Origin of the sequence: Saccharomonospora sp. CUA-673 (assembly GCF_001942305.1) — a bacterium.
Taxonomy (GTDB): Bacteria; Actinomycetota; Actinomycetes; order Mycobacteriales; family Pseudonocardiaceae; genus Prauserella.
On record NZ_MKKE01000002.1, the window covers coordinates 1 to 115,343 of the forward strand.

The 115,343-nt window shown below is 71.1% G+C and carries 93 protein-coding genes, 1 tRNA gene, 12 pseudogenes and 2 riboswitches (1 of these 108 running past the window's edge); of the genes and pseudogenes, 42 read left to right on the top strand and 64 right to left on the bottom strand.

Translation table 11 applies throughout. The features are described 5' to 3' along the window. Window positions 1-49: 49 nt before the first annotated feature. Window positions 50-1,420, top strand: a complete 1,371-nt coding sequence (locus BJF85_RS00900) for an HNH endonuclease signature motif containing protein (RefSeq protein ID WP_083665819.1) — start codon at window positions 50-52, stop codon at window positions 1,418-1,420. Here the strand turns inward: BJF85_RS00900 and BJF85_RS00905 are convergent. Further along, window positions 1,417-2,289, bottom strand: a complete 873-nt coding sequence (locus BJF85_RS00905; RefSeq protein WP_255375296.1) for an arylamine N-acetyltransferase — start codon at window positions 2,287-2,289, stop codon at window positions 1,417-1,419. The two genes, BJF85_RS00900 and BJF85_RS00905, sit on opposite strands and share 4 nt — an antisense overlap. 229 nt (window positions 2,290-2,518) lie before the next feature. Between BJF85_RS00905 and BJF85_RS26320 the strand changes: the two genes are divergently transcribed. The 4 genes from BJF85_RS26320 to BJF85_RS00930 are packed head-to-tail and all read left to right on the top strand — an operon-like array spanning window position 2,519 to window position 6,281. Continuing rightward, entirely contained in the window at window positions 2,519-4,384 is a 1,866-nt protein-coding gene (locus BJF85_RS26320) for an MDR family MFS transporter (RefSeq protein WP_187346847.1), read from the top strand. Between the two features lie 26 nt (window positions 4,385-4,410). After that, window positions 4,411-4,992 (top strand): collagen binding domain-containing protein, encoded by a 582-nt coding sequence (locus tag BJF85_RS30950; protein WP_187346848.1) that lies wholly within the window; start codon window positions 4,411-4,413, stop codon window positions 4,990-4,992. A 31-nt stretch (window positions 4,993-5,023) separates the two neighbouring features. Next, window positions 5,024-5,473 (top strand): cupin domain-containing protein, encoded by a 450-nt coding sequence (locus BJF85_RS00925; protein ID WP_075845351.1) that lies wholly within the window; start codon window positions 5,024-5,026, stop codon window positions 5,471-5,473. A 43-nt stretch (window positions 5,474-5,516) separates the two neighbouring features. Then, a complete protein-coding gene (locus BJF85_RS00930) occupies window positions 5,517-6,281 on the top strand; it encodes an SGNH/GDSL hydrolase family protein (protein WP_075845352.1) in 765 nt (254 codons plus the stop codon). 82 nt (window positions 6,282-6,363) lie between these two features. On the opposite strand, the pseudogene BJF85_RS00935 reads toward BJF85_RS00930, so the two are convergent. The 5 genes and pseudogenes from BJF85_RS00935 to BJF85_RS00955 all read right to left on the bottom strand — a co-directional run bounded on the left by BJF85_RS00935 (window position 6,364) and on the right by BJF85_RS00955 (window position 10,840). Beyond that, a pseudogene (locus tag BJF85_RS00935) lies at window positions 6,364-7,757 on the bottom strand (SPFH domain-containing protein). A 231-nt stretch (window positions 7,758-7,988) separates the two neighbouring features. Further along, entirely contained in the window at window positions 7,989-8,420 is a 432-nt protein-coding gene (locus BJF85_RS00940; RefSeq protein WP_075845353.1) for an NfeD family protein, read from the bottom strand. A 108-nt stretch (window positions 8,421-8,528) separates the two neighbouring features. After that, window positions 8,529-9,341: a DUF3097 domain-containing protein gene (locus BJF85_RS00945; protein ID WP_075845354.1), complete on the bottom strand. Its 813-nt coding sequence runs from the start codon at window positions 9,339-9,341 to the stop codon at window positions 8,529-8,531. A gap of 88 nt (window positions 9,342-9,429) precedes the next feature. Then, window positions 9,430-10,223: pseudogene (locus tag BJF85_RS00950) on the bottom strand (SCO1664 family protein). A 39-nt stretch (window positions 10,224-10,262) separates the two neighbouring features. Continuing rightward, window positions 10,263-10,840, bottom strand: a pseudogene (locus BJF85_RS00955) (DUF3090 domain-containing protein). Between the two features lie 104 nt (window positions 10,841-10,944). Here BJF85_RS00955 and BJF85_RS00960 point away from each other — a divergent pair. The 3 genes and pseudogenes from BJF85_RS00960 to BJF85_RS00970 all read left to right on the top strand — a co-directional run bounded on the left by BJF85_RS00960 (window position 10,945) and on the right by BJF85_RS00970 (window position 14,321). Continuing rightward, window positions 10,945-12,882, top strand: a pseudogene (locus tag BJF85_RS00960) (S9 family peptidase). After that, window positions 12,879-13,814, top strand: coding sequence for an LD-carboxypeptidase (locus BJF85_RS00965; RefSeq protein WP_075845355.1), 936 nt, complete (start codon window positions 12,879-12,881; stop codon window positions 13,812-13,814). Before BJF85_RS00960 ends, BJF85_RS00965 begins: the two are co-directional and overlap by 4 nt. A 90-nt stretch (window positions 13,815-13,904) precedes the next feature. Further along, window positions 13,905-14,321 carry a TIGR03668 family PPOX class F420-dependent oxidoreductase gene (locus BJF85_RS00970; protein WP_075845439.1) on the top strand — a complete coding sequence of 139 codons (417 nt, stop codon included), beginning with the start codon at window positions 13,905-13,907 and terminating at the stop codon, window positions 14,319-14,321. On the opposite strand, the gene mptB is transcribed toward BJF85_RS00970, so the two are convergent. The 7 genes and pseudogenes from mptB to BJF85_RS01000 all read right to left on the bottom strand — a co-directional run bounded on the left by mptB (window position 14,290) and on the right by BJF85_RS01000 (window position 22,022). Beyond that, complete coding sequence (gene mptB, locus BJF85_RS00975) at window positions 14,290-15,912, bottom strand: polyprenol phosphomannose-dependent alpha 1,6 mannosyltransferase MptB (protein ID WP_075845356.1); 1,623 nt, start codon at window positions 15,910-15,912, stop codon at window positions 14,290-14,292. The genes BJF85_RS00970 and mptB overlap by 32 nt on opposite strands. Before the next feature lie 61 nt (window positions 15,913-15,973). Beyond that, on the bottom strand, window positions 15,974-17,647 hold the full coding sequence (locus BJF85_RS00980; RefSeq protein ID WP_075845440.1) for an ABC transporter ATP-binding protein: 1,674 nt from the start codon (window positions 17,645-17,647) through the stop codon (window positions 15,974-15,976). 68 nt (window positions 17,648-17,715) lie between these two features. Continuing rightward, window positions 17,716-18,596: pseudogene (locus BJF85_RS00985) on the bottom strand (ABC transporter permease). Next, window positions 18,593-19,612 carry an ABC transporter permease gene (locus BJF85_RS00990; RefSeq protein WP_075845357.1) on the bottom strand — a complete coding sequence of 340 codons (1,020 nt, stop codon included), beginning with the start codon at window positions 19,610-19,612 and terminating at the stop codon, window positions 18,593-18,595. The pseudogene BJF85_RS00985 and the gene BJF85_RS00990 overlap by 4 nt, the downstream one beginning before the upstream one ends. An 8-nt stretch (window positions 19,613-19,620) precedes the next feature. Then, a complete protein-coding gene (locus tag BJF85_RS30955) occupies window positions 19,621-20,514 on the bottom strand; it encodes an ABC transporter substrate-binding protein (RefSeq protein WP_369822042.1) in 894 nt (297 codons plus the stop codon). After that, the gene (locus BJF85_RS30960) at window positions 20,457-21,443 is read right to left on the bottom strand and encodes an ABC transporter substrate-binding protein (RefSeq protein ID WP_369822043.1); all 987 of its coding nucleotides are present in this window, start codon (window positions 21,441-21,443) and stop codon (window positions 20,457-20,459) included. Before BJF85_RS30960 ends, BJF85_RS30955 begins: the two co-directional genes overlap by 58 nt. Window positions 21,444-21,626: 183 nt before the next feature. Then, entirely contained in the window at window positions 21,627-22,022 is a 396-nt protein-coding gene (locus BJF85_RS01000) for a hypothetical protein (RefSeq protein ID WP_075845358.1), read from the bottom strand. 143 nt (window positions 22,023-22,165) lie between these two features. On the opposite strand from BJF85_RS01000, the gene BJF85_RS01005 reads away from it, so the two are divergent. Continuing rightward, window positions 22,166-22,984 (top strand): M55 family metallopeptidase, encoded by an 819-nt coding sequence (locus BJF85_RS01005; RefSeq protein ID WP_075845441.1) that lies wholly within the window; start codon window positions 22,166-22,168, stop codon window positions 22,982-22,984. 27 nt (window positions 22,985-23,011) lie between these two features. On the opposite strand, the gene BJF85_RS01010 is transcribed toward BJF85_RS01005, so the two are convergent. After that, complete coding sequence (locus BJF85_RS01010; RefSeq protein WP_083665832.1) at window positions 23,012-23,518, bottom strand: DUF6069 family protein; 507 nt, start codon at window positions 23,516-23,518, stop codon at window positions 23,012-23,014. A 213-nt stretch (window positions 23,519-23,731) separates the two neighbouring features. Here BJF85_RS01010 and BJF85_RS01015 point away from each other — a divergent pair, with 213 nt between their 5' ends. Beyond that, window positions 23,732-24,721, top strand: a complete 990-nt coding sequence (locus BJF85_RS01015) for a malate dehydrogenase (RefSeq protein ID WP_075845359.1) — start codon at window positions 23,732-23,734, stop codon at window positions 24,719-24,721. Between the two features lie 96 nt (window positions 24,722-24,817). Here the strand turns inward: BJF85_RS01015 and BJF85_RS01020 are convergent. The 4 genes and pseudogenes from BJF85_RS01020 to BJF85_RS01035 all read right to left on the bottom strand — a co-directional run bounded on the left by BJF85_RS01020 (window position 24,818) and on the right by BJF85_RS01035 (window position 29,510). Further along, a pseudogene (locus tag BJF85_RS01020) lies at window positions 24,818-26,877 on the bottom strand (M3 family metallopeptidase). Continuing rightward, the gene (locus tag BJF85_RS01025) at window positions 26,874-27,602 is read right to left on the bottom strand and encodes a histidine phosphatase family protein (protein WP_075845360.1); all 729 of its coding nucleotides are present in this window, start codon (window positions 27,600-27,602) and stop codon (window positions 26,874-26,876) included. Before BJF85_RS01025 ends, BJF85_RS01020 begins: the two are co-directional and overlap by 4 nt. A gap of 22 nt (window positions 27,603-27,624) precedes the next feature. Beyond that, window positions 27,625-28,464: an undecaprenyl-diphosphate phosphatase gene (locus tag BJF85_RS01030; protein ID WP_075845361.1), complete on the bottom strand. Its 840-nt coding sequence runs from the start codon at window positions 28,462-28,464 to the stop codon at window positions 27,625-27,627. Continuing rightward, window positions 28,464-29,510, bottom strand: a complete 1,047-nt coding sequence (locus tag BJF85_RS01035) for an LLM class F420-dependent oxidoreductase (protein WP_075845362.1) — start codon at window positions 29,508-29,510, stop codon at window positions 28,464-28,466. Before BJF85_RS01035 ends, BJF85_RS01030 begins: the two co-directional genes overlap by 1 nt. Window positions 29,511-29,594: 84 nt before the next feature. On the opposite strand from BJF85_RS01035, the gene BJF85_RS01040 reads away from it, so the two are divergent. From BJF85_RS01040 to BJF85_RS01050, 3 genes are read left to right on the top strand one after another with little or no spacing between them, the layout of a single operon-like run. Beyond that, window positions 29,595-30,584, top strand: a complete 990-nt coding sequence (locus tag BJF85_RS01040; protein ID WP_075845363.1) for an aldo/keto reductase — start codon at window positions 29,595-29,597, stop codon at window positions 30,582-30,584. Then, window positions 30,581-31,618, top strand: a complete 1,038-nt coding sequence (locus BJF85_RS01045) for a YncE family protein (RefSeq protein ID WP_255375297.1) — start codon at window positions 30,581-30,583, stop codon at window positions 31,616-31,618. The genes BJF85_RS01040 and BJF85_RS01045 overlap by 4 nt, the downstream gene beginning before the upstream one ends. After that, on the top strand, window positions 31,615-31,839 hold the full coding sequence (locus BJF85_RS01050; RefSeq protein ID WP_075845364.1) for a DUF5703 family protein: 225 nt from the start codon (window positions 31,615-31,617) through the stop codon (window positions 31,837-31,839). Before BJF85_RS01045 ends, BJF85_RS01050 begins: the two co-directional genes overlap by 4 nt. Before the next feature lie 24 nt (window positions 31,840-31,863). Here the strand turns inward: BJF85_RS01050 and BJF85_RS01055 are convergent, their stop codons facing one another. Together BJF85_RS01055 and BJF85_RS01060 are read right to left on the bottom strand one after the other, a co-directional pair. Continuing rightward, on the bottom strand, window positions 31,864-32,628 hold the full coding sequence (locus BJF85_RS01055; RefSeq protein WP_075845444.1) for an enoyl-CoA hydratase: 765 nt from the start codon (window positions 32,626-32,628) through the stop codon (window positions 31,864-31,866). Between the two features lie 505 nt (window positions 32,629-33,133). Then, complete coding sequence (locus tag BJF85_RS01060; protein WP_075845365.1) at window positions 33,134-33,853, bottom strand: hypothetical protein; 720 nt, start codon at window positions 33,851-33,853, stop codon at window positions 33,134-33,136. Window positions 33,854-33,961: 108 nt separating this feature from the next. Between BJF85_RS01060 and cysC the strand changes: the two genes are divergently transcribed. The 4 genes and pseudogenes from cysC to BJF85_RS29350 all read left to right on the top strand — a co-directional run bounded on the left by cysC (window position 33,962) and on the right by BJF85_RS29350 (window position 36,711). Next, the gene (cysC, locus tag BJF85_RS01065) at window positions 33,962-34,582 is read left to right on the top strand and encodes an adenylyl-sulfate kinase (RefSeq protein WP_075845366.1); all 621 of its coding nucleotides are present in this window, start codon (window positions 33,962-33,964) and stop codon (window positions 34,580-34,582) included. A 103-nt stretch (window positions 34,583-34,685) separates the two neighbouring features. Continuing rightward, complete coding sequence (locus BJF85_RS01070; RefSeq protein WP_255375298.1) at window positions 34,686-35,522, top strand: crotonase/enoyl-CoA hydratase family protein; 837 nt, start codon at window positions 34,686-34,688, stop codon at window positions 35,520-35,522. 77 nt (window positions 35,523-35,599) lie between these two features. Continuing rightward, window positions 35,600-36,163, top strand: a pseudogene (locus BJF85_RS29345) (glutamate-cysteine ligase family protein); the annotation flags it as partial. A gap of 104 nt (window positions 36,164-36,267) precedes the next feature. Continuing rightward, window positions 36,268-36,711 (top strand): hypothetical protein, encoded by a 444-nt coding sequence (locus tag BJF85_RS29350; protein WP_255375299.1) that lies wholly within the window; start codon window positions 36,268-36,270, stop codon window positions 36,709-36,711. 10 nt (window positions 36,712-36,721) lie between these two features. Here BJF85_RS29350 and BJF85_RS01080 read toward each other — a convergent pair. Continuing rightward, window positions 36,722-38,308: pseudogene (locus tag BJF85_RS01080) on the bottom strand (phytoene desaturase family protein). Window positions 38,309-38,420: 112 nt separating this feature from the next. Here BJF85_RS01080 and BJF85_RS01085 point away from each other — a divergent pair. Continuing rightward, window positions 38,421-39,413, top strand: a complete 993-nt coding sequence (locus BJF85_RS01085) for a bile acid:sodium symporter family protein (protein ID WP_075845368.1) — start codon at window positions 38,421-38,423, stop codon at window positions 39,411-39,413. Window positions 39,414-39,428: 15 nt separating this feature from the next. On the opposite strand, the gene BJF85_RS01090 is transcribed toward BJF85_RS01085, so the two are convergent. Further along, window positions 39,429-40,091, bottom strand: coding sequence for a GntR family transcriptional regulator (locus BJF85_RS01090; RefSeq protein WP_075845369.1), 663 nt, complete (start codon window positions 40,089-40,091; stop codon window positions 39,429-39,431). Continuing rightward, entirely contained in the window at window positions 40,088-41,272 is a 1,185-nt protein-coding gene (locus BJF85_RS01095) for an acyl-CoA dehydrogenase family protein (RefSeq protein ID WP_075845370.1), read from the bottom strand. The genes BJF85_RS01090 and BJF85_RS01095 overlap by 4 nt, the downstream gene beginning before the upstream one ends. Window positions 41,273-41,394: 122 nt before the next feature. Between BJF85_RS01095 and BJF85_RS01100 the strand changes: the two genes are divergently transcribed. After that, the gene (locus BJF85_RS01100; RefSeq protein WP_075845371.1) at window positions 41,395-42,510 is read left to right on the top strand and encodes a CaiB/BaiF CoA-transferase family protein; all 1,116 of its coding nucleotides are present in this window, start codon (window positions 41,395-41,397) and stop codon (window positions 42,508-42,510) included. Here BJF85_RS01100 and BJF85_RS26325 read toward each other — a convergent pair. Continuing rightward, window positions 42,474-43,996: pseudogene (locus tag BJF85_RS26325) on the bottom strand (flavin-containing monooxygenase). The gene BJF85_RS01100 and the pseudogene BJF85_RS26325 overlap by 37 nt on opposite strands. 182 nt (window positions 43,997-44,178) lie before the next feature. On the opposite strand from BJF85_RS26325, the gene BJF85_RS01115 reads away from it, so the two are divergent. Together BJF85_RS01115 and BJF85_RS01120 are read left to right on the top strand one after the other, a co-directional pair. Next, window positions 44,179-44,487 carry a MerR family transcriptional regulator gene (locus BJF85_RS01115; RefSeq protein WP_075845374.1) on the top strand — a complete coding sequence of 103 codons (309 nt, stop codon included), beginning with the start codon at window positions 44,179-44,181 and terminating at the stop codon, window positions 44,485-44,487. Window positions 44,488-44,533: 46 nt separating this feature from the next. Beyond that, window positions 44,534-44,974 carry a DUF6292 family protein gene (locus BJF85_RS01120; RefSeq protein WP_075845375.1) on the top strand — a complete coding sequence of 147 codons (441 nt, stop codon included), beginning with the start codon at window positions 44,534-44,536 and terminating at the stop codon, window positions 44,972-44,974. Window positions 44,975-45,005: 31 nt separating this feature from the next. On the opposite strand, the gene BJF85_RS01125 is transcribed toward BJF85_RS01120, so the two are convergent. Then, window positions 45,006-45,296: a DUF2277 domain-containing protein gene (locus BJF85_RS01125; protein WP_075845376.1), complete on the bottom strand. Its 291-nt coding sequence runs from the start codon at window positions 45,294-45,296 to the stop codon at window positions 45,006-45,008. A gap of 96 nt (window positions 45,297-45,392) precedes the next feature. On the opposite strand from BJF85_RS01125, the gene BJF85_RS01130 reads away from it, so the two are divergent. Both BJF85_RS01130 and BJF85_RS01135 read left to right on the top strand, forming a co-directional pair. Beyond that, the gene (locus BJF85_RS01130; protein ID WP_075845377.1) at window positions 45,393-46,037 is read left to right on the top strand and encodes a TetR/AcrR family transcriptional regulator; all 645 of its coding nucleotides are present in this window, start codon (window positions 45,393-45,395) and stop codon (window positions 46,035-46,037) included. Then, a pseudogene (locus BJF85_RS01135) lies at window positions 46,034-47,214 on the top strand (NADH:flavin oxidoreductase). Before BJF85_RS01130 ends, BJF85_RS01135 begins: the two are co-directional and overlap by 4 nt. A 6-nt stretch (window positions 47,215-47,220) precedes the next feature. Here the strand turns inward: BJF85_RS01135 and BJF85_RS01140 are convergent. From BJF85_RS01140 to BJF85_RS01150, 3 genes are all read right to left on the bottom strand, one after another. Then, window positions 47,221-47,841, bottom strand: coding sequence for an L-threonylcarbamoyladenylate synthase (locus BJF85_RS01140; RefSeq protein ID WP_075845445.1), 621 nt, complete (start codon window positions 47,839-47,841; stop codon window positions 47,221-47,223). Between the two features lie 26 nt (window positions 47,842-47,867). Then, entirely contained in the window at window positions 47,868-48,191 is a 324-nt protein-coding gene (locus BJF85_RS01145; RefSeq protein WP_075845378.1) for an STAS domain-containing protein, read from the bottom strand. Window positions 48,192-48,389: 198 nt separating this feature from the next. Further along, window positions 48,390-49,319 (bottom strand): AEC family transporter, encoded by a 930-nt coding sequence (locus BJF85_RS01150; RefSeq protein ID WP_075845379.1) that lies wholly within the window; start codon window positions 49,317-49,319, stop codon window positions 48,390-48,392. Window positions 49,320-49,698: 379 nt separating this feature from the next. Here BJF85_RS01150 and BJF85_RS01155 point away from each other — a divergent pair, with 379 nt between their 5' ends. After that, window positions 49,699-49,956 carry a hypothetical protein gene (locus tag BJF85_RS01155; RefSeq protein ID WP_255375300.1) on the top strand — a complete coding sequence of 86 codons (258 nt, stop codon included), beginning with the start codon at window positions 49,699-49,701 and terminating at the stop codon, window positions 49,954-49,956. Here the strand turns inward: BJF85_RS01155 and BJF85_RS01160 are convergent. After that, window positions 49,928-50,821, bottom strand: coding sequence for a universal stress protein (locus BJF85_RS01160; protein ID WP_075845446.1), 894 nt, complete (start codon window positions 50,819-50,821; stop codon window positions 49,928-49,930). The genes BJF85_RS01155 and BJF85_RS01160 overlap by 29 nt on opposite strands. Window positions 50,822-51,014: 193 nt before the next feature. Between BJF85_RS01160 and BJF85_RS01165 the strand changes: the two genes are divergently transcribed. Together BJF85_RS01165 and BJF85_RS01170 are read left to right on the top strand one after the other, a co-directional pair. Further along, window positions 51,015-53,234 carry a molybdopterin-dependent oxidoreductase gene (locus tag BJF85_RS01165; protein ID WP_222844407.1) on the top strand — a complete coding sequence of 740 codons (2,220 nt, stop codon included), beginning with the start codon at window positions 51,015-51,017 and terminating at the stop codon, window positions 53,232-53,234. A 252-nt stretch (window positions 53,235-53,486) separates the two neighbouring features. After that, a complete protein-coding gene (locus BJF85_RS01170; RefSeq protein ID WP_075845381.1) occupies window positions 53,487-54,758 on the top strand; it encodes a YeeE/YedE family protein in 1,272 nt (423 codons plus the stop codon). 209 nt (window positions 54,759-54,967) lie between these two features. Here the strand turns inward: BJF85_RS01170 and BJF85_RS01175 are convergent, their stop codons facing one another. From BJF85_RS01175 to BJF85_RS01190, 5 genes are all read right to left on the bottom strand, one after another. Continuing rightward, complete coding sequence (locus BJF85_RS01175; RefSeq protein WP_075845382.1) at window positions 54,968-55,216, bottom strand: hypothetical protein; 249 nt, start codon at window positions 55,214-55,216, stop codon at window positions 54,968-54,970. A gap of 61 nt (window positions 55,217-55,277) precedes the next feature. After that, window positions 55,278-55,484: a hypothetical protein gene (locus BJF85_RS01180; RefSeq protein ID WP_075845383.1), complete on the bottom strand. Its 207-nt coding sequence runs from the start codon at window positions 55,482-55,484 to the stop codon at window positions 55,278-55,280. 144 nt (window positions 55,485-55,628) lie between these two features. Continuing rightward, window positions 55,629-57,299, bottom strand: coding sequence for a hypothetical protein (locus BJF85_RS01185; protein ID WP_255375301.1), 1,671 nt, complete (start codon window positions 57,297-57,299; stop codon window positions 55,629-55,631). A 60-nt stretch (window positions 57,300-57,359) separates the two neighbouring features. Then, entirely contained in the window at window positions 57,360-57,539 is a 180-nt protein-coding gene (locus BJF85_RS29355; RefSeq protein WP_255375302.1) for a hypothetical protein, read from the bottom strand. After that, window positions 57,536-59,218: a selenium-binding family protein gene (locus BJF85_RS01190; protein WP_255375303.1), complete on the bottom strand. Its 1,683-nt coding sequence runs from the start codon at window positions 59,216-59,218 to the stop codon at window positions 57,536-57,538. Before BJF85_RS01190 ends, BJF85_RS29355 begins: the two co-directional genes overlap by 4 nt. 520 nt (window positions 59,219-59,738) lie before the next feature. On the opposite strand from BJF85_RS01190, the gene BJF85_RS01195 reads away from it, so the two are divergent. After that, a complete protein-coding gene (locus BJF85_RS01195; RefSeq protein WP_075845384.1) occupies window positions 59,739-60,887 on the top strand; it encodes a peptidoglycan-binding protein in 1,149 nt (382 codons plus the stop codon). On the opposite strand, the gene BJF85_RS01200 is transcribed toward BJF85_RS01195, so the two are convergent. The 3 genes from BJF85_RS01200 to BJF85_RS01210 form a co-directional block, all read right to left on the bottom strand. Then, a complete protein-coding gene (locus BJF85_RS01200; RefSeq protein WP_083665823.1) occupies window positions 60,778-62,157 on the bottom strand; it encodes an MFS transporter in 1,380 nt (459 codons plus the stop codon). The genes BJF85_RS01195 and BJF85_RS01200 overlap by 110 nt on opposite strands. A gap of 86 nt (window positions 62,158-62,243) precedes the next feature. Further along, a complete protein-coding gene (locus tag BJF85_RS01205) occupies window positions 62,244-63,851 on the bottom strand; it encodes an FAD-dependent monooxygenase (RefSeq protein WP_255375304.1) in 1,608 nt (535 codons plus the stop codon). 44 nt (window positions 63,852-63,895) lie between these two features. Continuing rightward, complete coding sequence (locus BJF85_RS01210; RefSeq protein WP_255375305.1) at window positions 63,896-64,888, bottom strand: MBL fold metallo-hydrolase; 993 nt, start codon at window positions 64,886-64,888, stop codon at window positions 63,896-63,898. A 362-nt stretch (window positions 64,889-65,250) separates the two neighbouring features. On the opposite strand from BJF85_RS01210, the pseudogene BJF85_RS29360 reads away from it, so the two are divergent. Continuing rightward, window positions 65,251-65,991 (top strand): annotated as a pseudogene (locus BJF85_RS29360) (lysozyme); the annotation flags it as partial. 564 nt (window positions 65,992-66,555) lie between these two features. On the opposite strand, the gene BJF85_RS01220 reads toward BJF85_RS29360, so the two are convergent. Continuing rightward, entirely contained in the window at window positions 66,556-67,641 is a 1,086-nt protein-coding gene (locus BJF85_RS01220; protein WP_158056733.1) for a PucR family transcriptional regulator, read from the bottom strand. A gap of 212 nt (window positions 67,642-67,853) precedes the next feature. Between BJF85_RS01220 and BJF85_RS01225 the strand changes: the two genes are divergently transcribed. From BJF85_RS01225 to BJF85_RS01230, 3 genes are read left to right on the top strand one after another with little or no spacing between them, the layout of a single operon-like run. Continuing rightward, window positions 67,854-68,930 (top strand): cytosine permease, encoded by a 1,077-nt coding sequence (locus BJF85_RS01225; protein ID WP_222844408.1) that lies wholly within the window; start codon window positions 67,854-67,856, stop codon window positions 68,928-68,930. Further along, window positions 68,891-69,169 carry a hypothetical protein gene (locus tag BJF85_RS28630; protein WP_222844409.1) on the top strand — a complete coding sequence of 93 codons (279 nt, stop codon included), beginning with the start codon at window positions 68,891-68,893 and terminating at the stop codon, window positions 69,167-69,169. Before BJF85_RS01225 ends, BJF85_RS28630 begins: the two co-directional genes overlap by 40 nt. A 2-nt stretch (window positions 69,170-69,171) precedes the next feature. Continuing rightward, complete coding sequence (locus tag BJF85_RS01230) at window positions 69,172-70,704, top strand: amidohydrolase family protein (protein WP_075845387.1); 1,533 nt, start codon at window positions 69,172-69,174, stop codon at window positions 70,702-70,704. A 19-nt stretch (window positions 70,705-70,723) separates the two neighbouring features. On the opposite strand, the gene metE is transcribed toward BJF85_RS01230, so the two are convergent. Further along, window positions 70,724-73,003: a 5-methyltetrahydropteroyltriglutamate--homocysteine S-methyltransferase gene (metE, locus tag BJF85_RS01235; protein ID WP_075845388.1), complete on the bottom strand. Its 2,280-nt coding sequence runs from the start codon at window positions 73,001-73,003 to the stop codon at window positions 70,724-70,726. A 169-nt stretch (window positions 73,004-73,172) separates the two neighbouring features. After that, window positions 73,173-73,323: riboswitch (cobalamin riboswitch) on the bottom strand. Between the two features lie 176 nt (window positions 73,324-73,499). Further along, complete coding sequence (locus BJF85_RS01240; protein WP_255375306.1) at window positions 73,500-74,063, bottom strand: TetR/AcrR family transcriptional regulator; 564 nt, start codon at window positions 74,061-74,063, stop codon at window positions 73,500-73,502. A 172-nt stretch (window positions 74,064-74,235) separates the two neighbouring features. On the opposite strand from BJF85_RS01240, the gene BJF85_RS01245 reads away from it, so the two are divergent. The 3 genes from BJF85_RS01245 to BJF85_RS01255 all read left to right on the top strand — a co-directional run bounded on the left by BJF85_RS01245 (window position 74,236) and on the right by BJF85_RS01255 (window position 77,733). Further along, a complete protein-coding gene (locus tag BJF85_RS01245) occupies window positions 74,236-76,572 on the top strand; it encodes a molybdopterin cofactor-binding domain-containing protein (RefSeq protein WP_369822044.1) in 2,337 nt (778 codons plus the stop codon). Then, the gene (locus BJF85_RS01250) at window positions 76,565-77,059 is read left to right on the top strand and encodes a (2Fe-2S)-binding protein (RefSeq protein ID WP_075845389.1); all 495 of its coding nucleotides are present in this window, start codon (window positions 76,565-76,567) and stop codon (window positions 77,057-77,059) included. Before BJF85_RS01245 ends, BJF85_RS01250 begins: the two co-directional genes overlap by 8 nt. 68 nt (window positions 77,060-77,127) lie before the next feature. Then, a complete protein-coding gene (locus BJF85_RS01255) occupies window positions 77,128-77,733 on the top strand; it encodes a TetR/AcrR family transcriptional regulator (RefSeq protein ID WP_075845390.1) in 606 nt (201 codons plus the stop codon). A 133-nt stretch (window positions 77,734-77,866) separates the two neighbouring features. Here BJF85_RS01255 and BJF85_RS28635 read toward each other — a convergent pair whose 3' ends face one another. From BJF85_RS28635 to BJF85_RS01295, 9 genes are all read right to left on the bottom strand, one after another. Next, window positions 77,867-78,034 (bottom strand): hypothetical protein, encoded by a 168-nt coding sequence (locus tag BJF85_RS28635; protein ID WP_222844410.1) that lies wholly within the window; start codon window positions 78,032-78,034, stop codon window positions 77,867-77,869. Window positions 78,035-78,039: 5 nt separating this feature from the next. Further along, the gene (locus BJF85_RS01260) at window positions 78,040-80,211 is read right to left on the bottom strand and encodes an MMPL family transporter (RefSeq protein ID WP_222844411.1); all 2,172 of its coding nucleotides are present in this window, start codon (window positions 80,209-80,211) and stop codon (window positions 78,040-78,042) included. Between the two features lie 296 nt (window positions 80,212-80,507). Beyond that, entirely contained in the window at window positions 80,508-81,536 is a 1,029-nt protein-coding gene (locus tag BJF85_RS01265) for an electron transfer flavoprotein subunit alpha/FixB family protein (RefSeq protein WP_075845450.1), read from the bottom strand. 5 nt (window positions 81,537-81,541) lie between these two features. Next, window positions 81,542-82,330 carry an electron transfer flavoprotein subunit alpha gene (locus BJF85_RS01270; protein WP_075845391.1) on the bottom strand — a complete coding sequence of 263 codons (789 nt, stop codon included), beginning with the start codon at window positions 82,328-82,330 and terminating at the stop codon, window positions 81,542-81,544. A 29-nt stretch (window positions 82,331-82,359) separates the two neighbouring features. Next, window positions 82,360-84,810: an FAD-dependent oxidoreductase gene (locus BJF85_RS01275; protein ID WP_369822046.1), complete on the bottom strand. Its 2,451-nt coding sequence runs from the start codon at window positions 84,808-84,810 to the stop codon at window positions 82,360-82,362. A 76-nt stretch (window positions 84,811-84,886) separates the two neighbouring features. Beyond that, window positions 84,887-86,578, bottom strand: coding sequence for a formate--tetrahydrofolate ligase (locus tag BJF85_RS01280; RefSeq protein ID WP_075845392.1), 1,692 nt, complete (start codon window positions 86,576-86,578; stop codon window positions 84,887-84,889). A 3-nt stretch (window positions 86,579-86,581) separates the two neighbouring features. Continuing rightward, entirely contained in the window at window positions 86,582-87,481 is a 900-nt protein-coding gene (locus BJF85_RS01285; protein ID WP_083665826.1) for a methylenetetrahydrofolate reductase, read from the bottom strand. Then, window positions 87,478-88,623, bottom strand: a complete 1,146-nt coding sequence (locus BJF85_RS01290) for a glycine cleavage T C-terminal barrel domain-containing protein (RefSeq protein WP_255375314.1) — start codon at window positions 88,621-88,623, stop codon at window positions 87,478-87,480. Before BJF85_RS01290 ends, BJF85_RS01285 begins: the two co-directional genes overlap by 4 nt. A 383-nt stretch (window positions 88,624-89,006) precedes the next feature. Continuing rightward, window positions 89,007-90,149, bottom strand: coding sequence for a polysaccharide pyruvyl transferase family protein (locus BJF85_RS01295; RefSeq protein ID WP_075845394.1), 1,143 nt, complete (start codon window positions 90,147-90,149; stop codon window positions 89,007-89,009). A gap of 144 nt (window positions 90,150-90,293) precedes the next feature. On the opposite strand from BJF85_RS01295, the gene BJF85_RS01300 reads away from it, so the two are divergent. The 3 genes from BJF85_RS01300 to BJF85_RS01310 are packed head-to-tail and all read left to right on the top strand — an operon-like array spanning window position 90,294 to window position 92,160. Then, window positions 90,294-90,641, top strand: a complete 348-nt coding sequence (locus BJF85_RS01300; protein WP_075845395.1) for a helix-turn-helix transcriptional regulator — start codon at window positions 90,294-90,296, stop codon at window positions 90,639-90,641. Then, window positions 90,638-91,732, top strand: coding sequence for an ACR3 family arsenite efflux transporter (arsB, locus tag BJF85_RS01305; RefSeq protein ID WP_075845396.1), 1,095 nt, complete (start codon window positions 90,638-90,640; stop codon window positions 91,730-91,732). The genes BJF85_RS01300 and arsB overlap by 4 nt, the downstream gene beginning before the upstream one ends. Window positions 91,733-91,734: 2 nt before the next feature. Beyond that, window positions 91,735-92,160 (top strand): arsenate reductase ArsC, encoded by a 426-nt coding sequence (locus tag BJF85_RS01310; RefSeq protein WP_075845397.1) that lies wholly within the window; start codon window positions 91,735-91,737, stop codon window positions 92,158-92,160. Between the two features lie 35 nt (window positions 92,161-92,195). Here BJF85_RS01310 and BJF85_RS01315 read toward each other — a convergent pair whose 3' ends face one another. From BJF85_RS01315 to BJF85_RS30865, 8 genes are all read right to left on the bottom strand, one after another. Continuing rightward, the gene (locus BJF85_RS01315) at window positions 92,196-93,833 is read right to left on the bottom strand and encodes an ABC transporter ATP-binding protein (RefSeq protein WP_255375308.1); all 1,638 of its coding nucleotides are present in this window, start codon (window positions 93,831-93,833) and stop codon (window positions 92,196-92,198) included. Next, complete coding sequence (locus BJF85_RS01320; protein WP_369822047.1) at window positions 93,797-94,615, bottom strand: ABC transporter permease subunit; 819 nt, start codon at window positions 94,613-94,615, stop codon at window positions 93,797-93,799. Before BJF85_RS01320 ends, BJF85_RS01315 begins: the two co-directional genes overlap by 37 nt. After that, window positions 94,612-95,487: an ABC transporter permease gene (locus tag BJF85_RS01325; RefSeq protein WP_222844415.1), complete on the bottom strand. Its 876-nt coding sequence runs from the start codon at window positions 95,485-95,487 to the stop codon at window positions 94,612-94,614. Before BJF85_RS01325 ends, BJF85_RS01320 begins: the two co-directional genes overlap by 4 nt. Next, a complete protein-coding gene (locus BJF85_RS30965; RefSeq protein ID WP_075845399.1) occupies window positions 95,372-98,449 on the bottom strand; it encodes an MFS transporter in 3,078 nt (1,025 codons plus the stop codon). The genes BJF85_RS01325 and BJF85_RS30965 overlap by 116 nt, the downstream gene beginning before the upstream one ends. After that, complete coding sequence (locus BJF85_RS01335; protein WP_255375310.1) at window positions 98,446-99,588, bottom strand: PLP-dependent cysteine synthase family protein; 1,143 nt, start codon at window positions 99,586-99,588, stop codon at window positions 98,446-98,448. Before BJF85_RS01335 ends, BJF85_RS30965 begins: the two co-directional genes overlap by 4 nt. Next, a complete protein-coding gene (locus BJF85_RS01340) occupies window positions 99,585-100,475 on the bottom strand; it encodes a Rossmann-like domain-containing protein (RefSeq protein WP_075845400.1) in 891 nt (296 codons plus the stop codon). The genes BJF85_RS01335 and BJF85_RS01340 overlap by 4 nt, the downstream gene beginning before the upstream one ends. Before the next feature lie 153 nt (window positions 100,476-100,628). Next, window positions 100,629-100,813, bottom strand: a riboswitch (cobalamin riboswitch). Window positions 100,814-100,923: 110 nt separating this feature from the next. Next, a complete protein-coding gene (locus BJF85_RS01345; RefSeq protein WP_075845455.1) occupies window positions 100,924-101,556 on the bottom strand; it encodes a TetR/AcrR family transcriptional regulator in 633 nt (210 codons plus the stop codon). Between the two features lie 20 nt (window positions 101,557-101,576). Further along, on the bottom strand, window positions 101,577-102,998 hold the full coding sequence (locus BJF85_RS30865) for a fatty acid desaturase (protein WP_075845401.1): 1,422 nt from the start codon (window positions 102,996-102,998) through the stop codon (window positions 101,577-101,579). Between the two features lie 196 nt (window positions 102,999-103,194). On the opposite strand from BJF85_RS30865, the gene BJF85_RS01355 reads away from it, so the two are divergent. Beyond that, window positions 103,195-104,373 carry an LLM class flavin-dependent oxidoreductase gene (locus tag BJF85_RS01355; protein WP_075845402.1) on the top strand — a complete coding sequence of 393 codons (1,179 nt, stop codon included), beginning with the start codon at window positions 103,195-103,197 and terminating at the stop codon, window positions 104,371-104,373. Between the two features lie 45 nt (window positions 104,374-104,418). Here the strand turns inward: BJF85_RS01355 and BJF85_RS01360 are convergent, their stop codons facing one another. Next, window positions 104,419-105,537 carry an NADH:flavin oxidoreductase gene (locus BJF85_RS01360; RefSeq protein WP_075845403.1) on the bottom strand — a complete coding sequence of 373 codons (1,119 nt, stop codon included), beginning with the start codon at window positions 105,535-105,537 and terminating at the stop codon, window positions 104,419-104,421. Between the two features lie 144 nt (window positions 105,538-105,681). Between BJF85_RS01360 and BJF85_RS01365 the strand changes: the two genes are divergently transcribed. Beyond that, complete coding sequence (locus tag BJF85_RS01365; protein ID WP_255375311.1) at window positions 105,682-106,152, top strand: Rrf2 family transcriptional regulator; 471 nt, start codon at window positions 105,682-105,684, stop codon at window positions 106,150-106,152. Window positions 106,153-106,167: 15 nt separating this feature from the next. On the opposite strand, the gene BJF85_RS01370 is transcribed toward BJF85_RS01365, so the two are convergent. From BJF85_RS01370 to BJF85_RS01375, 3 genes are all read right to left on the bottom strand, one after another. Next, the gene (locus BJF85_RS01370) at window positions 106,168-106,596 is read right to left on the bottom strand and encodes a hypothetical protein (protein ID WP_075845404.1); all 429 of its coding nucleotides are present in this window, start codon (window positions 106,594-106,596) and stop codon (window positions 106,168-106,170) included. Window positions 106,597-106,672: 76 nt separating this feature from the next. Beyond that, complete coding sequence (locus BJF85_RS26990) at window positions 106,673-106,855, bottom strand: hypothetical protein (RefSeq protein ID WP_139320409.1); 183 nt, start codon at window positions 106,853-106,855, stop codon at window positions 106,673-106,675. 78 nt (window positions 106,856-106,933) lie between these two features. Further along, window positions 106,934-107,509 (bottom strand): STAS domain-containing protein, encoded by a 576-nt coding sequence (locus BJF85_RS01375; RefSeq protein ID WP_075845405.1) that lies wholly within the window; start codon window positions 107,507-107,509, stop codon window positions 106,934-106,936. Window positions 107,510-108,094: 585 nt separating this feature from the next. Between BJF85_RS01375 and BJF85_RS01380 the strand changes: the two genes are divergently transcribed. Continuing rightward, complete coding sequence (locus BJF85_RS01380) at window positions 108,095-108,868, top strand: GAF and ANTAR domain-containing protein (RefSeq protein ID WP_075845406.1); 774 nt, start codon at window positions 108,095-108,097, stop codon at window positions 108,866-108,868. Between the two features lie 57 nt (window positions 108,869-108,925). Here BJF85_RS01380 and BJF85_RS30970 read toward each other — a convergent pair. Next, window positions 108,926-110,244 (bottom strand): annotated as a pseudogene (locus BJF85_RS30970) (M20/M25/M40 family metallo-hydrolase). Window positions 110,245-110,356: 112 nt separating this feature from the next. Here BJF85_RS30970 and BJF85_RS01390 point away from each other — a divergent pair. Then, window positions 110,357-110,440: transfer RNA gene (locus BJF85_RS01390), tRNA-Leu, on the top strand. A gap of 360 nt (window positions 110,441-110,800) precedes the next feature. Then, complete coding sequence (locus BJF85_RS01395) at window positions 110,801-112,513, top strand: FAD-binding dehydrogenase (protein ID WP_222844417.1); 1,713 nt, start codon at window positions 110,801-110,803, stop codon at window positions 112,511-112,513. A gap of 93 nt (window positions 112,514-112,606) precedes the next feature. Here BJF85_RS01395 and BJF85_RS01400 read toward each other — a convergent pair whose 3' ends face one another. Continuing rightward, a complete protein-coding gene (locus tag BJF85_RS01400; protein WP_075845408.1) occupies window positions 112,607-114,355 on the bottom strand; it encodes an L-lactate permease in 1,749 nt (582 codons plus the stop codon). A gap of 647 nt (window positions 114,356-115,002) precedes the next feature. Next, window positions 115,003-115,343: the 3' portion of an NADPH-dependent FMN reductase gene (locus BJF85_RS01405; RefSeq protein ID WP_075845457.1), read on the bottom strand. The gene runs 238 nt beyond the window's last position; 341 of the gene's 579 nt are visible here — the last part of the coding sequence; its start codon lies beyond the right edge, outside the window; it ends in the stop codon at window positions 115,003-115,005.

A 115,343-nucleotide genomic window follows, 5' to 3' on the forward strand; every position in this document is an offset into this window, starting at 1 on the left:
GGGTTGCGCCCTGACTGCAGTGTGATGGTTCCGGTTTTAGGTCGACGGGATGACACTTCGGTGGGCGGGTTTGTGGGTGGGGTGGGTTGGCGGGTTTGGCCTTGCTTCGCTTCGGCGGTGGCGATTCGTCGTGGGTGTTTTGGTTACTTTTCGTGGTGGTTCGTTGTCATGCTTGTGGGTGGTGTTTGGCGCCCACTTGTTCGGTATTATTGGGTTTGTGAGAAATGTTGATGGGATAGTTGATCGGGCTCGCTCGGTGCTTGCCTTGCGGGCTCGGGCTGATGCTGCTGAGGTTTCGTTTCTTGCTTCGCTCGACCCTGGAGCGTCGTCTGACTCGTTGGAGCGCCGGTCGCTTGCCGAGGCGTTGGCTCCTGAGCTTCGGTTGTCACCCCAGGGGGTTCTCGACCGCATCCACACTGCGCTTGCTCTGACCTACCGGATGCCTCGGCTGCTTGCGGCTATGCGCCGGGGCCAGGTGGATCGGTATTGCGCGGAGCGTGTTCTGAACGTTGTCTCACCTGTCGGTGATTCCGACGCGCTTGAGGTCGACCGGCTACTCGAAGAGAAGCTGTCCCGGCTATCTCTTACTGCGTGGCAACCTCGGAACATGGCCTGGCACGCCTCTCAGATCGTCAAGCAAGTCGATCCCGGTGCTGAGACCGCTGCCGCCCGCATGGCCCACGAAGGACGCAAGGTCGTGCTCGATCACGGCGTCTACGCCCAGTCGCGGATCTCCGCCGACCTACCCTCCGACATTGCCTCGGCCGCGTACGCCCGGGTCGACGCGATGGCTCGGAAGCTCCGCCTCTCCGGCTCCTCACGCAACCTCGACCAGCTCCGCGCCGACGTCTTCGCCGACCTGCTCCTCGGCAACGACCCCGGCGTCACCGTCCCCCAGTCCGCCGCGATGGTCTACCTGCACATGCCCGTCGACACGGCCCTCTCGATGTCGGAGACGGGAGCCTCGATCGACGGGATCGGGCCGGTGCCCGCCGCGTATGCGCGGGAGATCATGACGAACCCCAAGTCGGTCTGGCGGAAGGTGCTCTGCGACCCGGCCACCGGCAACCCCGTCGACCTCGGCCGATCCAGCTATCGTCCGAACTCGACGATCCGCAAACTCGTCCAGGTCCGCGACCGGATGTGCGTCGTCCCCTGGTGCCGCCGACCAGCCCGACACTGCGACTTCGACCACCAGAAACAGTGGGCCAAAGACGGCGGCTCGACCTCCACCGACAATGCCGCGCCCCGCTGCCGCCGGCACCACCGGCTCAAGAACGCACCCGGCTGGATCAGCCAGTACGACCCCGGCCACGGCACCTCGTCGATCACGACGCCCCTCGGGGTCACCTACACCGACAAACGCGAAACCGTCCTGACACCGCGATCGCCGGATCCCGACGAACCGCCGCCGTTCTAACCCGCGGCCCGCTCCGCTGCCTCCATCGCCTTCAGCAACGTGGCCGCCTCGGCATCCGACAACACCACACCCAACTCGACCAACCGCTCCCGCACCTCGGCCACGTCCACGGTCGTCTCGTCCTTGGTGCCGTCCGGGTACTCCCGCACGAGCTTGCGGCCCAACAGCTGGGTACTCACACCCGGCTCCAACTTCATCGCGATCAAGCCCCGCGTGAACGGCGACTTCGGATGGGTGGCCACGTAGTGGTTGAACACCTCGTAGTCGACCGGACGTTGCGGCGTCTCGTAGAACGCGTACTGCGGCTCCCAGCCGTCCGCGGTGCGCTTCTCCAACGTCCAACCCCCATCGGCGAAACCACCCCGCACCAACCTCGTCGGCCAGCCCGCCTGATCGGCCTCCGCACCGTCCTCCAACGGCATCGGACGCAACACGCTCGCGCCGAAACCCACATCGGCCAGGAAACGAACACCGTCGACCGTGACGGCCAAGTTCATGTGCGACTTCGGTCCGTTGCGATGCGGCTGCACCCGCGCCGTCATCCGCACCACGTCGTAGCCCAGGCGTTCCAGTACCGCGGCGAACAACAGGCCGTGCTCGTAGCAATAGCCGCCGCGCCGGCGATCGACCAACTTCGCCTGCACATCGCCCAGATCCAGCGACGGCGGACGGCCCGAGAACGGATCGACGTTCTCGAACGGGATCGACCGCACATGCGCCTCGTGCAACGCGGCCAACGCCTCCGCCGACGGCGCCCCCACAACGCCGCCGACCCGTGCCAGATAGGCATCCAGATTCAACGCATCGACCGTCCACGGGTCCGTCGTCACCGCGGCGTCGGTATCGGAGTGTGCTGTCTCAGTAGTCACCGACCCAGACTCACACCTACACCGCACTCGAGGTCAACACACGACACCAACGCCACGTGAACCGGCCCGGCCGCATCCCCTGAACGGGCGGGTCATACCCGAACCCGGGAATATGTAGTTGCAGCAATCAAGTTATTTGTTATGTTGTCATAACCGTTCCCGCACGTCTGTCCTCAGGGGGTTCACCACGTCCGCACCAGCCCAGACCGTCGACGATCCGCACGCGGCCATGTCGAAACGCGAGATCATGCAGGCGTTCGTCGGCCTGCTGCTCGCCCTGCTCGTCGCGATCCTGTCCTCGACGATCGTGTCCAACGCGCTCCCCCGCATCATCGCCGACCTCGACGGCACGCAGAGCCAGTACACGTGGGTCATCACGGCGATGCTGCTGACGTCGACGGCCACCACGCCGATCTGGGGCAAGCTCGCCGACCTGTTCAGCAAGAAGATGCTGTACCAGCTCGCGATCGTCATCTTCACGATCGGCTCGGTGCTCGGCGGGTTCGCCCAGTCCATGCCCGAGCTCATCACCTACCGCGCCCTCCAGGGCATCGGCATGGGCGGACTGCAGGCACTCGTCCAGGCCGTGATCGCCGCGATGATCTCCCCGCGCGAACGCGGCCGCTACTCCGGCTACATCGGCGCGACGTTCGCCGTCGCCACCGTGTCCGGCCCCCTGCTCGGCGGCATCATCGTCGACTCACCGCTCGGCTGGCGCTGGTGCTTCTGGGTCTGTGTGCCCATCGCCGTCATCGCGTTCATCGTGCTGGGCAAGACCCTCAAACTGCCCGTCATCACCCGCGACGTGAAGATCGACTGGCTCGGCGCCACCCTCATCGTCGGCGGCGTCGCGCTGATCCTCATCTGGGTCTCGCTCGCCGGCAACCAGTTCGACTGGTGGTCGATCACCACCGCGCTGTACCTCGGCGGGGCCGTGCTCGCGCTCGGACTCGCAGTCCTCGTCGAAGCGAAGGTCGCGGAGCCGGTCGTGCCGCTGGCGCTGTTCCGGAACCGCTCGTTCAGCCTCGCCGTCATCGGCACGCTTGCCGTCGGCACCGCCATGTTCGGCGGCGCGGTGTTCCTGGCGCAGTACTACCAGATCGCGCGCGGTTACTCCCCCACGCACGCAGGCCTGATGACCATGCCGATGGTGCTCGGCCTCTTCGTCTCCTCCACGGTTTCCGGCCAGGTCGTCTCGCGCATCGGCCGCACGAAACCGTTCCTCGTGACCGGTGCCGCGCTGCTCGTCGTCGCGCTCGGCCTGCTCGGCACCATCGACGCCGACGTCGACCTCGTGCAGATGGGCGTCTATCTCGCGATGATGGGCGCCGGCACCGGCATGCTCATGCAGAACCTCGTGCTGGTCGCGCAGAACACCGTCGGCATGCGCGACGTCGGCTCCAGCACCGCGGTCGTCACGTTCATCCGCACCCTCGGCGGCTCGGCCGGCGTGTCCGCGCTCGGCGCGGTGCTGGCCGCCAACGTCGCGACCTACATCGCCGAGGGCGCCGCCGAACGCGGACTGCCCACCGGCGGCGGCCCCGGCGGGGGCGCAGGCACCCTCGACGTGGACGCCCTGCCCGCACCGGTGCAGGACATCGTCCGGCACGCCTACGGCGACGCCCTCGGCGACATCTTCCTCATCGCCGCCTGTGTCGCCGTCGTCACGCTCGTCGCGGTGTCGTTCATCAAGGAAACGCCGCTGCGCAGCACCCTCGACATCGCCGAGGAGCCCGCCGGCACCGACAGCACGGAGGGCGCAGCCGTGCCCGCCCCGACCCCGGCGGTCGTCGCGAGCCCGGCCCGGACGGTCGTCACCGGGGTCGTCACGGCCGGCGGACACCCCGTGCCGGGTGCGACGCTGACCCTCACCGACGCGACGGCGCCCAGATCGACCTCGGCAGGACCGGCGAGGACGGCACGTACCGGGTCGGCAGCCGCGAGCCCGGGCGCTACACCCTCATCGCCGCCGCCGAGGGTCTGCAACCGTCGGCCCGGTCCGTCGAACTCGGCACCGCGGCCGATCCGGCGACGGAATCAGCGACGACATCAGCGACGACATCAGCGACGACACTGCGCCGGGACATCGCGCTGACCGGGGCCGGCCAGATCAGCGGGCGGGTGCGCACGCAGCAGGCCCGGCCCGTCGGCGGCGCCACGGTGGTCCTGACCGACTCCGGCGGTGACGTGCTCGACGCGAGCCTCACCGGCGGCGACGGCTGGTACCGGTTCGGCGACGTGTCCGGCGGTGCGTACACCCTCGCCGTGACCGCGCAGGGCTACCGGCCCCAGGCGACCCCGGTCCGCATGACCACCGGGCAGCAGCTGGCCCAGGACGTGGAGCTGGCCGCGACCGGACGTCTCGCGGGCATCGTGCGCTCGGAACTCAGCGGTCAGGCGGTCGCCGAGGCACGCGTGGTGCTGCTCGACGCCGACGGCACCGTCGCGGGCGTGACCCTGACCGGCACCGACGGCACGTACCGGTTCGACGACGTCGACCACGGCCGCTACACCGTGATCGCCAGCGGATACGGCCCGGCCACCGCCACCGTGGACGTCCCGGACGGAGACGGCTCGCTCGACTTCGACCTCGGCTACTCCGCGGGCGGCGTGGCCGGCGACGGCACATTCGACAACAGCGCTCGCGGGAACAACCCCGTCGGGCACGACGGTCTCCGGACGGGCCGGGCCGATGAGGAGTGACCGGCGTGGGGAGGCCTTCTATAGTCCGGGGATGTCGACACCGAACCGTCCGCCGCTGGCCGCCGCCCTCGACCTCGAGCCCCATCCGGAGGGCGGTTGGTACCGCCGTACGTGGGCCTCGGACCACACCCACCGGCCCGAGGGCTATCCCGGGGACCGTCCACTCGCGACCGGCATCCACTACCTGCTGGAGGCCGACCAGGAGTCCGCGTGGCACCGGGTGCGCAGCGACGAACTGTGGCTGTGGCACCGCGGCGGCCCGCTGACGCTCCTGCTCGGCGGGAGCGGCGACGAACCGGCCCCGAACCCGCAGCGCCACGTCCTCGGGCCGGACGTCGAGCACGGCCAGCACCTGCAGGTCCTCGTCCCCGGCGACGTCTGGCAGTCCGCCCGGCCCGCCGCCGACGAGGAGGTGCTCGTGTCGTGCATCGTCTCCCCCGGCTTCGACTTCGCCGACTTCACCATGCTGCCGAGGGACTGAGCGTGTGCTCGACCACACCACATCCGAGATTAGGGTCAGAAGCATGATCGAGCGGTTCGTCGTACTGGGAGACTCGTTCACCGAGGGTGTCGGCGACGACGACCCCGCCTATCCGAACGGCGTGCGCGGCTGGGCCGACCGGGTTGCCGAGGCGCTCGCCGCCACCAACTCCGCACTCGGCTACGCCAACCTCGCCGTGCGCGGACGGCTCCTCGACCAGGTCGTCGCCGAACAGATCGAACCGGCACTGGCGCTGCGGCCCGACCTGGTGACGCTGTACGCGGGCGGCAACGACCTCATGCGACCTCGGCCCGACATCGACCGGCTCGCCGAGACCTACGACGTCGCGGTCGGCAAGCTCGCCGCCTCCGGCGCCACGGTGGTGCTGTTCACCGGCGTCGACGGCGTCGAGGACCCCGTGTTCCGGAAGATGCGCGGCCGCACCGCCGTCTACAACGAGCACGTCCGCCTCATCGCCGCCCGGCACGGCGCGGTCGTCGTGGACATGTGGGCGATGCGCGAGCTGCGCGACCGTCGCATGTGGTCGGAGGACCGCATCCACCTGGGTCCCCACGGGCACACCGCCGTCGCCAGGGCCGCCCTCGACGCTCTCGGCGTGGCCCACGACATCCGCCCGGTCGAGCTCGGACAGCGGCCCGTCCAGACCGACGCGCAGCGGCGCGCCGAGAACCTGAACTGGGCCCGCACCCACGTGCTGCCGTGGATCGGCCGGCGCGTGCGGGGCACGTCCTCCGGCGACGCCGTGACGCCGAAACGGCCCGAGCTCGCCCCCGTCAGTCCGGCCTGACCCCGAACGACCGAGGGCCGTTCCCACGACTGCGGTGGGAACCGGCCCTCGGTACGTGTGCGCTCCTACAGGCGCCGCGGTCCTACTGCTGCCGCGGCGGGCCGCCGAACGGACCGCCCTGCTGCGGCGGGAACTGCCCGCCCTGCGGAGGCTGCGGACCCCCGTGCGGCCCACCCTGGGGGCCGCCCTGCTGGGGAGGCTGCTGCGGCATCTGCGGCCCGCCCTGAGGCGGCTGCTGCGGGGCCTGCTGCTGGGGCGGCGGAGTCTGCGGCGCCGACGGCTGGACCGGCGGTACCGGGGGCAGCTCCGGAGTCGGCGACTGCTCCTGGGCGGGCGACTCCTCGTCCTTCTGCTGCTCCTGTTCCGAACCGGTCTGGACCGGCTGACCGCCGCCGAGCGCCTGCAGCGCGGCAGGCGGCGGGGTCGGCGCGGCCGGGGTGCCGGTCAGCGGGCCGACCTCCTGGCGGGCGACCTTCTCGGCCTCGCGCACGGCCTCGCGGACGCTCGGGTCCGACTGGGTGTCGAACCAGGAGGCGACCTCCTCGTCCTCGAGCGGCGGCATCTCCGTGTCGTCGTCGGCCGGCGGCTCGTACCGGAACACGCCGTCCTCGCCCGGGGCGCGAGCTGGCGGGCGAAGCCCTCGAGGGCCTTGCCGTACTCGCTCGGGATCATCCAGACCTTGTTCGCGTCACCCTGCGCCATCTGCGGCAGCGTCTGCAGGTACTGGTAGGCCAGCACCTCCGGCGTCGGCTTGCCGGCCTTGATCGCGGCGAAGACCTTCTCGATGGCCTTGGCCTGACCCTGCGCCTGCAGGTAGCGGGCGGCACGTTCACCCTGGGCCCGCAGGATCCGCGACTGACGCTCGGCCTCGGCGTTCAGGATCGCGGCCTGCTTCGAACCCTCGGCCGAGAGGATCTGGCTCTGCTTCTGGCCTTCCGCAGTCTTGATGGCGGACTCACGCTCACCCTCGGCGGTCAGGACCATGGCGCGCTTCTCGCGGTCGGCGCGCATCTGCTTCTCCATCGAGTCCTGAATGGAGGGTGGCGGGTCGATCGCCTTCAGCTCGACGCGGGCCACGCGGATACCCCAGCGGCCGGTCGCGTCGTCGAGGACGCCGCGCAGCTGCTGGTTGATGTTGTCCCGCGAGGTCAGCGCGTCCTCGAGGCTCATGCCACCGACGAGGTTGCGCAGCGTCGTCGTGGTCAGCTGCTCGACACCGACGATGTAGTTCGAGATCTCGTAGACCGCGGCGCGCGAATCGGTGACCTGGAAGTACACGACCGTGTCGATCGAGACCGTCAGGTTGTCCTGGGTGATCACCGGCTGCGGCGGGAACGAGACGACCTGCTCGCGCAGGTCGACCTTCGCCCGCACCTTGTCCAGGAACGGAACGAGGAAGTTCAGGCCGGGACCGGCCACGAGCTTGAACCGCCCGAGCCGCTCGATGACGGCCGATTGAGATTGTGGCACCACCATGAGCGCTTTCGAGATCGTGACGACCACGAGAAGCGCGATGACGGCGACAACAATGATTCCTGCTGTCGACACGTATTTCTCCCCTTCACTGTGCGGACCGGTCGGTCTGATGTGGGCACGCCTTACGCGGGTCCACTCCGGTCAGCGTCTGTTGGATGCGCACACGGTGTCGGCGGTTCCGCGTGCTGTTGCTGCGGCGTGCCCGCCACCGTCACGTCCACGGCAGATCACTCAGAACTCGGATGCCACCACGGCCGTGGCTCCCTCGATCTCCACGACCGTGACCTGAACACCCTCGTCGATGACGTAGCCATCGGCCATCGCCCGCGCCGACCAGGTGTCACCGGCGAGCCGGACCTGGCCGCCGTGGACGTCGACGCGCGAGAGCGTCGTCGCGTGCGAGCCGACGAGGGCCTCGGAATTGGTCTTGATCTCGGGGCCGGCCAGGAACCGGCGTTTGAGAGCGGGTCTGGCGAGGAGCAGGAGGCCACCGGAGGCGACCGCGAACACGGCGACGTCGATGTACAGGTTGCCCGTGAGCGCGTCGGCGCCTGCCGCGGCGAGTGCACCGAAACCGAGCATCAGCAACACGAAGTCGCCGGACAGCACCTCGCCCACGATCAGGAGTACGCCGATGATGAGCCAGATGAGTGCCGCTGTCATGTACCCATGCTCCCAGATCCGTTACGCCGAGATGAAGCGGATCACACGCCGTGACTCATACGTGATCTTCTGCTGACCTCGTGGTTCCGGGCACGATTCCGGACCTGGTCACGCGCCCGGTTCGGTCACGAAGTCGATCAGCCGTTCGACCGCCCCGATGAGCGGGGTCTCCACATCGCGGAAGCTGCTCACTCCGCCGAGTACGCGTTGCCAGCCCTCGTAGGGCTCGCCCCAGCCGAGGGCGTCGCACACGCCGCGCTTCCACTCGGTGCCCATGGGGATCCGCGGCCAGGCGTCGATACCGAGGACGTCCGGCTTGACCGCCTCCCAGATGTCGACGTACGGGTGGCCGGTGATCAGCACGTTCTCGTCGGTGATCGCCTCGACGACGCGCGATTCCTTGCTGCCGGGCACGAGGTGGTCGACGAGCACGCCGAGCCTGCGCCCGGGGCCGGTGCCGAACTCGGCGATCGCGGCGGCCAGTTCGTCGACGCCGTCGAGGGGTTCGACGACCACGCCCTCCACGCGCAGGTCGTGGCCCCAGATGCGTTCGACGAGCTCGGCATCGTGCTTGCCCTCGACCCAGATGCGCGAATCGCGCGCCACCCGTGCCCGCAGCCCGTCGACGTGCACCGAACCCGAGGCCGACCGCGTGGAGGCGGCCCGCTCCGGTTGCGGCGCGCGGGCCGGCACGAGCGTCACCGGTTTGCCCTCGACCAGGAAGGCCGCGGGGCCGAGCGGGAAGACGCGGTGCTTGCCGTGCCGGTCCTCGAGGACCGCGTTGCCGTGTTCGAGGCGCACGAGCGCACCGCAGAAGCCGCTCGCCGGGTCCTCCACGACGAGCCCCGGCTCGGCCGGAACCTCGGGGACCTTGCGCTTGCGAGCGCCGGACAGGATGTCGCCATACGAGTGGGATCGCACGACCCGACAACCTAGTCGTCGAACCCGGCCCACCCCGGTAGCGCCACGCGTGCCGCGGCGCGGAGCCGCCGGTCGGCAGCGGAGAAGTTCAGAACAGCGGCCAGGGAATGGCCTGCCATTCGCCGCTCGGGGCCGGGTGCACCCCGGCGGCGACGAGTTCGTCGGTGCGGGCGGCCAGCGCGGCGATCTCGTCGGCGGTCAGGTGCTCGGACAGCGTCTGCCCGAGGTCGCGGTCGAGCGTCCAGCGCAGTTTGCGGAGCTTGTCGAGCGCCTCGTCCGGCAGCGGCTCGCCCGTCCAGCCCCACAGCACGGTGCGCAGCTTCGGGTCCGTGTGCAGGCAGATGCCGTGGTCGATGCCGTAGATGCGGCCGTCGGTGCCGGGCAGGATGTGCCCACCCTTGCGGTCGGTGTTGTTGACGACGACGTCGAGGATCGCGAGTTCACGCAGTCCCGGCAGGTCGGCGTGCGCGACGAGCAACGGCTCGCCGTCCTCGCTCGCGGCCCGCAGCACCACCCGCCAGCCGGCGGGCAGGTCGGCGGGCGCCAGGACGTCCACCAGCTCGGTGGCGTCGGCGGTGTCGATCCACAGCTGGACCATGCCGGTGCCGAACGGTCCGTCGCGCAGCACCGTGGGCGGCACCCGGCCGATCTCGGCGGCCTCGGCGATCAACGCGGTGGCGACCTCGCGGCCGGCGAGGGTGCGTCGGGGAAGTCCCACAGCGGCCGTTCCCCGGACAGCGGTTTGTACACGACGTCGGCCTGCATGCCGTCGAGCTCGACCGAGCCGAACAGCGTCAGGTTCGAGGCGTCGACGAGCCTGCCCTCGACGTCGAGCCGGCCGCGGGTGATCAGTTCGACGACGGCCGGATCGGCCGGGTCCACCGCGTTGCGCGCGTCGGGCTCGTTGTCGGACACGTCCGATCAGCTCTCGTCGGTGAGTTCCGAGTCGCGCCGGTACCCGTTCTGGCGCGGGCAGATGTGCCCGGCCGGGTCCAGCGGCTCCCCGCACAGCGGGCAGGGTTTGCGACCCGCGCCGACGACCCGGTCGCGCGGGCGGCGAACGCGCGCGCCGAGGCGGGGCTGAGGAACACGCGTACGGCGTCGGGGCCTTCCTCGGTGTCGTCGAGGACCACCGTCTCGTCGACCTCGCCCTCGGTGACGGCGAGCAGTTCGATGACGACGGCCTGGCTCTCGGCGTCCCAGCCGAGGCCCATCGTGCCGACCCGGAACTCCTCCTCGACCGGAACCGTCAGCGGTTCGTTGTCGAGCAGGTCGTCGGGGGCCTCCTCGGGGACCTCGGCGTCGAATCTGCTGGCGATCTCCTCGAGCAGCGAGCTGAGACGCTCGGCGAGCACGGAGACCTGCTGCTTCTCGATGGTCACGCTGATGGTGCGCGTGTCCTCGGAGGCCTGCAGGTAGAAGGTGCGATCGCCGGGTTCCCCGACGGTTCCCGCGACGAACCGGTCGGGCTGGCGGAAGACGTGGATGACACGAGCCATGGCCCCTCCGACCCTAAGCCAACTTCCGCTCCGGGTCTCGTCCGGGTGCGGCGCGTCTCTTGATCTTCCCCCACGTCGGCGCCGTCCGCTCTAGGGTGGCGCGCATGTCTGCGACTGTTCCCTTCGGCACCTGGTCGTCCCCCATCTCCGCCGCCGACGTCGCGGCCGCCGACGTGACCCCGCAGTGGCTCGATGTCGTCGACGGAGCCGTGTGGTGGGCCGAGGCGCGTCCCGCGGAGGGCGGCCGGGTCGCGTTGGTGCGTTCGGCCGCCGGCGAGCCCGGCAGAGAGCCCCAGGAGGTGCTGCCCGGCCCGTGGAACGTGCGTAACCGGCTCCACGAGTACGGCGGCCGACCGTGGACCGTCACCGGCGACACCGTGGTGTTCACGCACTGGGCCGACCAGCGCATTCATGCCCGCGACCTGTCCAGTGGCCAGGTGCGACCCCTGACCCCGGAGCCGGCCGAGCCGCACGGCGTGCGCTTCGGCGACCTGCGCCCGGGCCGGGTCGGCGAGGTCTGGGCTGTGCGCGAGAGCGTCGTCGGCGCGCGGCGCACGGACATCGACCGGGACTTGGTGGCGGTCGGACTCGACGGGCAGGTCCGGTCGCTCGCGGCGAGTCACCGGTTCATGACCGGGCCCCAGATCTCCCCCGACGCGCCCGCGCCGCCTGGTTCGGCTGGGACCACCCGGCCATGCCGTGGGACGAGACCGAGGTGTGCGTCGCCGACGTCGACCCGTCCGGCGCGTTCGGAGCGCACCGGGTGGTCTTCGGCGGCGCCGGGGTGTCGGTGTGCCAGCTGGAGTGGGAGGACGCGACGACGCTGCTCGCGGTCGCCGACCCGGACGGCTGGTGGAACCTGCACCGCGTCGACGTCACCTCCGGCGCGCCGGCGCGGTCGCCCCGGTGGAGGCCGAGCTGGGTGGGCCGCTGTGGAAGGTCGGCTCCCGGTGGACGGCGACGCTGGGCGGCGGCCGGCACGCGGTGCTGGCCTCGGGCGCGCTGGGCGTGCTGGACGAGTCCGACGGCACGCTCACGCCGGTCGCGCCCGAACTGACGAGCTGGGGCGCGTCGATCGCGGTGCTCGACGGCGACGTCGTCGGCATCGCAGCCGGTCCGACGTCCGAGCTGGCCGTCGTGCGGGTGCGGACGGCCGACTCGGCGGTGCGGCACCTGACACCGCAGGCCGTGGTGCCACCCGCGGACTACCTCTCCGTGCCCGAGCGGCGCACGTTCCGTACCCCCGAGGGCGAACTCGTCCCCGCGTACGTCTACCCGCCGCGCAACCCGGACATCACACCGCCCGACGGCGAGCGTCCGCCGTATCTGGTGCACGCCCACGGTGGTCCCACGGGACGCAACGCCCCGGTCCTCGACCTGGACTTCGCCTACTTCACCAGCCGTGGGATCGGCGTCGTCGCGGTCGACTACGGCGGTTCGACCGGGTACGGCCGGCGGTACCGGGAGCGGCTGCGCGAGCAGTGGGGCGTGGTGGACGTGGCCGACTGCGCCGCGGTGGTCGACGCGCTCGCCGCCGAGGGCACGCTCGATCCGCAGCGGGTGGCCATTCGCGGTGGCAGCGCCGGCGGGTTCACCGCGGCGGCATCGATGACGACGGTCGACACCTACCGCGCGGCGACGATCAAGTTCCCGATCCTCGACCTGTCCGGGTGGACCGACGGTGGCGGGGAGACGCACGACTTCGAGTCCCGCTACTTGGACGGCCTCGTCGGCCCGCTGCCGGAGCGACCGAGCGATACCGCACGCGCTCCCCCAGTCACAACCTCGACGGACTGGGCGGTCCGGTGCTGATGCTGCAGGGCCTCGAGGACGAGATCTGCCCCCCGGAGCAGGCCGAACGGTTCATCGACGCCCTCGACGGCAGCGGGATCCCACACGCCTACCTGACGTTCGAGGGCGAGCAGCACGGGTTCCGCAAGGCCGCCACGATCGTCGCGGCCCTCGAGGCCGAGCTCGCGTTCTACGGTCAGGTGTTCGGCTTCGCCACCCCGGGCGTCGCACCCGTCGAGCTGCGCCGATGACCGCGGCGACGCCCCCGGCACCGACCGTGCTGCCGATCCCGCGGGGCCTGCGGCCGGGCGACACGGCCGCGTTGGTCGCCCCCTCCGGGCCGGTTCCCGAACAACTGCGCACCCAGGCGGTCGAGGCGTTCACGGCGTGGGGGCTGACCGTGGAGGTGTTCGACAGCGTCACGGCACGCCACCCCCGGTATCGGTATCTGGCCGGCACCGACGAGCTGCGCGCCGCCGACTTCCAGGCGGCGTGGACGCGGCCCGACATCGCTGCGGTGATCGCCGCCCGCGGTGGGTACGGCGCGCAGCGCATGATCGACCTGGTCGACTGGGACGCCGTCCGCGCCGCCGGGCCGAAGCTGTTCGCCGGGTCGAGCGACATCACCGCGTTGCACGCCGCGCTCGCCCACAGGGTCGGGGTCTCCACCGTGTTCGCCACGATGCCCGCCTCCACACACTTCGACGACACGGCCGCCGACAGCCTGCGCGCGGCGCTGTTCGACCCGGCCGGCACCCGCACCGTGCAGGGCCCGAACGCGCGCAGCCTCGTCGAGGGCCGGGCGTCGGGGCCGACGGTCGGCGGCAACCTGTGCCTGCTGGCCGCCTGCGCCGGCACACCGGAGCAGCAGTGCGCCGCGGGCGCGGTGGCGTTGCTGGAGGACGTCGGCGAGGACCTCTACCGGCTCGACCGGCTGCTGACCCAGCTGCTGCGGTCGGGCTGGTTCGACGGCGTCGCCGGGATCGCGCTGGGGTCGTGGACCGCCTGCGGCGACCCGGCCGCCGGCACGGTCGAGGAGCTGATCGTCGAACGGCTCGGCCCGTTGGGCGTGCCGATGGTGTGGGACCTGGGGTTCGGCCACCACCGGGGCGCGCTGACCGTGCCGCTCGGTGTGCCTGCGGTGCTCGACGCCGACGCGGCGAGCCTGACCGTCAACCCGTGACCGTCGACGCGTGCCTGTGACTGCGTGATGATCACTGCATCCGTGATCGTCAGGGCGCGGGTGCGATCCGTGCGCACTAGCCTCGGCGGTATGCAGCTCTCGGAATCGGAGTCCCGGTCCCGCTTCACCGGCGCCCGCGCCGCGACCCTGGCCACGGCCGACGCCGACGGCGTCCCCCATCTGGTGCCCATCACGTTCGCCGTCGACGGCGACACCGTCGTGTTCGCGATCGACGACAAGCCGAAGACCACGACGAACCTGCGGCGGCTGCGCAACATCGCCTCCAACCCGGCTGTGTCGGTGCTGGTGGACCACTACGAGGACGACTGGCGGCGCCTGTGGTGGGTGCGGGTCGACGGGACGGCGACGGTGCACGAGGACGGTCCGGAGCGCATGGCCGCGGTGCGGTCGCTGAGCATGCGGTACCCGCAGTACGAGGACCTGCCCCCGCGGGGACCGGTCGTGGCGATCGCCGTCAGCGCCTGGCGCGGCTGGTCGGCGAGCTGAGGGGCAGCTCGGGATTGCGCACGTCCCGGCTGCGCGGGTCCTCCTTGCGCCAGGCCGAGACGAGACCGAGCGGATCGGGCCGCAGCAGCGACGCCGCGGCGTAGAGGCTCGCGGCGACGACCCCGATGATGAACAGCCAGTGGTACAGGCTCTGCTCACCGGTCGGGTAGTACACGAGCACGAGGAACACCGAGATGCCCACGACCGCGGCCAGGTGCTCGCGCTTCCAGCGGAACAGCGACAGGATCACGAAACCCCAGGTCAGGTACCACGGCAGCGTCGGCGGCGCGAAGATCGCCACCGTCAGCAGCGCGACACCCATGCGGAAGATCGTGTTGTTCTCGTCGCCGTTGCGGGCCAGCCACCACTGGCGCACCACGATTGCGGCGAGCACGAGCCAGCCGATGCTGCGGGCGACGTCGATGAACGGCCCCGGCGGCACGTCGACGACCGTCTTGACGAGCGTGTGGACGGCCTCGCCGACCCCGCTCGGGAAGTTCAGCCAGTTGACGATGATCTGCGGGGCCGACAGTCCGCCGACCCAGCCGAGGTTGAACGAGCCCAGCGACACCCAGGTGCCGGCGACGAACACCGCGCCGAAGATGCCCAGCGACGGCGTGACGGCGCTGACGAACCGGCGGAACAGGCTCTTGTCCGCCGGCATGTGGTTCGCCCAGATCCACACGAGGAACGGCAGCGCGATCGCCGCGGTCGGCTTGATGAGCATGCCGATGGTGACGAGCACGATCGAGGTGACGTGTTTGCGTTCCAGCGCCGCGAGCACGCCGACGGCGAGCAGGCCGACCATGAGCAGGTCGTTGTGCGGGCCGCCGACGAGGTGGATGACCATCATCGGGCTGGCCACCGCGAGCCACATCGTGACCGGCAGGTTGCCGCCGAGCTTGCGGACCAGCCGCGGCAGCGCCCACAGCAGCGCGGCCAGACCGGCCAGCAGTACGACGCGCATGACGATGACGCCGGCGATCACATTGTCGCCGGTGACCCCGACGACGCTCTGCGAGATCCACAGGAACAGCGGTCCGTAGGGCGCGGGCGTGGTCTGCCACAGCGGGTGGACGTTCTCGACCACCATCGGCAGCGTCTCGAGTGCCCGCGGCCCGTACGCGTACGGGTCGAGGCCGTGCAGCAGCTGCGCGCCCTGACCGAGGTAGGAGTAGACGTCGCGGGTGAACAGCGGCGGCGCCACCATCAGCGGCGCCATCCACGACAGCGCGGCGATGACGACCGGGCGGGTGCCGACCCGTCCGGCGAGCACGTAGCGCCCGAGACGGATCCACGCCCACACGACGAGACCGAACCCGAGGTACAGCAGGCCCGTCATGAGCACCTTGCCGTGCCCGAACCGCACCCACGCCAACGGACCGTCACTGAGGATCGGGTCGTGCACCAGCACGCCCGCCGCGCCGAACGACGCAATGAGCACCAGAACGCTGCCGACGAGGCCCATCACGATGGTGCGCAGCGGGAACCGCGGCTCGTCGCGGTGCGCGTCGGCCGGCAGGAAGGTGTCAGCGATGCCCTTGTCGGTCCGGGTTCCGGAACCGGCGGCGGGGTCGGTGGTGGTCGCCATACTGGAATTTGAGGTTACACACCACGTTTGCCGGCTTTGGTATCACCCGGCGCATACGAACTCACGCAGTGTGCTCGTTCGGCAACGCCTCGAGCAGTGCCCGGGTGTAGTCGTGCCGCGGCCGCACCAGCACCTCGTCGACGTTCCCGATCTCGACGAGTTCGCCCCGGTACATGACGGCCACACGGTCGGCGATGTTCCAGGCCAGACCGAGGTCGTGGGTGATCACGAGCGCGGCCAGGCCCAGTTCGCGGCGCAGGCGCAGCAACAGTCCCAGGATCTCGCCGCGCACCGACGCGTCCAGCGAGGCGACCGGTTCGTCGGCGACGAGGACGCCGGGTTGCAGGGCGAGGGCACCGGCGATGACGACGCGCTGGCGCTGTCCGCCGGAGAGCTCGTGCGGCAGCCGGGAGAGGAACTGCTCGGCCGGTCGCAGCTCGGCCGCCTCGAGCGCGGCGACGACGCGGGCGTGCTCGTCGCCCTCGAGCCCGTGGATACGGGGACCCTCGGCGACCGATTCGTACACGGTGTGCCGCGGGTTCAGGGCGCTGCTGGGATCCTGCAATACGAGCTGGACGTGTCGCCGGTAGGCCCGCAGCGCCGCGGACGACGAGGGCACGGGGTCACCGCCGTGGAGCACCCGGCCCGACGTGGGGCGCTGCAGGCCCAGCAGCGTCCGCGCGAGGGTGGTCTTGCCCGACCCGGACTGGCCGACGAGCGCGACGATCTCCCCCGCGTGCACGTCGAGGTCCACACCGGCGACCGCGGGCACGGTCGCGCCCGTCCGGTCGCGGAAGTGCACCCGCAGCTCCCGCGCGGACAACAACGCCGGTGCGTCGGACTCCGGCGCCGTGCTCTCCGCGGCGGTTTCGGGAGCGGCGGTTCGAGGGGCGCTGTCCGCGGATGCCGTTTCCTCGGCTGCCGGCTCCGGGGTTCGGGTCGCGGGCCGGTAGCGCGAGGCAGGATCACCCACGGTGGGGAACGCGCCGGCGAGCGCCTGGGTGTGCTCGTGGCGGGGTGCGGACATGACCTCCTTCGACGCACCGGTCTCGACGATCTCGCCCTGGTACATCACGGCGATGCGCCGGCAGGTGGCCGCGAGCACGGACAGGTCGTGGGTGATGAACATGAGGCCGATGCCGCGTTCGGCGACGAGCCTGCCGAGCAGGTCGAGCACCTGCGCCTGGACGACGACGTCGAGGGCCGTGGTGGGCTCGTCGGCGATGACCAGGCTCGGCCGGCAGGCCAGTGCCATCGCGATCATCACGCGCTGCTTCTGCCCGCCGGACAGTTCGTGCGGATACGACCGCGCCTTGGCCGCGGGCAGGTCGACCTGGGCGAGCAGTTCCTCCACCCGCGCGTCGACGTCGGACTCGGTGGCGAGGCCGTGGAGCCGGAGGGGTTCGGCGATCTGCCGGCCGACACGCTGTACCGGGTTGAGCGCGTGCATCGCGCCCTGGAACACCACCGACGCCTCCGACCACCGGACCGCGCGCAGCCGTCCCCAGCGCATGCCGCCGACGTCCTCCCCGTCGAGCAGCACCTGCCCGGTGACGGTGGCCGACCTCGGCAACAGTCGCAGCACGCTCGCCGCGACGGTGGACTTGCCCGAGCCGGACTCCCCCGCGATGCCGAGCGTCTCGCCGCGGTCGATGGTCAGGTCGACGCCGCGCACGGCCTCGACGTCGCCGTCGGCGGTGCGGTAGGTGACGCCGAGGTCGCGCAGTTCGAGCAGCGGCGCCGCGCTCTCCCGGGCCGGTTCGCCCGTCGGTTCGCCGGTCGATGCTGGTGCTGCCTGGTCGGTCACCGGTCCCCCTTGAGCCGCGGGTTGAGCACGGTTTCGAGCGCGCGCCCGACGAGCGTGAACGACAGGACCACGGCGACGATCATGATGCCGGGTGGAAGCAGGTACCACCACGCGCCAGCGGTGACCGCGCCCGAGGAGTTGGCCCGGTCGAGCATCGAACCCCACGAGATCTCCGGGCCTGCCATGCCGAGGAAGGCCAATGTGGACTCGGCGATGATCGACCCGCCCACGACGAGCGTCGTGTTGGCGAACACCAGCGGCAGCACCGACGGCAGCACGTGCTTGCCGATCACGTGCGCGTGGCCGCCGCCGAGCGCCTTCGACCGTTCGATGTACGGGCGGCCCTCGACGGCGAGGGTCTGGGCGCGCACGAGCCGGGCGGTGGTCGGCCAGGACGTGGCGCCGATGGCGAGGATGAGCGTCCACATCGACTTCGGCAGCACCGCCATCAGCACCGCGGCCAGCACGAGTGCGGGCAGCACGAGGAAGAAGTCGGTGATGCGCATCAGCACCGCCGACACCCAGCCGCCGAAATGGGCCGACACGATGCCCACGAGCGTGCCGACCAGCACCGACAGCAGGGTCGCGGCGAAGCGACGAGCAGCGACACCCGCGCGCCCCAGAACGTCAGCAGCGCCACCGACCGGCCCGTCTCGTCGGTGCCGAGCCAGTACTGCCCGCTCGGCGGTTCGAGGGCCGCGCCGCTCGCCCCGACGACGTCGAGTCCCGTCGTGTCGATCAGCAGCGGCGCCGCGAGCGAGGCGACGACGAGCAGGGCGATGAACCCGGCGCCGACGAGCCCGCCCCGGTTGCCGCGGAACTCCCGCCACACCTGCGCGGCCGCCGCCCGCCGCCGCTGCCACACCGGGGCGCTCATGAGGCACGCACCCGAGGATCGACCACGCGGTAGAGCAGGTCGGCGAGCAGGTTCATCACGATCACCGAACCGGCCAGGATCACGAACACCCCTTGCAGGACCGGCAGATCCGGCCCGTTGAGCGCCTCGTAGGTCAGCAGGCCGAGCCCCGGCCACGAGAACACCGCCTCGACGGTGACCGTGCCCGACACGACCATGCCGAATTGCAGGAAGATCAGCGTCATCGTCGGCAGCAACGCGTTCGGCACGGCGTGCCGTCTGCGCACGAGGTCGTCGCGCAGGCCCTTCGCCCGCGCGGTCTGCAGATAGTCGGCGCCCATCTCCTCGAGCAGCGAGGAGCGCATGACGAGCATGTACTGCGCGTAGACCACCAGCAGCAACGTCAGGCACGGCAACGTCAGATGCCACGCGACGTCCAGCACCTGCGCGGCCATGCCGTCCGGGGTGTCGACCGAGCTCATGCCCCGGCTCGGGAACACGCCCTGTGCGGCGATGAGCAGCAGCATGCCCAACCAGAACTGCGGCATGGACCAGAGTGCGAGCGCGATGCCGGTTTGCGTGCGGTCGAACATGCCGCCGCGGCGCCACGCCGCACGCACCCCGAGCCACATGCCCAACAGCACCGCCAGCACCGTCGCGGTGCCGACGAGCAACAACGTGGGCCACACGCGCTCGCCGATCATCTCCGCGACGGGCCGCCGGTACATGTACGACATCCCGAAATCGCCGGACAGCAGTCCGCCGAAGTACTCGACGAACTGCTGCCACAACGGCTTGTCCAGACCGAGCCGTTCCCGCAGGTGCGCCAGCTGCTCGGGGCTGGTCGGCCGTTCCCTGGTCATCGTGGCGAGCGGATCGCCGGGGATGATGCGGAACAGGAAGAACCCGAGTGCCACGACGAAACCGAGGCTCAGCAGCGCGCCACCGACCTTGCCCGCGACGTAACGCAGCGTCGAGGTGCCCGTGCGACGTTCGTCCGGGTCGGCAGGAGGCTGTCCGGTCGTGCTGACGCTCACCGGGTCCCCTACTCGCGGTCGTCCGCGGACGCCTTGCGGCGCATCAGCACCGTGCCGCCGCCGGCCAGGGCCGCGAGCGCCACCACGCCGATGGCGACCCACGCGCCGGTGGGCAGCCCGCCACCGCCACCGCCCTCGACCGGGCTCGCACCGGCGAAGCCCCAGTAGCCGCTCTGCTCCATGATCACGCCGTCACCCTCGGGCTGGCGCGGGAAGCCGGTCCACCGGTCGGAACGGTAGGCCTCGAGGGTCTGCTGATACGTCAGCACGTAGCTGGGCACGTCGCGGTACACCATCGCCTGGGCGTCCTTGACGATCTCCGCGCGCTGCTCGGTGTCCATCTCGGCCAGCTGCTGCCGGTACAGGTCGTCGAACTCGGGGTTGCAGTAGAACGCGCTGGTGCGCCCACTGCCCTCGGACGTCGGCAGGGCGTCGCACGTCTGCATCGACAGGACGTAGTCCGGGTCGGGGTTGGTGCCGTAGCCGGAGATCGCCAGGTCGTACTCGCCGCCGGTCGTCTTCTCGTCCATCTCGTTGTCCGAGACCATGTCCTTGGTGACCTCGATGCCGATGTCACCGAGCCAGCCGACGATGTAGTCCGCGGTGCGGACGTGGAACTCCTCGCTCGAGCGTGCGGTGAGGGAGAACTCGAGCGGTTCGCCGTCGGGCGTGCGCCGCACCCCGTCCGGCCCCTGCTCGTATCCCGCCTCGTCGAGCATCTGGTTCGCGCGCTCCGGGGCGAACGCATACGCCTCGTCGGCCGGCGGCTCGTAGTGGAAGTCCTCGTAGATCTCGGGCACGAGCCCGCCCGGCTGCTGGCCGTAGCCGCCGAGCGCCCGGTCGATCAGCTCCTCGGTGTCGATGGCGCGGGCGACGGCCTGCCGGACCGTGCGGTCCTCCAACGCGGCGTGGCCGTTGCCGATCGGCTCGCCGTCCTGGTTCTCGCGCCCGGGTTCATCAGCAGATCGGTGTAGCGGCGGCCGTTGGCCTGGCTCGTGGTGATGCCGTCGGTGCCCTCGAGCGCGTCGAACTGCGCCGGGGTCAGCCGGTTGACGAAGTCGATCTCGCCGGCCTGCAGCGCCGACACCGCGGCGTCGGCGTTCTCGTACTGGATGAACTGCAGCTCGTCGACCTCGACCTGGCCGCGCCAGAAGTGCTCGTTGGCCTCCAGCCGCAGCAGCCGGTTCGGCTGGTGCTCGGTGATGACGAACGGGCCGCTGCCGACCCCGACCACGTCGATCGTGTCGGTCTCGGCCGCGGACACGTCGTCGATCTCCGACCAGATGTGCTCCGGCACGATCGGGATGTCCAGCGCCGTCATGCTCGCCTGCGGCTCCGACGTCGTGATCTCCACGGTGTGCTCGTCGGGCGCGGAGACCGTCTCGAAGTTCTCGACGTAGTTGCCGTTGGCCTCCGCGGCCACCGGGTCGTTCATGATCTTCTCGAAGGTGAACTTCACGTCCTCCGACGTGAGGTCCTCCCCGTCCGACCACTTCATGCCCTCACGAAGCTGGAACGTCCACGTCAGACCGTCCTCGGACGGTTCCCACGACTCGGCGACACCCCCGGTGGGAGTGGCGTCCTCGGCCGAGGGCGGGGTCAGGAACTCCCACGTCATCCGGCCGACCATCGTGCTCGAGGCGAAGATGGCGGTGAACGGGTTGAGGTGGTCGATCTCCTGTACGAGCGCGACGCGCAGCACCGACCGTTCGCCGTCGTCGCCCCCGTCCTCCTGGGCGCCCGCGACGGGTGTGAAGGGCCCCGCGATCAGCAGCGGCACCGCGACGGTGGCGAGCAGGGCCCTGCCACGCCGGGATCGACCAATACCCACAGTTACACCTCGTTCTCGGACGGAGAGGACCCGAAGCGCAAAAAATAACCACTTGCCCGAATGTGCTGTCAACGATTTGCCCAACGGTTTCCAAGCCGTAACCGACGGAAGTAGGTGGCGAACCGCCCCGGCACGCGTTTCGGAGGTGCCTGTTCCGGGTGGAGGCCGTCGTCGATGCGGTGATCAATGCGGCGCCAGGCCGTGCTCGATGAGAGCGTCCTCCAGCATCAGCCGGGCGATGTCGCGGTCCAGGCCGGCGCTGTCGTCGAGAATGTCCGAGGCGATCCCGGCCGCCGCACACGCCTCGGTGAGCAGCCCGTCGTAGCGCTCGTGAGCCTCCTGGCGGTGGAATCGCGAGGCGTCCGTCTCGAGGTTCTCCAGTGCGCGCCGGGCGCGGCGCAGATCGGCCGCGATGTGCTCGACCGGACGCCCCGGGGCCACGGGCCCGCCGCCGAGCCGCCTCCGACGCAGCGCTGCCGACGCGGCGCGGCGGACCAGGCCGGGCGTCGTCACGATGAGCGTCACCGCGACACTCGGGAACACGAAGATCGCGGCGTACACCAGCAACTCTGCGGGCATAGGCCAGGATAGGCCGATAACCGGCGAAACCGACACCCTCGCCGGGATGATCCTTTCCCCGAATCGGCGTGTGCGCGCGGGCGCGTGCGTCGTAGCCTGACGCCATGACGAGCGCTGCACCCGCCGCGGGTTCCCGGACGATCATGATCTCGGCCGACATGGAAGGCGTGACGGGGGTCACGTGGACCGACGACGTCGTGCCGGGCACCGACCAGTGGAACCGCTTCCGCACGCTGCTCACGGGGGACGTCAACGCCGCCGTCGGCGGCTTGTGCGCAGGCGGCGCCGACAGCGTGCTGGTCAACGAGGCGCACCTGTCGCAACGCAACCTGCTGCTCGAGGAACTCGACACCCACGCGCGACTGTTGACCGGGCGTCACAAACCACTGTCCATGATGGAGGGAATCGATTCCGGTGTGGACGGTGCCGTGCTGCTCGGCTACCACGCCGGCTCGGGCTGCGAGGGCGTGCTGTCGCACACGTACCTGCCCGCGCACATCACCGGGGTGTGGCTCGACGGCGTCCCGGCCAGCGAGGGAAGGCTCAACAGCGCCCTCGCCGCCGAGTACGGCGTGCCGATCCTCGTCGTCACCGGCGACGACGAGGCGTGCGCCGACGCGGCCGACTACGCACCCGACGCCGAGCACGTCGTCGTCAAGGAATGCATCAGCCGTTACTCGGCCGTGTGCGATCCCCCTGCGGTCACCGCCGAGCGCATCGCCGCGGCCGCGCAGCGGTCCATGTCGCGGGCCGGTCGCGGCACGCCGGTCGTGGAGTCGCACCGGATCGAGATCGAGTTCGACGCCAGTCATCTCGCGCAGGCGGCCGCCGTCGTGCCCACCGTCGAGGAGGTCTCCCTGCGACGGATCGGGTTCGACGCGGCGACGATGACCGACGCGATGAAGGCGTTCAAGGTCGTCACCGCGATCGCGGACGGCGCCGTGCAGGGCAAGTACGGCTGAGCGGGACCGGCGAAGCCGGTCGCGCGCTCAGTAGTCGTTGAGGGCGCGGCTGGCCATTCCGCTGACGAGGGACCCGATCGCGATGCCCATGACGATGTAGACGAGGGCGCTGGCGATCTGCACCTCGAGTTCGACCGTGATGGTGAAGGGCCACACGACGAACACGATCGTGACGAGGCCGACCACCCAGCCGAGGAACGACATGGGCCGCGGGGCGACGAGCATCAGCAGGTGCGCCAGCGCGGTCGCGAGGAACGAACCCACGACGCCGAAGCCGGCGAGCCACATGGCGCCGATGTAGTCGACGCCCGAACCGTCGACCGTCGCCGGTGCGATGACGGGGATGTCGAGCACGCCAGTGACCACCAGCGTCGCCACGACGCCGATCAGGGCAGCCACCAGCGCGGTCGCCGCGCCGCCCGCCCACAGCATGCCCGCGTTCACCCGGGGCGTCGACGTCGTTCGCCGCCGCTCGCCGTAATCGCCCTGATCACCGTACGAGTCGTAACCGTCGGATCCGTAGTAGCTGCTCACCGTGATCAACGGTAACGGGCCCCGGAGGTTTTCGCGAGACGTAACACGCCGGGAATGTCGGGTCCGGTTGCGACTGTCGCGCCCGGACCGCTCGTCGGCCGTTCGACCGCTCACGGCTCAATCGTTACAGGTGAGGCGACGCACCCGTTCGGATCCGGCGCCGCCGGATAGCATCCGAAGGACAAGCACCGAATCCATCAGCAGGAGAACGTCATGACCCAAGCCCCTGTCAACGTCACCGTTACCGGCGCCGCCGGCCAGATCGGTTACGCGCTGCTGTTCCGCATCGCGTCCGGTCAGCTGCTCGGCCAGGACACGCCGGTCAAGCTGCGGCTGCTGGAGATCCCGCAGGCGGTGAAGGCGGCCGAGGGCACCGCACTCGAGCTCGAGGACGGGGCGTTCCCGCTCCTGCAGGGCATCGACATCTTCGACGACGCGACCCAGGCGTTCCACGGCGTCAACGTCGGCCTGCTGGTCGGTGCCCGCCCGCGCACCAAGGGCATGGAGCGCGGCGACCTGCTCGAGGCCAACGGCGGCATCTTCAAGCCGCAGGGTGAGGCCATCAACGCCGGCGCCGCCGACGACGTGAAGATCCTCGTGGTCGGCAACCCGGCCAACACCAACGCGCTCATCGCCCAGGCCCACGCGCCGGACGTGCCGAAGGAGCGCTTCACGGCCATGACCCGCCTGGACCACAACCGTGCGCAGGCGCAGCTGGCCAAGAAGCTCGGCGTGGGCGTCGCCGATGTCAAGAAGCTGACGATCTGGGGCAACCACTCGGCCACGCAGTACCCGGACATCTTCAATGCCGAGGTGGCCGGCAAGAACGCCGCCGAGTCCGTCGGCGACCAGAAGTGGCTCGAGGACGAGTTCATCCCGCGCGTGGCCAAGCGCGGCGCCGAGATCATCGAGGCCCGCGGTGCCTCGTCGGCCGCCTCGGCGGCCAACGCCGCCATCGACCACGTCTACGACTGGGTCAACGGCACCGCCGAGGGTGACTGGGTGTCGATGGGCATCCCGTCCGACGGTTCGTACGGCGTGCCGGAGGGCATCATCTCCTCGTTCCCGGTGACCACCAAGAACGGCGCCTACGAGATCGTGCAGGGCCTCGAGGTCAACGACTTCTCCCGCGGCAAGATCGACGCCTCGGTGGCGGAGCTGACCGAGGAGCGCGACGCGGTGAAGCAGCTCGGCCTCATCTGAGCCGACCGGTGCCGAAACGGGGCCTGTCCGACCTCGCGTGAGGTCGGACAGGCCCCGTTCGCGTTCGGGGGCCGCTCCCCCGCCGGACCGCGCTCGTCAGGCCGCGCCCGTCACACCACGGCGTTCGAGGAGGGGCTGCAACTCGGGGTCGCGGCCACGGAAGGCGCGGAAGGCGTCCATCACGTCGACGCTGCCACCCTTGGCCAGCAGTTCCCGGCGGAAGCGCTCGCCGTTCGCGCGCGTCATCCCACCGTGCTCGCGGAACCACTCCACCGAATCGGCGTCGAGCACCTCGGACCAGATGTACGAGTAGTAGCCCGCCGAGTAGCCGTTGGTGAAGATGTGCGCGAAGTACGTGCTGCGGTAGCGCGGCGGCACCTCGGGCACCGCGACCCCGGCCTTGGCCAGCGCCTCGGCCTCGAACGTCTCGACGTCGTCGATCACCGTGTCCGGGCCGATCGAGTGCCACGCGAGGTCGAGCAGCGCCGCCGCCAGGTACTCGGTGGTGCGGAAGCCCTCGCCGTAACTCGTGGACTCCTTCAGCCTCGCCACGATCTGCTCCGGCAACGCCTCGCCCGTCTCATGGTGCCGTGCGTAGTTCGCCAGCACCTCCGGCCACAGCGCCCACATCTCGTTGACCTGGGACGGGAACTCCACGAAATCGCGCGGCACACTCGGTCCCTGCAGCGACTGGTACTCCACATCGGACAACAGGCCGTGCAGCGCGTGTCCGAACTCGTGGAACAGCGTGGTGAGCTCGTCGAACGTCAGCAGCGTCGGCTCGCCCTCCGGCGGCTTGGTGATGTTGAGGTTGTTCAGCACCACGGGCTGCTGGCGCAACAGCCGCGACTGCTCGACGAAGTTCGTCATCCACGCGCCGCCGCGCTTGGTCTCCCGGGTGTAGAAATCTCCGAGGAACAGACCCAGCGGGCTCCCGTCGGCGTCGAAGACCTCGAACACCCGCACGTCCGGCAGGTACCCGGCCAGGTCCGTGCGCTCGGTGAACGACAGACCGTACACCTGGCCCGCGGCGTGGAACACGCCGTCGACGAGCACGCGGTCGAGTTCGAAGTACGGCCGCAGCGCCGCCTCGTCCACCTCGTACTTGCGCTTGCGCACCCGCTCGGCATAGAAGGCCCAGTCCCACGCCTGCAGATCGTCCGCACCGTCGACGTCGATGCCGTCGCGGGCCATCTCCGCGCGCAGCTCGACCGCCTCCGCGCGCGCGTTGGCCACGGCCGGACCGGCCAGCTTGGCCAGCATCGCCTGCGCGGCCTCCGAGGAACCGGCGGTCTGGTCCTCGATGACGTAGGCGGCGTGGTGCGGGTAGCCGAGCACGGCGGCCCGCTCGGCACGCAGCTGCGCGATGCGGATGATCAGCTGCTTGGTGTCGGTGGCGTTGTTGCGGTTGCCCCGCTGCACCGACGCCCGGTGCACCCGCTCGCGCAGGGCCCGGTTCTCCAGCGACGCCAGGATCGGCTGCGCGGTCGCAGTCCGAGCGTGAGCAGGTACTTGCCGTCCTCACCGCGCCCCGACGCGGCATCCGCGGCCGCGGTGATCTGCGCGTCCGAGAGTCCGGCCAGCTCGGCGCGGTCCTCCACCAGCACCGCCAGCTCGTTCATCTCCGTCTGCAGGTTGTTCTCGAACTCGGTCTCCAGTGTGGACAGCTGTTCGTTGAGTTCCCGCAGCCGCTGCTGTTTCTCGGCGGGCAGCCCGGCACCCGCTCGCACGAACGCCAGATACGTGCGGTGCAGCAGCCAGTCCTGCTCCGGGGTCAGGTCCAGCTCGCCCCGCTGGTCGTGGACCGCCGCGACCCGGGCGAAGAGCCGCTCGTCGAGGTGGATGGCGTCGGAGTGCGCCGTCAGCTTCGGCGCGACCTCCGTGTGCGCCTGCCTGCGCGCCTCCGTGCCGTCGGGTCCGACGAGGTTGAACAGCGTCAGCACCGCACGGTGCACCAACTGCCCGGAGCGTTCCAGTGCGACGATCGTGTTCTCGAACGACGGCGGTTCCGGGTCCTCCACGATCGCCGTGATCTCCGCCCGGTGCTCGGCGAAACCCGCCTCGAACGCGGGCAGGAAGTGCTCGTCGGCGATCCGGTCGAACGGCGGCAGCCCGTAGGGCAGGGTGCTCGGCGCCAGCAACGGGTTGTCGGTCACGCGTGGTCCTCTCGTCCGGTCGAACCGCCGACCACGGCATCGCCGGCGGAGGTCGCTGTCTTGGGGTCGGCCTGCTCGGACTCGGCCGGGGGCGGCGGGACGATGCCGCCGAGGTCGCCGCCGTTGTCGTTGACGCGCAGTACCAACGGGCGCGTCTCGGCGTAGCGCACCACCGACAGCGACGCCGGCTCGACCATGATCCGCTGGAAACTGTCGAGGTGCTGGCCGAGCGCGTCGGCGATGAGCGACTTGAGTATGTCGCCGTGAGTGCACAGCGCCCACACGGCGTGCTCGCCGTGCTCGGCGGTGATGCGTGCGTCGTGGTCGCGCACCGCGGCCACCGCGCGCGCCTGCATCGCCGCGAGTCCCTCACCGCCGGGGAACACCACCGCCGACGGGTGCTGCTGGACCACCGGCCACAGCGGTTCGCCGACGAGGCTCTTGATCTCCCGGCCGGTCCACTCGCCGTAGTCCACTTCGGCCAGCCGCGGCTCGGTCACCGGCGCCAGCCCGCGGGCCGTGCGGAGCGGTTCGAGGGTCTGCTCGCAGCGCAGCAGCGGTGAACAGACGAGGGCCGCCAGCGGCACGTCCGACAGTCTCTCGACCAGTCGTCGTGCCTGCCGGCGGCCCGTGTCGTCGAGCTCCACCCCTGGCATGCGTCCTGCCAGGACACCCGATCCGTTGGCGGTGGATCGGCCGTGGCGCAACAGAATGACGGTTCCCACGCCGTCACTCTACGCGGTGCCCTCAGTGCGAGACGGGCCCCGCGTTCGGGTCCAGCACGCCCGAGAACACCAGGATGTAGAGCAGGATGCCGAGCGCGACGCGGTAGATCACGAACGGCAGGAACGAGCGGCGCTTGATGAACGACATCAGCCACGCGACCACGGCGTACCCGACGAAGAAGGCCACCACGGTCGCCAGGATCGTCGGACCCCATGCCGGCGCGTCACCGGCGCCGATGTCGGTCAGCTTGTAGAAACCGGACGCCATCACCGCGGGTACCGCCAGCAGGAACGAGTACTCCGCCGCGGCCGAACGGTTGTAGCCCATCAGCCGGCCGCCGGTGATCGTGCCGCCCGAGCGCGACACACCCGGGATCAGCGCCAGCGCCTGGAACATGCCGTAGGACAGACCGTGCTTGGCGGTCAGGTGGTCCAGCGTCCGGTCCTGCTTGCCGTAGTGGTCGGCCGCCCACAGGAACAGACCGAACACGATCAACGTGGTCGCCACCAGGCGCAGGTCGCGGAACGCGTGGTCGATCTGTTCCTCGAACAGCAGGCCCAGCACGGCGATCGGGATGGAGCCGACGATGATCAGCCAGCCCATCCGGGCGTCCTGATCGCGCCGGTACTCCGACTTGTACAGCGAGAAGAACCAGTTCTTCAGGATCGACCCGATCTTCTTCGCGAAGTAGATGATCACCGCGAGTTCGGTGCCGATCTGGGTCACGGCCGTGAACGCCGCACCCGGGTCGTCCCAGCCCGCGAACGCCGCCGTCACGCGCAGATGCGCGCTCGACGACACGGGCAGGAACTCGGTGATGCCCTGGACGATGCCCAGGATGATTGCTTCGAACCAACCCATCAGCCGGCTACTCCTGAAAGCTCGAGCGCATCCACCGCGGTGCGCAACGTGTCATGTCCCTGTTCCGGTGCCACGAACGGCGACAGTGACAACGTCGTCACTCCTGCCTCGGCGAACGCCGCCATGCGCTCGGCGATCCGCTCCTTCGGGCCGAGCAACGACGTGGCGTCGAGGAACTCGGCCGGTACCGCGGCCATGGCCCCGGCGTGATCCTTGGCGAGGAACTTCTCCTGCACCTCGGCCGCCTCGGCCTCGAAGCCCATCCGCACGGCGAGCTGGTTGTAGAAGTTCTTCTCCTTGCTGCCCATACCGCCGAGATACAGCGCGGCGTAGGCGCGCACCGAGTCGGCGCACACGCGCCAGTCGTCCCCGGGAACCAGCGGGACGGTCGGTGCGATGTCGAAGTTCTCGAGAGTCCTGCCGGCCTTCTCCGCGCCCGTGCGCAGCTGCTCGATCTGCGGCCCGCTGTGCTCGGGCGAGAAGAACACCGGCAGCCAGCCGTCGGCGATCTCCCCGGTCAACTCGACGTTCCGCGGGCCGATCGCCGCGAGGTACATCGGCACGTGCTCGCGCACCGGGTGCACCGTCAGCCGCAGCGCCTTGCCCGGCCCGTCGGGCAGCGGCAGCCGGAAGTGCTCACCCTCGTAAGCGACCTTCTCGCGGCGCAGCGCGGACCGGACGATGTCGACGTACTCGCGGGTCCGGCCCAGCGGCGAGGTGAACCGGACGCCGTGCCAGCCCTCCGACACCTGCGGACCGGACACACCCAGCCCCAACCGGAACCGGCCACCGGACAGCGAGTCCAACGTGGCCGCCGTCATCGCGGTCGTCGCCGGCGTGCGCGCCGGGATCTGCAGCACCGCGCTGCCGACGTCGATCGACGACGTCTGCGCCGCGATCCACGACAGCACCGTCGGCGCGTCCGACCCGTACGCCTCGGCAACCCACACCACGGAAAAGCCGAGTTCGTCAGCATGTTTGGCGAGTGTCAAATTACTCGCGTCGTTCCCTGCACCCCAGTAACCGAGGTTCACACCCAATCGCACGGGGCGGACACTATCGGTGGGACGACAGGCCGAAGAGGGTGCCTTGGTCAAGATCGCCGGGGGTCGCATCGTTAGTCTGGGCCGATGGAATGTCGCCCTCTCGGCGCCTCCGGCCTGAAGGTGTCACGCATGGGCCTCGGCACGATGTCCTGGGGCACCGACACCGACGCCGAGGAAGCCGCCAACCAACTCGTGGCGTTCGTCGATGCGGGAGGCACGCTCGTCGACACCGCCGACGTCTACGGCGACGGCGAGAGCGAGCGGATCCTCGGGTCCCTGCTCGCCGACCTCGTTCCCCGGGAGGACATCGTCCTCGCCACGAAGGCGGCCGCCCGGCGGGCCGCCGGGCCCTTCGGCGGCGGCGCGTCCCGCGGTTCGTTGCTGGCCGCGTTGGATGACTCGCTGCGCAGGTTGGGGGTCGACCACCTCGACCTCTGGCAGGTGCACGCCTGGGACCCCGCGGTGCCGATCGAGGAGACGCTCTCGGCCCTCGACCACGCCGTGACCAGCGGCCGCGTGCGCTACGTGGGCGTGTCCAACTACGCGGGCTGGCAGCTGGCCACCGCCGCCTGCGGCCTCCGCGGCATCGGCAGCACCGCGCCGCGGATCGTCTCGACGCAGAGCGAGTACTCGCTGCTCGACCGGGGCGTCGAGGCCGAGGTCGTGCCCGCGGCCGCCCACCACGGCATCGGCCTGCTGCCGTGGGCCCCGCTCGGCCGCGGCGTTCTGACCGGCAAGTACCGCGGCGGCACGCCCGCCGACTCCCGCGGCGCCTCGACCACCTACGGCGGCTACGTCGACCGGCACCGCACAGACCGCGCGGCCCGCATCGTCGAGGCCGTCGCCACCGCCGCCGAGGGCCTGAGCACCTCTCCCCTGGCCGTGGCGCTGGCGTGGGTCCGCGACCGGCCGGGCGTCGTCGCCCCGGTCGTCGGGTCCCGCGACGCCGCGCAGCTCGCCGGCTCGCTCGCCGCCGAGGAGCTCACCCTGCCCGACGCCATCCGTGGGGCGCTCGACGACGTCAGCGACCCCGCCGGCGGCGCCGACCACGCGCCCACAGAGGAGAACAGGTGACCGTGTCGCCCACCCGTCCCGTCCGCAGCCGCACCGTCCGGCTCGCCGCGCTGACCCTCGTCGCCGGCCTCACTCTCGCCGGCTGCTCGGACGACGGTGGCCCGGTCAGCGGTGACTCGCTCCAGGTGGTGCAGGACCCCGAGCGCGCCGAGCCCGCCGAGTCCCCGGCCACCGACGTGGAGCCGGCCGGCGAGGTCGTTCCCGCCGACGGCAACGTCACGGCGCTGGCCGCGTCCGGCGGCACGCTCGCCGTCGCCGTCGAGGGCGAGAACGCGGTGCAGCTGCACGACCTGGCCGAACCGGGCGACCCGCGGACCGTGTCCCTGCCCGGCGAGGTCGCCTCCCTGCGCACCATCGACGACCGCATCGTCGCCGCCATGCCGGACGCCGACGCGTTCGCCCGCATCGACCCCGACTCCGGCGAGGCCCGGACCGTCGAGGTCGACGGCGGCCCCGCGGCCGTCGCGGAGCGCGGCGACGAGACGCTCGTCGCCCTGCGCGACGACCAGACCGTGCAGGTGCTCGACGCCCAGGACCGCCCGACCCGCGCGATCGGCGGCGAGCTCTACAGCGCCGACGACGTGCTGGTGGCCGACGGCGGCGCCGTCGTGCTCGACAAACTGCGCACCGCAGCGTTCAGCCTGGACCTCGACGACGACGCGATCGGCGAGGGCCTGCGCGCCGGCCAGGGCGCGGCCATGGCCGACACCGACGAGTTCGGCCGCGTGCTGGTCACCGACGCGCGCAACGGCGCCCTGCTCGCCTTCGACGCAGAACCCCTCCTGCTGCGCCAGCACCACCCCGTCGAAGGGGGCGCCTACGGCGTGGCCTACGACGCGGAACGCGATGTCGCCTGGGTGACGTTGACCGAACGTAACGAGGTTGTCGGCTACAGCATGCGCGGCGGACAACCGGAGGAAAAGTTCCGGCTACCGACCGTTCGCCAGCCGAATTCGGTTACCGTCGACGACCGGACGTCCCAGGTCGTCGTCGGGTCGGCGGCCGAGGAAGGTATCCAGGTGATCGAGCCATGACACGTGCGGAAGCGGTGGTCGACGACGACTGGGAGTACCGGCGGGTGCAACTGCCGCCGGGCGTCTCGCGCGTGACCGCGGCCGTGCAACTCGCCATCCAGGCCGAGTTCACCGGCTGGGAACTGTCGAACGTCCGCCTCTACGGCGACGGCACCCGCCGGGTATGGCTCCGCAGGCGACGCCGCGGCGAACTGTGCGCCCCCGCCGGCCTCATCGCCTGACACCGCTGCCTGACGACGGAGCCGCTACCTGCCGCGGAACCGGTCCACGAACTCCTGGATCTTCGGACCGCCCGCGCTGGAGGCCTGCGCCCACGCCTCGAACTCGAGCGTCGCGTCGAAGTCTCCCCCGCCTGCCAGTCCGACGGCGGTCTTGATGTCGCGGACGAGCGCCGGATCGTGCTCCGCCCACCGCTGCGCGAGCTCGTGCGCCCGCGCGACGGCGTCGTCGGCGGTCTCGAGCGCCAGCCCCTCGGCGACGGCCGCGTCGGCGTCCAACGCGCCACCGTCCAGCAGCAACGCCATGGCCCGCTGCGGACCGAGCGCGTCGACCAGGAACCACGTGCACCCACCGCCGGGGTGCAGGCCTATCCGGGAGAACGTGGCGGCGAACGAGGCCTGCGGCCCCGCGATGCGGATATCACACGCCATCGCCAGGTTCAGCCCGGCGCCGACCGCCGCGCCCTGGACCGCCGCGATGGTCGGGATGTCGAGCCTGCGCAACCGCAGGAAGCTGTCGTAGACGCCGTGCAGCTGCGTGCGCAGCTCACCGACCGGACGCTCGGCGGCGTCGCCGAACAACGCCGGCAGATCGGCCCCCGCGCAGAACGCCTTCCCCGCACCCGTCACGACGAGCGTGCGGGCGTCGGCGTCGGCGGCGACGGTGTCGATGGCCTCGCCCAGTTCCCGGCACACCTGCTCGTCCAGACAGTTGCGCCGGTCCGGGTCGTTCAGCGTCAGCGTCCACCTGCCGCCGGTCCCGGTCAGCTCCACCTTGCTCGGCGCCGTCATCGCCTGCTCCATCCGCTCGCCGTCGGTACTCAGCGACCGATCTTGGCACGCACCTTCCACAGCGTCCGGCGCGCGGCCATCACCGGCGCGTACTTCTCGGACAGGCGCATCACCGTGTGGCGCAGCTTCACGGCGCGGGGCGGCGGCGGGGGCTTGCGGCCCAACATCCGCCGCGAGCCGGCCGGGTGCTTGAGCAGCGCGACAGCCGATTCGGTGGCGATCTCGGCGATCTGCGCATCGCTGGGCGTCAACTCGTCGGCCGTGGCCGGTTCGTCGCCGCGCGGCTCCGCGGGGCGCAGTTCGGCCAGGTCGCCGACGACGTCGTAGCCCCGCTCGGTCAACGCGCTGATGTAGCCCTCGGCCTTGTCGCGCACCCAGTCCTGGTCCTGCTTCGGCAGCGGGATGCTGCCGCGGCCGCTGCGCGCGCTGAGCGTGTTGACCGCAAGGTCGTCCTTGACCCGCGAGGCGTAGGCCAGCCACGGGAACTCCCCGTCGAGGTTCTCGTTCACGCGGCGCAGGAACTCGGTCTCGGGGTAGCCGAGCGAGAAGTTGCCGTAGTGCGGGATGTCGGTCTCGTACTTCGCCGGGTCGAGGCCCAGCAGCCCCGCGAACCGCTCCCAGAGCACGTCCGAACGTCCGCCGCGTGGCGGCACGGTGACGACATGGACCTGCTCGGGCGGCAGCGTGCGCCCCAGGTCTCGAGCACGCGCGGCACCTCCTGGTAGTCCCAGAACAGCCGGGCCGTGTCATCCAGCTCGGGTGCGCGCAGCGACGCCAGCAGGGCGGGGTAGGACGTGCTCTGCCGGGTTTTCACGTTCTCCTGCCACACCGAGGGGATCTGCCGGGCCAGGTCCCGCACCGTGCAGACGATGTGCACCTCGGCGAACGGGAAGGCGTCCACGACCTGGCGGGCCTCCTGCGGGCTCGCCGGGGCCAGCAGCTCCGAGGAGATCAACGTCGTGCCCTGGTGCGCCTTGGCCTGTTCGACCAGCCACGCCCACGATCCGGGGGTGCGCTTCTCCTTCCAGCCGCCGTACCGTCCGGGGTGGACGTCGGCGACCGCGCGATGATGCGCGCCGAGGTCATGGCCGGGGAAGGCCACGCCGTCGGCGGTCAGGACCTCCCGGTTGTGCCACAACAGCTCCTGAAGCGACGTCGTGCCGGTCTTGGGCAGCCCGATGTGCAGATAGACGCGCTGGGTGGCGGGGGTTGTCGCGGAGCTCATGGCCCCGGGAGAGTACTCGGTCACAGAGGATGGTTTGCTGTGCCCTTCCCGGCGCGTTTCATTCAGCACGGATGATGGTGTCAGCAACGTCTTTGTGGAGGAGCTTCGATGACTGCGGACCGGTCCCTTCGTCTCACCCGCGGCGCCACGGTGTGGCTGACCGGGTTGTCGGGTGCCGGGAAGTCGACGGTGGCCAACGCGGTCGCCACCGTGGTGGCCGGTGACAGCGAGGACGTCGAGGTCGAGGTGCTCGACGGGGACGAGGTCCGCCGCACCATCTCGAGCGACCTCGGCTTCAGCCGCGAGGACCGGGACAAGCAGGGCCGGCGCGTCGGGTTCATCGCCGAGCTGCTGTCCCGGCACCGGGTGCTGACCCTGGTTCCCGTCATCGCTCCGTACGCGGAGACCCGCCAGGCGGTCCGTGAGCACCATGCCGAACGGGACTCGGCGTTCTTCGAGGTCCATGTCGCGACGCCGCTCGAGGAATGTGCGCGCCGCGACCCGAAGGGTCTCTACGCCCGTGCGGCCGCCGGCGAGATCAAGGGCATGACCGGCGTGGACGACGTGTACGAGGTGCCCGAGACGCCGGAGCTGCGCGTCGACACCAGTGCCGGCTCCCCCGAGGCCGCCGCCGACCGGATCCTCGCGATGCTCCACGAGCACAAGGTGCTCGAGTACACGACGCGTACCGGCAGCGAGAACGACGCCGAGAACCCGGTGTCGTTCTGAGGCCCCCGCTCGTCTGTGCCTGTGGGCTGAGCCGTCGTTGAGGTGACGTCGGGAGGCTTCGCCTCCACCATGCCCCGGCGTATAGGCCGTTATACATCTGGATGTGGCACGCTGCTCCCGCGAGCACCGAAGCCCGAGGAGGTCCGGAGAGTTGTCCCCCCGAGTCACCGTTGAGCAGCGCGGCCACGTCCTTCTGATCGGCGTGAACCGGCCCGAGAAACGCAATGCGTGGGACCGGCGCACGATCGAGGAGGTGGGCCTCGCCTACGACCGGCTCGCCGAGGACCCCGAGGCCCGCGTCGCCGTCGTGTACGGCCACGGCGACCACTTCAGCGCCGGTCTGGATCTGGCCGACGTGTGGCCCGCGATTCAGGACGAGGGGCCGGGGACGCTGTCCGGCGGCGGCTCCTACGACCCGTTCGGACTCTGGAAGCCGCCCGTGCCCAAGCCGGTCGTGCTGGCCGTCCAGGGCATCGCGTTCACGCTGTCGATCGAGCTCGCCCTGGCCTCCGACATCGTGGTCGGCGCGAACGACGTGCGGTTCCGCCAGCTCGAGATCGGCCGGGGCATCATGCCGTTCGGCGGCGCGACCGTGCGCGCCACGACCCAGCTCGGCTGGGGCAACGCGATGCGGTTCCTGCTCACCGGCGAGGAGTTCGGCGCCGACGAGGCCCACCGCATCGGTCTCGTGCAGGAGGTCGTCGAGCCGGGCCGGCAGCTCGACCGAGCGATCGAACTGGCCGAGGTGATCGCCGCACAGGCGCCGCTCGGCGTGCAGGCCTCGCTCGCCAACGCGCGCGTCGTACAGCGCCGCGAGAACGAGCAGGCCGCGGCCGAGCACCTTCGCGAGGCGCTGCCCGGCATTCTCGCCAGCGAGGACGCCGCAGAAGGCCTCCAGAGCTTCGTGGAGCGCCGCCCGGCCCGCTTCACCGGACGCTGACCCGGCCCCGCTTTCCGAGCCCTGCCGTTCCCCGAGGCCGCGTAGGCGCTCCACCCAACAGTGAACGGAGGGACGCGATGTCCGCTGCCCGCACCGTCGGCGTCGAGGAGGAGTTCCTCCTGGTCGACCCCGACACGGGACAGACCGTGCCCGCCGCCGACGATGTCCTCACGCGCCTGCCCGAGGCCGAGGACCGGCCCCGCGTGGACGCCGGACCGGCCTGGCACCCCGAGCTGCGCGCGAGCCAGGTCGAGGCCGCGACCGGTATCAGCACCACGTCGGTGACGCTGCGCGAACAGATCCGCGCCGGTCGTCGGCGGCTCGCCGCCGCAGCCGCCGACGAGGGGCTCGCCCTGGCCGCGGCAGGCACACCCGCGGTCACGGGACCGTCGGTGCCGCTCGGCTCCGACCCGCAGTACACCGAACTGGACGGGCTGTACCGGGGTTTGATCGGCGACTACGAGGGCTGCGGCTGTCACGTCCACGTCGGCGTGCCCGACCGCGAGCACGCCGTGGCCGCGGTCAACCATCTACGGCCGTGGCTGCCGACGTTGCTCGCGCTGTCGGCGAACTCGCCGTACGACCGCGGGCACGACACCGGCTACGCCAGCTGGCGCACCATGCAGCACGCCCGCTTCCCCACCGCCGGCATCCCGCCCCGGTTCGCCGACGTGGCCGAGCACGACGCCGCCGTCGACCGGCTCGTGGGCAGCGGGGCGCTCGCGCCCGGTACACGACGTTCTGGTTGGCGCGACCCTCCCCTACCCTGCCGACCGTCGAGGTGCGCGTCGCCGACACGGCCATCACCCCGGACGAGTCCCTCCTGCAGGCCCTGCTGGTGCGTGGGCTCGTCGACACCGCCCTGTCGGGTGCCGCGGACGAGACCGAGCCCTGCGCCGACGACACGGTGCTGTCGGCCGGGGTGTGGGCGGCCGCCCGGTACGGCCTGGCCGGCCGCGGCGTCGACCCGTGGACCGCACAGGCCCGCCCGGCCTCGGAACTCGCGCAGCTGCTGCTCGACCACATCCGCCCGGCGCTCGAGGCCGCCGGCGATCTCGAGCGGACCGAGACGCTCCTCGCGCACCTCCTCGGCGAGGGCACCGGGGCGCAACGTCAGCGCCGCGCCGCCTCCGACGGGATTTGGAAGGCGATGCTGTTCGTCGCCGACGAAACCGTCCGCGACCTGTAGGCGCGGGCGGTCAGTCGCCGTGCAGCAGGCGGTGCAGGCCGCCGATGCCGGCACGGTAGAGCAGTCCGCCGGCACCGGCTCTGGCCAGTGCGGCGCGCGCCGCGTTCGCCCCGGGACCGCCGTGCACGGCCCCTCCGGGGTGGGCCGACGCCCCCGCCAGGAACAGCCGGTCCACCGGAGTGTCCGCGCGGCCCGTGCCCGGCACGGGCCGCCACAGCAGCTGCTGGTGCATCGCCGCACTGCCCCCGTTCACGGCGCCCTCGACGAGGGCCGGATTGTCGCGTTCCAGTTCGACCGGCCCCTGGACGGTCCGGGCGCGCACCCGCGAGCCGAAGCCCGGCGCGCGGCGTTCGAGCACCGCCTGCATGCCGTCGGCGAACCGGCGCACCCGGTCGGCGTCCCACCCCAGCCCGCGCGGGATGTGCGTGTACGCCCACGCCGACTCCCGGCCCGCAGCGCCCGCGACGGATCGGCGACCGCCATCTGCCCCACCACCAGCATCGGCTCCGCCGGCAGGGCGCCGAGTTCGAGGTCGAGCCCGAACCGTGCCAGCGCCTCGAGGTCACCGCCGACATGCACGGTGCCCGCCTGCGCCGCCTCGGGTGCCGTCCACGGAATCGGGCCGGACAGCGTCCAGTTGACCTTCACCGTCGCCGCGTCCCACCGGAACCGGCGCAGGTCGCGGCCCAGCCGCGCGGGCACCGCGTCGGGGCGCAGCAGCCGTTCGTAGAGGATCGGTGCCGGCACCGCCGCGAGCACCGCCCGCCGAGCCCGCACCGCGTTCCCTGCGATCACGCCGACGGCCCGCGATCCGGAGGTGACGACCCGCGTCACGGGCCGTCCGCACTCGACCCGCCCGCCCCGGGACTCAAGCCGGCGCACCAGGGCCTCGGTCAGCGCGCCCGCACCCCCGTCGGGTACCGGGAAGCCGACGTCCTGGGCGAGCATCGACAGCAGCCAGCCGAACACCGCGCTGCCGGCCTGCGCCGGACCGACGTCGGTGTGCAGTGCATTGCCCGCGGCCACCGCGCGCCCCGGCGCCGGTGAACCTCTCGCCGGCCCACGCCGTCACCGGCATCGCCGCGGTCCTGGCCAGCCGCATGCCTTCGGCCGGGCCCGCCGCACGCGCGAGCCGAGCACCAGCCCGCACCGCGGGTAGCGGGGTGAACAACGCGTCCAGCAGCCGGTCCCGCACCCGGTGCCACAGCTCGACCTCGGACGCCCACGCCTCGCCGTCGCCCGGCGCGAACGCCTCCATCGACGCCGCGGTCGCGTCCACGTTCCGCGACACGACGGCAGCCCGGTCGTCGGGCAGCACGTGCGCCAGCGGAACCGGGGCGTGCCGCCACCGCAGGCCGTGGCGGGGCAGGTCGAGCGTGCGCAGGACCGGTGAGACCGCCGCCATCGGGTAGAAGGCGCTGAACAGGTCGGTGACGAACCCCGGCTCGACCGTCTCGCTGCTGCGGACCGCCCCACCCGGCGACGGCATCGCCTCCAGCACGAGCACGTCCCAGCCCGCGTCGGCGAGCAGGTTCGCCGCGACGAGACCGTTCGGGCCCGCGCCGATCACCACCGCGTCGGCGGTCTCGCCGGACACCGGAGCGGACGGGACGACCGAAGTGGCCGGGAAAACACTCACGCCATCTGTGTACCCGACCGGGCGACGGTTGGCTTACAGTGCCATGCGCACGCATCCAGGAGGCGGCTATATGACGCAACGACGCGGCATCATCAGGGCGACCGCGGAACTCGCAGGCAAGTGGTTCGGACTTCTCGTCCTCCTCGGTGCCGTGGTCGGCATGGTCATCCCGGATCAGACGTCCGGGCTCGCCGACCACGTGCCGATCTTCCTCGGCATCATCATGTTCGGTATGGGCCTCACGCTGCGGGCCGCGGACTTCCTGCTCGTGGCCCGCAGGCCGCTGGCCATCCTGTTCGGGCTCCTCGCGCAGTTCGCGATCATGCCGTTCACCGCGTGGGGCATCTCGCAGGCGCTCGGGCTGACCGGGGCGCTGCTCATCGGCATGGTGCTGCTCGGCTCGGCGCCGGGTGGCACGGCGTCGAACGTGATCGTCTACCTGTCGAAGGGCGACGTCGCCCTGTCGGTGACCCTCACGTCCGTCTCGACGCTGCTGGCGCCGGTGGTGACGCCGCTGCTCGTGCTGCTGCTCGCCGGGTCGAACCTGCCCGTCGGCTTCGGCGACATGTTCGTCTCGGTGGCCCAGGTGGTCCTGATCCCCGTGCTCGCCGGACTCGTCCTCCGGGCCGTGGCCGACCGGTGGGTCCAGAAGTTCCTGCCGTACCTGCCGCTCGTGTCGGTCACCGGCATCGTGGTCGTCGTCGCGGGCATCGTCGGCGCCAACGCGGACACCATCGCCACGAGCGGCTGGATCCTGCTGCTCGCCGTGATCGCCCACAACACGCTCGGCCTGGGCCTCGGCTACGGCGCGGCGAAGCTCGCCGGACTCGACGAGTCCACCCGCCGGGCCGTCAGCGTCGAGGTGGGCATGCAGAACTCCGGGCTCGCCTCGAGCCTGGCGACCACCCACTTCGAGCCGGCCGCGGCGCTGCCCGGTGCGGTGTCGTCGGTGTGGCACAACCTGTCCGGTTCGTTGCTCGCCTCGTACTGGGCGCGCCACTCACCGCGCCCAGCCGACAAGCGCCCCGAGCCCGACGAGGCCACCGAACCCACCGCGCCGTAACCGCTACTCGCGGCGTTACTCCCCCAGCACCCCGGTGAGCACGTCGAGCGCCCGCTGCCGGTGCGCGTCCAACAGGCGCACGACAGTGTCGACGTCGCGGGCCCGCACCGCCTCGAGGATCCGCGTGTGGTCGTCGACGGTGCGCTCGCGTTCCTCCGGGGCGTTGTAGTACAGCGCCCGGTACGACTCGGTCGACTCCCACAGCAACCGGATCAGGCGCATCGTGTGCACCTGGCCCGGGGCGTCGAGAATGCCGAAGTGGAACCGCCGGTTGGCGGCCAGCTCGGCCACGACATCGCCGCGGGCCGCCGCCTCGGCACAGTCGCGTTCGGCGAGGGTGATCCGTTCCAGCGCGTCGCCGTCGAGCACCGGCACCGCGGCCCGCGCCGCCCGCTCCTCCAGTACCTGCCGCAAGGCGTAGATCTCGACGAGATCGGCGACGTCGAGCGCCGTGATGAAGTAGCCGCGCCGCGGCCGGTACTCGACCTGCCCCTCCTGTTCGAGCACCCGCAACGCCTCGCGCACGGGCGCCAGGCTCATGTCCAGGCGGGCGGCGACCTCCTCCTGTCGGACCCGCTGGCCCGGCCGGAGCTCGCCGGCGACGATCGCCCGGCGCAGGTCGGCCAGCGCGTGCTGCGCCGTCGTGTTCGGCGCCGTCTGCGCCGTCTGCGCCCTCATCGGAACGCCGGCGGCACGCCCGCGACCGCGCCGCCCACCACGAGCGAGTGGACGTCGGCCGTGCCCTCGTAGGTGACGACCGATTCCAGGTTGGCCATGTGCCGGATCACCGGGTAGTCGAGCGTGATGCCGTTGGCGCCGAGCATCTGCCGGGCGGTGCGGGCCACCTGCAGGGCGGAGTTGACGTTGGCCAGCTTGCCCATGCTGACGTGCTCGGTGCGCAGGGTGCCTGCGTCCTTCATCCGCCCGAGGTGCAAGGCCAGCAGCGTCGCGCGGTTGACCTCGACGGCCATGTCGGCGAGCTTCTGCTGCTGGAGTTGGAACGAGGCGATGGGCCTGCCGAACTGCTCACGCGTGGCGGCGTAGTCGGCTGCGGCCTCCAGGCAGGCTCGGGCGGCGCCGGCGGCGCCCCAGACGATCCCGTACCGCGCCTCGCCGAGGCACGAGAGCGGACCGCGCAGCGACGTCGCCTCCGGCAGGCGCGCCGAGTCCGGCAGCCGCACGCCCTCGAGGACGAGTTCGGACGTGATCGAGGCCCGCAGCGACAGCTTGGCGTGGATGTCACGCGTGGTGAATCCGGGGGTGTCGCGCGGCACGAGGAAGCCGCGCACGCCCTCGTCCGTGGTGGCCCAGACGACCGCGACGTCGGCGCGCGAACCGTTGGTGATCCACATCTTGTGGCCGTCGAGGATCCAGTCGTCGCCGTCCCTGCGGGCGCGGGTGCGCATCGAACTCGGGTCGGAGCCGGAGTCCGGTTCGGTCAGGCCGAAGCAGCCGATCGCCTCGCCGGCCGCCATCCGGGGCAGCCACTCGGTCTTCTGCTCCTCCGAGCCCCACCGGTGGATCGCGTACATCGCCAGCGAGCCCTGGACCGACACCATGCTGCGCAGTCCGCTGTCGCCAGCCTCGAGTTCCATGCACGCCACGCCGTAGGCGGTCGCGCTGGTGCCCGCGCAGCCGTACCCCTCGAGGTGCATGCCCAGGACACCGAGCTTGCCGAGGCGTTCCGGCAGGTCCGCCGGGATCTCCCCCTTCTCGAACCAGCCGCCGACGTGCGGCAGCACCTGGTCACGGACGAAGGACCGCACCACGTCCCTGATGTCCCGTTCCTCGGGGGTGAGCTGGTCGCCGATCGCGAGGAAGTCGCGTGGGTCGAGTGCCTGTGTGCTCGCTGCTGCCATGTGCCGGGCCTCCCGCCGTCGTCGGGCGCGCGGGGCGGGCGGCTTGACCCGCCACCGCGCGGACCTTAGCGTCGAACGCTGGTTTCGATTTTCGAAAAACTACCAGAAGGAGCTCGCCGCGTATGCCCGCTTCGCTCGGTGACCTGCGGATCGTGGACTTCTCCCGCGTCCTGGCCGGACCGTTCGCCACGATGCTGCTGGCCGACCTCGGCGCGACCGTCACCAAGATCGAACGCCCGGGCACCGGCGACGACACCCGCGGCTGGGGGCCGCCCTACGACGAGCGCGGCCAGGCCACGTACTTCCAGTCGGTCAACCGCAACAAGGACTCGCTCACCCTGGACCTGCGCACCGACGACGGCATCGCCCGCGCCCGCGAGCTGGTCGCCGGGGCCGACGTCGTCGTGCAGAACTTCCGGCCGGGACTCATGGACGAACTCGGACTCGGCTACGACCAGCTCCACGCGGCGAACCCCGGTCTCGTCTACTGCTCGATCACCGGCTTCGGCACGGGCAAGGGCGCCGATCTGGCCGGCTACGACCTGCTGATCCAGGCGCTCGGCGGGCTGATGAGCGTCACCGGACAGCCCGACGGGGAGCCCCAGAAGGCCGGGGTCGCGCTCGTCGACGTCCTGTCGGGCCTGTTCGCCGGGGTCGGCATCCTCGCCGCCCTCCGGCACCGCGACGCCACCGGCGAGGGCCAGCACGTCGAGGTGAACCTGCTGTCGTCGCTGCTGGCGGCACTGGTGAACCAGAGCTCGGGCTACACCTCGGGCGGCATCGTGCCCGGCCGGATGGGCAACGCGCACCCCAGCGTCGCGCCGTACGAGGTGCTGCCGTGCGCCTCCGGCGACCTGGTCCTGGCCGTGGGCAACGACCGGCAGTTCTCCGTCCTGTGCGAGCACCTCGCCGAACCCGAGCTCGCCGCCGACGCGCGGTTCGCCACGAACAGCGCCCGCGTGACGCACCGCGCCGAACTGCGCGAGCACCTCGTCCGGCTGCTCAAGGAACGCGACGCGGCCGACTGGGCGGACACGCTCACGGCCGCGCGCGTGCCCGCCGGTGTCGTCAACGACGTCGCCGGCGCGTTCCGCCTCGCGGAGCAGCTCGGCCTCGACCCGATCGTCGGCGTACCCCGCGGGGACGGCACCGAGGTGCGCCTGCCGCGGAACCCGATCGGCCTGTCGGCCACTCCCCCGACCTATCGCTCGGCCCCACCGCCGCTGGCCGACGACTGAACGACGCCACCACCTGCCGGGGTGACCCGCCCACGGGCGCGGCCGAAGCCCATGTCGTCGGTCACCCGTCCGTACCGCAACGTGACGAGGTCACGGAAGTAGTTCTGGTGCAACCGCCACGGCGCGACCCGCCCCTGTTTCGGCATCGCGTCGACGCTGCGGCGCACGTACCCCGACTTGAGGTCGATCAGCGGTTCCGGCTCGTGCCCGCCGGGGGGCCGCCGCGGCGTCGCCCGGTCCAGACCATGAGCGTCGAGGTGCCCCAGCAGACGGCACACGTACTCGGAGACCAGGTCCGCCTTGAGTGTCCAGGAGGCGTTCGTGTAGCCGATCGTCATGGCGAAGTTGGGCACGCCGTCGAGCATCATGCCCTTGTAGGTCACCGCCCTGCCGATGTCCACCGACTCCCCGTCGACGTCGAGCGCGATGCCGCCGATGGCGAGCAGGTTCAATCCGGTGGCCGTCACCACGATGTCGGCCTCGAGTTCGGCGCCGGAGCTCAGCCGGATGCCGTCGGGCGTGAACGTGTCGATCGTGTCGGTGACGACGGACGCGTCGCCCCGCCGGATGGCCCGGAACAGGTCCCCGTCCGGCAGCATGCACAGCCGCTGGTCCCACGGCTGGTAGTCGGGGTTGAAGTGCCGCTCGACGTCGTAGCCCTCGGGTAGCGCCGATCGGACGCCCTTCTCGATCAGCCTGCGGACGAGCCCGGGCCTGCGCCGGCTGAGTTGGTAGAACAGCGTCATCATGGCGGCGTTCTTGAAGCGCACGAGCGGGAACGTCAGCCGGTCCGGCAGCACGCGGGGCAGCAGCTTCGCGACCGGATCGACCGACGGCAACGTCATGATGTAGCTCGGGGACCGCTGCAGCATGGTCACGTGGGCCGCGTCCCCGGCCATCGACGGCACCAGCGTCACGGCGGTGGCCCCGCTGCCGATCACGACGACGCGTTTACCGCGGTAGTCAGATCCTCCGGCCACTTCTGTGGATGCACGAGCGTTCCGCGGTACTCGTCGACGCCGGGGAAGCTCGGCGTGTAGCCCTCGCTGTAGCGGTAGTAGCCCGAGCACACGTACAGGAACGAGCACGTCATCGTCAGGGTCTCGCCGGTGTCCGAGCGGTGCACCTCGACCGTCCACTGTGCCCGGTCGCTCGACCACGATGCCGAGCGCACCTCGTGGTGCAGCCGCACGTCCCGGTCCACGCCGTACTCGCGGGCGGTGTCGTGGATGTACTCGAGGATCGACGGGCCGTCGGCGATCGCCTCGGCGCGGCGCCACGGCCGGAATCCGTAGCCGAGCGTGAACATGTCCGAATCGGACCGCACGCCCGGGTAGCGGAACAGGTCCCACGTCCCGCCCAGCGCGCCGCGGGCCTCCAGGACCGCGACCGAACGGTGCGGGTGCCGCCGGCGCATCCGGCAGGCCGCTCCGACACCGGACAGGCCCGCTCCCACGATGAGGACGTCGACGTGTTCGGCGGTCATGGGTCTCCTCGCAACCGGGGCGACACCGCTGTCGCCCGACCGCCCCTGACGGTACCGATCCCCAGGTCAGCGCACCATGTCGTGATCACACACCAGCCGCTTGACGTTTTCTGCACCCGCGACTACATATTTATGTGAGCCGTTCGAGCGCGTTCCCGACACGATCCCGCGGAGGCGAGCCCATGAACCTGCGCGACCTGGACGACGAGCACCGGCCGATGTTCACCACCGGCCAGGCTGCCGACATCCTCGGCGTGGAGCAGCCGTTCCTGCGCAGCCTCGACACGGCGGGCGTCGTGTCCCCCGACCGTTCGGACGGCGGCCACCGGCGGTACTCGCGACATCAGCTCGGCCGGGCCGAGCGCATGCGCACCCTGTTCGACGAGGGCCACAACCTCAACGCAGCACAGCGCATCCTCGCGCTCGAACTCGAGCTGGACCAGGCACGTCACGAGGTCGCCGAGCTTCGGCAACGTCTCGCCAACGAGTGAGCCACTCGCAGCCGGCGGGTGGCGGAGGGATCGAGGTGATCATTCGGTGGACATCTACGGTTGGCACTCGACGGAATCCGCGCTGCACGCCTACGCCGCGGCCGTCACGGAGGCGGTCCCCGGCGCCGCGCAGTACACGTGCGATGCGGCGGGCACCCCGGTGAGCGCCTACATCGCGCTCGACGGGCACCTGCCGACCTTCCCCGACCGGGACTTCGCCCTGGTGTGGGACGAGCGGCACGGCTGGGGCGCCGCGATCGAGACCCACTCCGGGGAGGACCTGATCATGGTGTCCTACCTCGGTGGCGCCGATCCGGTGCCCGATCCGGCCACCGTCGGGCGGTTCGCGCGGCAACTGCTCGCCGGGGGCTCACCCGGCCAACCCGACCCGCCGGACTCCGACCGGCTGCCCGAGCTGCCGAGCCGGCTCCTGGCCGCTGCGGGCAGCAGTCCGGCAGCCGACCACGGGCCCGCGCCCGTGCTCTGACGGGGTCGTCACCGGTCCTGGGCCGCGGCGATCAGGACGTCTCGCCCGCCGCCTCGGCCTTCTGCGCGAGGCGGGCCTGCACCTCCGGTCGCCGCAGCGGCGGGACCGTGCGGGGCGGTTGCCGCCGCGGGGGCAGCTCGGACAGCAGTCGCCGGGTCGTGGCCGTGACCTCGACGACCGCGCGTTCGAACGGTTCCCGCGTCGCGTCCGACACGCTCTGCACGCCGCTGATCTTGCGCACGTACTGCCGCGCCGCCGCCTCGATCTCGTCGTCGGTCGCGGACGGTTCCAGACCCCGCAGGGTCGTGATGTTCCGGCCCATGCCCGCGACGATAGTCCAGGACGCCGACAACCATGCCTCAATCACTGATTGAAACGCCTCTTGAATGCCCGGTCGGCCTGGGTTCTACTGGCTCGCATGCCCACGACGGCCACCTCGGACGCCACGCGCGAACGCCTGCTCGACGCCGCCGAGTCACTGCTGCTCGCCCGCGACATCGACGCCGTGTCCGTGCGCGCCATCAACTCGGCCGCCGGCCTCAACCCCGCGGCCGTGCACTACCACTTCGGTTCGAAGGACGCTCTGATCGGCGCCCTCCTGGAACGCCGGCTCGCGCCGCACTGGCACGACGGTGTCCGCGCCCTCACCGGTCGCCACCGCGGCGGTGACGCGCCGACGGTCGCCGAACTCGTCGACGTCGTCCTCGTCCCGCTGGGCGAGCTCGCCCGGTCCGAACGCGGCCGCCTGCACCTGCGACTGCTCGCGCGCATCGTCCTGGCCCGCCGGGACGTCCGTTTCGCGTCCGGCTGGTTCGGGCTCCGGCCGTGGATCGCGCTGCTGCGCGGCGCCGTTCCCGGCCTGTCCGGTGCCGAGGCCGCACGCCGCCTGCTGCTGACGTTCGACCTGATCCTGCCCACGCTCGCCGCCGCCGACACGGGCGCCGCGCCGGGCCGGGCAACGTTGCGCTCCCTGCGCACGTTCGTCATCGCCGGACTCGGCTCCGATCCCCACAGCACCGACCCGAACAGCACGGGGCCCCACAACGCCGAGGAGGCCCGATGAACTCCGCGCCCGACACCGTGCCCGACGTCTTCTCCCCCGCCGCGCTCGGACCCGTGCGGCTGCGCAACCGGATCGTCAAGGCCGCGACGTTCGAGGGCCGCACGCCGGCGGGCAGGGTCACCGACGACCTGATCGACTTCCACACCACGGTCGCCCGCGGCGGCGCCGGCATGACGACCGTCGCCTACTGCGCCGTGGCCCCCGAGGGACGCACCGACCGGCACCAGATCCTCATGCGCCCCGACGTGCTGACCGACCTGTCCGCGCTGACCGATGCGGTGCACGCCGAGGCGCGGCCGTCAGCGCGCAGCTGGGCCACGCGGGCCCCGTCGCCAACGGCGCATCCAACCGGGTGCCCGCGCTCGCGCCGCAGTCCCTGCCCAGCCCGCTCAGCATGCGGATGATCCGCCGCGCCACCACCGACGACCTCACCCGCATCGTCACCGCCCACGCCGACGCCGCGCGGATCGCCGCCGACGCCGGGTTCGACGCCGTCGAGCTGCACTTCGGGCACAACTACCTGATCAGCTCGTTCCTGAGTCCACTGCTGAACCGGCGCCGCGACGCCTACGGCGGCTCCACCGCGGCCCGCGCCCGCCTCGCCAGGGAGACCGCCGCCGCGGTGCGCGAGGCCGTCGGCGACCGCATCGCCGTCACCGCCAAGCTCAACATGGACGACGGGGTGCCCGGCGGGCTCTGGCTCGACGAGAGCCTGCAGGTGGCGCGGTGGCTCGAGGCCGACGGCCACCTCGACGCCCTCGCGCTCACCGCGGGCAGTTCGCTGCTGAACCCGATGTACCTGTTCACCGGTGACGCACCGGTGCGCGACTTCGCCGCCGCGTTCCCCCGGCCGCTGCGCACCGGGATCCGGCTCAGCGGCACCACGTTCCTGCGCGCCTATCCCTACCGCGACGCGTACCTGCTCGAGCGGGCACTGCAGTTCCGCGACGCCGTGGACCTGCCGCTGATCCTGCTCGGCGGTATCACCGGACGCGAGACCATGGACATGGCCATGCGGCGCGGTTTCGCGTTCGTGGCCATGGCCAGGGCGCTGCTACGCGAACCGGACCTGCCGAACCGGCTCGCCGCGGAACCGGGACACCGCTCGCTGTGCGTGCACTGCAACCGGTGCATGCCCACGATCTACCGGCGCACGCGGTGCGTGCTCACCGGCTGAGGCGGCTCATTCGAACCGGGACGGGTCACCCGCGCCGACGCGCACGATCTCCGGCTCGTCGCCCGAGAAGTCGATGACCGTCGTGGGCTCGACGCCGCACTCGCCGGAGTCGATGACCGCGTCCACGACGTGGTCGAGCTGCTCCTTGATCTCCCAGCCCTGCGTCAGCGGCTCGTCCTCGCCCGGCAGCAGCAGCGTGCTCGACACGAGCGGCTCCCCCAGCCCCGACAGCAGCGCCTGGGGAACGCTGTGGGCGGGGATGCGCACACCGACGGTCTTCTTCTTCGGATGCAGCAGCCGCCGCGGCACCTCCTTGGTGGCGGGCAGGATGAACGTGTACTGCCCGGGCGTCGCCGACTTGACCGCGCGGAACACGGTGTTGTCGACGTGGACGAACTGACCGAGCTGCGAGAAGTCCTCGCACACCAGCGTGAAGTGGTGGCGGTCGTCGAGCTTGCGGATGCTCCGGATCCGGTCGAGACCCTCACGGTTGTCGAGCGAGGTGCCGAGGGCGAAACACGAGTCGGTCGGATAGGCGATGAGGCCACCCTGCCTGACGAGGTCCACGACCTTCCCGATCGAACGCGGCTGTGGGTTGTCCGGATGCACGTCGTAGTAGATCGCCATGGCGGCCACCCTAAACGCGAGTCGCGCTATTCGCCTTCACGGATGTCGAGCAGTTTGTCCAGTCCGGTGACCTCGAATCCGCGCAGTACGGCCCGGTTGCCCACGATCACGCGCAGCGGCGTGCCGGCGTCCTCGCAGCGCTCGTGGGCGCGCACGAGGGCGCTGAGTCCGGACGAGGCCAGGAACGTCACGCCGCCGAGATCGGCGACCACGGCCAGGGGCGGACTCGCCTCGTCGCACGCGGCATCGAGCGCCGAGGTGAGTTGGGCGACCGTGCCCAGATCGACCTCACCCTTCGCACGCACGATGACGGCGTCGTCGCTGCGGTCCGCCGTGATCACCAGTTCCATGTACGTTCCGCGCTCCCCGTGCTCGTTGGGCCCCGTGTTCCTGTGCCTCGCGTCGCACTCCGCGCTGTGCCCCACGCTTGCAGAGTGTGTGTTGCAGGCCGAGTATTCCCTTCTACCACGGCGGCGCGCTTCCGGCGTCTCGAACGCGGCGGCCGCCGCAGGTCCACGCCGGACTGCGCCACTCACTCGGGTTCAGGTTCACCCCAGTAGCGCAACGATGCCGACGAGCACGGGCAGTGCGAGCACGGTCGAGGCGAGTCCGGCATCGCGCGCCAGTTGCACGCCCTGGTCGAACCGCACCGCGTAGCCGAAGACGTTCTGCGCGGTCGGCAGCGCGGCGCAGACGACGGCGGCCAACAACGCGTGTTCGTCGGCGCCGATCGCCATCGCGAGCCCCCATGCGAGCAACGGGTGCACGAACGTCTTCAACCCGACCACGGTGATCAACGACGGCCGCAGGTCCCGGTCCTTGCCCGGCAGGGTCGAGGCGTGCAGCGAGATGCCGAACGCGAGCAGCATGGCGGGCACGGCCAGGTTGCCGATCAGGTCAACGGGGTCCATCACCGCCGTCGGCGGCAGGAAGCCGGTCGCCGAGCAGACGATGCCGGCCGCGCTCGCCAACGCGAGGGGGTTGCGCACGGGCGCGCTGAACGCGCGGAGCCAGTTGGGCTTGCCGCCCCCAGCCCGCTCGGACTGCACGTCGAGCACGGAGGTGAACACCGGGGTCAGCACGGCCAACTGGAACAGCAGCACCGGCGCGACCTCGGCGGCGCCGCCGAGCACGTACGTCGCGATCGGGATGCCCAGGTTGCCGGCGTTGACGTAGCCGCTGGCCATCGAGCCGACGGTGACCTCACCCGCGGGTCTGCGCCGCGCGAGGCCGATGGGCAGGTACAGCAGGCACACGACGGTGCTCGTGACGGCCGTGACCAGCAGGGCGGCGGAGAACACGGCGCTGACGTCGGTGCGGGCGAGGGTGCCGAACAGCAGGGCCGGGCTGCCGACGAAGAACGCCGTCCGCGACAGCACCTGCATCGCCGACGGGCCCAGCGCACCGGTCCGGCCGAGGCCGTAGCCGACCGCGACGACGAAGCCGATGACCAGGAATCCCTCGACAACCCCGTTCATGCGACAGTCACGTCCACCCACCCTATGCCTGTGACTCATGTCACAGACTCACGGGTAGCCGTGTTGTCGTCCACTGTGGACACGCCGGTACCGGTGACGTTCGACGAAAAGCCACGCAAACGGACGGCGGTCCGGTCTATCCCTCCCCGCGCGAGGCGGTTACTCCACGCCCCGTTCGGGTGTAGTTTGCCGGCGGGGAACGTGCAGATCGAGCGCCGTACATGTCCGCCTGCGTGGAGCGGACCCGGCGGTACGAACCGGACTCGCAGGGGTTGTCCGGTAGTCGCACCGTCGGCACCGGCGTTCGGCTTCCGAGGGAGAAGCGCGCGAAGGGAGTCCTGTGGTGGAGGCTACCGGCCGAGTCGGCGTCGGAGATCGGGTGACGTATCTGCCCGGGACGGGGTCACGTTCCGGGACACAACGATCCGGCACGGCGTCGTCGACGGCGCCGCGACGATGCGTTCAGGGCCGGGTCGTCGCCCCGCCGGTCGCCGATCCCTACGCCGCCGTCGTGTGGGTTCCCACCCGGCCCGACGGCGCCGCCGACGACGTGGAGCCGACGTGGGTGCGGCACGACCGCCTCGTCGAGATCGCGCACCCGAACGCCGTCAGTGGTGTGGAGGACGCACGACCATGACGGGGCAACCCGCGTGGTGGATCACCGTCTGACTGGTCGAGCCCAGCAGCATCCCGCGGAAACCGCCGCGGCCCCGCGTGCCGACGACCAGCAGTCGCGCATCCCGGGAGCGTTCGAGCAGGTGCTGCCGCGGACGTCCCGGCACGACGACCCGCTCGACCTCGACGTCGGGGTAGCGCTCGGTCCAACCGGCGAGCGCCTCGGCCAGGACGACCTCCTCGGTCTCCGCCTGGGCCGAGTCGGCCGATCCACCGGGGACGTTCCAGTCGTGTTCGACGTCCGACCACGCGTGCACCGCCACGAGTCGCGCGCCCAGCACGGACGCCTCGCGGAACGCCATGCCCACGGCCGAGACGCTCACGCCGCTGCCGTCGATGCCGACCACGACCGGGCCGGAGCCGGAGATGCCGTCGTCCGTCCCGCCGCGCACGACGACCACCGGGCACTGCGCGTGCGCGGCCAACGACACCGACGTCGAACCGACCAGCATGCCGGCGAACCCGCCGCGGCCGGACTTGCCGACCACCAACACGCCCGCTGTCTCGGATTCCTGCACCAGCATCGGCACCGAGCCCTGCAGCGGCATGGCCGTCTCGATGTCCAGCTCCGGGGCGCGGCCGCGCGCGAGCTGCTCGGCGTCGACGAGGAACTGCCTGCCCTCGTCCTCCATCGCCCGGTAGACGTCGGGGCTGACCGGTAGATCGCCGCCGTAGAAGCCCTGGACGTAGGTGAACGCGTGCACGATGCGCAGCGGGCGGTTGCCGCTGGCGGCCAGATCGGCCGCCCAGCGCACCGCCTGCGTCGCCGATTCCGAGCCGTCGGTGCCGACGACGACCGGCCCGTCTCGCAGACTCTCGAGCTCCACGGTGTGCTCCCTCCTGATCACTGGTGGCCTGATCACTCCGGACTGCCAGATTGCCACGTCGACGGCCCGATTACCGTGGTGCCCGTGACGGTCGACGAACATTCCGAGCAGCTGAACCGCACGCGCACGACGTTCCACTGGGGCCGTTACGACGTGCTGACCTCCGGCGGAGAGGTCGTCGACGTGCGCCCCGATGCCGACGACCCCGACCCGTCGCCGATCGGCGCGGGCGTGCCGAGGCCGACCGGGCGCGTACCGCATCACCCGTCCGATGGTCCGCGAGGGCTGGCTGACCGGCACCGGCACCAGGGGCACCGACCGGTTCGTGGCCGTCAGCTGGGAACGCGCCCTGGACCTGGCCGCGGCCGAGATCGACCGCGTCCGCACGCGGCACGGCAACGCCGCCATCTACGGCGGCTCGTACGGCTGGGGCAGCGCCGGCCGGTTCCACCATGCGCAGAGCCAGATACACCGGTTCCTGGCCATGGCGGGGGGATACACGGCGACGGTCAACACCTACAGCCAGGCGGCCATGGAGGTCGTCCTCCCGCACATCATCGGTGGCAGTCCGCGCAGCATCGAGCAGCGCGGCCCGTCCTGGCCCGAGATCACCGAGCACGCCGGGCTGGTCGTGTCGTTCGGCGGGCTCGCGGCGAAGAACGCCCAGATGGTGCCGGGCGGGCCGAGCCGGCACACGCAGACGACGTGGCAGCGCGCCGCCGCCGAGGCCGGGGTGCGGTTCGTCAACGTCTCCCCCGTCCGCACCGACGCCGCATCGGACCTCGACGCGCGCTGGCTGCCGATCCGGCCGGCGACCGACACGGCGTTGATGCTGGGCCTGTGCCACGTGCTGCTGTCCGAGGGTCTCGCCGACGTCGACGTGGCGCGGCGCTGCTGCGTCGGGTTCGACGAGTTCCGCGACTACGTCCTCGGGGCCTCGGACTCCTCGGACGGCCGCGCCAAGGATGCGGAGTGGGCGGCCGCGATCACCGACGTGCCCGCCGACGACATCCGCGCCCTCGCCCGCGACATCGCCGCGCACCGCACGGTGATCAACCTCGCGTGGTCGATCCAGCGGCAGGAGCACGGCGAACAGCCGTACTGGGCAGGCATCGCGCTGGCGGTGCTGTCCGGCTCGTTCGGCCGTCCCGGCGGAGGTCCCGTCGCCGGCCTCGGTATCGCCGAGCTCGGCGTGCGCGGGCACTGGAGCATCGCCGCGCTGCCGCAGCCGGCCAACCCGGTGACCACCGCCCTGCCGGTTGCCCGGATCGCCGACGTCCTCCTGTCGCCGGGCGAGACGATCGACTACAACGGCACCCGCGTGACCTACCCCGACATCCGCCTGGTGTATTGGGCGGGCGGCAACCCGTTCCACCACCACCAGGACCTCGCGCGCCTCGAAAAGGCCTGGCAACGCCCGGACACGGTGATCGTCAACGAGTCGTGGTGGAACGCCACCGCGCGCCGCGCCGACATCGTCTTCCCCGTCGCCACCCCGCTCGAACGCGAGGACCTCGCGCTCGGCTCGTCCGACACGACCATCACCGCGATGCAGCGCGCCGTCGCACCGCCGGCCGAGGTCCGCACCGACCACGGGGTGTTCACCGGGCTCGCCGAGCGGGTCGGGTTCGGCGGCCGGTTCACCGAGGGGCGGTCCGAACAGGACTGGGTCCGCGAGCTCTACGACCGCACCCGCGCCCGGGTCGCCGACGCGGGCGGGCGGCTGCCCACGTTCGACGAGTTCTGGGAACGCGGCTGGGCGGACCTGCCCGCCGCGGAGATGAGCCAGCGGGGCGGGGCGTTCGCCGCGCTGCGCGAGGATCCCGCCGCGCATCCCATCGACACGCCGTCGGGCCGGGTCGAGCTGGTCAGCGACACGGTGGCGGGGTTCGGCTATCCGGACTGCCCCGGAATGCCGACGTGGCTCGAACCGACCGAGTGGCTCGGGGCGCCGCTCGCGGCGCGGTACCCGCTCCACCTGGTGTCGAACCAGCCGCGCACCCGGCTGCACTCGCAGTACGACGGCGGCCGGGTCAGCCGGGACGCCAAGGTCGCCGGGCGCGAACCGATCGACCTGAATCCCGGCGATGCGGCCGCCCGCGGCATCGCCGACGGTGACGTGGTCCGGGTGCACAACGACCGTGGGGCGTGTCTCGCGGGCGCGCGCATCACCGACGCGGTGCGCCCCGGCGTCGTGGTGCTGGCGACGGGCGCCTGGTACGACCCGGACCCCGACGGGCTCGACCGGCACGGCAATCCGAACGTGCTCACCCGCGACACCGGCACGTCGCGGCTCGCCCAGGGCCCGACGTCCGGCACGACGCTCGTCGAGGTCGAACGGGCCGGCGGCCAACCGGAGCCGACCCGGGCGTTCCACCCACCCGAGATCGTCGAGTCCGAACCCGACACCTGACCGGGCGAGTATTCGACACCGTGAAAGGAAACGGCGCCCCGTCGCGTCGTCATCTCGCACGATCATTTCACCGTGGTTCCGAATAGTGGACGCACTTCTCCTGCGCACCATTCGCGCCGTACGCTGGACAACGGCGTATCACGAGCACGGCGTATCGGCGGCACCACCGCGATGCGCCGCGACTGCGGGTCACCAACACAGCGCACCCCGGGCGGGAACCCCATCCCCAGTCCCACTCATACAGGAGTATCCGTGTCCACCGACACATCCAACACCTCACCAGGGAAGTTCCTGACCACCTCACCGACGTCGTGTGCCGCGCCGGCGGTCGAGCCGGAGGAGCCGGTCCGCGTCGTCCCGCTCGTGCTCGCCGGCCTCGGCGCGGTCGCGCTCAGCTGGTACGTCTGGGCCGTGCACGGCGCGCAATTCGGCGCCCTGCTCGTCATCGGCCTGTTCCTCGGCGTCGCCCTGTTCCATTCGCGCTTCGGGTTCACCTCGGCGTGGCGGCAACTCGTCGCCGTCGGCAACGGCCAGGGTCTGCGAGCCCACACATTGTTGCTCGGCACCGCCGCGACCTTGATCGCACTGGTGATCGGAACCGGAACCGGACTTTTCGGCAACACGCCGGAGGCCAGTGCGGGGCCGATCGGACTCGCGTTGTTCGTCGGCGCGATGCTGTTCGCCATCGGTATGCAGCTCGGCGGCGCGTGCGCCTCGGGCACGCTGTTCGCCGTCGGCTCCGGCCAGTCGACGATCGTGCTGACACTGGGCGGTTTCATCGTCGGCTCGGTCATCTACACGTTCGCCTTCCCCGTGCTCAGCGGCTGGCCCGAGGTGCCCGGCGTACTGCTGTCCGAGCACGTCGGCTGGCTCGGGTCGTGGGCGGTGACGATCGGGATCCTGCTGCTGATCGTCCTGGCCACCCGCGTCGTGCAGGCCCGCCGCAACCCTCCGCCCACGGCCGCTCCGCCCAGCGCGAAGGGCATCGCCCGCGTCTTCCGCGGGTCGTGGCCGATGCTCGTCGGCGCCGTCGTGCTCGGCGTGCTGGCCGGTGCCGTGATGCTCGTGTCCGGCGGCATCTGGGGTGTCACCACGGCGTTCGCGCTGTGGGGCGCGAAGTTCCTGCAACTGATCGGCCTGCAGCCGGAGACGTGGGAGTTCTGGCAGCAGCCCGATTTCGCCCCGATGCTCGCCGGTTCGGTGTGGACGGAGAAGACCACGCTGACCAACGTCGGCATCATCCTCGGTGCCGCGGTGGCCGCCGCGACCGCCGGCGCGTGGAAGATCCACTCCGAGATCCCGTGGCGGACCGCCGTCGCGGCGATCCTCGGCGGGATCCTCATGGGCATCGGCGCCCGCCTCGCAGGCGGCTGCAACATCGGCGCCTACCTCGGCGGCATCTCCACCGGCAGCCTGCACGGCTGGCTGTGGGGCGCGTTCGCACTACTGGGCACCTGGGTGGGCCTGAAACTCCGTCCGCTGTTCGGCCTGGCGGTACCGAAACCCAGCGACAGTGCCTGCTGACGGTGGCCTTCTGACAGTGCCTGCTGACCGGGCTTGCTGACACGGCGGGCTGACCCGGCCCGCACAGGCACCCGACACAGCAGTGGGGCGTTCCGGATCGAATCCGGAACCGCCCCACTTGTGTCCCGCCCCGGCTCGGAGAGTGTGTGACGACCGTCCGAGGGCGACCGGGTCGCCGTGGGCGGGAAGCCCCTACCCCGCCCGGGCTGCTACCCCTCGAAGCTGGGCAGCAGCTTGCCGGGCACGTCGGCGACGGACTGGATCAGTCCGAGCACCGGCACGCCGAGCGGTGCGACCGTGTAGATGTTGTTGAGGTCGCTGGTGTCCGGCTCGTCCACGACGGGCACCTCGTCGGGCGACTCGGTGGCCGCCGCGGCCGTGCCGGCTCCCAGACCGGCGACCAGGAGCGCCCCGGCCAGGGTGGCGCCCACGACACCGCGGGCGATGGTCTTCTTCATGACGGGTATCCCTTTCGCTTGCCGTCCTTCACATCCGGGCGCGCGCACCGTGCGCGGGCCCTCATCCGGTGATCAGGCTGATCAGGCTGTACACCGGCGCCAGCGCCTCGGCCGGCAGATTCGCGATCGGCCCGACGAGGGCTCCCGCGTCGACGCCCGGCAGGAGCCAGTACGGTGCCTCCTCGGCGGACGCGACACCGGCGCCGATCACCCCGAAGCCCGCCACCGCGGCGGCGGTCGTGGCCACACGTGCCGTGATCCGCTTCATGTGCTCACCTCCCTCCCGGGTCTCGCTCGGTCAGCGGGCCGGTCACCGAGACGACCGTGCCCCGCTCGATCCAGTTGCCGGCGCCTTCGCCGACTCCCGACATGCCGGGCCCGTGCGCTTCGCCCGGCCCCATCGGCATGACCGTCACCTGCGCGGAGGCGTACATCCGGAGGTCAGAGGCCGCCCCGCCGTCCTCGCGGTCCTGCGCGGCGAGCCACTGGCGGTAGCCGCCGAGGGTGGGTTTCTGCCCACCGAAGCGCCCGCGAGCTCCACGACGTGCTCGACCGCGTTGGCGCCGCGCGGGTCGAAGTCGAGGGGCAGCGACGAGGAGGTCAGTCCGGTGACCACCGGGGTCGTCAACAGCCACGGCGCGAGGTGCACGCCGTAGAGGTACGTCGGCCCGTCGGCCTGTTCCTGCGCCGCCTGCCGCACCCGGGTCTGGGCCTCGCTCCAGCCCGACAGGACCACGAGCGCCGCCTCCTCCGCCGGTTCGTCGCGGACGGGCAGTCCGACCTCGCGGGCCTCGTCGCGCACGGCCGCGGCGGCCTGCGCGCTGCGCGGCGAGGCGTCGTCGGCGAGGACGAGCGCCGGGACCTCCCGGTCCGCGAGATAGCCGACGAGGGCCCGCACCGCCCGTTCGTCGCGGTCGGTGAGTTCCTGTGACGGGCACGACCGCAGGACGTCGCGGGCGCCGGAGATCCGGCCGCCGAGCGCCGCCGTCGCGCACTCCGGTCCGTCCACACCGGACGACCCGGCGGGAGCCGTCCGGTCGGTGCCGGTGTCGACCTCGACGGCGGTCTCCTCGACGCCGCCGGTCCGCTCGTTGCCGCTCCGGAGCACGACCTGGGAGCGCCCCTCGGGCAGCTCGACCTCGGCCCACGTTCCGGGCGCGCCGCGCCGGCCCCCGGCCGGGACGAACCGTCCACCGTCAGCGCCCTCGACACCGACCGAGATCTCGTCGCCGGCGGAGGCGGGCAGGTGCACCAGGTTGGTGCCGGGGCGGTTGGGGCTGATCAGCACCGGTGTCGACCCGCCTGCGATGCCCGCCTCGGCGAGCACCGGGACGCCGGGGATCGGCAGTTCCTGGGGTTCGGCCATCGCCGGGGTCGCGGTCCAGGCGACGAACGCCGCCGCGACGCCGATCGCCGCGAACCGGTTGCCGGGACGGAATCCCCGCTCCCGCCGGGCCGCCACGACCAGCACCGTGGCCGCCACGGGCAGCACCACCGCGGCCGACACGGCCACGCCGAGCCCGGTCGTCACCAGCCGGCGGTCCGGGCCGAGCCCGGACAGCGCGAGCGCCACGACACCGGCGACGGTCAGCACGACGCCGAGCGCGGTCATCAGGCCACCGGGCCGGACGGTCTCGCCGCGCCAGGTCCCGGTGGACACGGCGACGACGACGCCGAACCACGTCGCGGCCGCGGTCACCACCACGAGGTCCAGCATGAGTTCGAGGCCGGAGCGCCCGGCCGCGGTCTCCACGACCAGCAACACCAGCAGCGCGCCGGAGGGCCACACGCACACCCGCGCGTGGGCCGCGGTGGCCACCACCGCGACGCTCAGCACCGCGTGGAGCACCCCGCCCACCACGTTCACGTCGAGCGCCACGACCGAGACGAGGGCCAGCACGGCCGACACCGCGCCGGCGCCGCCGACGACGATCCGCGCACGCCGGGTCAGTGCGCCGCCCAGCGGCCGCAGCAGTCCGGCACCGGCGACGACCACCGTGGCCAGCAGCAGCGCCAGCCGGATGGCGAGGGTCAGCCCGTCGACGGCCGACGAGCCGGTGAGCGTGTGTGTTCCGTGGTCCATGACCCACCCAGGGAGGAAAGGCGGGCCGGTCGCCGCGGCGACCCGGCCCGCGTCGACGGGCTATTCCTTGACGTCCTCGTCCGCGATGACGAACAGCTCGGAGTGCGGTTTCGCATTGCCGAAGTCGCCGTGCGGCCAGGACTTGCGGTTGAAGTTGACGCCGACCTGCCCGGTGAACTCGTCCCGGAACTGCTCGTCCACCGAGATGTCGCCGTCCTTGCCGAGGTCCAACATCGTCACCTTGTGGTCACCGTCCAACCCGGACCGTGCGACGAAGTAGTTCGACACGGCGATCCGCTCGGGCTGTTCGGTCGGCTTGTACAGACCGTCGGTGTCCTGGGTGAAGTTGTCGTAGGCACCCCAGTGCGGACCGGCACCCGGTGTTCCCGGGTTGATCGGCGCCGCACCGGCACCGTGGGGCAGTCCGCCTCGGAACCGCCGTGCTCGGACTCCTCCCGCGTGTCGATGGAGCACTGCGGGTCGCCGCCCGAGGCGAGCAGCTTCTGGATGTCCAGCACGTACACACCACCCGTCGTGCCCGGATCGTCCGGACCCAACGTGCCCTTCTGCCGGCCGGTCACCGCGTGGTACAGGAAGCGGTCGTCGGGGCTGGTCTGCAACCAGCCGCCGTTGGAACTCGAGCCGATCCGGTCGTTGCCGTCGTGGATCTCGGCCGCGGCCGTCCCGTCGTCGAACACCTGCCGCCAGCTCGGCTCCTCCGCGGTGATGTCGGGCGTGTAGAAGATCGCACCGCCCTGCATGGTCTGCGCGAACGCGCCCTTGTTCTCCGGCTTGTTCGTCACGGTCGTCTCCATGACCGCCCGGCTCTCGGCGTACAGCGGGTCCGCGAAATCGGCCCGCGGACCGTCCGGCAGGTACGAGACCGCCTTGAGCTTCGGGTTGTCGAGATCGGAGATGTCCCACGTGCGCACCGTCGGCCTGCGCAGGTACGGCGAGGGTTGTTTGACCGGGTCGAGGATGATGTTGCGCGGTTCGGCGTAGTCGCTCGTGACCATCGTGTCGAGGTCCTCGCGCGCCTGGATGCCGTGCGGGTTGGCGCACGTCGGTTTCCCGAGGGTCGGCAGGTTCTCGCACAGCTTCTCGTTGTCGCCCTGCGGCGTCGCCGCCGAGGTCTGCGAGAGCACCTGGCCGTTCTCGTCGAACCGCATCACCGCGCCCGGACTGCCCGCGAACCCGTTGCTGGTGACCGTCTGGCCGTTCTCGTAGGTGTGCGGACCGGGTGCGATCGGCCCACCCATGTACGTGCCGTACGCCGTGCCGTCCGACAGGGTCCAGTACGCGTCCGGCACCGAGCCGCCCGGCGTCTGCGTCGGCAGGCTGACGCCCTTGAGCTTGAGCTCCGGCAACGCGGAGACGTCGAACGCGTAGGTGGCGGCCGTGAACAGCGCCCCCGCGTAGATCGTGTCGCCCTTGTTCCACACGTACTGCATGTGGTGGGGCTCGTTCTTCACGAGCGGGCCCACGGTGGCGGTGTTGACGACCTGACCGTACGACTCCGAGCCCTCGGTCGCGTCGATCACGGCGAGGAAGTCCGGTCCGGGCAGGGCGTTGCGCGCCTTGTCCAGCCCACCCGCGACCGTGCCCGGCAGGTCCTTGATGTCACCCACGGCCGTGTCGGCGATGTTCTCGTCGCCGGCCCAGACCAACAGCCACTTCTTACGGTCGGCTCCGCCGTCCCCGCCCGCTCTGGCCTCGGTGGACTTCTGCACCAGGTCGGGAACCATGTGGTTCTTGACCCAGTAGTTCTTGCCGTCGGCACCCTCCTTCTGGTCGACGAGTACCTCGACGTCGGCGTAGGCCGGTGTGTTCGACCCGGCCGAGGTCACGCTGGCCGCCGCGATCACGGCAGCGGCCGCGCACAGGGAGAGCCGGCGCCACACTGGCGATGTGACTTTCATCTTCACTCCGATGTCTGGACGCGGTTATTCCACGCGTCGGCTCCGGTGAGGTCGGGAATTCGCGATCCCGGAATTTGTTGCAGTGGTTTATTCAGCAGGCGTATCTGAAACGGAAACCCCCGCCGCCCCGGCGTTCGGCTGACGATGGGCCGCACGTGAAGCGACGGTGAAACAACATGGGAGAGATATTCGCGTCCGCCACGATCGAGTGTCAAACCCTGCCCAAGGATTAAGACTCCAACCATTGGGTGGCACATCCTGAAACAAATTACGGGAATTCATTTCAATCCAAGAAAAGTGCATTCCGGGAGCCGGATGTCACGGCCGGTGATTCTCGCGGCCGTGACCCCGCTCTCCCGTGCGGCATCCGGGTGACTCTCACCGGCGGCTGTGACGTCCCCCATGTGGACCACAACGTCGGGTCCGAACCTCGTCCGGCCCCGTCGTTGGTCGCTACTCACGTCCGCATCGGCCGCTTAGCGTCGCCGTGGGGTACACCGGACGAAAGGAATCAACCACCATGAACCAGGATCACGCGCGCGCGGGCGTCTCGCGCCGCAAGCTGCTCGCGGGCACCGCGGCCGGCATCGGCGCCACGGCGGTCGGGCTGACGCTCGGCACCGGATCGGCCACCGCGAGCTCGCTCATGAACGGCCTCTGGGCCAACCCCGCCCAGGGCTACTTCCCCAACGGCGGTCACTACGGCGCTCCCCGCGGCAGCGCCTCGCACGCCGGTCAGGACATCACCGGCCCCACCGGCACGGCCATCTACGCCGCCCGCGGGGGCACCGTCCAGGCGACCGGCTCGAACCTGATCACCGGCCGTACCGGAACCGGGATCATCCTGCGCCACGCCAACAACACCTACACCTACTACGGTCACCTCAGCCGGGTCCGGGTCTCGCGCGGCGACCGGGTCGAGACCGGCAACTGGATCGGCGACATGGGCGCGACCGGCAACGTCACCGGCCCGCACCTGCACTTCGAGATCCACACCGGCAGCCTCGGCTCCACCACGAACCCGGTGCCGTACATGCGGAACCGGGGCGTCGACCTCGGCGGCGGCTGGCTGACCCTCGACCCGGGCGCGTCCGGTTCCTCCGTGCGGGTCGTCCAGCGTCTGCTCAACAGCCGCGGCGGCGACCTCCAGGTCGACGGCGACTTCGGCTCGGTCACCACCCAGGCCGTGCGCTCGCACCAGAACGGCGCCGACCTGGTCGTCGACGGGCAGGTCGGCCCGAAGACCTGGCCGACGCTGATCCGCACCGTCGACTCCAACTCCCCCGTCGGCCACGGCGTGCGCTCGGCGCAGGAGGCCCTCAACCGGCGCGGCGACGGCCTGCGGGTCGACGGCGACTTCGGCTCGGTCACCAGGTCGGCGGTCGAGACGTTCCAGCGGGTCAACCAGCTCGTCGTCGACGGCGAGTGCGGCCCGATCACCTGGCGCGCTGATGTGCTGATCACCCACCGCAGACACTGGGGTCTGGGGCCCGAACATCCGGGGGTCCGGCCGGCAGCATTCCCCTGCCGGCCGGACCCTCGTTCCACGAGATCTGCACTCAGCTCCGCGGGGTCTGCGCGGGCTCGGCCTCGGACACCCCGAGGTCGGTGCCCTTGGGGTCGTCGACCATGGTCACGGCCACGCCGGAGATCACGGCGAGCAGCATGATGTACAGCCCCACCGAACCGCCCCAGCCGGTGCCCTGCACCAACAGTTCGGCGATGGTCGGCGCGAACGCCCCGCCGAGGATCGCACCGAACGCGTACCCGATCGACACCCCGGAGTAGCGCACGTTGACCGGGAACATCTCGGCGTACAGGGCCGACATCGGACCGTAGGAGAAGCCGAGTCCGAGCCCCAGCACGACGATGCCCGCGCCGAAGGCCACGATGTTGCCGGTGTCGACGAGCAGGAACATCGGCAGCATCCACACGAACATGAACGCGTACCCGAGCTGGAACGTGCGTACCCGTCCGATGTGGTCGGACAGCATCCCGCCCCACATCGTGGAGGCCAGCCAGCCGAACGAGGCGAGCACGATCACCGTCAGCACGGCCGAGCGTTCGAGCCCGAGCACGTTCGTGCCGTAGGTGAGGAAGTAGGCGATGACGAGGTAACCGGCCGCGTTGTTGCCCACGAAGATCAGCGCGGTGAGCACGACCTCCCGCTTGTTGCGCCGCAGCAGGTCCTTCAGCGGCGCCGAGGACTCCTTCCTGCGTTGCAGCATCTCCTGGAACACCGGGCTCTCCTCGACGGCCCGGCGGATCAGGTAGCCGACGACGACGAGCACGATCGAGAACAGGAACGGCACCCGCCAGCCCCATGCCTCGAACTGTTCCGGGGTCAGGACGGCGGTGAGCAGCCACAGCATGCCGGTGGCCATGATCAGTCCGATGGGGACGCCGACCTGCGGGTAGGCTCCGAACACGCCGCGTTTGCCGACGGGGGCGTGCTCGACCGACATCAGCGCCGCGCCGCCCCATTCGCCACCGGCCGAGAAGCCCTGCAGGATGCGCAGCAGCATCAGCAGCAGCGGCGCCGCCACGCCGATGTCGGTGTAGGTCGGCAGCAGACCGATGAGGGTGGTCGCGCCGCCCATCGTGACGAGGGTCAGCACCAGCATTTTCTTGCGGCCCAGCCGGTCGCCGAAGCGGCCCGCGACGATCGCGCCCAGCGGACGGAACAGGAAACTGATGCCGATGGTGGCCAGCGAGATGACCGTGGCCAGCCCCGGCGAGTCGTTGCTGAGCGGGGCGAAGAACAGCGGCGCCAGCACCAGACTCGCCGCCTGGGCGTAGATGAAGAAGTCGTACCACTCGATCGACGTGCCCGCGAGCGTGCTGGCGAGCACCTTCCGCTCGCCGGGGGTCCGTTTCGGACGGCCGGACCGCGTGGTCGCGGGTGGGCGCGCGGGCTGGGGTGGGGACTGCGGTTCCATGCGAACTCCGTTGTTCGAACCGGACCGGGCGCAGGGTGCGAACCCGGTGTGCTGTGCGGCGCCGCCCGCGGATGCGGGCGGGGAGGTCAGGGCGGCACGGGTGCGGCGAGTCCGGCACTCGCCCGCCGGAGCACCGCCTCGACCGCGGCCGGATCGCCGGCGACGCCCGCAATGTGCGCGTCGGGGCGCACCACCCACCACTCCCCCTCGCGGGCGCCCAGTACCGCGGCGGCCGGGTCGACCTCGGCCAGCGGAACGATGCGCAGCGGCGCCGCGGTCGGCGGGTCGGGGATCCCGGCCGCACCCTCCGGCGCGAGCAGGAGGAACCCGTCGCGCGCCAGCTCGCGCAGCCGGGCACGGCCGGGCAGCGACCCGCTGGGCAGGGGCACGTCCGGTACGAGGACCCCCGGTCCGGGCGCGGGCGCCTGCCCGCGGGGTGGACGCCGGCCGGGAGCAGGACGGGTCGGGTCCACAGTGGTCAGCGGCGAGTCGCCGTACCAGAACGGTTCGGCGAGCCGGCCGGAGTCGACCTGCTCGCGCAGCCGAGCGTCGGTGGCAGCGCCGCCGAGCACCGTGCGCCGTCGCCGGCGCTGCCGCTCGTCGTGAGGCACCAGGAAATCCATCGTCGCCGCCGTGACGGCCAGGTTCTCGAGTGCGGCCGCGTGCCGCTCGTGGTGGTAGCTCTCGAGCAGCTCGTCGCCCGCCCACCCGCGCAACACCCACGCGAGCTTCCAGGCGGCGTTCTCCGCGTCGGCGACCCCGGAGTTGAGGCCGCGGGCCCCGAACGGCGCGTACAGGTGCGCGCAGTCCCCGGCGAGCAGCACGCGGCCGCTCCGCATCCGGTCGGCCACCCGGGAATGGAAGCGGTACACCGACATCCAGACGATCTCGTAGTCGGTGTCGCCGATAATGGCGCGGATCCGCTCGTCGAGGGCACCGGATGCCTGCTCCGCGGTGACGTCGTAGTCACCGGGCACCTGCCAGTCGATCCGGAACACCCCGTCGGGGCACGGATGGATCAGCACCTGCCGGCCGGGATTCCAGGACGGGTCGAAGTAGGACCGGCGCTCCCGGGCCCAGCCGCGGAGCTCCGCGCGGATGTCGCAGATCAGGAACCGGTCGTCGAACGAGCGCCCCGCGAACGTCACGCCCAGTGCCGCGCGAAGCGACTCGGCTCGCGCGCCCGCGCACACCACCACGTAGGCGGCCTCGACCCGGGTGCCGTCGCCGCAGGTGAGCGTCACACCGTGGCCGTGCTCGTCGATGCCGGTGACGTCGTGGGCCCAGCGGACGTCGATGAGCGGTTGGCCGGCGATGCACTCGTCGAGGATCTCCTCCACCCGCGCCTGGGAGATGTTGACGAACGGGGGGAACGCCGAGCCGCCCGAGCCGGCCGGACCGGCGGCGAGCTCGTGCGCGAACAGCTCGCTGTCGCGGTGGAAGGTGCGCGCGGTGCGCCAGGTGAGGCCCTCGTCCGCGATGCGGCGTCCGGCGGCGACCGACTCCCAGATGTCGAGCACGTCGCGTTGTTGGCAGATGGCTTTGGATCCGGCGCGGTCCCGTTCGGCTCGCGCATCCAGCAGCATGACGGGCACGCCCCAGCGCGCCAGCAACAACGCCGCCGTCTGGCCGACGGGTCCGTTGCCGACCACCGCGACCCCGTGGTCGGCAACCCTCTCGCCCAGGTGTCCCACAGTGCCTCCTTCGGCTGCCCGTCCGGCCGCCTTCCCCGATCCGCTCAGGATTGGAGTTGGGCCCAGACCTCCCGATCCCGTTCGGCCGTCCAGATCACGGGGCGTTCCACTCCGGACAGTTCGTCCCAGAGGCGGGAGACGTCGAACGGCAGGCAGTGCTCGAAGATGGGCCACCGCCCGTAGCGCGGTTCGAGGGCCGCGTGCGCGCGGTCGAAGGCGTCCTTCAGGGTGCCGCCCGCCTCGTGCACGGCCCCGACCTCGCGGATCAGGACGGCGAGGAAGTCGCGGGTCTGCTCGATCGCGGCCGTCACCGCGGCGCGTCCCCGGGTCGCGGCACCGCGACCGCCGACGAGCACCTCGGCCTCGTACGCCGCCACGCGGTCCAACGTGCTCGAGGCCCACTCCCGGTGGAAGGCGTCCCCGGTGTAGAGCGCGGCCTCCGATTCGACGAGGTCCCCGGCGTACAGGATCCGCTGCTTCGGCAACCACGCGACGAGATCGCCCTCGGTGTGCCCGCGTCCGCAGTACTCGAGCACGAGGTCGCCGCGGTCGCCGCCGAGGTCGATGGTCAACCGGTCGGAGAAGGTGAGGGTGGGCCAGGTCAGACCGGGCACCGACTCGGCACCCGTGGCCAGTCGCGGCATCCGCGCGAACTCGCTCGCCCAGTCCTGCTCGCCGCGCTCGGCCACCAGCGCGCGGGTGTTCTCGTGCGCGACGACGACGTCGGCGTCGAACGCCGATGCCCCGAGGACCCGGACGGCGTGGTAGTGCGAGAGCACGAGATAACGCACGGGTTTGTCGGTGTGCTCGCGCAGGCGGCGCAACCAGCCACGTGCCGCCACCGGGGTCGCCATGGCCTCGAAGCAGACCAGGAAGTCCTCGCCCTCGACGGCCCCGACGTTGGGGTCGCCCTCGGCCGTCAGCGCGTACACGCCGTCGGCGAGCACCTCCAGCGTCTGTTCCTTGTCGTCCAGATCGGCCGACGACGCGAAAGCCTTCCGGGCCGCGTTCTGCCCGGCCACGTTCTGTTGGGCCACACTGCCCTCCAGGTCCAGCGAGGTGATAAACGCCTTGACTACCTGTGCGGAGTCGAGCGTAATGCGCCCGCGATGGGTTGGGAAGAGCCCGAATCCACCGCCGACGCGGCCGAGGGCACCGCCGATCATCACCTCGTAGACGTCACCTCAGCGGGTGACTTACCCAGCTCGGGACGACTCCCCCGCCCACCTGACCTGGGTAAACAACGTCCGTCACACGTGTCACACAAGACCCACCTGTTTACAGCCGCCCCATGCGCACCGATCCTGTGATGGCTTGTGCTGATCAGGGTGTGGCCGTGCTCGCCGCAACCCGACCGAGGCGCGTGCGGCCGGGCCGCTCGCGACATGGGAGGAACACGATGCCGGCGACCGGCCTGCGCTCCGCGACGCGAACCGCCGTCGCACTGGCCGCACTGGCGGCCGTCCTACTGGGATCGATGGCACTGCTCGGCGCGTCACGCGCCGAGGCCAAGCCCGCCGGAGTGCCCGGCATCGACGTGTCCGGATGGCAGGAGAACGTCGACTGGCAGGAGGCGTGGGACACCGGAGCCCGCTTCGCCTACGTCAAGGCCACCGAGGGCACCGGCTTCACCAACTCGTACTTCGCCCAGCAGTACAACGGCGCCTACGACGCCGGACTGATCCGCGGGGCGTACCACTTCGCCCGGCCCGATGTCGGCGGTGGTGCGGCGCAGGCCGATTACTTCGCCGACAACGGCGGCGGTTGGACCGCGGACGGCAAGACCCTGCCTCCGTTGCTCGACGTCGAGTACAACCCCAACGGCGAGGCCTGCTACAACCGCTCCCAGGGCGAGATGCGCCAGTGGATCCGCGACTTCTCCGAGCGCCTCCACGACCGCACCGGCCGCTGGCCGATGATCTACACGACCACCGACTGGTGGAAGACCTGCACCGGCAACAGTGCCGAGTTCGCCGACGACCATCCCCTGTTCATCGCGCGCTACTCCGACAGTGTCGGCGAGCTCCCCGCCGGTTGGGGCTCGTACACGATCTGGCAGTACGCCGACTCTGGTCCGATGCCCGGCGACCAGAACACCTTCAACGGCTCGATGGACCAGCTCCGCGCGCTCGCCCTCGGCGACGCCGCCCGTGAGCCGGAGCCCGAGCCCAGCCCGGAACCGTCCCCCGAGCCGGAACCCGAGCCGAGTCCCGAACCGGAGCCCAGCCCGGAGCCCGAGCCTTCCCCGGAGCCCGAGCCGGAGCCCTCTCCCGAGCCGGAGCCCAGCCCGGAGCCTGCCCCGGATGCCGATGACCAGCGCGACGACGCCACGGAGCAGTCCGCACCGGACGCCACCGAGCCGGAGTCCTCGGAGCCGGAATCCTCGGAGGCGCGCCCCGAGTCCAACTCGGACATGGCTCGGTCCGATCTGGACGATGACGCCGCGGGCGGCATGATGAACGCCGGTGCCGACGACCCGACCGTCGGCGGCGGCACCGATCAGCAGGCCGCTGATCAACAGGCTGCGACGGACCAGCCGGCGAAGGAGGCCGGTGCGTCCGAGTACGGCGAACTCGCGGCCACCGGCACCGACCAGGACCTGGCGCGCACGGCCGTGTTCGCGGCAGCGATGGTCGTCCTCGGCCTGATCGTGCTGACCCTCACCCGCGCCCCGGCGCGACGCTGACGCGCCCGGACTGCCCGTTCACCGGACGGGCAGTCCGGCTCCGTCGGCCGGCACGGGCACCTCGCTCAGGGGCGTGTCGGGCAATGCCAACGCCAACGCGGCCAGGTCGAGCGGCACCACCGGATCCTTGCCCGTGAGCCCGCGCACGCGCGCGAGCCGTTTGCGGACGGTGTTGGGATGCACGTACATGGTGCGTGCGCACGCGGCCACGGAGCCGTCGCAGTCGATCAGCACGCGCAACGTCTCGACCAGGCAGCCGTGGTGCGCCCGGTCGTAGCGCGCCAGCGGTTCGTGCAGCCGTTGCCGGAACAGCCGCAGATACCCGCCGGGCAGGCACTGCGCCAACGCCTCGATCGACACCAGCTCGGCCGCGGTCGCCGGGGAGCCGCGGCGGATCGCCAGGTCCAAGGCGGACAGTGCGTGCTCGATGAGCAACGGCAGATCCTCGACGGCGCCGACACCGCTCATGCCGTAGGTTCCGCGGTCCGGTCGCGGGCGCGCGCCCGCGCGGTGCACCACGACGAGCCGTTCGTCGACGGCGCCGGCGAAGGTGTCCTCGGCCGAGTCGAGCGTGTCCGCCGCATCGCCGGCGGACGAGGCCAGCACGGCGAGCTCCCCGGCGCCGGCCAACCCCGGCGCGCGTTCGGCCAGCACGTCGGGGCGCGCCCGGCCCCGACGGATCAGGTCGAGCAGATGCCCGTTGGCGGTCCGTTCCCGATGCGCGACCCGTTCGCGGGCGAGGCGTTCGGTGAAGTGGACGAAGGGCACGGTCGGCGGGATCTCGAACACGGGTGTTCCGGTGTCGTTGGCGCAGCGGACGAGTTCGTCCGGCGCCGACTCGTGCACCACCCCCACCGCGTAGCCGATCGCGGCGGGCCGGGCGGGCGCCAACGCGCGCACGAACTCCGCGCACGCGGCGGCGTCGGCCAACGACAGTCCGGTCACCAGGACGAGCTCCTCCCCGCGCAGGTACGGCGAGGGATCGATGAGATCGGTCGCCTGCGCCCACCGGACCGATCGGTCCAGTCCCACAGGTCGGCCCACGAGGCGCAGCCCCTCGGCCCATCCGAGCACGTCCAACACCCGGATCCGAGGGGTCTCCACGGAATCAGCGGCACACATGGCGGGCAACGCTAGAGCCGGTACGTAACCGCCACGTTGCGGTTGCTGACGGCCGTGTTGCGCGGCGGTGTGCGATCCGACACCGACCCGGGCCCCGCCGGGCACGGTCGTCCACATCTGGGCCGCAGGCATGGAAACACCGCAGGTCGGTGCGTTAGATCGGGGAATCGACCCCGTCCCCAGCGAGGTGCCCCATGCCGCGATCCACCGCCGTAGAAAGCCCCGCAGCCGATGACCCGGCGGTCACGGTCGTCGACCGCGACTACCCGCTGAGCCGGGTTCCCGTCAGCGGGCGCAAGGGCGTCGCGTCGCTGGCCGTCGTCATCGCCGGGTTCGGGTTCTTCACCCCGACGATGGCCACGGGCGGCCAGGTCGCGGCGGAGTTCTCGTTCGGCGCGTTCCTCGGACTCGCGGTGGTGTCGGCACTCGTCCTCGCCGGGTACATCGCGACGCTCGGACTGGCGGGTGCCCGCACCGGGCTCACCACCGTGTTGTTGTCACGCCTCGCGCTGGGTCGCATCGGCGGCCGGTGGGCGTCCGTGCTGCTCGGCGGCACGCAGGTCGGCTGGTACGGCATCACGATCGGCCTGCTGGCGACGCTGGTCGGCGGTGCGCTGGGCCTGTCGGTGACGTGGCCGCTGGTCGTCGTCGGCGGCGTCGCGATGGCGGTCACCGCCTACACCGGGTTCCGCGGCATCGAACTGCTGTCGTGGCTGTCGGTGCCGCTCATGACCGCGCTGTGCATCTGGGTGGCGGTGTCGGCGACGTCCGAGGCAGGCGGCTGGGACGGCCTGCTCGCCCATTCCGGGACCGGCGCGATGAGCATCGGCACCGCGTTGACCCTCATGATCGGCACGTTCATCAGCGGCGGCACCCAGATCGGCAACTGGACCCGATTCGCCGCGGGCGGGCGGATGATGTTCGCCATCACCGCCGCCACCATCCTCACCGTCCAGTTCGGACTGTTCTTCTTCGGCGGACTCGGCGCGATCGGCTACGGCGAACCGGACTTCTCCGCCGTCCTGCTCACGCTCGGCTCCACCGGACTGGCCGTGCTGCTGATCGTCACGAACCTGTGGACCACCAACGACAACGCCGCCTACGCCTTCGGTGTCGCCGGCGCCGAGCTCGCCGGTAAACCGGACAAGCGGCCGTTCGTGGTCGGCGGCGTCGTGGTCGGCATCGTCATGGCGCTGACCGGTATCGCGACGCGCTCACCGCGTTCCTCACCATGCTCGGCGTGCTCATCCCGCCGTTGGGTGGTGTGCTGATCGGCATGTTCCTGCTCGTGTGGCGGCGCCGCGACCCCGGCACCCCGCTCGAGGACGTGCCCGCCGTGCTGTGGCCGGGCACGATCGCCTACCTGGGCGGCACGGCCGCCGCGCTCGTCGGTTCGCTGTTCGACATCGGCATCCCGCCGGTGCAGGGCATCGCCGTCGCGCTGGCGCTCGTCCTGGCCGCCCACCTCCGCACCACCCGCACCGCCGGCACGACCCCGAAGGAGAACTGACCGTGGCCCTCGTCATCCGCGACGCCGACGTCATCACCATGGACGACGACACCGGGTCCACCCCGGTGCGGCGCACGATCCGGATCTCCGACGGCGTCGTCACCGCGATCGCCGCCGACGCCGAGGACGTGCCGGTCGCCGACGGCGACACCGTGCTGGACGGCCGCGACCGGCTCGTCTGCCCGGGATTCGTCAACGCGCACACGCACTCGTGGGAGTACCTGGCCAAGGGCCGGTACGACAACCTGCCGCTCGAACTGTGGATGCTGTACTCGTATCCGATCCTCGGCGCGGCGCCCCTGCCGCCGGACCTGGTGCGGCTGCGCAGCAGCCTGTTCGCCGTCGAATCGCTCCGGTCGGGCACCACGACGCTCGTCGACGACGTGCTCGAGACGCCCGGCCAGGACTTCGACCAGCTCGACGCCGTGTTCGACGCCTACGACGAGGTCGGCATCCGCGCGAACATCTCGGGCCACATCATCAACCGCCCGTTCGTCGACACGCTCCCCTACGTCTCGTCCTGGCTGCCCGCCGACCTGCTCGACGAGGTCCGCACCCTGCCTGTGCCCACGACGAAGGAGTACCTCGACTTCAGCGCCGAGGCGTTCGACCGGTACGCCGGCCGCGGCGGCGGCCGGCTGCACTACATGGTCGCCCCCTCCGGTCCGCAGCGCTGCACCGACGACCTGCTGGCAGGCGCCACCGAACTCGCCGTGGCGAACGGCGCCGAATGCCACATCCACGTGCTGGAGACCAAGACCCAGGCCGTCACAGGACGGGAGTTCTACAACGCGACGCTCGTCGAGCATCTGCGCCGCATCGACGCCCTGTCGGCCAACACCACGCTCGCGCACGGGGTCTGGACCACCGACTCCGACGTCGAGCTGCTCGCCGAGGCCGGCACGTGCGTCGCGCACAATCCGGTCTCCAACCTCAAACTCGGCTCCGGGATCGCCCCGTGGCGGCGCTACCACGACGCGGGCGTGCCGCTCGGGCTCGGCTCCGACGGGTGCTCCAGCAGCGACACGCCGCGCCTGCACGACGTCATCAAGGCGGCCGCCCTGCTGCACAAGGTCACCGATCCCGACCACGAGACGTGGCCGACCGTCGACGAGGTCCTCCACGCCGCCACGCGCGGCGGCGCCCGCACGGCGCAGCTGCAGACCGACGTCGGCACGCTCGAGGTCGGCAAGCAGGCCGACCTGCTCGTCTACGACCTCACCAGCCTCGCGTTCACCCCCCGCAACCGGACCGAGCTGCAGCTCGTGTACTCCGAGAACGGCGAGTCGCTCCGGCAGGTCGTCGTCGCGGGCGAGATCGTCGTCGACGAGGGCCGGGTCACCACGGTGGACGAGAGCGCCCTGCTCGCCGAGCTCCGCGAACGGCTGCCCGAGATCCAGGCCGGGCAGGACCGCGTCGAGGCGCGCAACGCGGCGTTCCACGCGACGTTCGACCGGATGCACCGCGACACCGCCGCCCAGGACGTCGGCGTGCACCGGTGGTCGGGTCCCCCGCCGGCCCCGCCCACGTCCTGAGCGGCGCGCGCCCGCCTGCTCAGCGCAGCGAGCGGCGGGCCGTCTGGGCACCCTCCACCATGGCGCGCAACGCCTCCTCGGTCTCGGCGTAGCCGCGGGTCTTGAGCCCGCAGTCGGGATTGACCCACAGCCTGCCGACGGGCACCGACTCCATCGCCTCGGCCAGCAACCGCGCGATCTCGGCAGCACCGGGCACCCGGGGCGAGTGGATGTCGTACACGCCGGGTCCGACGCCGCGGGCGAAACCGACCGCGGCGAGATCGTCGAGGACCTCCATGTGCGATCGTGCCGCCTCGATGCTCGTCACGTCGGCCTCGAGGGCCACGATCGCGTCGAGCACGTCGCCGAACTCGGCGTAGCACAGATGCGTGTGGATCTGCGTCACGTCGGCGACACCGGAGGTCGCGAGACGGAACGATTCGACGGCCCAGCACAGGTAGTCGCGGCGATCGCGTCGGCGCAGCGGCAACAGTTCCCGCAGCGCGGGCTCGTCGACCTGGATCACGCCGATCCCGGCCCGTTCCAGGTCCCGCACCTCGTCCCGCAGCGCCAGCGCCACCTGGGCCGCGGTGTCCGCAGCGGACTGGTCGTTGCGCACGAACGACCACGCCAGCATCGTCACCGGTCCGGTGAGCATGCCCTTCACGGGCTTGTCGGTGAGGCTCTGCCCGTAGCGGGCCCACTCCACCGTGAACGGCGCCGGTCGCGACACGTCGCCGAACAGGATCGGCGGCCGGACGCACCTCGAACCGTAGGACTGCACCCAGCCGTGCTCGGTCGTGGCGAACCCGTCGAGGTGCTCGGCGACGTACTGCACCATGTCGCCGCGCTCGGGTTCGCCGTGCACCAGCACGTCGAGCCCGACGTCCTCCTGGAGCCGGACGATGTCGCGGATCTCCTCGCGCATCCGCTCGCGATACTGCTCGGTGGACACGTCGCCCCGTCGCCACGCGGCCCGGGTCTTGCGCAGGTCGGCCGTCTGCGGGAACGACCCGACGGTCGTGGTCGGCAACGGCGGCAGCCGCAGCGCGTTGTCCTGCAGCCGGCGCCGTGTCTCGTAGTCGGGCCTGCGGATGTGCGCCGGCCGCACCATCTCCAGCCGTGCCCGCACCCGGTGGTTGTACGTCCTGCCGGTGACCGCGCGCGCGGCGCGCGAGGCCTCGAACGCGGCACCGACACTCGCCCGCCCGTTCGTCAGCGCGCGGCCCAGCGTGACGACCTCGCGCACCTTCTGCACCGCGAACGCCAGATGCGGCCGCACCTCCGGATCGAGCGACGGCTCGGCCTCGACGTCGTAGGGCACGTGCAGCAGCGAGCACGAGGTGCTCACGGCCACGTCCCGTGCCGACTCGCGCAGTGTCGTGACGGTGGTCAACGCGGCGTCCAGGTTGGTGCGCCACACGTTCCGTCCGTCGATCACGCCGGCCACGAGCGTCTTGTCCGCCAGCCCCGGCTGCTCCGCCACCCTGTCCACCGTGGACGGGCTGGACACCAGGTCGACCGCGAGGCCCTCGACGGGTGCCGCGGCGAGCACGTCGATCGCTCCGTCCAGGTCGCCGAAGTACCCGGCGACCAGAATGGACGGTCGGTTGCCGAGCTCACCCAGTGCGGCGTACGCGGTGCGCACCGCGTCCAGTTCGGACTCGGTGCGGTCGGCGGCCAACGCCGGTTCGTCGAACTGCACCCAGTCCGCGCCCGCGGCGTGCAGTTCCCGCAGCAGGCGCCGGTACGCAGGCAGCACGTCGGCCAACCGGTCCAGGGGGCGGAAGTCCTCCGGGGCGCCTGCAGCGGGTTTGGCCAGCAGCAGGAACGTGACGGGCCCGAGCAGCACCGGACGCGTCGGCACCCCGAGCGTGCTCGCCTCGAGGTAGTCGGTCACCGGCGTGTGATCGGCCAGGGTGAACTCGGTGTCGGGGCCGATCTCGGGCACGAGGTAGTGGTAGTTGGTGTCGAACCACTTCGTCAGCTCGAGCGGCGCGGTGCGCCCCGCTCCCCTGGCCATGGCGAAGTAGGTGTCCAACGGGCCGAGACCGAGCGCCCGGAAACGCGCGGGCACCGCACCGAGCATCGTCGCGGTGTCGAGGACGTGGTCGTAGTACGAGAACGTGTTGCCCGGGACCGAATCCAGTCCCGCGGCCGACAGTTCGCGCCACGTGCGGGCGCACAGTTCCCGGGCCACGGCGCGGAGTTCGGACTCCCCGGACGCCGCGGCCCAGTACTTCTCGAGGGCGCGTTTCAGTTCGCGGCGCGGGCCGATGCGGGGATATCCCAGAATGGTGGAACCGATGCTGCTGGTCATGCTCTCTCCTCGCGAGCTCTGGCGACACAGTCGCCGAGTACCTCGAGGGAGCTGCGCAGACGCGGACCGGCCGCATCCGTTGTCCGGGATGCGGTGACCGGCACCGTCCGTCAGGTCCTCCCGCGAGACCTCGGACTCGCGCACACCGGGCGGTGCACGCACCGGTGGCAGGTCTTCGGACTCGCGGGCGGTTCCGGCGCCGGGCCGGTCGTCCTACTGGCCGTCGCTTCCCGGACCGATGCCTGGTCCAGTGCTGTTGACGGCGTTCGTTCCCACTTACCGCTGCGGGGCAGTCCCGGATTCACACCGGGTTCCCTCTTGCCTCGCCGCCCGCACGCGCCCCGCCGTCGGGCGGATGCGTGGTGCGGACTGGCGAACCACCAGCGCCGTCCACGGTACCGCGGACCCTCCGGCGGGCGCCGAGAGCTTGCTCACGCTGTGCGATCGCCGCCGTTCGGAGCGAGCAGGGCCAGCGCCGACTGCACGGCGGGCTCGGTCATGTCGGCCAGGCTGCGGCCGTCCTCGACGGTGGTCGCGACCAGTTCGCGCATGCCGCCGACGAGGATGGTGGCGATCTCCCTGGACGCCCGCGGCCGGTCGCCGTGCCGGGCGGCCTCCTGGCCCAGGTCGTCGACCAACGCCAGAAAACCCTCCAGCAGCATCCGCTGCAGCTGCCGCGACTTCTCCCCGAGGCCGGGACGTCGCGGATCCAGGCGAGGATGATCCCCGGTTCGGCCTCGGCGTAGCGGAACCACGCCTCGACGGCGGCCCGCACCTGCTCGGGCCACGACGCGTCGCGATCCACGGCCGCCGACACCTGCCGGATCATCTCGGCCGTCTCCTCGGTCATCAGCACCAGGAAACACTCGTCACGGTCGGTGAAGTGCTGGTAGAAGGTCCGCCGCGAGGTCTGCGCGCGGCGGACGATGCCCGCGACCGTCGAGGTGCGGTAGCTGCCGTGCGCGATCTCCTCGGCCAGCCCCGCGAGCAGCCGACTGCGGAAGTCGCCGCGGGAGCGGGCGGGTGGCCGCGCGGCTGCCACGGTCTCGGTGTCGGTCACAGGCGTCCGGACTCCCCGATGGGTCGACATTGCTTGCCCGCCGATGGTACGCGGATGTACCGTTCCGCGCGGTACAGAGACGTACCACGCGGCAGAGGGTGTCGACCAGCGCGTCGGCACCTCGGGTTCTGGTGAACCCGGCCGTGTCACCCGCGCAAAGGAGCGTGCATCCGTGACCACTTCGGACACCCGGCTCACGGTCGATCGGCGCCGGTTCATGGGCTACCTGCTCGGCGGCGCCACCGTGGTGGCCGCGGCCGATCTGGGCCTGTTCCGTGGGACCGCCGAGGCGCAGGTCCCGAGCCCGCCGCAGGTCCCCGAGATCGCCGACCTCAGCGATCTGCTCACCCTCGCCGCGGCGCCGACCTCGCAGCTGATCACCGTCACCATCAACGAGGACGGCACGGCGTCGTTCGCCCTCCCCCGCGCCGAGGTCGGCCAGGGCATCACCACCGCCGCCGCCATGATCATCGCCGAGGAGCTCGACCTGCCGGTCGAGAAGGTGCACGTCACGCTCGCCCCGGCGCGGCCCGAGCTGCTGTTCAACCAGATCACCGGTGGCTCCAACACGATCCACGCGATGTACACGCCCATCCGCGTGGCCGCGGCCATCGCGAAGGGGGCCCTGCTGCAGGCGGCGGCGACCCTGCTCGGCGACAGCGCCGACAAGCTCACCTCGCACCTCGGCCAGATCCTCGCGCCGGACGGGCGCCGGTTCGACTACGGCCAACTCGCGGCGATGGCCGCCAAGGACCGGCCGGAGGCGGTCGAGGTCGAGCTCAAGGACGAGGGCTCGCACGCCGTCGTGGGCACGCCGGTCAACCGGATCGACGCGCTCGAGGCCGTCACCGGCACCAAGACGTTCACGACCGACCTGGACGTCCCGAACGCGCTGCCGACGATGATCTGCCGCGCGCCGACGCTCAACGGCACCCCGCAGTCCGTGCGAAACCAGGCGCAGGTCGAGTCGATGCCCGGCGTGACGCACGTGGCGCTCGTCCCCACCGGCGTCGCCGTGCGCGCCGCGACGTTCGGCCAGTGCATCGACGCCGTCCGCGCGCTCGACGTGGCGTGGAACGACGGACCGGTCGCCGGACTGTCCGATGACGACATCCTCGCCAACGTTCGCACCGCCGAGAAGGTCATCCCCACGCTGCCCGGTGCCCCTGGCGCCGAGACCGTCGAGGGCGACTTCGTCTTCTGGTTCCGCAGCAACTCCCCGTTGGACACCAACAGCGCCATCGCCGACGTACGCGACGGGCGCGCCGAGATCTGGGCCAGCCTGAAGAACCCGAACGTCGCCCAGGGGTTGATCGCCGAGAAGATCGGCATCCCGCTCGACAACGTCGAGGTCCACGTCGTGCAGGGCGGCGGTTCGTTCGGCCGGCGGCTGTACGGCGACTACGCCATCGAGGCAGCGCAGGTCAGCAACGCGATGGGTGTGCCGGTCAAGCTGATGTGGCATCGCGCGGACGACTCGCGCGTCGGACGCACCCACCCGCTGGCGACCTCCCGCATCCGGGCGAGCTTCGTCGGCGGGAAGGTGCTGGGTCTGCAACAACAGCACACCAGCGTCGAGACGGACTTCCGGCACGGGCTCGGCGACATCATCACCGCCAAGGCCGCCGACCTGCCCGCCGGTCTCGGGAACATGCCGTTCTCGCAGACCATCTTCCTGCTCACCACGACGATGCCGTACGACTTCGGCGTCGTCGGGCAGACGCTGGTCGAGACCGACACGCGGTTCAACACCGCCGCGATGCGCAACATCTACCAGCCGGACGTGCGCACCGCCGGCGAGCTCATCGTCGACCAGCTGGCCGAGCGTATGGGCAAGGACCCGGTGGAGTTCCGCCTCCAGTTCCTGCGCAACGGCCGCCTGCGGGCCGCGCTGGAGAAGGCCGCCGAGGTCGCCGAGTGGGGCAAGGAGATGCCCGACGGCATGGCGCAGGGCGTCGGGCTGCACGTCGAGTACAAGGGCGTCACCGCCTGCATCGTCGACATCGACTGCCGCCCCGAGACGGTCAACCGCCAGGTGCGCAACGCCGTCACCGGTCCGCGGGTCACGAAGGCGACGATGGTCATCGACTGCGGTAGGCCGATCAACCCGCGCGGTATCGAGGCGCAGATGCACGGCGCCATCAACGACGGCATCGCGATGACCCTCACCAGCAGCCTCCACCTGCGCGACGGGCACTTCGAGGAGGCCAGTTGGGACAACTACTTCTACACCCGGCAGTGGAACACGCGCCGGAGGTCGAGGTGGTCGTGCTCGAGTCCACCGAACCGCCCGGTGGCGTCGGTGAGGCCGGCGTCGCCTCGGCCGCGGCGGCCGCCGCGTGCGCCTACGCCCGGGCCACCGGAACCATGCGACCGAGTTCCCGATCAACCACCAGACGTTGTCGTTCGAGCCGAAACCGCGGACGCCCCCGGTGCCGGAGTCCCCGACCGACGGTCTCGACCACACCCTCTGACGCGCATCTACGGAAAGCGGAGCGACAATGCCTGAACAGACATTCCTCGTCAACGGTGAGCGGGTGACGGTCGACGTCGAGGACGACGTGCGCGTGCTGTGGGTGCTGCGCGACCTGCTCGGCGTGAAGGGCCCGAAGTACGGCTGCGGAATCAACGTGTGCAAGGCGTGCACGTCCCACATCAACGGCAAGGCGTTCAACCCGTGCGCCGTGCCCGTGGGCGCACTGTCCGATTCGGACGAGATCACCACGATCGAGGGCCTGCCCGATCAGGTCGACGAGGGTGCGCGCGGACCGCACGGACTGCACCCGATGCAGGAGGCGTGGCTCGACCGCGACGTCGCCCAGTGCGGCTACTGCCAGCCCGGCCAGATCATGAAGGCCGTCGCGCTCGTCCGGAAGGCGCGGGAGGAGGGCCGCACGATCACCGACGCCGACCTCGACGGCATCCGCAACATCTGCCGCTGCGGCACCTACACCCGGATCCGCGAGGCGATCCGCGAGGGCGAGAAGCAGATGTGACGCGGCCTGCTCGCCGCCCTCGCGCGTGACCGGGTCGCAGCTCCGAGCGGGTACAGTACGACCCCGCCATGACTGAGCACAGCGACCCGGCACGCGCGACCCGGCGCAGCGGTGAGGAACTCCGCGAGGCGATCCTCGACGCCGTGCGCGAGGAACTGTTCGAACGCGGCTACGCCGGCCTGACGTTCGACGGCGTCGCGCATCGTGCCCACACGAGCAAACCGGTGATCTACCGCCGGTACACCAGCCGTGCCCAGATGGTCATCGACGCCCTCATCCGCTCGGCGCCGGCCGACCTGCCGGCCGAGACGACCGGCACCCTGCGCGGTGACCTGCTGGCACTGGGCACGGCGTTGGCCGGGCGGTTCGAGCAGCTCGGCATCCACACGATCCGCAGGTTGATCGCCGAGATCGACGACGACCTGCTGCCGCAGATGGCCGAGCTCGCCTCCGCGCCGGCGGAGAAGACGTTGCTGCGTGCCCTCAGCGACGCGCGCGCCCGCGGTGAGCTTCCGCCGGAGCCGTTGCCGCAACGCGTGGCGATGCTGCCGTTGGCGTTGCTCAGCCACGACATGCTCTTCCACGGCCATCTCGACGACGCCGGGGTGCTCGACATCGTCGACACGATCTGCCTGCCGATGTTCGCCCACCACGGCTACAAACCCGCCGAGTAACCCCACCGAAAGAGCTCCCGAGGGCCCCATGGTCGCGTGGAATCGAACACTGCCACGCGGAGCGTGTCCGTTTGGGTGGCGGTGGGAGACGGGTGGGAGCGACCAAAGGGCCCTCGGGAGCATCACGACGGGGTCAGACGCGGGCGGGTTCCTTGTCCGCGTCGGCGTAGCGGGTCGACATCTCCGGACGCTCGAGCTTCTCGCCCTCGACGTCGACGTGCGGGACGATCTTGTCCAGCCAGTTCGGCATCGCCCACGCCTTGTCCTTCATGAGGTACATCAGCGACGGGATGAGCAGCATGCGGATCACGAAGCGTCGAACACGACGGCCACCGCGAGCGCGAAGCCCATGGACTTGATGATCACGTCGTCCATCAGGATGAAGCCCGCGAACACCGAGGTCATGATCAACGCCGCGGCGGTGACGACCCGCGCCGAGTTCCGGAAGCCCTCGACGATCGCCTGCTTGTAGTCGGCACCGTGCACGTGGGCCTCGCGGATGCGGGTCACCAGGAACACCTGGTAATCCATCGCCAGCCCGAACACCACGCCGACCAGCAGGATCGGCATGAAGCTGACGATGGGTCCGCCCTCGAAGATCCCGAACCAACCCTCCTGGAACAGCGCGACCGTCACGCCGAGCGTGGCGAGCACCGACAGCAGGAAGCCCAGGGTCGCGGTCAACGGCACCAGCAATGAGCGGAACACCATCACCAGCAGGACGAACGCCAGTCCGACGACGATCGCCAGGTAGGGCACGAGTGCCTCGTTCAGTTGCTGCGAGATGTCGGCCATGATCGCGACGGTGCCCGTGATGCCGAGGTCCACGCCGGTGCGGTTCTCGAACGCCGCCTCCTCGGCCCGCAGGCTGTCCAGCAGGTCCTGGGTGCGCGGATCCTCGGGTCCGTACTGGGGTTGCAGCAGGATCATCGTGCCGCGGTCGTTGCCGGGGGTCGGCACGATGTGCTCGACGCCGTCCTGTTCGGCGGCCCACTGCTGGGCCTCCTGGTAGGCGGCCTGCTGGGCCTGCGGGTCGTCGGCGATGCCGCGGGCGTCGACGACGAGCATCAGCGGGTCGAGCTTGCCCGCGCCGAAGCCCTGGGTCACCAGTTCGGCGGCCTCTCGGCGCGAGGAGTCGTCGGGCGCCGTCGAGTCGCTCGGCATGCCGAGCCGCAGGTCCTTGAACGGGATGGCCAGCACACCGAGCGCCACGATCACCAGCAACGTCCAGGCGAGCGGCTTCTTGCCGATGAAGTGGGCCCAGCGGACGCCGTTGTTGACGACCCGGCCCTCCTCGTCACGCTTCGGCCGGTACTTGCGGAACGTCAGGCCGAACGTCTTGCCCTTGAGCATGCCGACGACCGCGGGCAGCAGCGTCAGCGCGACGAGCACGGCGATCGACACGGTGGCCGCGGCGGCCAGGCCCATCGCGCTGAGGAACGGGATGCCCACGACGCTCAACGCCGCCAGGGCGATGATCACCGTCAGGCCCGCGAACACCACGGCCGAACCGGCGGTGCCGACGGCGATGCCGAGCGCGGTGGCCTGGTCGTCGGTGTGCTCGAGTTCGCTGCGGTAGCGCGCGAGGATGAACAGCGCGTAGTCGATGCCCACTGCGAGACCGATCATCGTCGCGAGGATCGGCGTCGTGGAGGTGATGTCGTCGCTGAACACCGTCATCGCGGAGATGCCGAGCGTGCCGAGACCGACACCCACGCCGGCGGTGACGACCGGCATGCCCGCCGACACCAGCGAGCCGAACGTCAGGCCCAGGATGATCAGCGCCATGAAGATGCCGATGATCTCGGCGGTGCTGTCGAACTCCATGACCTGCATGCCCTGGCCACGGACCTCCATCTGCAGGTCCGAGTTCGCCGAGTGCTCCTCGACGGTGGCCAGGATGTTCTCCTGGGTGGCCGGGTCGACGTCGGCGACCTGCTCGACGTCCAGCGCGAAGTCGATCAGGCCGGTGCGGCCGTCCTCGGAGACCGGCGACGACGCCGCCAGCTGGGGCCGCACCTGCTCGAGCGCGGCCTCCTCCTGGAACGGCTGCCCCTGGGCCTCGGCCTGCTGCCGTGCCTGCTCGACGGCCTGCTGTTCGAGGCCCGCGGCCATCTGCACCGGGCCGACGATGTCCTGCTCGCCCTGCGGCACGGTCTCGATGCCCCGCAGGTCGTCGATCAACGCGTCGATCGCCTGCATGTTCTCGGGCGCGGCGAGCTGCTCCCCCTCGGGAGCCTGCACGACCACCTGCACGCTCGCCTCATCGGTCGGCGAACCCTCGCCGTCCATGATCTCGGGCAACGTCTCGGCCGCCTCGACGGACTCGATGCCCGGGATCGTGAACTGATCCGACATCGGCTCCGACTGGGTGAGCGAGAACGTGCCGACACCGCCGAGGACGACGAGCCAGACGATCAGAAACAGCGGCCACCGTCGGTAGGCGGACCTGCCGAGGCGGAAGAGAAGTTTTGCCATGCGCGGATTCGGCTCCTGGATACGTGACGGACTCTTGCTCGTGTCGCAGGTCGCCGGCGCCGTTGCCGACACGATCGTCCCGAGACCCGTAGTGGACACGGCGCTGCCGGCTCACCCCGTGCATGCGGCGATGGCACGCAGTCCCGCCTCGGTCGAAACACCCCTCCGTAAGATACGAGCCGTATCTTACGGTCTGTCGTCACTGTACATGACCCGAAGGGGCCACGTTCGGCCCTGTCGGAGGCTGTGCGTGACGAGGCGCTCACCTGCCGACACTCGGACGTGGGGCCGCGCCATCAGGCCGAGTGAGGGGTCTCCAGCAGTCCGTCACTCGCCGCCCGTCGGCGGCGGCCGAGTTCGGCGAGGAGCGCGGGGACGACCTCGTGCACGTCCCCGATCACGGAGTACGTCGCGCGCTGCATCATCGGCGCCTCCGGGTCGGTGTTGACGGCCAGGATCACGGCCGCGTCCATGCAGCCCACCCAGTGCTGGGTGGCCCCGCTGATGCCGCAGGCGATGTAGAGCTCGGGCGCGATCTTCGTGCCCGTCAGCCCCACCTGGTCGCGGTGCGGTCGCCACCCGTTGCTCGTGGCGACCCGCGAGCAGCCGACGACACCGCCGAGCGCGTCGGCGAGCTCCTCCAGCGCCGCGAAACCTTCCGCGCTGCCGACCCCACGGCCGCCCGAGACGACGACGGGTGCGGTGGCCAGCGACAGTCCCCGCTCGCTCGAGGCCCGTTCGACGAGACGCACCCGCATGTCGTCGGCCGGGAGCTCCGGTGCGAACTCGACGACCTCGCACTCGCCGGCTGCGGCGGGCGCCGCGGGCGGTGCCGGCGTGACGGTGCATCCGGGGCCGAGGGTCGCCATCGGCACGTCGGCGACGAGTTCGGCGTCCTCGAGCAGCACTCCCCCGCTGCGGGTCCGCGTCACCCGCCACATCCGGTCCCCCGCGTCGATCGCGACGCAGTTCGTCGCGAGCGGCGCGCCGGTCCGCGCCGCGGTGTGCGTGAGCACCTCGGCCGCCCGCCCACCGGCCATGGCCAGCACCGCGGACGGGCGGACCCGCTCGATCAGCTCCACGACGACCGCCGCCCACGCACCCGGCCCCCAGTCCGCGAGCTCGCCGCCGCGGGGCACGTACATCCGGTCCACACCGGACACTCCGACATCGGACAGGGCGACCCCGGACAGGGCCGCATCGGACGGTCCCGCACCCCCGGTCGGCTCCCCGCCGATACGCAGCGCCGCGACCCGGGTGTCGAGTGTGCGGGCGAGGGCCGCCAGTTCGGGCGCGGTCGCGAGGTCGTCGATCAGGATCAACATCGTCGTCACACCTTTCCGAGCCGGGCCAGCACGTCGACGACGGCGGGCGCGGCGTCGGCGCCCCGGCCCAGCGGGATCGCCGACGCACGCCGGTCCTCGGGCATGCGCAGCCCGACGGTCCGCAGACCGTGCGAGCGCACCGCCGCCGGGTCGGGGTGCACCGTCCGCAGTTCGGCCTTCTTGGCCTTCAGCCGCCCCGGCAACGTCGGATACCGCGGCAGGTTCAGTCCTTCCTTGACGGCGATCACCGCGGGTGCGTCGAGGCCGAACACCTCGACTCCCCCGTCGGCCTCCCGGCTCGCGCGCACGCGCAGGCCACCGGAGCCGGCCGGGGCCACGTCCAGGCCCTTGATGCCGCCGATGGCGGGCAGGCCGAGCGCCGTGGCCAGACGGATGCCGACCTGGCCGTGTCCGGCGTCGGCGGACGAATCGCCGACCAGCACCAGATCCGGTGCCGGTTCGTCGGCCAGTCCCTGCCGCAGCGCGTCGGCCGTCTCCTGCGGGTCGGACTCGGTGTCGCCCGCCCCGACCGCGGCGTCGACGAGCACCGCCCGGTCGGCCCCCATCGCCAGGGCGTACCGGAGCTGTTCGGCGGCGTCCGGCGGGCCGACCGTGACGACGGTGACGGTGCCGCCGTACGCGGCGACCAGCCGAACGGCCTCCTCGATCGCGCACTCCTCGTGCGGGCCGATGGTGAACCCGAGGTGGCGGGTGTCGACGGCCAGGCCGTCGTCGGTCAGGGGCACCTGCGCCCCCAGGGCGGGCACCCGCTTCACACAGACCACGATGTGCACGGCGCCTCCTTCCGGTCCCGCCGGGGACCTCACGCCTTCATGCGCGTGTCGTCCGGGTCGAACAACGGCCTCCTGCCGACGCGGGCGACCGTCACCGGATACCGCTCGGCCATGTACTCCACCTGCAGCGCAGTGCCCTCGACGGCGTGCTCGGCGGGCAGGTAGGCCATCAGCAGGTACGCGCCGAGCGAGGGCGCCCCGCCCGCGCTGGTGACGAACGAACCCCGTCCCTTGCGGTCGACGATCCGCCGGCCGTCGCGGGTGAGGATCGGTTCGCCGCCCTGCGGGTACCGCGCGATACCCGCCGCCGACGTGTGGTCGTCGACGGTGAGGGTGCACAGGGTCGCGGCCGGGTCGGTCTCCCGCGCGGCGAGGTAGGCGTCCTTCCCGATGAAGTCGGCCGCCTTGACCTTCGGCAACGCCAGTCCTGCCTCGACCGGGTTGTACTCGCCGTCGAGTTCGGCGCCCATCAGCCGGTAGCCCTTCTCGAGGCGGCCGGTCGTGCCGTAGACGCCGATGCCCGCCGGGACGAGCCCGTGTGGTGCGCCCGCCTCGGCGATCGCGTCCCACAGTGCCTGTCCGTGCTCGAACGCCGTGTGCAGTTCCCAGCCGAGGTCGCCGACGTACGACACGCGCAGGGCCAGCACGGGGATCCCGGCGACCGTGATGTCGCGGGCCGTGCCGAACGGCAGCGCCGCGTCGGACACGTCGTCCCCGGTCGTCGCCGCGAGGATGTCCCGTGCCCGCGGACCCCACAGACCCAGCGTGCACACCGCCGAGGTGACGTCCACCAACGACACCGAGCCGTCGGCGGGCAGGTTGCTCTCGAACCAGAACCGGTCGCGGGCGCCGTCCGCGCCGCCGGTGATCACGCGGAAGCGGTCCTCGGCCAGCCGGACGACGGTCAGGTCGCTGCGGAAGCCGCCGCCCGGGGCCAGCACCGGGGTGTAGCAGAGCCGGCCGACCGGACGGTCGATCTGCGCCATCGTCATCCGCTGCAGGTAGTCGAGCGCGCCGGGTCCGCGCACGTCGAACTGTGCGAACGCCGTCAGGTCGATCATGGCCGCGCGCTCGCGCATCGCGAGATGCTCGGCGTCGATGATGGGCGACCACCAGCGGGCGTCCCATTCGTGCGGCCGGTCCGGGATCCGGTCGGCGAACTCGTCGAGCAGCCCGCGGTTGGACTCGTACCAGTGCGGCCGTTCCCACCCGCCGACCTCGAAGAACATCGCGTCCCGATCCCGTTCCCTCGCGTGGAACGGCGAGAGCCGGCGGCCGCGACCGGATTCCCACTGCTCACGCGGATGCACGATGCCGTAGGTCTTGTTGAATCCCTCGAGCGCGCGGGCGCGCACGTGCTCGCGCGTGCGCTGGTGCGGGTAGAAACGGGCGATGTCCGCGCCGTGCAGGTCGATCTCGGTGTCGCCGTGGGTCATCCACTCGGCGAGCATCCGTCCGACGCCGGGGCCTTCCTTGATCCACACCGCCGCGGCCGACCACAGGCCGTCGACCTCGGGCGACGGTCCCAGCACCGGCGCGCCGTCCGGGGTCATCGACAGCAGGCCGTTGATCGCGTGCCGCACGCCCGCGTCGGGCCGGTCGAGGATGCTGCCGAACAGTTCCAGTGCCTGTTCGAGCTGCGGGTCGAAGTCGTCGGACGTGAACGGCAGCTGGGTCGGCGACAGGGCGGCCGCCGCGATCGACGGGATCTCGTCGGGCTCGTGCAGGATCGGCCGGTGGGCGTACGAGCCGATCTCCAGGTCGGCGCCGCTCTGCCGCTCGTACATGAGCGCGTCCATGTCCCGGACGATCGGATAGGCGATCGCGGTGCCCGTCGACTCGAACTCCGGGATCGGGCCCACGTCCATCATCTGGTGCACCGCGGGCGTCAACGGGATCGACGCACCGGCCAGCCGGGCGATCCGCGGGCTCCACACCCCGCACGCCACGACGACGATCGGCGTCTCGATGTCGCCCGCCGTCGTGCACACCGACTCGATCCGGCCGCCGCGGGTGCGGATGTCGGTGACCTCGGTGCCGGCCGACACGGTCAGCGCGCCCTGCGCGATCGCCTGTTCCCGCATCAGCGCACCGGCTTGCAGCGGGTCGACGACGGCGACGGACGGCGTCCAGAACCCGGCCAGCAGGATGTCCGGATCGACGAACGGGACGAGCTCGGCGACGCGGCGCGGCTCGATCAGCTCGGACGGGATGCCCCACGCCTCGGCCGAGGCCATCCGCCGTTTCAGCTCCTCGACCCGCGCCGGTTCGCGCGCCACCTCGACGCCGCCGCACGTGATGAGGGTGCCCAGTTTCTCGTACTGGCGCATCGAATCGGTCGTCAGCGCGGTGATCTCCCGCGAGTGGTCGACAGGGAAGACGAAATTGGACGCGTGCCCGGTCGACCGCCCGGATCGGGCAGCGGACCCTTCTCCACCAGGACGATGTTGCGCCACCCCGCCTCGGCGAGGTGGTGGCACACGGAGTTGCCGACGATGCCGGCTCCGATCACGACGACGTCGGCTCGCTGCGGCATGGTCATCTCGATCACTTCCTCTACGACAGCCCCACGACCTGGCCTGCCTCGTCGATGTCGATGTGCTCGGCCGCGGGCCGCGACGACAGGCCCGGCATGGTGCGCATGTCGCCGCAGATCGGGTAGACGAACCCGGCCCCGGCCGACAACCGGATCTCCCGGACCGGCAACCGCCAGCCCTCCGGGGCGCCCTTGCGCGACGGATCGTCCGACAACGACAGGTGCGTCTTGGCCACGCACACGGGAAGCCGGCCGAATCCCTGGCGCTCGTAGGTCTCCAACTGCGTGCGTGCGGTCCGGCTCAGGTCGATGCCGTCCGCGCCGTACATCCGCCGGGCCACGACGTCGATCTTGTCGGCCAGCGGCAGGTCGTCGGCGTACAGCGGGGTGTACTCGCTCGGCGTGCGGCACGCCTCGACCACGGCCTCGGCCAGTTCGGCCGCCCCTTTGCCGCCTTTCGCCACGTGCGTCGCGACGACCGCGCGCACGCCCTCCGACGCCGCGACGTCCACAATGGCCTGTTTCTCGCTCTCGTGGTCGCCGGGGAAGGCGTTGACCGCCACGACGGGTGTCACCCCGTGGGCGCGGACGTTGGCGATCTGCCGGCGCAGGTTCGCCGCGCCGAGCCACACGTCGTCCGGGTTCTCGGCGAGCATCTCCTCGGGCAGCGGCCGGCCCGCCACCACGCGGTACCGGCCGGTGTGCGCCTTGAGCCCCCGCACGGTCGCCACGATGACGGCGGCGTCGGGGGTCAGGCCGGACGCGCGGCACTTGATGTTGAAGAACCGTTCGGCACCCATGTCGGCGCCGAATCCGGCCTCGGTCACGAGGTAATCGCCGCCGTGGATGCCGATCAGGTCGGCGACCACGGACGAGTTCCCGTGCGCGATGTTGCCGAACGGTCCACAGTGCACCAGGGCGGGCGTCTGCTCCGTGGTCTGCAGCAGGTTCGGCTGCAGCGCGTCGCGCAGCTGCACGCACATGGCCCCGGCCGCGTGCAGGTCCTCCGCCGTCACGGGGTTGCCCGCCCGGTCCTCGGCGACGACGATCCGGCCGAGCCGCGCCCGCAGGTCCGGCAGGGAGCGGGCGAGGGCCAGCACCGCCATCACCTCGCTGGCGGCGGTGATGTCGAAACCGGTCTGCCGCGGGATGCCGTCCTGCCTGCCGCCCAGTCCCGTGACGATCTGCCGCAGGTCCCGGTCGTTGACGTCCAGGACCCGCCGCCACGCGATCTGCAGCGGGTCGATGTCGAGGGCGTTGCCCTTGTGCAGGTGGTTGTCGACCATCGCGGCCAGCAGGTTGTGGGCCGAGGTCACCGCGTGCAGGTCCCCGGTGAGGTGCAGGTTGACGGCCTCCATCGGCACCACCTGGGCGTAGCCGCCGCCTGCCGCGCCGCCCTTGATGCCGAACGTCGGCCCCATCGACGCCTGCCGCACCGCGATCACGCCGCGTTTGCCGATGTGCCCGAACGCCTGGCCCAGCCCGACCGTCGTCGTGGTCTTGCCCTCACCGAGCGGGGTCGGGGTGATGGACGTGACGACGACGTACTTCGCGCGCGGACGATCGGCCAGTGCCTCGATCGCGTCCAGCGAGATCTTGCCGGCCGCCCGGCCGTACGGCTCGAACAGTTCCGGCGGAATTCCCATGTCCGCGGCGACATCCGGTAACGGCTTGCGGACCGCGGCCCGCGAGATCTCCAGATCCGTCGGCATGGCTCACCCCTCCCCTCCTGCTGGTCGATCGTGGGCACCGCCGGCAGGTCCGGCGGCGAGGTCGGTGACGAGGCGGGCGGTGGCCCGCACCCGGTTGAACGTGTAGAAGTGCAGTCCCGCGAGCGGTAGCCCTGGGTCGAGCTCGGCCAGTCCCCGCAGGACCGCGTGCCGACCCGAGCGCGGTGTCCGTAGGCCGGCTTTCAGCAGTCCCAGCACGGTCGACCGGTTCGAGGTCACGAACCGCAGCGAGTCGCCGACGCCGATCCGCGCGCCGACCCTGGCCAGCGTCACGGCGTCGACGTCGCCGGGCACCCCGGCGACCACCGGCAGCCGCAACCCGCGCTGCTGCGCGGCGGTCAGGAACGCCGCCACCGCGCCGACGTCGAAGCACAACTGCGTCACGGTGTAGGTCGCATAGTCCTGTTTGGACAACAGCGAGGCCCACAACGTCTCGGGGTCGATGCTCGGATGATCCTCCGGGTACGACGGCACGCCCACCGCGGCCGGCAACCGGTCCAGCTCGGCCATCGCACGCAGCAGCGCGAGCCCGTCCGGGTACGGCCCGGCGGCCACGGCGGCGTCGCCGCCGACGACGAACACGTCGTCCACTCCGGACCCGGCGAGGCGGTCGAGCACGTCGGCCAGCTCGCCGCGACTCGTGAGCTGCCGCGCCGCCAGGTGCGGAACCGGTCGCAACCGCTGTGCCGCCAGCTTCTCGCAGAGCTCGACGGTCGCACCGGTCCCGCGGCGCGGGGAGGCCGTCACCGTGACGACCGTGTCCTCCGGCAGGAGGCCCGTCTGCTCGAGCACGCCGGCCAGGGGCAGCACCTCGTACCGCGGGCGGGCCAGGAGCGGCGCCAACGCCCGCGCGGTGCGGCTGCTGCGGACACGCGGTCCCCTCATCGCTTCGGGGTCTCCTTCCGCGGGTCGATGAACGGCTTGTCCACGACCGTCGCCTCCCGGATTCCCGTCGGCGTGACCACCGTCAGGTCGGTGCCGGTCCCGCTGAGCTCGATGGGCACCATGGCCAGCCCGATGTTGCGTTCGAGCCGCGGCGAGTGGCAGGCACTCGTCACCGTCCCGACCGCGGTTCCCGACCGGTCCCGCACCTCGAACGGCTCGATCATCGACCCGTCGTTGTACGTGCCGAGCGGCTCCCCGGACATCTCCAGTCCCACCATGAGCCGGGAAACGCCCTCGGCCCGGGCCCTGGCCAGTGCGGCCTTGCCGATGAAGTCGGCCTCCTGGTCGAGGTCGACCATCCACGAGTAGTCGTAGCCGACCTCGAGGGGGTTGGTGCCGAGCGTGATGTCGCAGCCGTAGGCGAGCATGCCCGCCTCGATCCGCCGCATGTGGCACGGTCCGATGGGCCGCAGCCCGTGGGGACGGCCGGCCTCCCACACCGCGTCCCACAGCCGGCCCGCGTTACGCGAGGCGTCGCGCAGGTAGAGCTCGTAGCCGATCTCACCGGAGTATCCGGTGCGGCTGACGACCACCTGCATCCCGTCGACGGTGAACTCCCGCAGCCGGTAGTACGGCACGTCGAGCACGTCGGCGCCGAACAGATCGCACAGGACCTCCTTGGCGAGGGGCCCCTGGATCTGCAGCGGTGCGACGTCGACCTCGGCGATGCGGACGTCCCAGCCGCCCGCGTGCGCGAGGCCCATGGCCCACAGCCCGACGTCGGAATCGGCCAGGGAGAGCCAGAATCGGTTCTCCTCGAGCCGCAGCAGCACCGGGTCGTTGATGATGCCGCCGTCGGGCGCGGTGATGAACACGTACTTGCACTGTCCGATGTCGCACCGGTTCAGGTCGCGCGGTACGAGCATGTTGGTGAAATCGAACGCGTCCGGTCCGGAGATCTCGAGCTGACGCTCGACCCCGACGTCCCAGACGGTCACGCCCTGCAGCAGTGCCCAGTACTCGCCGACCGGGTCGCCGTAGTGGCGTGGGTGATAGGTGTGGTTGTACACGCTGTACATCGCTACCCCGTGGGCACGGGATTTCCAGAAGTACGGCGATTTCCGCAGTCGCGTGTACAGCATCACCGCCGGGTTGGCGGGGACGTTCGGCCCCCCGGTGTCCGCGGCGAAGCCGGTGTCGATCCGACTGTCCGAACGCGTGTCGAAGGCGCTGGTAATGGCATCGGTCATGGGGCCCACCTCGTTGTTCCGGCCCGGTTCGATGTGGTGCGTTCTGGGCGAAGGCCCGCCGCCTCGTCGCCGACGCGCTGCACTGTGCGTGCACTCCCGCGCGGTTGCGTCATTCGCAACGAGTTCTGTATTGGTAAACCGCGTACGCCCAGGATGGGCCGGACCCCGCAGCGCGTCAAGAGGGCCGGAAAGGGTTTTCGCGCAGCCGGGAATGTGGATCTACCTGGGGTTTTGACACCGTGTGCCGCAGCAAGGGGAAGCGCCTCGGGCGTGGCTCACTCCGTGTCGTAGACGTGCTCGGCGACGATGCCCTTCATCGTCGCGAGCATGTCGAGGGTGTCGGCGGCGTATCCGCCGTCCTCGGGAATCGGCGGCACGTCGTCGCCCGCGGCATCGATCATCGACCAGCCGCTGCCCAACCGGATGAGGCTGGCGTGCTTGGTGTCGTAATAGTCGGGCGACACACTGACGGCGACGCCGCGTGCGCCCGCCGCGGCGGCGAGCAGATGCAGGTGGAAGCGCGTCGAGATCCACACCTGGTCGGCGGCCGCGGGGATACCCCGGCGCCACAGGGCCGACATCGGCACGAACTCGGCGCCGGGCAGCTCGGCGGAGAGCAGGTCGTAGACGGCCCGGTCGATGCGGGGAATCGCCTCGACGAACGTCAGTTCCTCCGACGGAACCTCCCACCGTCGCAGCAATCCGAGCAGCCGACCGGCCAAGGCGGACGGTTCGAGCGCGCCGATGTCGGACTGCATGCAGACCATGAACTTGCGCGCCTTCTCGTGGTCCTCGGGTTTCGGCACCTCGAGGAACACGTCGTCGCACGTGGCCCGGGCGCCCGCCGAGGCGAGCAGCTCCGCGGAGTGTTCGTCCCGGGTGTCGACGACCGCGAAGTGCCGCAGCAACGCGTGCAACAGTTCCCCGCTGCCCGGCGCGAGCGGCGCGAAGCCCTGCCCCGTGGCCGCGAGGCGCGCTCCGGACCGCTCCCGCGCGGCGACGGCGCCGGCGAGGAGCCCGACGTGCTGCGGCCAGAGCCCGTTGATGTACCCGCCGCCGATGACGTGGATGACGTCCATGTGGCCGAGCAGTTCGACGCCGGGATGGCAGCGGGGCATCAGGCCCGGTTCGTGCAGCACCCGCCGCACCCACGCGGCCACCTGCCACGGATCCGCGGTCGGGGCCTCGGTGCTCAGGCGCCACAACGTGTTGGTGCACCGCAGGTTGGGGTGCAGCCCCGCGAGCATCACCTGCGCCGTGCCCGGCGTGTGGCAGTCGAGCCACACCTCGGCGTCGGGCGCGACCCGGGCCAGATGCCGCAGCCAGGTCGCCGCCAGCAACTCGTCGCCGAAATTGGGCAGGCCGGTGGGGCCGACCAGGTAGATCCGACGGGGCGAGGCAGACTCGGCGCGGGACATACCGACCGACCGTAACAGCACGGACGCGTGGCGTGGCGCGCAACGTGCAGATCGGACGGTGCCGGCACGTAGGGACCCGTGATCAACCCCTCAACCAGTATGGATAGATTGACATCTATCTAGACGCCGCTCAATCTTGTCCACATGTCCGATGAGGTGTGCTCGACGTCGCTGGCGGGCGAGCCGTTGTCGCCGCCGCAGGCGACCGAGTTGTCCCGTGCGTTCAAGGCACTGTCCGATCCGGTGCGCCTGCGCCTGTTGTCGCTGATCGCCTCGCATACCGGCGGCGAGGCGTGCGTGTGCGATCTGACCGGCGCGTTCGACCTCACCGGACCCACCATCTCCCATCACCTCAAGGTCCTCCGCGAGACCGGCCTGATCGTCGGCGAACGCCGTGGGACGTGGATCTACTACCGCGTCGATCCGGCCGTGCTGGATCGACTGTCGAGCGTCCTGGCACCGGCCGACACCGGAACGGATGTCCCCGCGTGAGCACCGAGACGCATGCGCCGGCCGAGTCCGGTGTGGCCGGCCGACTGTCGACGTTGGACCGTTTCCTTCCACTGTGGATCGCGCTGGCCATGATCGCCGGGCTCCTGGCCGGGCGATCGGTGCCGGGCCTGGACAGCATGCTCAAGGCGATCGAGGTCGGCGGCATCTCGGTGCCGATCGCGCTGGGCCTGCTGGTGATGATGTACCCGGTACTGGCGAAGGTCCGCTACGACCGGCTCGACACCGTCACCCGCGACCACCGGCTGCTGTGGTCGTCGCTGGCGCTGAACTGGATCCTCGGACCGGCGCTGATGTTCGCACTGGCGTGGCTGCTGCTGCCGGACCTGCCGGAGTACCGGACCGGGCTGATCATCGTCGGGCTCGCCCGCTGCATCGCCATGGTGATCATCTGGAACGACCTCGCGTGCGGCGACCGCGAGGCGGCGGCCGTGCTGGTCGCCCTCAACTCGGCGTTCCAGGTCGTCGCGTTCGGCGCGCTCGGCTGGTTCTACCTCGCCCTGCTGCCCGGCTGGCTGGGTCTGCCCACGGCCGATCTCGACGTCTCGGCCTGGCAACTGGTCGTCAACGTGGTGATCTTCCTGGGCATCCCGTTGCTCGCGGGCTACGTGACGCGCCGCATCGGCGAACGCACCAAGGGACGCGGCTGGTACGAATCCCGGTTCCTGCCGCGGATCGGGCCGTTCGCCCTGTACGGCCTGCTGTTCACCATCGTCCTGCTGTTCGCACTGCAGGGTGAGCAGATCACCGGCCGCCCGCTCGACGTGGTGCGCATCGCGCTGCCGCTGCTGATCTACTTCGCCGTGATGTGGGCGGGCTCGTACGCGCTCGGACGCGCCGTCGGCCTCAACTACGAACGCACGACCACGCTCGCGTTCACCGCCGCGGGCAACAACTTCGAACTCGCCATCGCCGTCGCCATCGCCACGTTCGGCGCGACCAGCGGGCAGGCGCTCGCCGGCGTCGTCGGGCCCCTGATCGAGGTGCCCGTCCTCGTCGGACTCGTGTACGTCTCGCTCGCACTGAGGCGCCGCTTGTTCACACAGCCCGGTCCCACAACCACCGGAGGGTGACCATGTCCGACACCTCAGCCGCCCCGTCCCAGCCGCCGCGCCCGTCGGTGTTGTTCGTGTGCGTGCACAACGCGGGGCGCTCGCAGATGGCGGCCGCGCTGCTCGAACATCACGGCGGCGGCCGCGTCGAGGTCCGCTCGGCGGGCTCGGCGCCGGCGGACTCGATCAACCCCGCGGTCGTCGAGGTCATGGGCGAACTGGACATCGACCTCCACGCCGCGGTGCCGAAGGTGCTGACGACGGAGGCGGTCGAGGCCTCGGACGTCGTGGTCACGATGGGCTGCGGCGACGCGTGCCCCGTGTTCCCCGGCAAGCGGTACCTGGACTGGCAGCTCGAGGACCCGGCCGGTCGGGGCGTCGACGCCGTCCGCCGCATCCGCGACGACATCGACCTCCGCGTCCGCACCCTCCTGTCCGAACTGCCCTAACCCCCGTCGCCGTGTCAGCACCCCCCGTCGCCGTGTCAGCAATCCACGTCGCCGTGTTGGCGTTTCGGGGACGCCACGGCGTCGTGCAGTGACCGGGTGGCGATGACCAGCTCCTTGCCGGCACGCGAGCACGGGGCGGATTCGAGCACGCCCGGACCGGCCGTCTCCACGATGCGGCCGGCGTCGACGACGTGCAGCTCGTCGGCCGGCCGGGACACCGCGGCCAGGTCGTGGCTGATCAGCACCACCGCCATGCCGAACGTCCCACGCGCATGGGCGAGCGTGCGCAACACCTCGGCCCGGTTGACCGTGTCCAACGCGGAAGTGACCTCGTCGCAGATCAGCACCCGCGGACGGGCCAGCAGCGCACGCACCAACGCCGCACGTTGCAACTGGCCGCCGGACAACTCGTCGGGCCGTCGCCGCGCCTGCTCGGCGTCGACGCCCCAGGCGGCCAACAGTTCCGCCGCCTCCGCCCGTGCCTCCCGGACCGGGACGCCGCGGAGCAGCTCGGCGGTCCGGGCGATCTGCGTCGTCACCGCACGGCCCGGGTCGAAACTCGCCTGCGCGTCCTGGGGTACGTACTGCACGTGCCGTCGTTGCGCCCGCGTACGCCGCCGGGCGCTCGGCGACACCGGCTCCCCGTCGAGGCGCAGCACGCCGCTGGTGAACGGAGTCAGGCCGGCGAGACCGCGGGCCAGGGTCGTCTTCCCCGCGCCCGAGCGGCCGACGATGGCCACCCACCCTCCCTCGTGGACTGTCAGGTGCGCCCCGCCCAGCAGCACGGCGCCGTCGCGTGCGCGGTGACCGACGCCCTCGGCGACCAACACCGGCGGCCCCGGCCGGGACTGCGGCGCCCGACCGGCCGTGGCCGACTCGGCCGCCACCAGCGTGCGCCCCTGCTCGGAAGCGGGCGCTCCGAGCACCGACGCCGATGTGCCGCGCTCGACGACGCGGCCGTCGTGCAGCACCAGCACCGTCCCGGCCAGCCGCCGCGCCAGTGCGAGGTCGTGGGTCAACAGCACCAGCGCCGTGCCGGCCGCAACCACATCGGACAGCAGATCGGCGATCTCGGACCGGGTGACGGTGTCCGCGCCGGTCGTCGGCTCGTCGAGGACGATCACCTCCGGCCGGGTGATCAGCGCCTGCGCCAGCACGACGCGTTGTTGCTGGCCGCCGGAGAGTTGGTGCGGGAAGCGCCGGAGCACCGCCGGATCCAAACCGACCGCGGCTACCACGCTGCGCACCGCCGCCTCGCGCCCGGCCCGGCCGGGACCGCGCGACCCCGACTCCCGCAACGCGGCCGCCTCGCGCAGGGCGCCACCGATCCGCCGCATCGGGTTCAACGCCTCGCCCGGATGTTGCGGCACCAGCGCGATCCTGCCCGCCCGCGCCGTCCGCCGCGTCTTCTCCGAACGGCCCAGCAGGTCCACTCCGGACAGTGTCACGCTGCCCGACAGGGCGATGCCCGGACGGGACTCCCCCAGCAGCGCCTGCGCGAGTGTCGTCTTGCCGCTGCCCGACCGGCCCACGACGGCCACCACGGTGCCCGGCTCGACGTCGACGTCCACCGCGTCCACGAGGACCCGCTCGTCCGCGCGCGCGTGCACGCCGCGCGCCCGCACAACCCGCCCGCTCACCGCCCGGCCGCCGATCGTGCCGCCCGGCTCCACCGCATCGACCGCGCCGCTCCGGTCCTCCTGGTGGCCCGGTCCACGACCAGGTTGGCCGCGACGCACAGCACCACCAGCAGGCCCGCGGGGACGAGGGCGGTCCACGGTTGCAGGAACAGCGCCTCCCGGTTGCGTTCGACGAGCACCGCCCAGTCGACCGCCGACGAGCCCAGTCCGAGCCCGAGGAAGTTCGCCGACGCGATCAGCTGCAGCACCACGATCAGCCTGCTGCCCGCGTCCACGGCCACCGGACCGGCGACGGCTCGTCCGGTGTGCCACAGGTGGATGCGCCACCACGGTTCACCCTGCAGCACCATCGTCTCCACCGCCGCGCGGCACGCCGGTGCCAACGCGGCGCTGCGGGCCAGTCGCACGATCGCCGGCAGCTGCAGCGCGGCCACCGCCGCGACCAGGCCGAACGCGTCCTGCCGTCCGGTGGCCGCCAGCACCAGCAGCACGAGCAGACCCGGCAGCGCCAGCAGCAGGTCGAGACCGTGCAGCAGCGTCTCGTCGACCCACCGGCGCGACTGGCCGACCATCGTCAGCGCCAAGGGGACGCCGACGAGGTACGCCAGCGCCAGCGACGCGCCCGCCAGCAGCACCACCGTCTGCCCGCCGGACAGGGCCAACGCGAGCACGTCCCGGCCGAGCACGTCCGTGCCGAGGGGGTGCCCGGACCCGGGCGGCAGCAACGGCGCGGCCTGTGACTGCGTCGGCCCCGCCAACAGCGGACCCAGGACCGCCACCAGCAGTCCGGCGCCGAGCATCGCCCACCCGATCACGTGACCACGTCCCGCTGCGGAACGAGCCGCCGCGCCGCGACATCCGCGAGGACGTTGACCACGACCGTGGTGACGACGAACAGGATCGCGTAGCCCTGCACCACCGGCAGGTCGCGCGCCCGCACCGCCTCCACGAACCCGGCGCCGACGCCGGGCAGACCGAACATCGCCTCCACCACGAGCACACCGCCGAGGAGACCGTCCACCGTGCGCGCCAGCTGCTGCACGGCCGGGGCGATGCCGTTCGGCACCACGGTGCGCAGCAGCACGGCGCGTTCGGAGACGCCGAGCAGCCGCAGGTGCGTCGCGTAGGGCGCGTCACGCGCGTCGGCCACCCCGATCCGGATCTGCCGCGCCAGCGCGCACAGGTGCTTCGCCACGAGCACCGCGACGGGCAGCACAAGTACCGCAGGCTGGTCGACCAGCGACCCTCCCGGCAGTCCGGCAGCCGTGGCAGGAAACCACCCCAGCTGCAGCGCGAACACGGCGGCCAGCACCATGCCGAGCGCGAACTCCGGAATCGCGCCGAGCGCCACGACCAGCGCGTTCAGCGCCCGGTCGACCCGCGAGCCGGGCCGCGTTCCGCCGAGGACTCCGACCAGCAGGGCCACCGGCAGCACACACGCCAGCGTCACCGCGGCCAGCACCAGCGTGCCGGCCACCTCCGAACCCAGGTCCTCGGTCACCGGTCGCCCGGTCAACCACGACGTGCCGAGGTCGCCGCGGACAATCCCCGCGAGCCATTCGACGAACCGCTCACCCCACGGCCGATCCAGCCCCAGCTCGGCACGCAGAGCCGCGACCTGCTCGTCCGTGGCGTGCTCCCCGGCCGCGATCACGGCCGTGTCGCCGGGCAGCAGGGACGTCAGCACGTAGACGCCCGTGACGACGACCGCGATCTGCACCAGCCCGGCGCCGAGCCGCCGCACGGGGTAGGGCGCGCTCACCCCACGACGCGCCGTCGAACCGCGCCCAGTCCTGCGAGTTCGGCGTCGCCGCGCGCAATCCGTCGACGCCCGGGGCGACGGCGACGTTCCAGTGGCTGAATCCCCACACGACGAGCCCGCTGTCGACGTGGGCGACGTGCTGGGCCCGGGCGAGCAGGCGCGCCCGGTCGCCGTCGTCGGCGGTGGCGATCGCCCGGGAGAACAGGCCGTCGAACTCGGCCGAGTCGAAGTGGGTGTAGTTGCCGCTCTCGCTGCCGGAGGTCATCCGCTGCCCGAGGAACACCGGCACCGGCAGCGCGGCCGTCCGGGTGTGCGCGGCCACGCCCCGCTCCTCGATCTCGTCGAAGTAGGTCTCCGACGGCCGGGCCTGCGGGGTGACCGTCAGCCCGATCTCGGCCAACTGTTCGGCGATCAGCGTCGCCGCCCGCTCGAAGTACGGGTCGGTGTCGCTGGTCAGCAGTGTGATCTCCGAGCGCCCTGCACCGGCCTCGCGCACGAGTTCTCGGGCGCGGTCGACGTCCCGGGTGCGCTGCGGCAGATCATCGGCGTAGTGCTCGAGATCCTTGCCGAACAGGTCGTTGCCGACCTCGCCCTTGCCACTGAGCGCGACCTCCACGAGCGCTTCCCGGTCGATACCGAGCTGCACCGCCTCGCGCAGACGCGGATCGTCGAACGGGGCACGGTCGACCTTGAGCGCCACCGCCTGCATCGTGCTGTGGGGCGCGGACAGCACCCGCGCGCGCTCGTCGCCCTCGAGCCTGCGCGCGGCGTTGGCGCCGACGTCGTGCGCGTAGTGCACCTGCCCGGACAGCAGCGCCGACACCCGGGCAGACTCGTCGTTGATGGGCACGAATTCCAGCTCCGCAGGTGCCGCCGGGCCGGACCAGTGGTCGTCGAACCTCGTGAACACCGCACTGCCGCCGGGTTCGAACGACGAGAACCGGAACGGCCCGGACCCGACCGGGTTCCGGAAGCCCGTCGTGCCCGCCGGGACGATCTCGGTGCCCGGTGCGCCCCACGCCGCCGGGAACTCGAAGTTCGGCGCCTGCAGGACGAGTTCGAGTTCGCGTTCGGAGTGGGCGCGGCTCGCCGCGAAGTCCACCGGGGTGAAGTGCGTCTGCGCGGACGCGCCGGCCCCGGGGTCGGCGATCCGCCGGTAGCTGTACAGGACGTCCTCGGCCGTCACGGGGCTTCCGTCGTGGAACCGGGCCCCGCGCAGCGTGATCCGCCAGCGCCGGCCGGCATCTCCGGACTCCCACGACTCGGCCAGCCGCGGGACGATGCTCATGTCGTCGTCGTACGCCACGAGGGTGTCGAACAGGGCCTTGGCCCTGGCCTGGTCGACGAACAGCGGCGTCACGTGCGGATCGAGCGACTCCCGTCCACCCGCCGTCGCGAAGGCGACGCGGAACCGCTCGCTTCCCGCACCGCCCGCGGCGCATCCCGGGAGGACGGTCACGGCGGCGGCACCCGCAGCGGCGGCGAGGAAACGCCGCCGGGTCCATCGTGGACGGACCCGGTCACCGGCGGCTCGGCTCATGTCCACCCTCCTTGTCCCCGGCACCTTCGCCGGTGTCAGCGGTGTCGTCGGTGTCAGCGGTGTCAGCAGCCTTGTCGTCGGCGTCCTCGGATGCGGCGCTCTCGGAGGACCGGCGGAGCAGGCCGCGGCGTTCCATGGCCCCCGCACCCGCGGCTCCGGCGAGTCCGACGACGCACAGCGCCAACACGGGAGCCACCGCAGTTCCGCCACCCCGGCGAGGTCGAGCAGGGTTCCGGCGAGCCAGCTCACGCCGGCGGCCGCGACGCTCGAGACGAGGTAGTAGAACCCGTAGTAGGTGCCGGCCAGCCGTTCGCTGCCGACGACGGGAAGCAGCTCCATCGCGAACGGATTGGTGATGGCCTGGCCGACGGTGAACAGCACCGTCGTCGCCAGCACCGGGATCATCACCAGTGCCACCGTCACGCCGAGGTCCTCACCGGTGCGGGTGACCAGGAACGGCGAGGCGACCAGCAGCGGCACGAACGACAGGCCCATGCACGCCAGGCCGACGACGACCGAGCGGCCGGAGGTCCACCGCGCGCGGCACCATTCGGTGATCCGCACCTGACCGGCCACGCCGATCACCGTGGACACGACGAACACCAGCGTGATCGCCCACGACAGCCCGGACACCCGCTGCGCCTCGAGCGGGATCATCAGGTACAGCTGGTTGTACAGGCCGAAGTAGGCCGACAGCGACACCGTGAACGCGAGGAACCGCCGGTTGGTCACGACCTCGCGCCAACTGCCGAGCACGCCCGTCTGTTGCGGTTCGACCTCGCGGTGCGGCAGGACGAGGATCTGCGCCACCGTGAGGACGGCGAACGCGACGCACGCGACCCACGCCACGGCGCGGAAGTCGATCGTCAGCAGCAGCGCGCCGAGCAGCGGCCCGACCAGCGTGCCGGCGTGGGCGAAGACGTTGAACACCGAGAACGCCTCGGCGCGCCGCTCCCCGGCCTCGTGCATGAGGTAGGTCCGCACGGCAGGGTTGAAGAACGCCCCCGCGAGCCCGGTGAGCACCACGGCGGCGATCAGCCCCGGCAGCGACGTCAGCAGGGCGAACAGGCCGAACGCCAGCACCCGCAGACCGCAGCCGAGGATGATCATCGGCCGGCAGCCGATCCGATCCGCGGCGGTGCCGCCGACGAGGAACATGCCCTGCTGGCTGAGGTTCCGCAGCCCGAGCACGAGGCCGACGATCGCGGCCCCGTATCCGAGTTCGGTGCTCATGTACGAGGCCAGGAACGGCAGCAGCATGTAGAAGCCGATGTTGATGCCGAACTGGTTGAGCACCAGCAGCCGCGCCGGTGTGGACAGCTGTCGGAATGCGCTTCGGGTCGTCACGAGAGCTCCTCCTCGCGGGTCGCATCGGGGCGCGGCGCTCGCCGCTCGCACGGATCGGGCACGTCGACGCAGCGCGCCCATCGGTGCCCGACCGAATCGGCGACACTGTCCACTGTGTCCGGTTCGTCGGCGACGGCCGTCAGTCCGTGGCGTAGGCAGAAGCCGTCGTCGAAGACCGATTCCCAGTAGCGGCTCGGTCCGTCGGGGAACACGGCGGCCACGCGGTCGGAGCCGAGCTCGCGTGCGCACCACGCCGCGACCATCGCGGCGGCTCCGGTGCTCCAGCCGCCGCTGACGAACGTGCCGGCCGCCAGCCGCCGGCACGCGTCGACCGTCTCCCCCGGGCCGACCCAGTGGACCTCGTCGAACTGGTCGTAGGCCACGTTGTCGGGATGGATGCTGCTGCCCAGTCCGCGCATCACGCGCCGCCGGGCCGGCTGGCCGAAGACGCTCGAGCCCGGGGCGTCGACGCCGATCAGGCGGACGTCGGGCCAGGTGCGGCGCACCACCGACGCGATGCCCGCACTGTGCCCGCCGGTGCCGACACTGCACACGAGGGCGTCGAGGTGCTCGAGCTGCTGGGCCAGTTCGAGGCCCATCTGGTGATACCCCGTGGGGTTGTCCGGGTTGTTGTACTGGTCGGGCCAATACGCGCCGGGGATCTCGTCCAGGATCTGCTCGACCCGATCGAGGCGCGCCTGCTGCCAGCCCCCGGTCGGGTGTGGACGGTCGACGATCTCCAGGCGCGTCCCGTAGGCGTGCAGCAGGCGCCGGGTCATGTCGTCGAGTTCGTCGTCGGCGACGATGACGACGGGGTGCCCGAGGGCGCGCCCGACGAACGACAGTCCGATGGCGAGCGTGCCGCTGCTCGATTCGACGACGGTGCCGCCGTCGTCGAGGTCACCGCGCCGGCGGGCGCCCTGCAGCATCGCCAGCGCCGCGCGGGCCTTCATCGTGGCAGGGCCGACTCCTTCCAATTTGGCCCAGAATCCCGGATGGTGCCGGGGCAAGGGCGTACTCACGCGCAGCACCGGGGTGTTGCCGATGAGGTCGAGCAGCGATACGCACCGGCGTCCGCCCGGAGTGTCCACCGTGGTCGTCCGCGTCTCGCCGGGACCGGTGTGCTGGAACGGAATCACGCGGAGCCACCCCCTTCGCCGGCGCCGTGGCCTTCGCCGTACACGTGGACGTCCGTGGCGTCACCGCTGAGCCAGAAGAACGGGTACGGCTCGGCCGACAACGCGGCGATCTCACCGGCACCGCCGGTCCCGTCTCCCAGGAGCTCCCGGAGCACCGCGGCGCCGGTCTGGGCGAACATCACCAGTGGGATGCCGCGCTCGCGGCAGCGGTGGGAGATGTCGTCGAACGTGCCGTTGCCGAGGGTCATCCCCGAGGCGAGCACCGCGTCCGCACCCTCGATCGCCGCGCGGTGGTCGTCGGTGATCGGTTCGTCCCATTCGGTGCGTCCGCCGCCGAGGTCGCAGGCGACGTAGTCGAGGCCGCGTTCCCGTAGCGCGGACAGCAGCGAGTTGACGACGCCGATGACGGCGACCGTGCCGCCGGCGGGCAGGGGCACGAGGTCGGCGACGACGCGGGCGCGCGCCATCGATTTCTCCAGGGAGGTCCCGGACGGGATCCGCACCGTCCGGGAGTCGAGGGGATGCGGCCTGCGGGCCGCGAGGTAGGCGTCGAGGGCGGCGATGCGCACCGCGCGGGCAGGGTGTGCCAGCAGCGACGCGACGTCCGAGCCGACGATCTCGCGCACGACAGCACTGTCCACAGCGGAACTGTCCACTTCGTCCGGCTCGACGGCGCACGACCCGACGCAGGGTCCCACGCGCACGCTCAGGACGGTGTTGACGTATCCGCTGCTGCGGCCGGTGTGCCGGGCGGCTTGGACGGTCAGGAACGCCACGGATGCCGTGGCCTCGGTCAGGGCAGGGTTGTCATCCGGGAGCAGGCCGGCGACGACGCGTTCGAGCGCACCGTCGGCCGATCTCCCCGGATCGGGGAAGTTCTGGGACACACGACTCTCCACATCGCACGGACAGGAACGGGTAGGGGAACCGCCCTATGCGATGTGGGTGACGTGGATACAGTGGGTGAATTGGGCCGGGAATGCCGGCACGGACGGCAGCATGACGCGCACCGTGACCTCCTCCGGGGCTCCGCGACCCCGTACGATTCGGTGCGACGGTGGGAGTCTCCTGACTCGTGCCTCGGCATCGTCCCCGGCCTTCCCACCGGACATTCCGGCAGTGGCCTTCGTCGGGGACGACTCCGCACTCACAGTGGCGGGACCGTGCCGGATTCGCACCGGCTTCCTCGTCACCATCGCGTGGACCGCGTATCAACATCCCAGTGTCGCCCACCCGGGTCAAGGGCGGACGAACGTGATCACCGTTGCATCCATGGCTCGTCGCGCATCGTTCCGCACGACCATCCGTCCACAGTGGCCCGGAAGATCCGGGACATCAGCGGTACCGCAGCGGGGTCGGGCTCGGCCCTTCGTCGAGGAGGCGGGCGGTGAGCCAGGCCAGGCCGTCGGCGGTCTGCGCCGGGGTGCGGCACGGTTGCACGATGTGGCTGAGCACGGTGCGCACGAGTGTGTCGACCAGGACGTCGGTCTGTTCGTCGGTGAGCCGGGTGCGGTAGGCGCGCACGTGCTCGGCGAGCACCTTCGCGGCCTCGGCGACGAGCGTGTCGCCGCGGGTGGTGAGCAGGGGCAGGAATTCGGTGTCCGCGCCGGGGGTGGCCGCGACGACGGCGCGCACGAGCGCGTTCCCGCTGGCGAGGTCGAGCACGTCGCGGGCGGCGTCGTGGATCGCCTCGGGCAGGTCGCCCGGGTGCCGGCCGAACGCGCCGCGCACGACGCCCAGGAACCGGTCGGCCTCGTGGGCGACCATCGCCTCGGCCAGGCCGGGTTTCGAGCCGACCTCGTTGTACACCGTCTGCCGGCTGACCCCGACCGTGTCGGCGAGCCTGGCCATCGTGACCGCGGACCAGCCCTCGTCGCCGGTGATCTCGATCGCCGCCGCGATGATCGCGGAGCGGTGCTGGCCGCCGCCCGATCCGCCGGACCCGAGTGCCTCACCCATGACCGCCATCGTAGGCGCCGGTGCGGCGGTCACGCGCCGGCGCGGCTGGGCGCGACGAAGTCGATCTTCTCCCGCACGCCGCAGTCGGGGCAGCACCACGAGTCCGGGATCGCCGACCACGGGGTGCCTGCGGGGAAGCCCTCGCGGGGGTCGCCGGTGGCCTCCTCGTAGACGTAGCCGCATCCCGGGCACATTCCGCCGTCGGTGGCGTCGCCGCGCGGCTCGTCCGGACCCGCCAGGGGTTGCGTTCCGGAGGCCGCGGAGCCGCCGTACCGCGCCAGTACTTTCGCCCGTTTCCGGGGTTCGATGTTGGCGCGGGTGATGTCGCCGCCGAAATGGGCGAGCACGCGCGGATCCATCACGCGGCGCCACAGCGGCGGAACCAGCGCGAGGACCATCATGCCGGCGTAGCCGGTCGGCAGGACCGGAGATTCGGGGAAGTCGCGCAGGGTCTGGTACCGCCGCACCGGGTTGGCGTGGTGGTCGCTGTGCCGCTGCAGGTGGTACAGCAGCACGTTCGTCGCGATGTTGTTCGAGTTCCAGCTGTGGCTGGGATCGACCCGTTCGTAGCGCCGCCGCTCCGGCGTCCCCCGCAGCTGCCGCAGCATGCCGTAGTGCTCCATGTAGTTGACGATCTCCAGCAGCGACAGCCCCACCAGGGCCTGAATCAGCAGGTACGGCAGGACCCCGATGCCGAGCCACGCGATCATCGCCGACCAGAGCACCGCCGACATCAGCCACGCGTTGAGCACGTCGTTGCCGATACGGAACGGATGCCGGTCCCGCCGGGCGTAGCGCTTACGCTCCAGTCGCCACGCCGACCGCAGCGAGCCCGCGACCGTCCGCGGCCAGAATCGGTAGAAGCTCTCCCCCACCCGGCTGCTGGCGGGATCCTCCGGGGTCGCCACACGCACGTGATGACCGCGGTTGTGCTCGATGTAGAAGTGTCCGTAGAAGCTCTGCGCGAGCGCGATCTTCGACAGCCAGCGTTCGTGACTTTCCTTCTTGTGGCCCAGCTCGTGAGCCGTGTTGATGCCGATGCCGCCGACACAGCCGACCGTGACGGCGAGCCCGACCTTGTCCACGACCGACAGGTCGCCGCGCGCGATCAGCCACAGCGCCACGACGAATCCCGCGTACTGGATGGGCAGGTACGCGTAGGTGATCCAGCGGTAGTACCGGTCGCGTTCGAGCTCGTCGATCATGTCGTCGGGCGGGTTGCTGCGGTCCAGGCCCGCCACCAGGTCCAGCAGCGGCACGACGACGAGGATCACGATCGGGCCGATCCAGAACCACACGCCCCAGCCGGTGGCGGCGTGCAGGCCGAGGCCGGCGAACACCAGGGACGGCACGACCAGGCCGATCAGCCACAGGTATCGCTTGTGGTCGGTCCACTCCTCGACGCGCTCCCCGGCGGCTCCCGCCACCGGCGCGCTCCGTCCGTCGCTCATCGTCGGCCTCCTCATCGAGGTGGACATCCAGAGCCATAATGTAAACCGCTGTGGACTCGTGTGGCAATCATGTCCAACGCCCGCGGGCGCTAGGGCTGGCGACTGTCGATGATCCGGACACCCGCGACCCCGCGGCGCGCCCTAGGTTCACCGAGGTCACCAGGCACCGCTCGACGACGAGAAAGGTGGGCAGACCATGAGCCGCCTCCGGTTCGGCACCTTCCTGGCCCCGTTCCATCCCGCCGAGGAGAACCCCACCCTGGCCCTGCAGCGCGACCTCGACCTCGTCCGGCATCTCGACGACTGCGGTTACGACGAGGCGTGGATCGGCGAGCACCACTCGGCCGGCACCGAGCTCATCGCGTCGCCGGAGATCTTCATCGCCGCGGCCGCCGAGCGCACGCGGCACATCAAGCTCGGCACGGGCGTCACCTCGATCGCCTATCACAATCCGTTGTGGGTGGCCGAGCGCATGGTGCTGCTCGACCACCTCACCCGCGGGCGCGCGATGCTCGGCTGCGGACCGGGTTCCCTGCCCACCGACTCGATGATGCTGGGCCTGACGCCCACCGACACCCGCGAGCTGATGGAGGTCGACCTCGACATCATCATGCGACTCCTGCGCGGGGAGACCGTGACCGAACGGACGCGCACGCACACGCTCGTCGACGCCCGGCTGCACCTGCGGCCCTACACCGAACCGTGCTTCGACATCGCCGTCGCCGCGGTCGCCTCACCCACCGGGCCGCGCTTGGCCGGCCGGTACGGCGCGGGACTGTTGTCGATCGGGGCGACGATGACGCAGGACGGCTTCGACGCCCTGGCCCACCACTGGAACGTCGTCGAGGAACGCGCCGCCCATTACGAGCAGACCGTGTCGCGGCGGGACTGGCGGCTCGTCGGGTTGATGCACGTCGCCGAGACCCGCGAACAGGCCTACCGCGACGTCGAGCACGGCATCGAGGCATGGTTCGACTACTTCCAGCACACCGCGGCGTTCCCGCAGATGGCCGTCGAGGGCGACCGGCTCCGCGAGATGATCGACTTCATCAACGAGGCGGGCATCGGCGCGATCGGCACCGTCGAGGACGCCAGGGCCCAGGTGCAGAAGCTGTGGGACCAGTCGGGCGGGTTCGGCTGCATGTTGTTGCTGGCCCACGAATGGGCCAACCCGGAGGCGACGAAACGGTCGTACGAGCTGATCGCCCAGCACGTGATGCCGCACTTCCAAGGTGGGCCGGTCACGCATGCGCAGCAGACGCGCGATGCGCGGCAACGTGCCCGCGACATCCGCGAGGACTACGCCGCCGCCCAGCTGCAGGCCGTCGCGACCATGACCGACCGGTACGAGAAGGAGAAGGCCGAGCGGACGTGAGTCGTGGGCCCGCGGTGCCGCACCGCCGCGGGCCCACGACCGTCCTCAGTGGAGGTTCTTGAGGGCGGCCTTGGTGAACGGCACGAGCTCGTTCTCCCTGCCCTCGAGGACCTTCTGTCCCCATTCGGGGTCGGCCAGCAGCGCGCGGCCGATGGCGACGAGGTCGAACTCGTCGCGTTCGAACCGTTCCAGCAGGCGCTCGATGCTCTCCACGCCTGCGCCCGCGCCGCGGAAGGTGTCCATGCCGAAGACGGCGTCGAGACCGACCGAGCCGACGGTGATGACCGGCTTGCCCGTCACCTTGCGCGCCCAGCCCGCGATGTTGAGCTCCGCGTCGTGCTCGGGGAACTCGGCCTCCCAGTACCGCCTGCCGGAGGCGTGGAACGCCGTGACGCCGGCCTCCGAGATCGGGCCGAGCACCGACTGCAGCTCGTCCGGGGTGGTCGCCAGCCGCGCGTCGTAGTGGTCGGCCTTCCACTGCGAGAACCGGAACAGCACGGGGAAATCGGCCGAGACGCGCTCGCGCACGGCCCGGACGATGTCGGCGGCGAAGCGCGTCCGCGAGGCGGCGTCCCCGCCGTAGACGTCGGTGCGCCGGTTGGTGCGCTCCCACAGGAACTGGTCGATCAGGTAGCCGTGGGCACCGTGCAGTTCGATGCCGTCGAACCCGATCCGCTCGGCGTGCGCGGCCGCCTCGGCGAACGCCTCGACGAGACGCTCGACGTCGGCGAGTGAGAGCGCCTCGCCCGCGCCCTCGGTGCCGTCCAGGGCGATGCCGGACGGGCCGACGGACAGCGCCTCGGGCACCGGCGGCTTGCCCGCCGCCCGCTGGATGCCGATGTGCCACAGCTGCGGCATGATCGTCCCGCCCTCGGCGTGGACGGCGTCGACGACGCGCTTCCAGCCGGCGAGCGACTCCTGTCCGTGGAACCGCGGCACATCGGCCATGTCGCCGGCGGACGGGTGGTCGATGTAGGTGCCCTCGGTGATGATCAGCCCGGTACCGGCGGCCGCGCGGCGGCGGTAGTACGCCACGACGTCGTCGCCGGGGATGCCGTCCGGCGAGAAGCCCCGGGTCATCGGCGCCATCACGATCCGGTTCGGCAGTTCGGCCGAACCGAGTGTCAGCGGGCGGGCCAGGGCCTGTGCCGCGCGAGTGGACATGCTGCTCCTGTCGGTCGGAGAAAATGCTCCCGTCAAAGGTACAGATCGGCGGCGAAACTGTAACTGTGTCGAACACCATTTCCGGTGGCTCGGGACGGCGCGGGTAAACTCGCGCTACGACGAGCCACGACGCAGGGAAGGGCGGTGACGGGGACCGTGCTGGACATCAGGTTCTCCAGCGCCCTCAAGGCCATGCTCTACCTGGCCTGCGCGGCCGACGAGAGCGACGGCACCGAGCCGGCGACGTCGAGCTCCGCCCAGCTCGCCGAGGTGCTCGACACCAACCCGAGCCTGGTGCGCAAACTGCTGGTGCCGCTCGTGCGCGCGGGCCTGGTCGAGTCGACGAAGGGCCGGGCGGGCGGCGCGCGACTGGCGCGGCCTGCCTCGGAGATCACCCTGGCGGAGATCTACCGCTGCTCGGTCGACGACAAGCCGTTGTGGGCCTGCCGCCCGGACGGCGATGCCAGGTGCGATGTCACCGGCAACACCGCGGAGTTCTTCAGCCGGCTCAACGCCGAGGCCGAGGACGCGGTGCTGGGCGTCCTCGGGGATCGCACGCTCGCCGACGGTCTCGCCGAGGTGCGCCGGATCGGCCGGCAGGCCGTCACCGGCTGACCACGCCCGATCCGCTCAGTTCTCGATGACCCGGCTGTTGGTCATGGCGGCCAGCTCGTGGGCGAGCTTGCGGTGCGCCTTGGTGACGACGGGTCCCCACTGCACGGCGCGCGAGGTGATGCCCAGTTCGAGCCGGCTGCCGTACTGGTCGGCGTACACGACGCCCGGGAAGAAGAAACCCCACGAGAACAGCGTGGGCCGCGACGACAGGACGAACCGCCCGGTCGACGGGTCGACGTCCTCGATCTTGTAGCCGTCCGGGCTGTACTGCGTGAGCCAGCCGTAGAGCGCCTGCGGCGGTGCCTGGGACACGAGCACCATCCGCCGTTTCGTCATGCCGACGGCCGCGACGGTGCCGGTGCGGTTGTGCGCGATGAGCAGCATCGTGCCGGTCGACACCAGCGCGCCGACCATGCCGACGAGCGCGAAGTAGATCGGGTCCATCGCGGCCGAGTATTACGCACGCCGCCCCGGCCGGCCGACGCGACTCCCCCGTGCCGGTCCCACCGACCAGCGAAAATCAGGCGTACCGAAAGAAACGGGCGAGCACGCGGGCACCGACGGAAGCACCGAGTTCCGGCACGCGGAGAACACGTGTGCGCCCCATCGGCGTCGGGTAACCGTTGATCGGTTCCAGCAGCGGGACGTTTCCACAATTCCTCTCCGAAGAAAGGAACCGATCATGATGCGCCTGTTCGCTCACGTGCGGTCCTTCGTCCGTGACCTCAACCGGTGCCACGACCGCATGTGCGGCCGCGAGACCCGCTGACCCGCACACGCGTCAGCCCGCACCCGCCGCGCGGGGCCGGCCCGGCGGGCCGCCTTCGGCCCACGCGGGGCCGGCACCGACGGCGTCGGTCCACGGCGAACCGCCCCACGCAGGTGCCGAGCGGGTGAACGCGTCGGCGGCCGGCGATGCGGATTCCTCCGTGGCACCGGCCTGTGCCGCGCTCCGGACGTCCCGGCGCGCGGCGTGTTCCCGTGCAGACCGCTCCCGCAGGGCGACGACGCCGGCGGCGATGTGCACCGCGTCCGCCACCGAAGGACGCCAGGCGACGCTCGTGTCGAGGCCCGCCAGGGCGGCCACTCGACGCACGGGAGCACTGCCGACGACGGCGAGTTGCCTGCCGTCCTCGCTCGCATCCAGACTGGCCTGCTCGAGGACCCGCGCACCGGCGACCGCACAGAAGTCCACGCGCGACAGATCCACCACCACCAGTGCCAGATCCCGCATACGGTAGTGCCTCAATTGATCCTCGAGCAGCGGCGCCGTGCCCAGGTCGAGTTCGCCCACGGCCTCGCAGACCTCGACCCGCTCGTGAAACCGGATGCCGCGCACTTCCAGCATCTGCCCCATACCCGTTCCGCCTCCCCGGATTCGCCGTCGACGAACTCACGGGTGGGAATGCGCGTACCAGGCCCACCCGCGTTATGCGATACAGCGGGACTCGAAGTCCCGTGTGAGACGTGCCGGAGCCCCGAGCTCCTGCGACGTCCGCGAGGCGGCGCCTTCTTGACCGCGCCCGTTCACCGTAGCAGCGGCCCGCCTGCGGTACGAGGTCGTCGGCCCTGCTGACATCGGCGCATGCACCGATCGCCGAGGTGTCCGCGCACGGTGCGTGAACCCTGCCGATGCTCGCGCCGCCACCGCACGTCGCCTCGCCGCACCGGACCGTTGCCGGATGCGCGCCCGCGGCGGTCACCCACCGCAGCGGTCGTGCCGACACCGACCGACGCGTAGTCGGCCGAATTTTCACTCCACTCAGCGACACGACGGACATCGCCGACCACGTCGGGGATTCCGCGTCGGGTCCGGGTGCGACGCCGCTGGCGGGCGTACCGTCCGGAGTACGACATACGATGGCCGGCCGAGGCCGAGCACGGACCGCGAGCGACACCGGCACGTCCCGGACGGGGACGGACCACGGGGAGGGCACGCTTCATGAACCGACCTTCGACCGGCGCGCAGGGAGCCGCGCCGCAGCCGGACGGTCCCGTCGAGGTGGCCGAGCACTTCACGACCTTCACCCGCTCGCTGCTGGCTTCCGAGAATGTGTCCGAGGTCCTGGAACGGGTCGTCGACGCGTGCTGGCGGGTCATACCCGGTGCCGAGCTCGTCAGCGTCACCCTCCGCGATCCCCAGGGCGAGTTCTTCACGCCCGTCGAGACCGACCAACTGGCGACGGAGATCGACCGGCTGCAGTACCGATTCGACGAGGGCCCGTGTCTGTCGGCCGCCGATCCGGACGGGCCCGCGCTCGCCGCGAGCAACGACCTCTCGCGCGATCCCCAGTGGCCGCGGTTCGGACCGGCAGCGAGTGAGCTCGGTGTGGTCTCGCTCCTGGCGACCTCGTTGCTCCCCACGCACCGGCCACCGCAGATCACCGGGGCACTCAACATCTACGCCAAGAAGCCCGCGGCCTTCGGTCCGGGCACCGCCGACAGCGCCCTACTGCTGGCCACTCATGCCTCCCTCGCCCTGGCCCACACCGACGCGGTGACCCGGGCCGCGCTCGAGCGCGAACAGTTGCGCCGCGCGATCGGCTCCCGCGACGTGATCGGCCAGGCCAAGGGCATCCTCATGGAACGCCGGGGGCTGTCGGCCGACGAGGCGTTCGACGTGCTGCGCACCACCTCGCAGCAGTTGAACATGAAGGTCGCCGAGCTCGCCCAACAGTTGACCGACGGACACACCCCCGGACTCGCCGAGGAGTAACCGGTCCGAGGCCACCGGGGCGGTGGCGCGACGGCTGCCAGCGGGGCCGGTGATGACTCAGGCGGATCGGAAGAAACGGTCGAGCACGCGGACGCCGAACTTGAGTGCATCGACCGGGACCCGCTCGTCGACGCCGTGGAACAGCGCCGAGAAGTCGAGGTCGGCGGGCAGCTGCAGCGGCGCGAATCCGAAGTTGCGGATGCCGAGGCGCTGGAACGACTTGGCGTCCGTGCCGGCCGAGAGCATGTACGGCAGGGTGCGGGCGCCCGGGTCCTCGGCGAGGACGGCGGCCGTCATCGCGTCGACGATCGGCCCGTCGAACGTCGTCTCGACGGGCGGCAGTTCCATCCACTCGCGTTCGACGTCGGGACCGAGCAGTTCGTCCAGTTCGCGGTCGAACGCCTCGACGCGGCCCGGCAGGATGCGGCAGTCGACGGACGCTCGGCGACCGAGGGGATGACGTTGGACTTGTAGCCCGCGTCGAGCATCGTCGGGTTCGCGGTGTCGCGCAGGGTCGCGCCGATCATGCGCGAGATGTTGCCGAGTTTCGCGACGCTGCCCTCGAGGTCGTCCTCGGGGAAGTCCCAGCCGGTGATCTCGGTGACGCCGTCGAGGAACTCGCGCACCGAATCGGAGACCACGAGCGGGAACTGGTGCCGGCCCAGCTTCGCGACCGCCTCGGACAGCTTCGTGACGGCGTTGTCGTGGTGGATCATCGATCCGTGGCCCGCCGTGCCCCGCACGCGCAGCCGCATCCAGCGGATCCCGCGCTGTGCGGTTTCGACGAGGTAGGCCCGCACGTCGTCCTTGAGCGTGATCGAGAAGCCGCCGACCTCGCTGATCGCCTCGGTGGCGCCCTCGAACAGTTCCGGCCGGTTCGACACGAGCCACTGGGCGCCGTACTTGCCGCCTGCCTCCTCGTCGGCCAGGAACGCGAAGATCATGTCGCGCGGCGGGACGATGCCGTTGCGCTTGTAGTGCCGCGCGAGGGCCAGCGTCATGCCGACCATGTCCTTCATGTCGACGGCGCCGCGGCCCCACACGTAGCCGTCCTGCACGGCGCCCGAGAACGGGTGCACGGACCACTCACCCGGATCCGCGGGGACGACGTCCAGGTGGCCGTGCACCAGCAGGGCACCCCGCGACGGATCGGCGCCGGCCAACCGTGCGATGACGTTGTGCCGGTTCGCCCCGCCCGATTCGACGTACTCGATCTCGTACCCGACCTCGGTGAGCTTCTCGGCGACGTACTCGGCCGCGGCGCGCTCCCCCACGACCGTCTCGGGATCGCCCGTGTTGGTCGTGTCGATGCGGATGAGCTCGCTCGTGAGAGTCACGGCCTCGTCGGCGGCCGCCTCGATCAGGTTCTCCGTCACGCCCACCTTCCTACCATCTGTGACAGTTGATGCAGGTGAGACACATGTGGTCGACTCCGCCGACCCCCCTACTCCGGCGGGCGGACCCGTCCGCTACTCTATTCCCCAGCAAGTCCGAGTGGCGGAATGGCAGACGCGCTAGCTTGAGGTGCTAGTGCCCGTAAAGGGCGTGGGGGTTCAAGTCCCCCCTCGGACACACAGATCATTCACCCGGTTCGCCGGGTGAATTTTTATTTGCGCACCTTTCCCCTCCCGGCTCGTGCACCCGCAGGTCGACGCCCCCGTGGGGCGGTCGTCAGCGCACCCGCGCGCCTCCCCAGAACGTGAATCTGTTTCGTATCAGATGGCCCGGAGGCCTTGTGCCCGGTCATGTGAACCGTGTTTATTGACGGCGGTGCGGTTGCCGAGGACCGAGTGTGCCGGGTGTCGCACGCGCTGACGATGCAGTCGCAACCGCGGAGAGGACATCATGAACGATCCCGAGAACGGCACGGTGACGCGGCGCTCGGTGCTGGTCGGCGCCGGTGCGGCCGCGGTGGGTGCGGCCATCCCCGTGATGACGGCAAGCAGTGCGGGCGCGGCGCCGGGCGCGGGCGGTGACGACGCCGATGCGATCGTGGTGGGTGGTGGTCTCGCCGGACTGGTCGCGACCTCGGAACTGGTGGCCCAGGGCCGCAAGGTGCTGCTGCTCGACCAGGAGCCCGAGGCCAGCCTGGGTGGGCAGGCGTTCTGGTCGCTGGGCGGGCTGCTGTTCATCGACTCCAAGGAACAGCGGCTGGCCGGTATCCGCGACTCGTTGGAGCTCGCGCGCGCCGACTGGTTCGGCACCGCCGGTTTCGACCGGGGCGTCGACGATCCGCAGGGCGAGGACTACTGGGCGGCACAATGGGCCGAGGCGTACCTCCAGTTCGCCGCCACGGAGAAGCGTTCGTGGCTGCACGGCATGGGCGTGCGGTGGGTGCCGATCGTGGGCTGGGCCGAGCGCGGCGGTCAGCATGCGGACGGGCACGGCAACTCGGTGCCGCGTTTCCACCTCACGCTCGGCACCGGACCCGGTGTGATGGAGCCGTTCGAGAAGAAGGTGCGCAAGGCCGCCGACGAGGGCCTGGTGTCGTTCCGCTTCCGCCACCAGGTGGACGAGCTGACGGTGACGAACGGTGTCGTCGACGGGGTTCGGGGCGGAATCCTCGAACCCAGCAACGCCGAGCGCGGTACGCCGAGCTCGCGCACGCGGGTCGGGGATTTCGAGCTGCACGCGCCCGTGGTGATCGTGACGTCCGGCGGCATCGGCGGCAACCAGGATCTGGTGCGGCAGAACTGGCCGGACTGGCTCGGCGCCCCGCCGAAGCGCATGATCACCGGCGTTCCGGCCCATGTGGACGGTCGGATGCTCGGCATCTCCGAGCAGGCCGGTGCGCGACTGGTCAACCGCGACCGGATGTGGCACTACACCGAGGGGCTTGCCAACCACTCCCCGATCTGGCCCGATCACGGCATCCGGGTGCTGGCGGCGCCCTCGTCGATGTGGTTCGACGCGACCGGACGCCGGTTCCCCAACCCCGGCGTTCCCAGTTACGACACCCTCGGTACGTTGCAGCTGATCAAGGACAGCGGCCACGACTACTCGTGGTTCGTGCTGAACCAGCGGATCATCGACAAGGAATTCATCCTCTCCGGTTCCGAGCAGAACCCGGAGCTGACCCGCAAGGACATGGCCGGTTACCTCGCCAGCAGGGCGCTCAACGACACGCCGCCGCCGGTCAAGGCGTTCCAGGACTCCGGCGAGGACTTCGTGATGGCCAACACCGTGCGCGAACTCGTGGCCCGGATGAACCAGCTCACCGGCGACAACCTGCTCGACGCCGACGACCTGGAGAGGCAGCTCGTGCAGCGGGATCGCCAGGTGGACAACGACTTCACCAAGGACGAACAGGTGATGGGCATCCGCAACTCGCGGGCCTACGTCGGCGACAGCCTGATCCGCACCACCCGCCTGCACAAGATCCTCGACCCCGACGCGGGTCCGCTGATCGCCATCCGGATGAACCTGCTGACCCGTAAGACATTGGGCGGTCTGCAGACCAATCTGGACGGACAGGTGCTCGACCAGCAGGCCCGGCCGATCCCCGGTCTGTACGCCGCGGGCGAGGTCTCCGGTTTCGGCGGTGGCGGCGTGCACGGCTACCGCGCGCTCGAGGGCACGTTCCTCGGCGGCTGCCTGTTCTCCGGCCGTCAGGCCGGCCGCGCCGCCGCCCGCGCCACGGCCTGATGCGCTAGCAGCACTCGCACGGCGAAAGGGCTCGCGTTCCTTCGGGAGCGCGAGCCCTTTCCGTTGCCGGCGACCCGACCGCCGGCCGCCGTGTCACCGCCGGCGGCGCAGGAACCACACGGTCGCGGCGATACCCGCGACGAGCGCCCCGATCAGGAGCGTGCCGATGTTGAGTCCGAGGCCGTAGGCGAACACGTATCCCAGGCAACCCGCGAAGATCACGTAGTAGGTCAGCGGGATCAGGTTCTTGCGGATGATGTCGCCCTCGCGGCCGAGCAGGCCCACGGTGGCGGAGGCGGCCACGACGTTGTGCACGGTGACCATGTTGCCCGCGGCACCACCGACGGCCTGGGACGCCACGACGCTCTCCGGCGCGAGACCGACCTGTTCGGCGGTCGAGAACTGGAAGAGCGAGAACATCATGTTGCTGATCGTGTTCGAGCCGGCCACGAACGCGCCGAGGGCGCCGATCGCCGGGGCCAGCAACGGCCAGTTCCCACCCGTGATGGCGGCGACGCCCTCGGCGATGGTCAACGGCATGCTCTCGTAGCCGGACAGGTTGATCTCGGAGTTGATGAACACGCGCACCAGCGGGACCGCGAACAGCAGTGCGACGGCCACACCGAAGATCTGTTTCCCGGCGATCTGCCACGAGCCGAGGATCTCGGTGGTGCGCATGCGGTGCAGTCCGTAGGTCGCGATGCACACCACGATGAGCAGGAACCCGGGCAGATACAGCGGCTCGATGCTCTCGCTGATCTCCGTGCCGAAGATGTTCTCGAAGTCGATCGTGATGCCGGTCAGGAATTCCTGGACCGGGGTGACGGTGCGGGTCACCACGAGCAGCAGCGCCAGCAGCACGTAGGGCGTCCAGGCCAGCAGCGGGTTGATCCGCCGCGACGGCACCTCGGTCTCGGGCTCGAGGGTGCCCATCCACCGCGGGTTCCACTGCTCGCGGTCGGGGAAGTCCCACGGTTGTGCGGGCATGAACAGTCCGCGCCGCGCCGCGGTCACGACGATCGCCAGGCCGGTGAGTCCGCCGAGCAGTGCGGGGAACTCCGGGCCGAGCACGATGGCGAAGATGACGTACGGCACGGTCATCGCGAACGCGGAGAACAACGCGAACTTCCAGACGCCCAGTCCGTCACCGAACCGCCGGCGCTCGCCGAAGAAGCCCGTCACCATGCAGGCCAGGAACAGCGGAATGAGGGTGCCGATGATGGCGTGCATGAGGGCGACGTCGATGGCCACGCGCGCGACGTACTCCGGCATCTCCATGCCGAGCACGCGCAGTCGGTCGTCGACGGCCGCGCTGCCGCTGAGCCCGTCGCCGATACCCGTGATGACGGGTGTGCCGGCGGCGCCGAACGTCACCGGCGTGGACTGGATGACGAGCCCGACCATGACGGCGGCCATGGCCGGGAAGCCGAGCGCGAACAGCAGCGGTGCGACGACGGCGGCGGGGGTGCCGAATCCGGACGCGCCCTCGATGAACGAGCCGAACAGCCAGCCGATGATGATGGCCTGCACCCGCCGGTCGGGGCTGATGCTGGTGAACGTCGCCCGGATCGTGGCGAGACCGCCGCTCTTGCTCAGTGTCCCCAGCAACAACAGGGCACCGAACACGATGGCGAGGATCCCGAACGCCAGGACGAGACCTTCCACGCTGGCCGCGGCGATGACCGCGGCCTCGACGTCCCAGATCGCCGAGGCGATGACGACGACAGCGACGAAGCCGACGGGCATCGCGTATTTCGCCGGCCATCGGAACCCGACCAGGAGCACACCCACCGCGGCCAGTGGGGCCAGCGCGATGAGACTCAGAACGGCCAGATTCTCCATGCGAAACACACCCTTCGACACCTCGTCGTGTCTGAAAGCCGCCGTGTTTGAAGCCGTATTGCCTTGTGCCGTGTTGCCTCAAAAGCCCGCCGCACGTTTGTCGTACGGTGATTCGGTCGTCCGTGGAAGCTGGTCTAGGGATCCGCTACAGGTATCGACAATACGATTCCACAAAGTCCGCCATGGACTCTGTCGTCGACTTCCGACTTCCCGCGAGGATTGCATTCCGTATCGTGGATATCTGGCAATGCCCGTGCCGGGGCGGCCGCGTTCGGCAACCCGCCTCGCGAGGGGAACGTCATGCATACACCTCTGTATCGCTCGCTCCACAGCTATGGTCGCACCATAGCGACGAGACCCGGGTGCCGCAATGCTCCATTCGCCACGACGCACCGCACACACGCGTCACGCCGCGTGACAGTTAACCCGGACCAGTGCGATCGTTCCGATTACCCCGGCGGCGCCGAATGGTTGTCGGCCGCTTTTCCGCGATGCGGATTCTGGAAATGCGACCACCGCGGTGCCCTGCCGGCACACAATCGTCCGGACGGGCACCGCGGTGGCGCGGCACTGCGGTCGTTCGACCCGGGCCCACGGGACCACCGTGTCCACGGTGGACGGCGCGCGCCCCTTCGGCCGCGGGGTCTTCAGAAGTCGTAGGTCTCCTGGGTGCGGGCGGTGCGCAGTGCGCGGGCCCACCAGAGGAGCTGGTCGGTCATGCCCTTGGCCGCGGTGGCGGTCTCGGGGTCGGTCGGCTGGCCCTCGTCGTCGAACAGGTCGTAGCAGTTGTGGAAGCTGAGGGTGTTGCGGATCGTCGTCGCGTGCACCTCGGGGAACACCTGACGGAGGTGCTCGGCGGCGCGCACGCCACCGGCCATGCCGCCGTAGGAGATCAGCGCGACGGGCTTGGCCTTCCACTCGTCGAGGTAGGCGTCGATGGCGGTCTTGAGGCTGGCCGGGTAGCTGTGGTTGTACTCGGGAGTCACCA

Excerpts from the sequence above, each read along its gene's own strand:
- BJF85_RS01185 (WP_255375301.1), bottom strand. The coding sequence starts at position 57,299 with ATGGACCACGGAACACACACGCTCACCGGCTCGTCGGCCGTCGACGGG.
- BJF85_RS01290 (WP_255375314.1), bottom strand. The coding sequence starts at position 88,623 with ATGCTGTACACGCGACTGCGGAAATCGCCGTACTTCTGGAAATCCCGT.
- BJF85_RS01180 (WP_075845383.1), bottom strand. The coding sequence starts at position 55,484 with ATGAAGCGGATCACGGCACGTGTGGCCACGACCGCCGCCGCGGTGGCG.
- BJF85_RS01130 (WP_075845377.1), top strand. The coding sequence starts at position 45,393 with ATGCCCACGACGGCCACCTCGGACGCCACGCGCGAACGCCTGCTCGAC.
- BJF85_RS01355 (WP_075845402.1), top strand. The coding sequence starts at position 103,195 with ATGAGCCGCCTCCGGTTCGGCACCTTCCTGGCCCCGTTCCATCCCGCC.
- BJF85_RS01050 (WP_075845364.1), top strand. The coding sequence starts at position 31,615 with ATGACACGTGCGGAAGCGGTGGTCGACGACGACTGGGAGTACCGGCGG.
- BJF85_RS01150 (WP_075845379.1), bottom strand. The coding sequence starts at position 49,319 with ATGAACGGGGTTGTCGAGGGATTCCTGGTCATCGGCTTCGTCGTCGCG.
- BJF85_RS01295 (WP_075845394.1), bottom strand. The coding sequence starts at position 90,149 with ATGTCCCGCGCCGAGTCTGCCTCGCCCCGTCGGATCTACCTGGTCGGC.
- BJF85_RS01085 (WP_075845368.1), top strand. The coding sequence starts at position 38,421 with ATGACGCAACGACGCGGCATCATCAGGGCGACCGCGGAACTCGCAGGC.
- BJF85_RS30865 (WP_075845401.1), bottom strand. The coding sequence starts at position 102,998 with ATGAGCGACGGACGGAGCGCGCCGGTGGCGGGAGCCGCCGGGGAGCGC.
- mptB (WP_075845356.1), bottom strand. The coding sequence starts at position 15,912 with ATGGCGACCACCACCGACCCCGCCGCCGGTTCCGGAACCCGGACCGAC.
- BJF85_RS01260 (WP_222844411.1), bottom strand. The coding sequence starts at position 80,211 with ATGGCAAAACTTCTCTTCCGCCTCGGCAGGTCCGCCTACCGACGGTGG.
- BJF85_RS01300 (WP_075845395.1), top strand. The coding sequence starts at position 90,294 with ATGTCCGATGAGGTGTGCTCGACGTCGCTGGCGGGCGAGCCGTTGTCG.
- BJF85_RS28630 (WP_222844409.1), top strand. The coding sequence starts at position 68,891 with ATGCTCGGCGTGCTCATCCCGCCGTTGGGTGGTGTGCTGATCGGCATG.
- BJF85_RS01395 (WP_222844417.1), top strand. The coding sequence starts at position 110,801 with ATGACGGCAAGCAGTGCGGGCGCGGCGCCGGGCGCGGGCGGTGACGAC.
- BJF85_RS01095 (WP_075845370.1), bottom strand. The coding sequence starts at position 41,272 with ATGGCAGCAGCGAGCACACAGGCACTCGACCCACGCGACTTCCTCGCG.
- BJF85_RS00900 (WP_083665819.1), top strand. The coding sequence starts at position 50 with ATGACACTTCGGTGGGCGGGTTTGTGGGTGGGGTGGGTTGGCGGGTTT.
- BJF85_RS01225 (WP_222844408.1), top strand. The coding sequence starts at position 67,854 with ATGCCGCGATCCACCGCCGTAGAAAGCCCCGCAGCCGATGACCCGGCG.
- BJF85_RS01200 (WP_083665823.1), bottom strand. The coding sequence starts at position 62,157 with ATGGAACCGCAGTCCCCACCCCAGCCCGCGCGCCCACCCGCGACCACG.
- BJF85_RS01040 (WP_075845363.1), top strand. The coding sequence starts at position 29,595 with ATGGAATGTCGCCCTCTCGGCGCCTCCGGCCTGAAGGTGTCACGCATG.
- BJF85_RS01190 (WP_255375303.1), bottom strand. The coding sequence starts at position 59,218 with ATGAAAGTCACATCGCCAGTGTGGCGCCGGCTCTCCCTGTGCGCGGCC.
- BJF85_RS01060 (WP_075845365.1), bottom strand. The coding sequence starts at position 33,853 with ATGAGCTCCGCGACAACCCCCGCCACCCAGCGCGTCTATCTGCACATC.
- BJF85_RS26320 (WP_187346847.1), top strand. The coding sequence starts at position 2,519 with ATGTCGAAACGCGAGATCATGCAGGCGTTCGTCGGCCTGCTGCTCGCC.
- BJF85_RS01030 (WP_075845361.1), bottom strand. The coding sequence starts at position 28,464 with ATGGGTTGGTTCGAAGCAATCATCCTGGGCATCGTCCAGGGCATCACC.
- BJF85_RS01145 (WP_075845378.1), bottom strand. The coding sequence starts at position 48,191 with ATGGAACTGGTGATCACGGCGGACCGCAGCGACGACGCCGTCATCGTG.
- BJF85_RS01015 (WP_075845359.1), top strand. The coding sequence starts at position 23,732 with ATGACCCAAGCCCCTGTCAACGTCACCGTTACCGGCGCCGCCGGCCAG.
- BJF85_RS01250 (WP_075845389.1), top strand. The coding sequence starts at position 76,565 with ATGCCTGAACAGACATTCCTCGTCAACGGTGAGCGGGTGACGGTCGAC.
- BJF85_RS00940 (WP_075845353.1), bottom strand. The coding sequence starts at position 8,420 with ATGACAGCGGCACTCATCTGGCTCATCATCGGCGTACTCCTGATCGTG.
- BJF85_RS01255 (WP_075845390.1), top strand. The coding sequence starts at position 77,128 with ATGACTGAGCACAGCGACCCGGCACGCGCGACCCGGCGCAGCGGTGAG.
- BJF85_RS00970 (WP_075845439.1), top strand. The coding sequence starts at position 13,905 with ATGCAGCTCTCGGAATCGGAGTCCCGGTCCCGCTTCACCGGCGCCCGC.
- metE (WP_075845388.1), bottom strand. The coding sequence starts at position 73,003 with ATGACCAGCAGCATCGGTTCCACCATTCTGGGATATCCCCGCATCGGC.
- BJF85_RS01100 (WP_075845371.1), top strand. The coding sequence starts at position 41,395 with ATGCCCGCTTCGCTCGGTGACCTGCGGATCGTGGACTTCTCCCGCGTC.
- BJF85_RS01115 (WP_075845374.1), top strand. The coding sequence starts at position 44,179 with ATGAACCTGCGCGACCTGGACGACGAGCACCGGCCGATGTTCACCACC.
- BJF85_RS01005 (WP_075845441.1), top strand. The coding sequence starts at position 22,166 with ATGATCTCGGCCGACATGGAAGGCGTGACGGGGGTCACGTGGACCGAC.
- BJF85_RS00930 (WP_075845352.1), top strand. The coding sequence starts at position 5,517 with ATGATCGAGCGGTTCGTCGTACTGGGAGACTCGTTCACCGAGGGTGTC.
- BJF85_RS01400 (WP_075845408.1), bottom strand. The coding sequence starts at position 114,355 with ATGGAGAATCTGGCCGTTCTGAGTCTCATCGCGCTGGCCCCACTGGCC.
- BJF85_RS01175 (WP_075845382.1), bottom strand. The coding sequence starts at position 55,216 with ATGAAGAAGACCATCGCCCGCGGTGTCGTGGGCGCCACCCTGGCCGGG.
- BJF85_RS01360 (WP_075845403.1), bottom strand. The coding sequence starts at position 105,537 with ATGTCCACTCGCGCGGCACAGGCCCTGGCCCGCCCGCTGACACTCGGT.
- BJF85_RS01310 (WP_075845397.1), top strand. The coding sequence starts at position 91,735 with ATGTCCGACACCTCAGCCGCCCCGTCCCAGCCGCCGCGCCCGTCGGTG.
- BJF85_RS01165 (WP_222844407.1), top strand. The coding sequence starts at position 51,015 with ATGCCGACGACCCCGACCCGTCGCCGATCGGCGCGGGCGTGCCGAGGC.
- BJF85_RS00965 (WP_075845355.1), top strand. The coding sequence starts at position 12,879 with ATGACCGCGGCGACGCCCCCGGCACCGACCGTGCTGCCGATCCCGCGG.
- BJF85_RS01280 (WP_075845392.1), bottom strand. The coding sequence starts at position 86,578 with ATGCCGACGGATCTGGAGATCTCGCGGGCCGCGGTCCGCAAGCCGTTA.
- cysC (WP_075845366.1), top strand. The coding sequence starts at position 33,962 with ATGACTGCGGACCGGTCCCTTCGTCTCACCCGCGGCGCCACGGTGTGG.
- BJF85_RS01140 (WP_075845445.1), bottom strand. The coding sequence starts at position 47,841 with ATGGCGATCTACTACGACGTGCATCCGGACAACCCACAGCCGCGTTCG.
- BJF85_RS01345 (WP_075845455.1), bottom strand. The coding sequence starts at position 101,556 with ATGGCGGTCATGGGTGAGGCACTCGGGTCCGGCGGATCGGGCGGCGGC.
- BJF85_RS01055 (WP_075845444.1), bottom strand. The coding sequence starts at position 32,628 with ATGACGGCGCCGAGCAAGGTGGAGCTGACCGGGACCGGCGGCAGGTGG.
- BJF85_RS01370 (WP_075845404.1), bottom strand. The coding sequence starts at position 106,596 with ATGGACCCGATCTACTTCGCGCTCGTCGGCATGGTCGGCGCGCTGGTG.
- BJF85_RS01265 (WP_075845450.1), bottom strand. The coding sequence starts at position 81,536 with ATGTTGATCCTGATCGACGACCTCGCGACCGCGCCCGAACTGGCGGCC.
- BJF85_RS01195 (WP_075845384.1), top strand. The coding sequence starts at position 59,739 with ATGAACCAGGATCACGCGCGCGCGGGCGTCTCGCGCCGCAAGCTGCTC.
- BJF85_RS01285 (WP_083665826.1), bottom strand. The coding sequence starts at position 87,481 with ATGAGGGGACCGCGTGTCCGCAGCAGCCGCACCGCGCGGGCGTTGGCG.
- BJF85_RS01090 (WP_075845369.1), bottom strand. The coding sequence starts at position 40,091 with ATGAGGGCGCAGACGGCGCAGACGGCGCCGAACACGACGGCGCAGCAC.
- BJF85_RS01000 (WP_075845358.1), bottom strand. The coding sequence starts at position 22,022 with ATGCCCGCAGAGTTGCTGGTGTACGCCGCGATCTTCGTGTTCCCGAGT.
- BJF85_RS28635 (WP_222844410.1), bottom strand. The coding sequence starts at position 78,034 with ATGCTGCTCATCCCGTCGCTGATGTACCTCATGAAGGACAAGGCGTGG.
- BJF85_RS01125 (WP_075845376.1), bottom strand. The coding sequence starts at position 45,296 with ATGGGCCGGAACATCACGACCCTGCGGGGTCTGGAACCGTCCGCGACC.
- BJF85_RS01375 (WP_075845405.1), bottom strand. The coding sequence starts at position 107,509 with ATGGGGCAGATGCTGGAAGTGCGCGGCATCCGGTTTCACGAGCGGGTC.
- BJF85_RS00925 (WP_075845351.1), top strand. The coding sequence starts at position 5,024 with ATGTCGACACCGAACCGTCCGCCGCTGGCCGCCGCCCTCGACCTCGAG.
- BJF85_RS01380 (WP_075845406.1), top strand. The coding sequence starts at position 108,095 with ATGAACCGACCTTCGACCGGCGCGCAGGGAGCCGCGCCGCAGCCGGAC.